Annotated in this window: 101 protein-coding genes, 1 tRNA gene and 1 riboswitch; of the genes, 46 read left to right on the top strand and 56 right to left on the bottom strand. The window is 65.6% G+C overall.

From position 1 onward, the window contains the following. Positions 1-15: 15 nt before the first annotated feature. Both EAH75_RS10360 and EAH75_RS10355 read right to left on the bottom strand, forming a co-directional pair. Positions 16-534, bottom strand: a complete 519-nt coding sequence (locus tag EAH75_RS10360; RefSeq protein WP_140648546.1) for an adenine phosphoribosyltransferase — start codon at positions 532-534, stop codon at positions 16-18. A gap of 49 nt (positions 535-583) precedes the next feature. Next, complete coding sequence (locus tag EAH75_RS10355; protein WP_140648545.1) at positions 584-859, bottom strand: DUF2007 domain-containing protein; 276 nt, start codon at positions 857-859, stop codon at positions 584-586. Positions 860-997: 138 nt separating this feature from the next. On the opposite strand from EAH75_RS10355, the gene EAH75_RS10350 reads away from it, so the two are divergent. From EAH75_RS10350 to EAH75_RS10335, 4 genes are all read left to right on the top strand, one after another. Continuing rightward, positions 998-2,776 carry a glutamine--tRNA ligase/YqeY domain fusion protein gene (locus tag EAH75_RS10350; protein ID WP_140648544.1) on the top strand — a complete coding sequence of 593 codons (1,779 nt, stop codon included), beginning with the start codon at positions 998-1,000 and terminating at the stop codon, positions 2,774-2,776. Positions 2,777-2,804: 28 nt separating this feature from the next. After that, a complete protein-coding gene (locus EAH75_RS10345; RefSeq protein WP_140648543.1) occupies positions 2,805-3,365 on the top strand; it encodes a nucleoside deaminase in 561 nt (186 codons plus the stop codon). After that, complete coding sequence (locus tag EAH75_RS10340; protein WP_140648542.1) at positions 3,362-4,078, top strand: TVP38/TMEM64 family protein; 717 nt, start codon at positions 3,362-3,364, stop codon at positions 4,076-4,078. Before EAH75_RS10345 ends, EAH75_RS10340 begins: the two co-directional genes overlap by 4 nt. A 156-nt stretch (positions 4,079-4,234) precedes the next feature. Continuing rightward, positions 4,235-6,139, top strand: coding sequence for an ATP-binding response regulator (locus tag EAH75_RS10335; RefSeq protein WP_140648541.1), 1,905 nt, complete (start codon positions 4,235-4,237; stop codon positions 6,137-6,139). 57 nt (positions 6,140-6,196) lie between these two features. Here EAH75_RS10335 and EAH75_RS10330 read toward each other — a convergent pair. The 19 genes from EAH75_RS10330 to EAH75_RS10240 form a co-directional block, all read right to left on the bottom strand. Beyond that, positions 6,197-6,272, bottom strand: a tRNA-Lys gene (locus EAH75_RS10330). A gap of 72 nt (positions 6,273-6,344) precedes the next feature. Continuing rightward, positions 6,345-7,031, bottom strand: a complete 687-nt coding sequence (gene queC, locus EAH75_RS10325) for a 7-cyano-7-deazaguanine synthase QueC (RefSeq protein WP_140648540.1) — start codon at positions 7,029-7,031, stop codon at positions 6,345-6,347. 96 nt (positions 7,032-7,127) lie between these two features. Further along, complete coding sequence (queE, locus tag EAH75_RS10320; protein ID WP_140648539.1) at positions 7,128-7,820, bottom strand: 7-carboxy-7-deazaguanine synthase QueE; 693 nt, start codon at positions 7,818-7,820, stop codon at positions 7,128-7,130. A gap of 10 nt (positions 7,821-7,830) precedes the next feature. Then, the gene (gene ybgF / locus EAH75_RS10315; protein WP_240046114.1) at positions 7,831-8,697 is read right to left on the bottom strand and encodes a tol-pal system protein YbgF; all 867 of its coding nucleotides are present in this window, start codon (positions 8,695-8,697) and stop codon (positions 7,831-7,833) included. After that, positions 8,697-9,203 carry a peptidoglycan-associated lipoprotein Pal gene (gene pal, locus EAH75_RS10310; RefSeq protein WP_140648538.1) on the bottom strand — a complete coding sequence of 169 codons (507 nt, stop codon included), beginning with the start codon at positions 9,201-9,203 and terminating at the stop codon, positions 8,697-8,699. Before pal ends, ybgF begins: the two co-directional genes overlap by 1 nt. Before the next feature lie 251 nt (positions 9,204-9,454). Next, complete coding sequence (tolB, locus tag EAH75_RS10305; protein WP_193557763.1) at positions 9,455-10,783, bottom strand: Tol-Pal system beta propeller repeat protein TolB; 1,329 nt, start codon at positions 10,781-10,783, stop codon at positions 9,455-9,457. Beyond that, positions 10,780-11,724, bottom strand: a complete 945-nt coding sequence (tolA, locus tag EAH75_RS10300) for a cell envelope integrity protein TolA (RefSeq protein WP_140648536.1) — start codon at positions 11,722-11,724, stop codon at positions 10,780-10,782. Before tolA ends, tolB begins: the two co-directional genes overlap by 4 nt. Beyond that, the gene (tolR, locus tag EAH75_RS10295; protein WP_113725969.1) at positions 11,711-12,163 is read right to left on the bottom strand and encodes a protein TolR; all 453 of its coding nucleotides are present in this window, start codon (positions 12,161-12,163) and stop codon (positions 11,711-11,713) included. Before tolR ends, tolA begins: the two co-directional genes overlap by 14 nt. A 14-nt stretch (positions 12,164-12,177) precedes the next feature. Then, positions 12,178-12,864 (bottom strand): protein TolQ, encoded by a 687-nt coding sequence (tolQ, locus tag EAH75_RS10290; RefSeq protein WP_140648534.1) that lies wholly within the window; start codon positions 12,862-12,864, stop codon positions 12,178-12,180. A gap of 35 nt (positions 12,865-12,899) precedes the next feature. After that, positions 12,900-13,307: a tol-pal system-associated acyl-CoA thioesterase gene (gene ybgC / locus EAH75_RS10285; protein WP_140648533.1), complete on the bottom strand. Its 408-nt coding sequence runs from the start codon at positions 13,305-13,307 to the stop codon at positions 12,900-12,902. Then, positions 13,300-14,349: a Holliday junction branch migration DNA helicase RuvB gene (gene ruvB, locus EAH75_RS10280; RefSeq protein WP_140648532.1), complete on the bottom strand. Its 1,050-nt coding sequence runs from the start codon at positions 14,347-14,349 to the stop codon at positions 13,300-13,302. Before ruvB ends, ybgC begins: the two co-directional genes overlap by 8 nt. Before the next feature lie 120 nt (positions 14,350-14,469). Then, positions 14,470-16,356: a potassium transporter Kup gene (locus EAH75_RS10275; RefSeq protein WP_193557780.1), complete on the bottom strand. Its 1,887-nt coding sequence runs from the start codon at positions 16,354-16,356 to the stop codon at positions 14,470-14,472. A 17-nt stretch (positions 16,357-16,373) separates the two neighbouring features. Further along, the gene (gene ruvA, locus EAH75_RS10270; RefSeq protein WP_140648530.1) at positions 16,374-16,970 is read right to left on the bottom strand and encodes a Holliday junction branch migration protein RuvA; all 597 of its coding nucleotides are present in this window, start codon (positions 16,968-16,970) and stop codon (positions 16,374-16,376) included. 37 nt (positions 16,971-17,007) lie between these two features. Further along, on the bottom strand, positions 17,008-17,529 hold the full coding sequence (gene ruvC, locus EAH75_RS10265) for a crossover junction endodeoxyribonuclease RuvC (RefSeq protein WP_140648529.1): 522 nt from the start codon (positions 17,527-17,529) through the stop codon (positions 17,008-17,010). Between the two features lie 35 nt (positions 17,530-17,564). Beyond that, positions 17,565-18,299 (bottom strand): YebC/PmpR family DNA-binding transcriptional regulator, encoded by a 735-nt coding sequence (locus EAH75_RS10260; protein WP_140648528.1) that lies wholly within the window; start codon positions 18,297-18,299, stop codon positions 17,565-17,567. Positions 18,300-18,404: 105 nt separating this feature from the next. Next, positions 18,405-19,034, bottom strand: coding sequence for an alpha/beta fold hydrolase (locus EAH75_RS10255; RefSeq protein ID WP_140648527.1), 630 nt, complete (start codon positions 19,032-19,034; stop codon positions 18,405-18,407). Positions 19,035-19,074: 40 nt separating this feature from the next. Further along, the gene (gene aspS / locus EAH75_RS10250) at positions 19,075-20,847 is read right to left on the bottom strand and encodes an aspartate--tRNA ligase (protein ID WP_140648526.1); all 1,773 of its coding nucleotides are present in this window, start codon (positions 20,845-20,847) and stop codon (positions 19,075-19,077) included. 141 nt (positions 20,848-20,988) lie between these two features. Beyond that, positions 20,989-21,600, bottom strand: a complete 612-nt coding sequence (locus tag EAH75_RS10245; RefSeq protein WP_140648525.1) for a DUF3011 domain-containing protein — start codon at positions 21,598-21,600, stop codon at positions 20,989-20,991. A 102-nt stretch (positions 21,601-21,702) separates the two neighbouring features. Next, the gene (locus EAH75_RS10240) at positions 21,703-22,023 is read right to left on the bottom strand and encodes an FmdB family zinc ribbon protein (protein ID WP_140648524.1); all 321 of its coding nucleotides are present in this window, start codon (positions 22,021-22,023) and stop codon (positions 21,703-21,705) included. A gap of 269 nt (positions 22,024-22,292) precedes the next feature. Between EAH75_RS10240 and EAH75_RS10235 the strand changes: the two genes are divergently transcribed. Both EAH75_RS10235 and EAH75_RS10230 read left to right on the top strand, forming a co-directional pair. After that, a complete protein-coding gene (locus EAH75_RS10235) occupies positions 22,293-24,770 on the top strand; it encodes a TonB-dependent receptor plug domain-containing protein (protein ID WP_140805357.1) in 2,478 nt (825 codons plus the stop codon). Between the two features lie 429 nt (positions 24,771-25,199). After that, positions 25,200-25,937 carry a CsgG/HfaB family protein gene (locus EAH75_RS10230; protein ID WP_140648522.1) on the top strand — a complete coding sequence of 246 codons (738 nt, stop codon included), beginning with the start codon at positions 25,200-25,202 and terminating at the stop codon, positions 25,935-25,937. Positions 25,938-26,097: 160 nt separating this feature from the next. On the opposite strand, the gene clpB is transcribed toward EAH75_RS10230, so the two are convergent. The 3 genes from clpB to rluD form a co-directional block, all read right to left on the bottom strand. Continuing rightward, positions 26,098-28,695: an ATP-dependent chaperone ClpB gene (gene clpB, locus EAH75_RS10225; protein WP_140648521.1), complete on the bottom strand. Its 2,598-nt coding sequence runs from the start codon at positions 28,693-28,695 to the stop codon at positions 26,098-26,100. Positions 28,696-28,868: 173 nt separating this feature from the next. After that, positions 28,869-29,612 (bottom strand): peptidoglycan editing factor PgeF, encoded by a 744-nt coding sequence (gene pgeF, locus EAH75_RS10220; protein ID WP_140648520.1) that lies wholly within the window; start codon positions 29,610-29,612, stop codon positions 28,869-28,871. Positions 29,613-29,688: 76 nt separating this feature from the next. Then, the gene (gene rluD, locus EAH75_RS10215) at positions 29,689-30,663 is read right to left on the bottom strand and encodes a 23S rRNA pseudouridine(1911/1915/1917) synthase RluD (RefSeq protein WP_140648519.1); all 975 of its coding nucleotides are present in this window, start codon (positions 30,661-30,663) and stop codon (positions 29,689-29,691) included. Between the two features lie 103 nt (positions 30,664-30,766). Here rluD and EAH75_RS10210 point away from each other — a divergent pair, with 103 nt between their 5' ends. Next, positions 30,767-31,600: an outer membrane protein assembly factor BamD gene (locus EAH75_RS10210; RefSeq protein WP_240046113.1), complete on the top strand. Its 834-nt coding sequence runs from the start codon at positions 30,767-30,769 to the stop codon at positions 31,598-31,600. Positions 31,601-31,811: 211 nt separating this feature from the next. Here EAH75_RS10210 and EAH75_RS10205 read toward each other — a convergent pair whose 3' ends face one another. The 3 genes from EAH75_RS10205 to sucC form a co-directional block, all read right to left on the bottom strand. After that, positions 31,812-33,443, bottom strand: coding sequence for an NAD+ synthase (locus tag EAH75_RS10205; protein WP_140648517.1), 1,632 nt, complete (start codon positions 33,441-33,443; stop codon positions 31,812-31,814). Between the two features lie 73 nt (positions 33,444-33,516). Next, complete coding sequence (sucD, locus tag EAH75_RS10200; protein ID WP_140648516.1) at positions 33,517-34,392, bottom strand: succinate--CoA ligase subunit alpha; 876 nt, start codon at positions 34,390-34,392, stop codon at positions 33,517-33,519. Between the two features lie 11 nt (positions 34,393-34,403). Then, entirely contained in the window at positions 34,404-35,615 is a 1,212-nt protein-coding gene (gene sucC / locus EAH75_RS10195; protein ID WP_140805355.1) for an ADP-forming succinate--CoA ligase subunit beta, read from the bottom strand. Positions 35,616-35,856: 241 nt separating this feature from the next. Here sucC and EAH75_RS10190 point away from each other — a divergent pair, with 241 nt between their 5' ends. Beyond that, positions 35,857-37,506, top strand: coding sequence for a sensor histidine kinase (locus tag EAH75_RS10190; protein WP_140805353.1), 1,650 nt, complete (start codon positions 35,857-35,859; stop codon positions 37,504-37,506). A 13-nt stretch (positions 37,507-37,519) separates the two neighbouring features. On the opposite strand, the gene EAH75_RS10185 is transcribed toward EAH75_RS10190, so the two are convergent. Further along, on the bottom strand, positions 37,520-38,524 hold the full coding sequence (locus EAH75_RS10185; RefSeq protein ID WP_140648513.1) for a LacI family DNA-binding transcriptional regulator: 1,005 nt from the start codon (positions 38,522-38,524) through the stop codon (positions 37,520-37,522). Positions 38,525-38,844: 320 nt separating this feature from the next. Here EAH75_RS10185 and pgmB point away from each other — a divergent pair, with 320 nt between their 5' ends. From pgmB to EAH75_RS10145, 8 genes are all read left to right on the top strand, one after another. Then, positions 38,845-41,889 carry a beta-phosphoglucomutase gene (gene pgmB / locus EAH75_RS10180; RefSeq protein WP_241668930.1) on the top strand — a complete coding sequence of 1,015 codons (3,045 nt, stop codon included), beginning with the start codon at positions 38,845-38,847 and terminating at the stop codon, positions 41,887-41,889. Between the two features lie 113 nt (positions 41,890-42,002). Continuing rightward, positions 42,003-44,498, top strand: coding sequence for a TonB-dependent receptor (locus tag EAH75_RS10175; RefSeq protein ID WP_240046110.1), 2,496 nt, complete (start codon positions 42,003-42,005; stop codon positions 44,496-44,498). Positions 44,499-44,609: 111 nt separating this feature from the next. Then, positions 44,610-45,854, top strand: a complete 1,245-nt coding sequence (locus EAH75_RS10170; protein WP_140649589.1) for an MFS transporter — start codon at positions 44,610-44,612, stop codon at positions 45,852-45,854. A gap of 42 nt (positions 45,855-45,896) precedes the next feature. After that, on the top strand, positions 45,897-48,143 hold the full coding sequence (locus tag EAH75_RS10165) for a glycosyl hydrolase family 95 catalytic domain-containing protein (protein ID WP_140805348.1): 2,247 nt from the start codon (positions 45,897-45,899) through the stop codon (positions 48,141-48,143). An 18-nt stretch (positions 48,144-48,161) separates the two neighbouring features. Next, the gene (locus tag EAH75_RS10160) at positions 48,162-50,441 is read left to right on the top strand and encodes a glycosyl hydrolase family 65 protein (protein WP_140648509.1); all 2,280 of its coding nucleotides are present in this window, start codon (positions 48,162-48,164) and stop codon (positions 50,439-50,441) included. Between the two features lie 133 nt (positions 50,442-50,574). Continuing rightward, positions 50,575-52,185 (top strand): alpha,alpha-trehalase, encoded by a 1,611-nt coding sequence (locus EAH75_RS10155; RefSeq protein ID WP_241668929.1) that lies wholly within the window; start codon positions 50,575-50,577, stop codon positions 52,183-52,185. A gap of 76 nt (positions 52,186-52,261) precedes the next feature. Then, complete coding sequence (locus EAH75_RS10150; RefSeq protein WP_241668928.1) at positions 52,262-53,368, top strand: alpha/beta hydrolase; 1,107 nt, start codon at positions 52,262-52,264, stop codon at positions 53,366-53,368. Between the two features lie 74 nt (positions 53,369-53,442). Next, positions 53,443-54,837, top strand: coding sequence for a sigma-54-dependent transcriptional regulator (locus EAH75_RS10145; protein WP_140648508.1), 1,395 nt, complete (start codon positions 53,443-53,445; stop codon positions 54,835-54,837). A 21-nt stretch (positions 54,838-54,858) separates the two neighbouring features. Here EAH75_RS10145 and EAH75_RS10140 read toward each other — a convergent pair whose 3' ends face one another. The 6 genes from EAH75_RS10140 to EAH75_RS10115 all read right to left on the bottom strand — a co-directional run bounded on the left by EAH75_RS10140 (position 54,859) and on the right by EAH75_RS10115 (position 63,851). Continuing rightward, positions 54,859-56,121 (bottom strand): ABC transporter permease, encoded by a 1,263-nt coding sequence (locus EAH75_RS10140; protein WP_140805346.1) that lies wholly within the window; start codon positions 56,119-56,121, stop codon positions 54,859-54,861. Between the two features lie 8 nt (positions 56,122-56,129). Next, on the bottom strand, positions 56,130-57,455 hold the full coding sequence (locus EAH75_RS10135; RefSeq protein WP_140648506.1) for an ABC transporter permease: 1,326 nt from the start codon (positions 57,453-57,455) through the stop codon (positions 56,130-56,132). 47 nt (positions 57,456-57,502) lie between these two features. Then, positions 57,503-59,062 carry a response regulator gene (locus tag EAH75_RS10130; RefSeq protein WP_193557761.1) on the bottom strand — a complete coding sequence of 520 codons (1,560 nt, stop codon included), beginning with the start codon at positions 59,060-59,062 and terminating at the stop codon, positions 57,503-57,505. A 108-nt stretch (positions 59,063-59,170) separates the two neighbouring features. Beyond that, positions 59,171-59,617 (bottom strand): response regulator, encoded by a 447-nt coding sequence (locus EAH75_RS10125; protein WP_140648505.1) that lies wholly within the window; start codon positions 59,615-59,617, stop codon positions 59,171-59,173. A gap of 9 nt (positions 59,618-59,626) precedes the next feature. Beyond that, a complete protein-coding gene (locus EAH75_RS10120) occupies positions 59,627-61,408 on the bottom strand; it encodes a sensor histidine kinase (RefSeq protein ID WP_140648504.1) in 1,782 nt (593 codons plus the stop codon). Positions 61,409-61,499: 91 nt separating this feature from the next. Continuing rightward, complete coding sequence (locus EAH75_RS10115; RefSeq protein ID WP_170212208.1) at positions 61,500-63,851, bottom strand: GH92 family glycosyl hydrolase; 2,352 nt, start codon at positions 63,849-63,851, stop codon at positions 61,500-61,502. Positions 63,852-63,981: 130 nt separating this feature from the next. On the opposite strand from EAH75_RS10115, the gene EAH75_RS10110 reads away from it, so the two are divergent. From EAH75_RS10110 to EAH75_RS10090, 5 genes are read left to right on the top strand one after another with little or no spacing between them, the layout of a single operon-like run. Beyond that, the gene (locus tag EAH75_RS10110) at positions 63,982-65,034 is read left to right on the top strand and encodes a LacI family DNA-binding transcriptional regulator (protein ID WP_140648502.1); all 1,053 of its coding nucleotides are present in this window, start codon (positions 63,982-63,984) and stop codon (positions 65,032-65,034) included. A 19-nt stretch (positions 65,035-65,053) separates the two neighbouring features. Then, positions 65,054-66,391, top strand: a complete 1,338-nt coding sequence (fucP, locus tag EAH75_RS10105) for an L-fucose:H+ symporter permease (protein ID WP_140648501.1) — start codon at positions 65,054-65,056, stop codon at positions 66,389-66,391. Further along, positions 66,387-67,373 carry a carbohydrate kinase family protein gene (locus EAH75_RS10100; RefSeq protein ID WP_193557778.1) on the top strand — a complete coding sequence of 329 codons (987 nt, stop codon included), beginning with the start codon at positions 66,387-66,389 and terminating at the stop codon, positions 67,371-67,373. Before fucP ends, EAH75_RS10100 begins: the two co-directional genes overlap by 5 nt. Next, positions 67,370-68,581, top strand: coding sequence for an AGE family epimerase/isomerase (locus EAH75_RS10095; protein ID WP_140648499.1), 1,212 nt, complete (start codon positions 67,370-67,372; stop codon positions 68,579-68,581). The genes EAH75_RS10100 and EAH75_RS10095 overlap by 4 nt, the downstream gene beginning before the upstream one ends. Before the next feature lie 43 nt (positions 68,582-68,624). Then, positions 68,625-70,592 (top strand): M1 family metallopeptidase, encoded by a 1,968-nt coding sequence (locus tag EAH75_RS10090; RefSeq protein ID WP_140648498.1) that lies wholly within the window; start codon positions 68,625-68,627, stop codon positions 70,590-70,592. 19 nt (positions 70,593-70,611) lie between these two features. Here EAH75_RS10090 and EAH75_RS10085 read toward each other — a convergent pair whose 3' ends face one another. Genes EAH75_RS10085 through bufA2 form a run of 4 tightly spaced genes read right to left on the bottom strand, consistent with a single transcriptional unit; the run spans position 70,612 to position 73,560 of the window. Then, positions 70,612-71,532, bottom strand: coding sequence for an AraC family transcriptional regulator (locus EAH75_RS10085; protein WP_161596179.1), 921 nt, complete (start codon positions 71,530-71,532; stop codon positions 70,612-70,614). A gap of 57 nt (positions 71,533-71,589) precedes the next feature. Next, positions 71,590-72,381, bottom strand: a complete 792-nt coding sequence (locus tag EAH75_RS10080; RefSeq protein WP_140805344.1) for a DNA-binding domain-containing protein — start codon at positions 72,379-72,381, stop codon at positions 71,590-71,592. Continuing rightward, on the bottom strand, positions 72,378-73,229 hold the full coding sequence (bufB, locus tag EAH75_RS10075; protein WP_140805342.1) for an MNIO family bufferin maturase: 852 nt from the start codon (positions 73,227-73,229) through the stop codon (positions 72,378-72,380). The genes EAH75_RS10080 and bufB overlap by 4 nt, the downstream gene beginning before the upstream one ends. 52 nt (positions 73,230-73,281) lie before the next feature. After that, positions 73,282-73,560, bottom strand: coding sequence for a BufA2 family periplasmic bufferin-type metallophore (gene bufA2 / locus EAH75_RS10070; protein ID WP_140648494.1), 279 nt, complete (start codon positions 73,558-73,560; stop codon positions 73,282-73,284). Positions 73,561-73,838: 278 nt separating this feature from the next. Here bufA2 and EAH75_RS10065 point away from each other — a divergent pair, with 278 nt between their 5' ends. From EAH75_RS10065 to EAH75_RS10055, 3 genes are all read left to right on the top strand, one after another. After that, entirely contained in the window at positions 73,839-74,300 is a 462-nt protein-coding gene (locus EAH75_RS10065) for a DoxX family protein (protein ID WP_140648493.1), read from the top strand. Positions 74,301-74,372: 72 nt separating this feature from the next. After that, positions 74,373-74,756, top strand: coding sequence for a thioredoxin family protein (locus tag EAH75_RS10060; RefSeq protein ID WP_140648492.1), 384 nt, complete (start codon positions 74,373-74,375; stop codon positions 74,754-74,756). Continuing rightward, on the top strand, positions 74,756-75,484 hold the full coding sequence (locus tag EAH75_RS10055) for a cytochrome c biogenesis CcdA family protein (protein WP_140648491.1): 729 nt from the start codon (positions 74,756-74,758) through the stop codon (positions 75,482-75,484). The genes EAH75_RS10060 and EAH75_RS10055 overlap by 1 nt, the downstream gene beginning before the upstream one ends. Positions 75,485-75,568: 84 nt before the next feature. Here EAH75_RS10055 and ssb read toward each other — a convergent pair whose 3' ends face one another. Next, positions 75,569-76,075, bottom strand: a complete 507-nt coding sequence (gene ssb / locus EAH75_RS10050; protein WP_140648490.1) for a single-stranded DNA-binding protein — start codon at positions 76,073-76,075, stop codon at positions 75,569-75,571. A 279-nt stretch (positions 76,076-76,354) separates the two neighbouring features. Continuing rightward, positions 76,355-77,617 (bottom strand): MFS transporter, encoded by a 1,263-nt coding sequence (locus tag EAH75_RS10045; protein WP_140648489.1) that lies wholly within the window; start codon positions 77,615-77,617, stop codon positions 76,355-76,357. 120 nt (positions 77,618-77,737) lie between these two features. Between EAH75_RS10045 and EAH75_RS10040 the strand changes: the two genes are divergently transcribed. Beyond that, positions 77,738-78,661 (top strand): LysR family transcriptional regulator, encoded by a 924-nt coding sequence (locus EAH75_RS10040; RefSeq protein WP_140648488.1) that lies wholly within the window; start codon positions 77,738-77,740, stop codon positions 78,659-78,661. 61 nt (positions 78,662-78,722) lie between these two features. Here the strand turns inward: EAH75_RS10040 and EAH75_RS10035 are convergent, their stop codons facing one another. The 9 genes from EAH75_RS10035 to EAH75_RS09995 form a co-directional block, all read right to left on the bottom strand. Next, entirely contained in the window at positions 78,723-79,418 is a 696-nt protein-coding gene (locus tag EAH75_RS10035; RefSeq protein WP_140648487.1) for a response regulator, read from the bottom strand. Next, positions 79,415-82,108 carry a sensor histidine kinase gene (locus EAH75_RS10030; protein WP_140648486.1) on the bottom strand — a complete coding sequence of 898 codons (2,694 nt, stop codon included), beginning with the start codon at positions 82,106-82,108 and terminating at the stop codon, positions 79,415-79,417. The genes EAH75_RS10035 and EAH75_RS10030 overlap by 4 nt, the downstream gene beginning before the upstream one ends. Positions 82,109-82,147: 39 nt before the next feature. After that, complete coding sequence (kdpC, locus tag EAH75_RS10025; RefSeq protein ID WP_140648485.1) at positions 82,148-82,732, bottom strand: potassium-transporting ATPase subunit KdpC; 585 nt, start codon at positions 82,730-82,732, stop codon at positions 82,148-82,150. Between the two features lie 76 nt (positions 82,733-82,808). After that, positions 82,809-83,621 carry a TorF family putative porin gene (locus EAH75_RS10020; protein ID WP_140805339.1) on the bottom strand — a complete coding sequence of 271 codons (813 nt, stop codon included), beginning with the start codon at positions 83,619-83,621 and terminating at the stop codon, positions 82,809-82,811. Positions 83,622-83,684: 63 nt separating this feature from the next. Next, a complete protein-coding gene (locus EAH75_RS10015; protein ID WP_140648483.1) occupies positions 83,685-83,897 on the bottom strand; it encodes a hypothetical protein in 213 nt (70 codons plus the stop codon). Positions 83,898-83,958: 61 nt separating this feature from the next. Further along, complete coding sequence (gene kdpB / locus EAH75_RS10010) at positions 83,959-86,031, bottom strand: potassium-transporting ATPase subunit KdpB (RefSeq protein WP_140805336.1); 2,073 nt, start codon at positions 86,029-86,031, stop codon at positions 83,959-83,961. 3 nt (positions 86,032-86,034) lie between these two features. Beyond that, a complete protein-coding gene (gene kdpA / locus EAH75_RS10005; RefSeq protein WP_140805334.1) occupies positions 86,035-87,819 on the bottom strand; it encodes a potassium-transporting ATPase subunit KdpA in 1,785 nt (594 codons plus the stop codon). Further along, positions 87,816-87,908 carry a K(+)-transporting ATPase subunit F gene (gene kdpF / locus EAH75_RS10000; RefSeq protein WP_140648480.1) on the bottom strand — a complete coding sequence of 31 codons (93 nt, stop codon included), beginning with the start codon at positions 87,906-87,908 and terminating at the stop codon, positions 87,816-87,818. Before kdpF ends, kdpA begins: the two co-directional genes overlap by 4 nt. Before the next feature lie 250 nt (positions 87,909-88,158). Next, positions 88,159-89,142 (bottom strand): VTT domain-containing protein, encoded by a 984-nt coding sequence (locus tag EAH75_RS09995; RefSeq protein ID WP_140648479.1) that lies wholly within the window; start codon positions 89,140-89,142, stop codon positions 88,159-88,161. Positions 89,143-89,374: 232 nt separating this feature from the next. Here EAH75_RS09995 and EAH75_RS09990 point away from each other — a divergent pair, with 232 nt between their 5' ends. From EAH75_RS09990 to EAH75_RS09970, 5 genes are all read left to right on the top strand, one after another. Next, complete coding sequence (locus EAH75_RS09990) at positions 89,375-90,376, top strand: polyprenyl synthetase family protein (RefSeq protein WP_140648478.1); 1,002 nt, start codon at positions 89,375-89,377, stop codon at positions 90,374-90,376. 127 nt (positions 90,377-90,503) lie between these two features. After that, entirely contained in the window at positions 90,504-91,124 is a 621-nt protein-coding gene (locus tag EAH75_RS09985; RefSeq protein ID WP_140648477.1) for a YceI family protein, read from the top strand. Continuing rightward, positions 91,121-91,702, top strand: a complete 582-nt coding sequence (locus EAH75_RS09980) for a cytochrome b (RefSeq protein WP_140648476.1) — start codon at positions 91,121-91,123, stop codon at positions 91,700-91,702. Before EAH75_RS09985 ends, EAH75_RS09980 begins: the two co-directional genes overlap by 4 nt. Next, complete coding sequence (locus tag EAH75_RS09975) at positions 91,699-92,250, top strand: YceI family protein (RefSeq protein WP_140648475.1); 552 nt, start codon at positions 91,699-91,701, stop codon at positions 92,248-92,250. The genes EAH75_RS09980 and EAH75_RS09975 overlap by 4 nt, the downstream gene beginning before the upstream one ends. 12 nt (positions 92,251-92,262) lie before the next feature. Then, on the top strand, positions 92,263-93,627 hold the full coding sequence (locus tag EAH75_RS09970; protein ID WP_140805331.1) for a GTP-binding protein: 1,365 nt from the start codon (positions 92,263-92,265) through the stop codon (positions 93,625-93,627). On the opposite strand, the gene EAH75_RS09965 is transcribed toward EAH75_RS09970, so the two are convergent. Continuing rightward, positions 93,599-93,847: a glutaredoxin family protein gene (locus EAH75_RS09965; protein WP_140648473.1), complete on the bottom strand. Its 249-nt coding sequence runs from the start codon at positions 93,845-93,847 to the stop codon at positions 93,599-93,601. The genes EAH75_RS09970 and EAH75_RS09965 overlap by 29 nt on opposite strands. Positions 93,848-93,925: 78 nt before the next feature. Between EAH75_RS09965 and EAH75_RS09960 the strand changes: the two genes are divergently transcribed. Then, a complete protein-coding gene (locus EAH75_RS09960; RefSeq protein WP_140648472.1) occupies positions 93,926-95,308 on the top strand; it encodes an L-serine ammonia-lyase in 1,383 nt (460 codons plus the stop codon). A gap of 35 nt (positions 95,309-95,343) precedes the next feature. On the opposite strand, the gene EAH75_RS09955 is transcribed toward EAH75_RS09960, so the two are convergent. The 3 genes from EAH75_RS09955 to EAH75_RS09945 all read right to left on the bottom strand — a co-directional run bounded on the left by EAH75_RS09955 (position 95,344) and on the right by EAH75_RS09945 (position 97,421). Continuing rightward, on the bottom strand, positions 95,344-96,270 hold the full coding sequence (locus EAH75_RS09955) for an RNA polymerase sigma-70 factor (protein WP_140805329.1): 927 nt from the start codon (positions 96,268-96,270) through the stop codon (positions 95,344-95,346). 162 nt (positions 96,271-96,432) lie between these two features. Further along, positions 96,433-96,858 (bottom strand): cupin domain-containing protein, encoded by a 426-nt coding sequence (locus tag EAH75_RS09950; protein WP_140805327.1) that lies wholly within the window; start codon positions 96,856-96,858, stop codon positions 96,433-96,435. An 83-nt stretch (positions 96,859-96,941) separates the two neighbouring features. Further along, positions 96,942-97,421 (bottom strand): carboxymuconolactone decarboxylase family protein, encoded by a 480-nt coding sequence (locus tag EAH75_RS09945; protein ID WP_140805325.1) that lies wholly within the window; start codon positions 97,419-97,421, stop codon positions 96,942-96,944. A 269-nt stretch (positions 97,422-97,690) separates the two neighbouring features. Here EAH75_RS09945 and EAH75_RS09940 point away from each other — a divergent pair, with 269 nt between their 5' ends. The 13 genes from EAH75_RS09940 to EAH75_RS09875 all read left to right on the top strand — a co-directional run bounded on the left by EAH75_RS09940 (position 97,691) and on the right by EAH75_RS09875 (position 109,204). Continuing rightward, positions 97,691-98,731: a LysR family transcriptional regulator gene (locus tag EAH75_RS09940; protein WP_140805323.1), complete on the top strand. Its 1,041-nt coding sequence runs from the start codon at positions 97,691-97,693 to the stop codon at positions 98,729-98,731. 144 nt (positions 98,732-98,875) lie between these two features. Beyond that, positions 98,876-99,652, top strand: coding sequence for an SDR family oxidoreductase (locus tag EAH75_RS09935; RefSeq protein WP_140648467.1), 777 nt, complete (start codon positions 98,876-98,878; stop codon positions 99,650-99,652). After that, positions 99,649-100,266, top strand: coding sequence for a glutathione S-transferase family protein (locus EAH75_RS09930; RefSeq protein ID WP_140648466.1), 618 nt, complete (start codon positions 99,649-99,651; stop codon positions 100,264-100,266). The genes EAH75_RS09935 and EAH75_RS09930 overlap by 4 nt, the downstream gene beginning before the upstream one ends. 44 nt (positions 100,267-100,310) lie before the next feature. Continuing rightward, positions 100,311-100,805 carry an Ohr family peroxiredoxin gene (locus EAH75_RS09925; protein WP_140805321.1) on the top strand — a complete coding sequence of 165 codons (495 nt, stop codon included), beginning with the start codon at positions 100,311-100,313 and terminating at the stop codon, positions 100,803-100,805. A gap of 315 nt (positions 100,806-101,120) precedes the next feature. Further along, a complete protein-coding gene (locus EAH75_RS19940; RefSeq protein ID WP_161596178.1) occupies positions 101,121-102,005 on the top strand; it encodes a metalloregulator ArsR/SmtB family transcription factor in 885 nt (294 codons plus the stop codon). 29 nt (positions 102,006-102,034) lie between these two features. Further along, on the top strand, positions 102,035-102,562 hold the full coding sequence (locus EAH75_RS09910) for a molybdate ABC transporter substrate-binding protein (protein ID WP_240046108.1): 528 nt from the start codon (positions 102,035-102,037) through the stop codon (positions 102,560-102,562). 65 nt (positions 102,563-102,627) lie between these two features. Further along, positions 102,628-103,479: a TlpA disulfide reductase family protein gene (locus tag EAH75_RS09905; RefSeq protein WP_240046107.1), complete on the top strand. Its 852-nt coding sequence runs from the start codon at positions 102,628-102,630 to the stop codon at positions 103,477-103,479. Then, on the top strand, positions 103,476-104,234 hold the full coding sequence (gene dsbG / locus EAH75_RS09900; RefSeq protein ID WP_140805319.1) for a thiol:disulfide interchange protein DsbG: 759 nt from the start codon (positions 103,476-103,478) through the stop codon (positions 104,232-104,234). The genes EAH75_RS09905 and dsbG overlap by 4 nt, the downstream gene beginning before the upstream one ends. Positions 104,235-104,410: 176 nt before the next feature. Then, positions 104,411-104,839, top strand: coding sequence for a TIGR01244 family sulfur transferase (locus EAH75_RS09895; protein WP_140648462.1), 429 nt, complete (start codon positions 104,411-104,413; stop codon positions 104,837-104,839). 130 nt (positions 104,840-104,969) lie between these two features. Beyond that, complete coding sequence (locus EAH75_RS09890; protein ID WP_140648461.1) at positions 104,970-105,749, top strand: sulfite exporter TauE/SafE family protein; 780 nt, start codon at positions 104,970-104,972, stop codon at positions 105,747-105,749. Positions 105,750-106,213: 464 nt separating this feature from the next. Next, the gene (locus EAH75_RS09885; RefSeq protein ID WP_140648460.1) at positions 106,214-107,878 is read left to right on the top strand and encodes an APC family permease; all 1,665 of its coding nucleotides are present in this window, start codon (positions 106,214-106,216) and stop codon (positions 107,876-107,878) included. 159 nt (positions 107,879-108,037) lie between these two features. Then, positions 108,038-108,577 (top strand): YybH family protein, encoded by a 540-nt coding sequence (locus EAH75_RS09880; protein ID WP_140648459.1) that lies wholly within the window; start codon positions 108,038-108,040, stop codon positions 108,575-108,577. Between the two features lie 30 nt (positions 108,578-108,607). After that, positions 108,608-109,204, top strand: a complete 597-nt coding sequence (locus tag EAH75_RS09875) for a YceI family protein (RefSeq protein WP_140648458.1) — start codon at positions 108,608-108,610, stop codon at positions 109,202-109,204. Positions 109,205-109,258: 54 nt separating this feature from the next. Here EAH75_RS09875 and EAH75_RS09870 read toward each other — a convergent pair whose 3' ends face one another. From EAH75_RS09870 to metX, 3 genes are read right to left on the bottom strand one after another with little or no spacing between them, the layout of a single operon-like run. Beyond that, complete coding sequence (locus tag EAH75_RS09870; RefSeq protein WP_140648457.1) at positions 109,259-110,398, bottom strand: homoserine dehydrogenase; 1,140 nt, start codon at positions 110,396-110,398, stop codon at positions 109,259-109,261. Beyond that, positions 110,395-111,582, bottom strand: coding sequence for a cystathionine gamma-synthase (gene metB, locus EAH75_RS09865; RefSeq protein ID WP_140648456.1), 1,188 nt, complete (start codon positions 111,580-111,582; stop codon positions 110,395-110,397). The genes EAH75_RS09870 and metB overlap by 4 nt, the downstream gene beginning before the upstream one ends. A 42-nt stretch (positions 111,583-111,624) precedes the next feature. Then, positions 111,625-112,653: a homoserine O-succinyltransferase MetX gene (gene metX / locus EAH75_RS09860; protein ID WP_241668927.1), complete on the bottom strand. Its 1,029-nt coding sequence runs from the start codon at positions 112,651-112,653 to the stop codon at positions 111,625-111,627. 81 nt (positions 112,654-112,734) lie between these two features. After that, positions 112,735-112,851: riboswitch (SAM riboswitch) on the bottom strand. Positions 112,852-113,162: 311 nt separating this feature from the next. Between metX and EAH75_RS09855 the strand changes: the two genes are divergently transcribed. Continuing rightward, positions 113,163-113,888, top strand: coding sequence for a 2OG-Fe dioxygenase family protein (locus EAH75_RS09855; protein ID WP_140805317.1), 726 nt, complete (start codon positions 113,163-113,165; stop codon positions 113,886-113,888). A gap of 146 nt (positions 113,889-114,034) precedes the next feature. Continuing rightward, entirely contained in the window at positions 114,035-115,216 is a 1,182-nt protein-coding gene (locus tag EAH75_RS09850) for a fatty acid desaturase family protein (RefSeq protein ID WP_240046105.1), read from the top strand. Positions 115,217-115,343 lie beyond the last annotated feature (127 nt).

Genomic DNA, 115,343 nt, shown 5'->3' with positions numbered 1-115,343 from the left:
AGCGATCGGTGCGGGTCAATAACGCAACAGGCTATGCAACGGTTTGTCGCCTCGCCAGCGGTCCCGCCCTTGCAGTCCGGGCAGCTCGATGACCACGCTGGCGCCAACCAATTCGGCGCCCAGCTGTTCGACCAGCAACCGTGCCGCCGCCAAGGTTCCGCCGGTGGCCAGCACGTCGTCGACCAGCAACACCCGCTCGCCGGGCTTCAGCGCATCGCGCTGTGCCTGCAGTCGGTCGCTGCCGTATTCGAGCTGATAATCCACCGACACCACCGGCGGCGGCAGCTTGCCGGGTTTGCGCAACGGCACGAACCCGGCGTGCAGTTTCTGCGCCAGCGCCGCGCCGAAAATGAAGCCGCGCGCCTCGATACCGCCTACCGCCTGCACGCCGCTGCCCTGCCACGGCTCCGCCAGTGCATCGATGCAACGGGCGAAGGCGCCGGCATCGGCGAGCAACGGGGTGACATCACGGAACATCACGCCGGGGCTGGGGAAATCCGGCACGGCGCGGATCAGTGCGGCGAAATCTTGCATGAGGTTCCTCGTAGGTGTCGCAAGCGGGGTATCGGCGTGGCCGCAGCGATCAGCAAGGTGCGGTCAGCGGATCGGCGGAGAGGTCGTCGTCCTGGATCGCCAACCGCGCCTCGCTGAGCCGGGCTTCGACTTCGCCCACGATGCCCTGGGCCACGGCGAGGCTCGATTCGGGCACCATCACCGCGATGTAGTCCATCGCGGGCAGCTGGCCCACCGCACCGGTGAGGTATTCGCCGGCAATGAACGCCGGAATGTCCACCGCCTCCAGCGCATCCTTGACCAGATGGGCATCGAACAGATTTTCGGCTCGATAGACGATATGCATGAGCTGCACGCTAACCCGCGCACCGGCACGGAGCAAGCGATGGCCCGGGGCCGCCATGGCGGATCAGCGCCGCGCTGCGCCCGATGACAGCGACGAGGTAAACTGGTCGTTTCCGCCACCGCCTGCGAGCTTTACCCGATGTCGACCGACAATCCCGCCGTTGCACCCGCTACTCAGGCAGCGACCGCCGTGCATCAGGCTGCTCCACATCAGGATTTCATCCGGCAGATCGTGCGCGACGACCTGGCTGCAGGCAAGCACCATGCGGTTCACACGCGCTTCCCGCCGGAACCGAATGGCTATCTGCATATCGGCCACGCCAAGGCGATCTGCCTGAGCTTCGGCATTGCGGGTGAATTCAACGGCTGGTGCAACCTGCGCCTGGACGACACCAATCCGGGCAAGGAAGATCCGGAGTTCGTCGAGGGCATCAAGGACGACGTGCACTGGCTCGGTTTCGAATGGCATGAGTTGCGCCATGCGTCGGATTATTTCGAGGTGTTCTACCGCTCGGCGATCAAGCTGATCGAGGATGGCGTCGCCTACGTCGATGACCTCAACGCCGAGGAGATGCGCGAGTATCGCGGCACGCTGACTGCTGGCGGACGACACTCGCCGTACCGCGAGCGCAGCGTGGCGGAGAATCTCGACCTGTTTCGCCGCATGCGCGCGGGCGAATTCGCCGACGGTGCGAAGACACTGCGCGCGAAGATCGACATGAGCGCCGGCAACATAAACATGCGCGACCCGGCGATCTACCGCATCCGCAAGATCGCCCACCAGAACACCGGCGACGCGTGGCCGATCTATCCGATGTACGACTACGCACACTGCCTGTCCGATGCGCTCGAAGGCATCACCCATTCTCTGTGTACGCTGGAGTTCGAGGATCACCGGCCGCTGTACGACTGGTTCGTCGACAAGGTCGACCTGCCGAACCACCCCGAACTGTGGCAGCCGCTGCTCGATGCCGGCCTGCCGACGGTGCCGGCCAAGCCGCGGCAAATCGAATTCTCGCGGCTCAACCTCAGCTATTGCATCACCAGCAAGCGCAAGCTGGCGCAGCTGGTGAACGAGAACTTCGTGGATGGCTGGGACGACCCGCGCATGAACACGCTGCGCGGCCTGCGTCGACGCGGCTTCACGCCGGCCGGGCTGCGCCTGCTGATCGAGCGCGTAGGCGTGAGCAAGCAGAACAGCATGATCGACTACGCGGTACTGGAAGGCTGCATCCGCGAGGACCTGGACACCACCGCGCCGCGCCGCATGGCGGTGCTCGATCCGCTGAAGCTGGTGTTGACCAACCTGTCGCAAGGCCATGAGGAAACGCTGACCTTCGCCAACCATCCGAAGGACGACAGTTTCGGCACGCGCGGAGTGCCGTTTGCGCGCGAGCTGTGGATCGAGCGCGAGGATTTTGCCGAGGTGCCGCCGAAGGGCTTCCACCGCCTGAAGCCGGATGGCGAAGTGCGCCTGCGCGGCGTCGGCATCATCAAGTGCGAACAAGTGATCAAGGACGCCGACGGCAACCTGACCGAGCTGCATTGCACGCTCGATCCGGAAACCCGCCACGGCATGCCCGGTGCCGACCGCAAGGTGAAGGGCACCATTCACTGGGTCAGCGCGAAGCATGCGGTCGCCACCGAGGTGCGCATCTACGATCGCCTGTTCAGCGTGGCCGCGCCGGACAGCGACGAAGAAGGCAAGAGCTGGCTCGACCACGTCAACCCGCAGGCCAAGCGCGTGGTACGGGCATGGCTGGAGCCGGCCGCCGCCAGCGTGGCGCCGGAGCAGCGCTTCCAGTTCGAGCGGTTGGGCTATTTCGTGGCCGACCGCATCGATCATCGCGCCGACGCCCCCGTGTTCAATCGCACCGTGACGCTGCGCGACGCATGGACCAAACAGGCTGGCCAGTAACGGCCCGCCCGACGAACGGAGCAAGCGTATGCTGCCGCTGCAAATCCATCTGACCCTGCCACCGTGGATCGGCGATGTTGCCGACAGCAACCGGCGTTACCAGACCGACGAGGAACGGGTCGGGCTGGCGATCGAGCTATCACGGCAAAATGTCGAGCGCAGCGGCGGTGGCCCGTTCGGCGCCGCCGTATTCAACAGCCACAGCGGCCGGCTGGTCGCCGTTGGCGTGAACCGCGTGGTGCCGCAAAGCTGCTCGGTCGCGCACGCCGAAATGATGGTGATCATGATCGCGCAGGCGCGGCTGAGCCGGCATCGGCTGAACGAAGACGGCGGTCATTACGTGCTGGCAACCAGTTCGCAACCCTGCTGTCAGTGCTATGGCGCCAGCGTGTGGGCAGGTATCGACGAATTGCTGATCGGCGCCCGTGCCGAGGACGTCGAGGAACTCACCGAATTCGACGAAGGCCCGTTGCCAGCCGACTGGATCGGCGAACTGGAACGCCGCCACATCGTCGTGCGCCGCGACATCCTGCGCGATCAGGCACGCGGCGTGCTCGCCAGTTACGGCGCCAGTGGTCCAACGTATTGAGCCGCTGGCGCGCCGCGCTGCCGTTGGTCCTGCTGATACTGGCAGGCATCGTGTTGTTTGCCTCCGGCTCGCTCGATCAGTTGACCCCGCGGCAGCTGGTGGTGCATCAGGTCGAATTGCACGCGCAGATCGCCGCGCACCCTTGGCTGAGCCGACTGGCCTATGTCGGCCTGCTGACCCTGACTGTATCCACCGGCATTCCCGGCACCATCGTGGTGATTCTCGCTGGCGGTTTCGCGTTCGGGGCCGTCGATGCCACCGTCTCTTCGTCGGTGGGGCTAACGCTGGGTTCGCTGATCCTGTATCTAGCCAGCCGCTACGCGTTTGGCGCCGGCAGCCGGCAGCCGCCGGCGATCGTGGCACGGCTGCGGCTGGGTTTTGAGCGACATCCGGTGAGCTACACCCTGTTTCTGCGCTTTGTCCCGGTAGTGCCATTCGGTGCCGTCACAGTCGCACTGGCCTGGCTGCGCTGTCCGTTGTGGCTATTTCTGGGTGCCAGCTGGCTCGGCGGCACCATCACGCTGATCTTCGAGACGTCGATCGGCGCCGGGCTGGGCGATGCGATGAGCCAGAGCGACAGCTTCGGCGTCGCCTTGTTCATGCACCGCAGCGTATTGCTGCCGCTGGGCGCGATCGCACTGCTGGCACTGCTGCCGCTGCTGATCGGGCGCCTCACCCGCCGTTACCGGCAAACCGGCAGGCACATCGACTGATCCCGCGTCACACGGTTGCCGGCAGCTGTCAATTCGTCCGTTTCGCGCTAGTGTTGTGCGGCATCCATGACAGCGGCGCACGGCGTGGATGGACGAAACTGGACTGACTCCGGCGCGTCGGCGCAAGGGGTGATGCTGGGGGGAGATACCGGGCGAATGGACAAGGCGACCAACTCCTGGCCCACGCGGTTATGGCAGCGTACATCGCTGATGCAGCGTCTTGCCTTCGTCGCGATGGTGCCCACGCTGATCACGGCGGCCCTGCTGGTGACCTTGCTGACCCAGCGCCAGCTGGACAACCTGCGCCAGATGGCGCAAAGCAATGCAGACGCCATTGCGACACAAGCCGCCTCGGTCTGCGTGCAGCCATTGCGCAACATGCAACTGCGTGAGTTGCTGCGCATCGCCGATTCGATCGGTGACCTGCCGCATGTGACGCGCGTGCAGATCCGCACGACCGCCGGCGAGATCCTCGCCGACCATCGTGAATCCGGCGACAGCAACAGTCAGCACGACATCCTTACCGTGGTGCGCGATGTCGTCGACAGCGATCAGCCCGACCATGCCCTGCTTGGCTCGGTGCTGGTGGATGTGAGCCTGCACGATGCGATCGCCGCACAGCATGCGAGCCAGCGCCACGCACTGCTCGCGTTGCTGCTGAGTCTGCTCATTGCAGGCGTGATCGGCTGGCAGGCAGCACGCTGGATCAGCGCACCCCTGGTTCACCTGGCCGGCGCCGTGCGCCAGCTCGGCCGAGGCGATCGCCAGGTTGCCGTGACAGTCACCGACCGCACCGAGATCGGCGACCTGCAGCAAGGTTTCAACCATGCGGCAGCAGCGTTGTTCGATGTGCAGCGCGGGATGGAGCGACAGATCGAACAGGCCACGCTGGAACTGGCCGGAAAGAATGCCGCGCTCGAAGCGGCCAGCGTGGCCCGATCGCGCTTCCTGGCAGCCGCTTCGCACGATCTGCGCCAGCCGCTTTATGCGCTGACCCTGTTCTCCTCCGCACTGGCAGTGGACGAACACGATCCGCAGCGACTGGACCGGATCGCCCATATCCAGGAATGTGTGCAATCGCTCGATCACCTGTTCAGCGAGCTTCTCGATCTCTCGCGGCTGGAAACCGGCGCGGTCCAAGTCGAGATCAGCGAGTTCCCGCTCGACGAGGTCTTCGCCGAGGTCAACCGCAATTTCGGCATGGTGGCCGAGCAGCGCAACTTGCGACTGAACGCACACCCGACCAGCCGGTGGGTACGCAGCGACCGCATCATGCTGACCCGGATACTCAACAACCTGGTCAGCAATGCCTTGCGCTTCACCCACCATGGTGGCGCGGTGGTCGGCGCGCGGCGTGGCGGTGACGGTCGCGTGCGCATCGAAGTGTGGGACACCGGCAGTGGCATTGCGCCGGAGCATCTGTCGAGCGTGTTCGACGAGTTTTACCGCATCGACGACCATCTCGACGCCGGGCTCAGCGACGGCTCGCATTCCGGCCTGGGGCTGGGGCTGGCCACCGTGCAACGCCTGGCGGAACTGCTCGATACCCGGGTGCTGGTGAAATCCAGGCTGGGCCGGGGCAGCGTATTCCATTTCCAGTTACCGCTGACCGACGCGCAGTCGAAGCTGGCCCCCCTTGACGACGACCTGCCCACGAACCTGGTCGGCAGGCGCGTGCTGGTACTGGACGATGATCCTGCGATTCTTTCCGGCATCCGCTTCCTGCTGCGCAGCTGGGGCTGCGACGTGGCAGTGGCCGAGGATCGGCTACAGGCGCTGGAGGCCATCGAGCAGTGGCCAGGCCCCGCCGACATCGTAATTTCCGACCTGAGCCTGCGTGACGGTGAACGCGGGCTCGATGTGTTTGCCGCACTCGATCACTACTACCAGCGCGACGGCGAAAAACCATTCGCCCGGCTGCTGATCACCGGCGAAACCCGCATCGATCGTCTGCGCGAAATCATCGCGGCAAAAATTCCCCTGCTGTACAAACCGGTCTCGCCGCAGCAATTGCGCACTACCTTGATCTCGGTCTGGACCGCCGCCAGCAGCGACCGCTGAGCCGGATGCCTGCCCACGGCAGGCAAAAAAAGAGCGCCCGACGGGCGCTCTGAAAACTGGTGGGTCGTCCGGGATTCGAACCCGGGACCAATAGATTAAAAGTCTACTGCTCTACCAACTGAGCTAACGACCCATCATTGCAAAACTCAAGCGGACAATTTTACGGGCTGGGCGACAGCGGCACAAGCAACAACGTCCCGCAATCTCAGGCATACCGCGTGGGATCGGCCAGGCCGGCTTCGCGAAAGCCCTGCGCGCGCAATCGACAGGCATCGCAATGACCGCACGCCTGACCATCACCGTCGGCCTGGTAGCAACTGACCGTGGCTGAAAAATCCACGCCGAGGCGCTGGCCTTCGCGGGCGATGTCGGCCTTGCTCATGCGCATCAATGGCGCGTGGATGCGAATGCCCGCACCCTCGACGCCTGCCTTGGTGGCGACATTCGCCAAGGTCTCGAACGTCTCGATGAAGGCTGGACGGCAATCCGGGTAGCCGGAGTAGTCGACCGCGTTGACTCCGCACCAGATGTCGCTGGAACCAAGCACCTCGGCCCAGCCCAACGCGATCGACAGCATGATCGTGTTACGCGCCGGCACATACGTCACGGGAATGTCGCCGCTGTCGAGGGTGTCGAGCGGAACATCGATATCGGCCGTCAGTGCCGAACCGCCGATGCTGCGCAGGTCGATGCCGACGGTCTTGTGTTCCACTGCGCCGAGCATGCGCGACACCCGGTCGGAAGCTGCCAGCTCCGAGTTGTGCCGTTGACCATAGGCCACGCTCAATGCATGCACCTGATAGCCCTGCTCGCGTGCCAGTGCGATGGTGACAGCCGAATCCATGCCACCGGAAACCAATACGACAGCCTTGCGCAACGTGCTTTGAGACATGATGTATTCCACACAAAAGTGACCGGTCACCGGCCGCAAACGCCACCGGCAACACAGGCCGGCGCGCAATCAAACGTGGCTTGCTGTAACGGCCGCTCAGTGCCCGGCAGCGTCGTTCCAAAGCAGCTTGTGCAGCTGCATCTGAAACCGTACCGGCAAGCGGTCAGCAATGATCCACTCTGCCAGCTCGCGCGGCTGCACTGCGCCATGTACCGGCGAGAACAACACCATGCAGCGATCCGCCAACGCGTGTTCGGCCAACATGCTACACGCCCACTCATAGTCGCCGCGGCTGGCGATCACGATCTTGATCTGGTCGTGCGGGAGCAGGCAATCGAGGTTCGACCACAGGTTGCGCCTGCTCTCGCCCGAATCCGGTGCCTTCAGATCCATCACCTTGTGCACGCGCGGATCGACCGCGGAAACGTCCAGTGCGCCGGAGGTTTCCAGGGATACCTCGTAACCGGCGTCGCACAATTTCTGCAGCAGGATCAGGCACCGTTTCTGCGCCAGCGGCTCGCCGCCGGTTACGCAGACGTGGCCTGCGCCGTGTGATGCAACTTCGGCGAGGATGTCCTCGATCGCGTGCCAGTCACCACCGTAAAACGAATACTCGGTGTCGCACCAGACGCAGCGCAAGGGGCAGCCGGTGAGGCGGACGAACACGGTACGCCAGCCGATCGCATCGGCCTCACCCTGGATCGAGTGGAATATCTCGGTGATGCGCAAACGCTCCGCAACAACCGCTGCAGGCGTGGTGGACGCCACGCGTGCGTCATCGCCGCTCATCGTTACGCGCTCAGTTGCCCGACTGCTGCAGGCGTTGCAGGCGTTCCTGGGCCAGGCTGGCTGCCTTGGAACCCGGGTACTGGGTGGTGACCTTCGTCAGCGTCGCCTTGGCCGCACCGTTCTGCTTGAGCTCGAGCTGGCTGTAACCGACCTTGAGCAGCGCATCGGGTGCCTTGTCACTTTGTGGAAACTGGCTCAGCAGCCGCTGAAACGACTCCAGCGCCACCGGATAATTGGTCGTGGCGTAGTAAGACTCACCCAACCAGTACCAGGCGTTGGGCGCAAGCGGGTGATTCGGGTACTGCTGGATGAAGCTGCGGAAATTGCGTGATGCCTCCACGTAATTGCCCGCGCGGATAGCCTTGAACGCCACGTCATAGGCAGCCTGAGCCGCGGCTGGATCGGCAGCACCGGCTACGGCTGGCTGGGCTGCGGCCGGCTGAGCCGCTGCGCTGTTTTTCGCCGTGGGTGTCGCGGCGCTGCTTGCCGGAGTGGTCGGTTGGCCTGGCTGGGCCTGCGCACCACTGACAGCCGCGGCGCCTGTGCCCGCATTGCCGCCCTCAAGACGTCCCAAGCGGGAGTCGAGGTCGCCGTACTGGGCTTTGTTCTTGTCCTCGAGAGTCTGCATCTGATGCTGCATCTCCTCGAGCTGACCCTGCAGTTGCTGCACTTGAGCCTGCAGCTGCTGCATCTGATTGACCATGCCGATACCGGACTGGTCCTTGTTCTGTGCCTGCTGCTCCAGCCGCGTGACACGGTCGGCGAGACTCAGCCGCGAGTCCTGCGCGAATGCCGGAAACGCGAACAGCATGGCGGACGCGATCGCGCCCGCCATGCTGATCCTGGCTGCAAAGCTGTTAGCCAGTCGCTTCATCATTACTGCGCCGTGTAGACGATCTCGACGCGACGGTTCTTGCCCCAGCAATCCTCGTTGTGCTCACGGCACACCGGCTTCTCTTTGCCGTAGCTGATCGTCTCGAGCTGGCTGGCCGAACCACCGGCTGCCTGCAGCGCGCTGGAAACGGCATTGCCACGACGCTCGCCGAGACCCAAGTTGTACTCACGCGTGCCGCGCTCGTCGGTGTTACCTTCGAGACGGATGTGCGAGGTCGGGCGATCCTGCAGGTACTTGGCGTGGCACGCCATGATCTGCTGGAATTCCGGCTTGATTTCGGTCTTGTCGAAATCGAAGTACACGACGCGCTGACGCAGGCAGGCATCGGTATCGAGATCGGCGGGGGTGTACTTGCCATCCGACGCCTGAGTCTGGGTCTGGGTGGTCTGATCCATGGCAGGCTGCGGTTTGACTTCCTGCTTCTTGGAGCAAGCGGCCGCGCCTACGCAGAGCAGGGCAACCAGGGCGACGCGAACGGTCTTATTCATGGTGACGTTCCTTAACGAGTTGAGTTCCGACAAACGATGACGATTGGGATTACGGGACAGCTGACGCCGGTTAACCGGCTGTTATTTTGACACTTGAAAGACCGGCCGTGCATACCGCTGCGCGACCGTTCTGACTGGCGATGGCGCAGCAATGCGTCACCGCCGGAAACCGAAACGCGCCGACAGGCGCTGTTCGGGCCCAATCCCTGGGCATCACGCTGCCGCACTTGCGCGCAGCAGCATGAAAAAAATCAACGTTGCCGGTACGGACCCCAAGCCGGTTCGCGCACATCGCCATCGGAAAGTACAAGGCGCTGGCGGACCAGACCATCGGCTGACACGGCATACAGCACGCCGCGACGTCCTTCGGTAGCGGCGTACAGCAGCATGCTGGCATTTGGTGCAAAACTCGGGGATTCGTCGATCGGACCCGGCGAGAGGGGTCGCACCTGGTCACCCAGGCTGCGATCCATGACAACTATACGATACACGTTCCCGTTGCCCTGCACCATCGCGATCTGCTTGCCGTCGTAGCTGACCGAAGCCTCGGCGTTGTTCTGGCCCTGGAAACTCACCCGTTGGGCGGAGCCACCGCTGGCTGCGACCTGGTAGATCTGTGGTCGGCCGGAACGGTCGGAGGTGAAGTAGATGCTCTGGCCGTCCGGCGCCCAGACCGGCTCGGTGTCGATCGACAGGCTGTTGGTCAGCCGGGTTTCCTGGTGGCTGGCCAGATCGAGCACGAACAGTTCGAGATTGCCGACGTAGGACAGCGCCACGGCCAGCTTGCTGCCGTCGGGCGACCACGCCGGTGCGCCGTTGATGCCCTTGCGATGCGACTCCACCAGCTGGCGCGAACCGGTGGTGATGTCCTGCACATAGATGTTCGAGTTACCGCTCTCGAACGACACGTAGGCGATCTTCCTGCCATCCGGCGACCACGACGGCGACAGCAGCGACTCCTTCGAACGGGCAACCACCTGCGGGTTGTAGCCATCCGAATCGGCCACCAGCAGCGAATAGGTCGTGTTGTTGCCCAGCCCGACGGCGGTGATGTAGGCAATCCGGGTCCAGAACGCGCCTCGTACGCCAGTGATCTTTTCATAAATCTGATCGGCGATCTGGTGCGCCACGCCACGCAGATCGCCGGCCGGCACAGTGAACGCCTGCGCCAGCAGACTCTGCTGCTTGTTGACGTCCCACAGCTCGTATTCGATCCGCAACATGCCACCACCGGCGTCGCTGATGCGACCGACAGTGATGTAGTCCTGCTTGAGCAGGCGCCAGGTGGCGAACTTGATGTCCGCACCCCTGGCCGGGAATTCCACGATGTCGCTCTTGGCCAGCGAACGGAACTTGCCGGAACGATTGAAATCGTTGCGGATCACATCGGCGACGTCGGTGGACAGCGGTGCGCCACCGGCCTGGGCGAATGGCACTACCACGATCGGGGTGGCGGTCTTTACGCCACCGACGATGTCGACATTCAAGGATTGGGCAGCTGCAGGGCCGGCGAGCAATGCCGCGACGGCCAGCAGAATGACGGCGAAGCTTGAGCTGAGTTTGCGCATGGGCTTGATCATTGCGGCCTGAAGGTGAAGGTAAGGTTGCGCTGGAACACGCTTTCAAAACCCTTGTACGGCAGGGTCTTGGTTCGCAGCACCGCATTTTCGACCGAACGCCGGCCGGCATCGTCATAGGGGCAGCTGGAATCCACGGTGGCACTCATCACATCACCGCCGGGTGATTGCACGATGTGAACCTGGCAGGCAACAGCGGGTATGTTATCCGGCCGCAGCCAGTTCGGCGTGACCGCATTCTGAATGGCCGCGGCGTATTCGTCGGCCAGATTGCTGTTCTGGCTGTTGTTGCCGGTCTGGCGCTGCGCAGCGGCAGGCAAGTCGGGCTGACCGTCGTCCTGCGCATTCTTGAGGTCTTCCATCTGCTGCTTGGCCTGCTTGGCCTTGTTGTCGAGCTGCTTGGTCTGGGCCGAGGCGGCGTCCATCTTGGCAAACAGCGCGTCGATCTTTTTCTTCTCTTCCTCTTTCTTCTTGGCTGCCTGCGCGTCCAGCTCGGACTGGCGCTGAAGCTCCTTTTCTTCCTGCAGTTTCTTGGCGTTCTCCGCCTTCAGCGCGGCATCCTCGACCACGCGCTCCTGCTCCACCACGTCGACTTGCTTGGGCGGAGGCGGCAGCGCCTTGACCACAGGGGTGTCGGGCTGCGGCGGCGTGGGCGGCGGCACGGTCGGCGGTGGCGGCACGGTATCGGGGATCGGCTTGGCCTTCACGGCTTTCGGCGGCGGGCTGCCGGTAGGACCAATCAGGGTCGCCTCGATGATCTGGCCCTGCAGCTCCAGCGGCTTCGAGCAGGTGATCGGATTCATCCACGCCGGCAGATGCAGCGCTTCGAAGGCGCTTTCGTAGCTCGAACACGGCAGGATCGCGAGGAACAGAAACCCCACGATGCCGATGTGCAGGATGGCGGAAAGTACGACCGCCTTCGGCGTCGCCTTACTTTCGTCCATTGGACGTGCTCTTGCCTTGCTCGGGCTGGCCCATCAAACCCACCTTGGCGACGCCGGCCTGCTGCAGATCGGCCAGCACCTTGAACACGCCGCCGTAGGCGCCGCGTTCGTCGCCACCGACCAGCACGCTGACTTCGGGGTTCTCGCGCACGAACGCGCCGACCTTGAGCTTGAGCGTGTCCTCGTCGACCAATTCCTTCTTGGCGCCACTCAGAGTCAGGTACAGCTGGCCATCCTGCAGCACCGAGACCAGCACCGGATCCTTCTTCTGCTGCAGCGACTTGGCATTCGCCTGCGGCAGCTGCACGTCGACGCTGGAATTCATCATTGGCGTGGTGACCATGAAGATGATCAGCAGCACCAGCATCACGTCGATGTACGGCACGACGTTGATCTCGGATTTGAGCTTGTAGCGCCGCTGGCGCCCGGAGGTTCGCATGGCTGCTACTCCGCTCAGGCTACGTCGTCGGTCTGGATCTGCCGCTGCAGCACGGAGGAGAACTCCTCCTGGAACACGTCATAACGCGAGGCGATCCGCTCGACCTTGGTGGCGTAGCGGTTATACGCCCACTGCGCCGGAATCGCCGCGAACAGGCCCATCGCGGTGGCGATCAACGCCTCGGAGATGTGCGGCGCAACCACCGCAATGGTCACGTCCTTCATCTCGCCCAGACCCTGGAACGCGCCCATGATGCCCCACACGGTGCCGAACAGACCCACGTACGGACTGATCGAACCGACGTTGGCGAGAAACTCCAGGTTGCGCTCAAGCGCACCGATCTCGCGCGTGCCGGCGACCTGCATGGCGCGCTCGGAACCCTCGATCACGCTGCGCGTGTCGTTCGTCTTGCGCTGCCGTTGACGGGCAAATTCGCGGAAGCCCGACTCGAAGATGTTCTCGATGCCGCCGTTGCTGCCGCCGCGATTACTGACCTCGCGGAACAGCTGGGCCAGGTCGCCGCCGGACCAGAAGCGTTCTTCGAACGCCTCGGCATCCTCCATTGCCGCCTTGGTCTGCGTGTATTTGCGGATGATGATCACCCATGACAGGAACGAGAACACCAGCAGCACCAGCAGCACCAGCTGTACCGGCACGCTCGAATCCGCGATCAGCGAAAAAATGTTCAGTCCACCGTTCATTGCTTGAAGGTTCTCCGCCAGTTGGCTTGCGTTGTCTAGAGTGCAGGTTCGGGAATCAGGTCGGCAGGAATCGGTGCCGGGCGCATGCGCTGAAGATCCACACAGGCCACCCGCACTTGCGCGCGAATCAGGCAGCTGCCGTCGGTCTTCGTGATCGTCTGGGTGAACAGGATACTGGCTGCGCGCCGTTCTTTGACTTCAACCGTTACCGACAGTTCATCATCCAGCAGGGCTGGCTTGAGGAAATCGATGTGCATGTCGCGCACCATGAAGGCCAGTCCGGTAGATTGCTTGAACGCCATCTGGTCGACACCGAGCGAGCGCATCCACTCGCTGCGAGCACGCTCCATGAAACGCAGGTAGCCGGCGTGATAGACCACACCGCCGGCATCGGTGTCTTCCCAGTACACCCGCACCGGCCAGCTGAAGAGCGACTCAGACATCGTCGGGCTCGGCATTGAACAGGTCAGCCGGCTGCAACTGTCGGGGCGGCGGCGTCAACCCGAGGTGACGCCAACCCTTGGCGCTGATCATGCGTCCACGAGCGGTACGGACCAGGTAACCCTGCTGGATCAGGTACGGCTCGACCACGTCCTCCAGGGTGCCGCGATCCTCGCTCAGCGCGGCGGCCAGCGATTCCACGCCGACCGGGCCACCGTCGAAGTTCTCGACGATCAAGCTGAGCAGGCGTCGATCCAGCTCGTCGAAACCTTCCGGATCGATCTTCAGCATGTCCAGCGCGGCCTGCGCCACCGCCAGCGTGATCTCGCCACCGGCACGCACCTCGGCGTAATCGCGCACCCGACGCAACAGGCGATTGGCGATGCGCGGCGTGCCGCGCGAACGGCGGGCGATCTCCTGCGCCCCTTCCGGCGCGCAGACGATGCCGAGGATGCGCGCCGCGCGCCGCACGATCGCGGCAAGCTCGTCGGCGGTGTAGAACTCCAGTCGCTGCACGATGCCGAAGCGGTCACGCAACGGCGCGGTGAGCATGCCGGCGCGGGTGGTCGCGCCGATCAGGGTGAACGGTGGCAGGTCCAGCTTGATCGAACGGGCGGCCGGGCCTTCGCCGATCATGATGTCGATCTGGAAATCCTCCATCGCCGGGTACAGCACTTCCTCGACCACCGGCGACAGCCGATGGATCTCGTCGACGAACAGCACATCGTTCGCCTCGAGATTGGTCAGCAGCGCCGCGAGATCGCCTGCGCGCTCCAGCACCGGGCCGGAAGTGGAACGCAGGTTGACCCCAAGCTCGTTGGCGATGACGTGACTGAGCGTGGTTTTGCCCAGGCCGGGCGGCCCGAAGATCAGTACGTGATCCAGCGCTCCGCCGCGCTTCCTGGCCGCCTCGATATAAATCGACAGCTGCTCGCGCACCGCCTGCTGACCCAGATATTCGGCCAGCCGCTTCGGCCGGATGGTGGCCTCCAGCGCGTCGTCGTCGAGCTGGGCGGCAGCGGTGATGATGCGGTGGTCAGTCATGTCGGCATTATGGCAGGCCCGCCATGCACATGCAGGAGCCCGCTTGCGCGGTGATGCTCTCTTCAGCCGCGGCGAAGAACTCTCAAGCATCGCCCGCAAGCGGGCTCCTGCAAAACCGAATCAGATCTCGACCTGCGCACCTAGCTCGATCAGCCGGTTACCGGGAATCTGGAAAAATGCCGTGGCGGGCATCGCATTGCGCGACAGGAACGCGAACAGCTTGTCGCGCCACAGCGCCATGCCGGGACGGCGGGCATCGGCCACGATGTTCTCGCGCGACAGGAAGAACGTGGTGTCCATCATGTCGAAGCCGAGCCCTTCGCGCGCGCACATCGACAGCGCCTGTGGGATGTTGGGATCCTCGGCAAAACCGAAACGCAGTTCCAGCCCGAAGAAGTTGCCTTCCAGCGCCGTGATCTCGATACGCTCCTCGGCCTCGGCCACCGGCGTTTCCAGCATCTCCACCGTCAGCAGCACGTTGCGCTCATGCAGCACCTTGTTGTGCTTGAGGTTGTGCAGCAGCGCGTGCGGCACCGCGTGCTGGTTGGCGGTGAGGAACACCGCCGTACCCGGCACACGCAGTGGCGGGTGCTCGGCGATGTTCTCGATGAACGGCTGCAGTGCCAGCCCGGACTGCTTGATCTCGCGAACTACCAGTTCACGGCCGCGACGCCAGGTCGTCATCACGGTGAAGATCACCACGCCAAGCACCAGCGGGAACCAGCCGCCGCGAGCGATCTTCAGCAGGTTCGCGCCGAAGAACGCCAGGTCGATGATCAGGAATAGTACGCCGACCAGGATCACTGCCGGCAAGCTCCAGTTCCAGCGCTTGCGCGCCACCACCAGTGCCAGCAGCGTGGTCATCGTCATCGTGCCGGTCACCGCGATGCCATAGGCGGCGCCAAGGTTGTCGGAGCTGCGGAAGCCGAGCACCGCCAGGATCACCAGCACCATCAGCAGCCGGTTCACCCACGGCACGAAGATCTGCCCGGACATCTCGCGCGAGGTATGCACCACCGCCATGCGCGGCGAGTAGCCCAGCGACATCGCCTCGCGAGTCATCGAGAACGCGCCGGAAATCACCGCCTGCGAGGCGATCACCGCCGCGCAGGCGGACAACGCGATCATCGGGTACAGCAGCGACTCGGGCACCATCAGGTAGAACGGGCTCTCGATAGCACGTGGATTGCTCAGCAGCAGCGCGCCCTGGCCGAAGTAATTCAGCAGCAGCGACGGCAGCACGAAACCGAACCAGGCCAGCCGGATCGGCTTCTTGCCGAAGTGGCCCATGTCCGCGTAGAGCGCCTCGGCGCCGGTCAGCGCCAGCACCACGCCGCCCAGCGCGATGAACGAGGTATCGCCATGACTGATGAAGAAGCGCACGGCGTGCCACGGATTGATCGCGTACAGCACCTGCGGGTTGGCGATGATCTGGCGCGCACCCAGCACGGCGAGCACCACGAACCATAGCGTCATCACCGGCGCAAACGCCTTGCCGACCTTGTGCGTGCCATGCCGCTGCACCGCGAACATGCCCAGCAGAATCGCCAGCGCGATCCACACCACGTACTTGCCCAGTCCGGGTGCGGCGACTTCGAGGCCCTCCACCGCACCGAGCACCGAAATGGCCGGTGTGATCACACCGTCGCCATAGAACAGTGCCGCGCCGAAAATGCCGAACGCTGCCAGCACCCAACGCGCCCGCGCCGAACCACTCACCGACCGCTGCGCCAGCGCCATCAGCGCCATGATGCCGCCTTCGCCCTTGTTATCCGCGCGCATGACGAAGGTGACGTATTTCAACGACACCACTATGATCAGCGACCAGAACACCAGCGACAGCACGCCCAGCACCGCCGATGGCGTCGGGGTCATGCCATGCGTGCCCAGCGTTTCCTTCATGGTGTACAGCGGGCTGGTGCCGATATCGCCGAACACCACGCCGATCGCGCCCAGCGCCAGCGCCGTCAGTCGACGACGGGCCTCTGCCGACGGTTCGCCGCGCATGTCTTCCTGATTCACGATCAACCCCCGAGCGCCGCGCGCAGCGCCTTGCGGATGATGGCCTCGGCGGTGTCGCCCTCGGCGGCAACCTTCTGCACCAGCCGGGTGACTTCAACCGGCTTGTAACCCAGTTGCTGCAGCGCCACGGTGGCTTCACCGGCCGCATCCAGCGGCGCACCCGCCGCATGCATCGAGGCACCCGGAAGGCCGGACAGGCCGTCGAGGCGGTCGCGCAGTTCCACCACGATGCGTTCGGCGGTCTTCTTGCCGATGCCGGGGATCTTGGTCAGCGCCACCACATCGCCCGCATGCACCAGTCGCGCAAAGTGATCGGTCGACACACCGGACAGCACCGCCAGCGCGATTTTTGCGCCGATGCCGCTGACCTTGAGCAGGTTGCGGAACAGCGCACGCTCACTCTCGTGCAGGAAACCGTACAGCGTCACGCTGTCTTCCTTCACTGCATGATGGGTGAGCAGGATCACTTCCTTGCCGATACCCGGCAAGTCATAGATCGTCGACATCGGGGCCTCGACTTCGTAACCGATGCCACCGACTTCGACCAGCAGCGACGGCGGCTGCTTGGAGATCAGGATGCCGCGCAGACGCCCGATCATCGGCGGCGTCTCTCTGTGTTGTTTGTCGACAACGCATTCATCGGCGCCGTCTCCAGGCCGCGCGCGGGATGCCGACACGGGCCAGGCTGGCGCGGGTATGCGCATGCGTCACCGCGATCGCCAACGCGTCGGCGGCATCGGCCTGCAGCGGCCCCTTGAGGCCGAGCAGTACCCCGATCATGTGCTGCACCTGGGTCTTGTCGCTGCGGCCGCTGCCGACCACGGACTGCTTCACTTCGGTTGCTGCGTATTCGTGCACCACGATCCCCCGACTGACCACCGCACAAATCGCGGCGCCACGCGCCTGCCCCAGCTTCAGCGCCGAATCGGGATTGCGCGCCATGAACACGCGCTCGATCCCGCACTCGGCCGGCTGATGCGCGGCGATGATGTCACACAGTTCGTCAAAGATGCGTTTGAGGCGCAACGGGAACGTGGCCTCGCCGGCCACTACCAATGCACCGTGAAAGACATGCGTGAGCTTGCCCGCATCATCCACGTCGATGATGCCCACGCCGGTGCGCTGACTGCCCGGGTCGATGCCTAGAATTCGGGTCATCTGGGATGCGATGCGAAAGGCATTGGCCTTCCGACTTATTCGGCAGCCTCGAGCGGCAGCACGGCGTTGTGATAGATCTCATGCACGTCGTCGAGCTCTTCCAGCCAGTCGATCAGATCGAGCAGGGTTTCCTGTGCCTCGGCAGGAATCGTCACGCGATTGGCCGGCCGCATCACCACGTCGGCACGCGACGGATGGAGGCCAGCGGCAACCAGCGCCCGCTGCACCGCCTCGAAACTTTCCGGCGTGCACAGCACGCTGCTCTCGCCCGCTTCATTCACCACGTCGTCCGCACCAGCCTCCAGTGCAGCCTCGAGGATCTTCTCTTCCAGCGCCGCGTCGCCCGCCGTGGCGAACACCAGCTCGCCGCAACGGCTGAACTGGAACGCCACCGAGCCGCTGGTGCCGAGGTTGCCACCGTGCTTGGTCAGCCCGTGGCGCACGTCGGCGACCGTGCGCACCGGATTGTCGGTGACGCAGTCGATGATCAACGCGATGCCGGCCGGGCCATAGCCCTCGTAGCGCAGCTCATGCATGTCGGCGCCGCCCTCGGCACCGGAGCCGCGCTTGATCGCGCGATCGATGGTGTCGCGGGTCATGTTCGCCGACAGCGCCTTGTCCACCGCCGAACGCAACCGCGGATTGCCCGCCGGATCGGCGACACCGGCACGTGTGGCGACGGTGATTTCGCGGATCAGCTTGGTGAATACCTTGGCGCGCTTGGCGTCCTCGGCATTCTTGCGACCTTCGATGGACGGGCCTCTACCCATGACAGTGCCTGCACTCGGATCAGATGAACGAACCGGGAATTTTACCTGATTTCGGATCGCGTGCCGGAATCCCGACATGAGGCGGAAGAGCGCAGGTCGTGCCGCTCAATTGGCCTCGAAACGGCCCTGACGCAGGAAACGGGCGACAAGCTGGGCGACTTCGGCGGAAAACAGCAGCCCGGTGTGGTTCGCTTCGACCACACAATGGGCGGTCAGACCGGGCAGTCGGGTTTCCTCGACCGCCACGGTGCCGTCGTGCTCACCGGCAAAACGGCCCAGCATGGCGCCGAGACCGAGCGGCATGCGGCCGGCGATCATGCCGACTTCGCGCGGCCCGTCCCAGCGCTCGAAACCCTGCTCCAGCAATTCACGGTTGTGCCCCAGCAGCACTTCGCCACCGCGGCCCCAGGCGGCGAAGCCACGGGCGGCAGCACTGCCCTTCAATGGCGAACCCAGACAGACGATTCGGCCGGGCGGCAGCTTGGCATCGAGGCAGGCACGCAAGGCCAGCAGGCCGCCGAGGCTGTGGCCGACCAGATGCACCGCATCGGCCTCCGTCGCCAACGCGGTCATGCGCGCCTGCAGTCGATCGAGGATGCGTTGCTGGGTGGCCGCCACGCTGAGGTAATCGAAGCGGTGCACGCGAAAGCCCGCCTCGATCAGCCGACGGTGCAGCATGGACAGCGCGAAGCCGCGCATCCATAGGCCGTGCAGCAGGATCACGTGCTCGCTCATGGCGCGTTGCCGGAAGGTCGCACGGGGAACTGTCGGCGGATCAGCCGACAGTCTCCTTGCCAGCCGCCACGCGCACATGCAGCTCCTTCAGCTGCGCGTCGCTCACCATGGACGGTGCGTCGGTCATCAGATCCTGCGCACTGGTGGTCTTGGGGAACGCGATCACGTCGCGGATCGACTCAGTGCCGGCCATCAGCGCCGCGATGCGGTCGATGCCGAACGCGAGGCCGCCATGCGGTGGCGCGCCGAATTTGAGAGCTTTCAGTAAAAACCCGAACTTCATCTCGGCCTCCTCGGCACCGATGCCGAGCAGGTCGAACACCGTGCTCTGCATTTCCGGCCGGTGGATACGGATCGAGCCGCCGCCGATCTCGTTGCCGTTCAACACCATGTCGTAGCCGCGGCTCACCGCATTGTGCGGATCGGCGCGCAGCTGCGCGGCGTCATCCACCTTCGGCGCGGTGAACGGATGATGCAGGGCGACAAAGCGCTGCGCCTCGTCGTCGTATTCGAACATCGGGAAGTCGGTGACCCACAGCGGTTTCCAGCTGTCCTCGACCAGGCCGCGATCCTTGCCGACCTTCAGTCGCAACGCGCCCATGAAGTCGGTGACGACCTTCCAGCTGCCGGCGCCGAAGAACACGATGTCGCCGGTCTGTGCGCCGCTGGCCTTGAGCACGCCAGCCAGCGCCACGTCGTCGAGGAACTTCGCCACCGGCGAGTTGACCCCGTCGCGGCCCTTGGCCAAGTCCTCGACTTTCAGCCAGGCCAGGCCTTTCGCACCATAACGCGAGGCATATTCGGTCAGGCCGTCGATGTCCTTGCGTGACAGCGTGCTGCCGCCCGGCACGCGCAGCGCTGCAACGCGGCCGTCTGCCGCGTTGGCCGGTTCGGCAAACACCTTGAATTCGACGTGCTTTACCGCGTCGGCGATGTCGACCAGCTCCAGCGCGATGCGCAGGTCGGGCTTGTCCGAACCGAAGCGACGCATCGCCTCGGCCCAGGTCATGCGCGGGAACGCGGCATCGAGTTCGACGCCCTGCACTTCACGGAATACGTGGCGGATGAGCTCTTCCACGAAATCCTGCACGTCTTTCTCTTCGACGAAGGCGAACTCCAGGTCGAGCTGGGTGAATTCCGGCTGGCGATCGGCGCGCAGGTCCTCGTCGCGGAAGCAGCGCGCGATCTGGTAGTAGCGATCGAAGCCGGCCACCATCAGAATCTGCTTGAACAGCTGCGGCGACTGCGGCAACGCGTAGAACTGACCCGGATGCACCCGGCTCGGCACCAGGTAATCGCGCGCGCCTTCCGGCGTGGCCTTGGTCAGGATCGGCGTCTCGACGTCCTGGAAGCCGCGCTCGTCGAGGTAGCGGCGCAAGGTCTGCACCAGCCGGATGCGCTTGCGCATCATCGCCTGCATCTCGGGACGGCGCAGGTCGAGGTAGCGGTAGGTCATCCGCATGTCCTCGTTCGGGTTCTCGTGCAGCGCGAACGGCAGATCCTTCGCCACGTTGAGGATCTCCACCTTCTCCGCCAGCAGCTCGACCGTGCCGGTTTTCAACTTGTCGTTGGCCGACACCCGGTGGCGAATTGTGCCGCTGACACGCAGGCAGTATTCGTTGCCGATGTCGCCGGCGGCCGCGAACGCCGCCTCGTTGTCGCGCTCGATCACTACCTGGGCCAGGCCTTCGTGGTCGCGCAGATCGACGAAGGCGACGTGGGCCTGCAACCGGATCTTGTTGACCCAGCCGCACAAGGTGACGGTCTGGTCGATCAGCGACTCATCGATGAGGCCGCAGTAATGCGTGCGCATGCGCTTGAAACTCCGGGCGAGCCGCGGGGCGGCTGAAACAGATGGAAAAGACCCGGAATGTTACCACCGCGGTACCGCCAGGCGGGCTTCCGGCCGGCAGTGCGGGGCTGCACGCCCCACCAGCTGCCGGCCGGCAATCGGTCACCAGCGACGATCGATCAGGAACTGGGCGCGGCAGCCGTGGTTCACCCACACTCCGGCGCGATTCCAGCCCCAGCTATAGCCTTCGGTGCAACGTGTGTCGGACATCTGATGCACCAGTTGCACACGCCCCCGCCTGCCGACATCGACCTGACACATCTGATAGCGCTTCTTGTTGCTGTCGCATTGCAGGCGAATCTGGCGGTCCCAGCCGGGGCCGGGGCGCCAGCCACCCTGGCCGCCATCCTGATAACCGCCCTGCTGTCCACCCCGAGAGTCGCCTCCCTGATAACCGCGGTCGTCGTGACGATCATCCCAGCCGGGGCGTCCGCCACGACGAGCCTCGACAAACTGCCCGCGACAGCCGCGATCCACCCACAGTCCCTGCCGGTCAACGCCCCAGCTCTGATCACGGATGCAGGCGCCTTTCGATTCCTGTCGGGTCAGTTCGGCATCGTTCCACGGCACGGCGCACCGGTTGAACCGACCGTCGACGCTCTCGCAGCGGATCGCCGGCCCCGATTGCGCCTGCGCGGGCGACGTCAACGTCATCGAAAGGGTACCCAGCAGGCTCGCCACCGTACCCAGCAGGATCTTGTGAGACAAATGCATGCGCCTATCCCCGAGTTGATGCCACGCGATGGCGAGGCAGTCAAACCGTACTTGAATATCGCTTGCCGTGGCCATCGCCTCGCGCGCCCGGCCAGCCGCCATTCAGTCGCTGCTGGCGGTCTTGCCGGCCGCCGGCGCCGGCGCCGGTGCTGCGACGGGCGGCGCCGTCGATGGGCTTGCGCTGGCCGCCGGCTTGGCCTCGACACTGCCGCCTTCGGCCAGATTGCGCTTCTTGTCGCCGTCCTTCTTGAAATCGGTTTCGTACCAGCCGCTGCCGGCCAGCCGGAACGTCGGCGCGCTGACCATGCGCCGCAGATGCGGCGCATCGCACGCCGGACAGATCGACGGGTCGGTGTCGGACAATTTCTGCAGGCGGTCGAAACGATGACCGCAGCTGCTGCATTCGAATTCGTAGATGGGCATGAAAACTCCGGACAGTCCAGCCAACGAGGGGCTGGCAGCTGGCCATTATCGGCGCGTTAGCGCGAATTTCAATGTCCCACATGGCGCGTGGCGGCGAACGTACCGCGCGAGTAGCCTTCGATCAGGAGAGCGTCCGGGCTATTCCGTCGATCGCGGTTTCGGTTTGGCGAATTGGACATATAGACGTATAGACGTCTATTGACGAAGTAACGGTACGGCACTAATCTGCAATTGCTGCGACGCAGCAACCCATGAAATGGAGAGTCCCCATGAGCAAACGTTCCAACCCGATCGTTCTGGCGTGGCTGCCTGCCGCCGTGCTGCTGGCACTGGCCAGCAATGCCGCTGCGCAGGACACCAGCGCGCCGCCGGCAACCAGGGCCAAGGATCTGAGTGCCGTGATCGTCACCGGCACCCGCTCCGACAGTCGCACCGAAAGCAGTTCGCTGACGCCGATCGACGTGGTCTCGGCCAAGGTGCTGCAGCAGACCGGCACCAACGACCTTCCCACCGCGCTTGCCCGGATCATCCCGTCGCTGACCTTTCCGCGCCCGTCGGCCGCCGACACTGCCGACACGCAGCGTCCCGCTCAGCTGCGCGGACTGTCGCCCGACCAGGTTCTCGTACTGGTGAACGGCAAGCGCTGGCATCCCGGCGCGCTCCTGCTGACCAACGGTGTGCTGGGCCGCGGCGCGCAGGCGGTGGATCTCAACACGATTCCGGTCTCCGCGATCGATCACATCGAAGTGCTGCGTGACGGTGCTTCGGCCCAGTACGGTTCCGATGCCATCGCCGGTGTCATCAACATCATCCTGAAGAAGGGCGCGAAGGGTGGCGACGTGGAAATCACCGGCGGCCAGTATTCGGCGGGCGACGGCCGGCAGTGGCAAGGCTCGGCCAACTTCGGCATACCACTGGGCAATGACAAGGGCTGGCTCCGTATCGCGGCGCAGAGCGGTCACGAGGACTACACCAATCGCGCCGGCCCCGACCGGAGGCCCGGCTTTCCCCAACTCGGCGTGAACTACCGCGAAGGTGATCCGGCGGTAAGGGACCAGAATCTGCTGCTCAATACGCAGTACGACATCACCCCGGATGTGCAGTTCTACGCATTCGGACACTTCGGGCATCGCGACGGTACATCGCCGGCGTTCTTCCGCTACGGCCGCAACAGCCCATCGCCCAGTAGCCCGCTGATTGCGAACATCTACCCGAACGGTTATTTGCCGCTGGAAAATTCCAACTCGACCGACCGCTCCCTGGTGGCGGGCTTGCGCGGGACGGTGAATGGCTGGCGCTGGGACGTCAGCGGCAACTACGGCGGCAACCGGGTTTCCTATACCACCTTCAACAGTATCAACCTTGCCTACCTGAATGATTTCGGCAGCAGCCCGACCTCGTTCCATGACGGCATCCTCAAGGCAGCGCAGCAATCGTTCGATATCGACCTCGTCAAGGATGTGTCGGTCGGCTGGCTACCCAATCCGGTGACCGTGGCCTTCGGCGCGGAATACCTGCGCCAGAGCTATGCGATCGATGCCGGCGACCTGACGTCCTACTACACCTCCAGCGGCAATCCGATTCCTGACACCACCACCATTCCAGCGGGTGGCGCCCAAGGGTTTGCCGGCTGGCAGCCGGCGAATTCGGGTTCGCTGGCAAGGCACGATGTCGCCGAGTATCTGAATCTGGAAACCAATCTCACCGACAAGCTCGGCGTGTCCGCTGCGGTAAGGCATGAGAATTACTCGGACTTCGGCGGCACCACGTCCGGCTCGCTGGCCGGTCGCTTCGATTTCACCGACACGTTCGCTCTTCGTGCCAGTGCGTCGACCGGCTTCCGTGCACCGTCGCTGGCCCAGCAGTTCTACTCCTCCACCTCGTCGCTGTTCTTCGGACCGGGCAACTCGCTCGGGTTACCGGCCGGCATCTATAACTCCGGACTGGTTCCGGTGAACAGCCAGGTCGCCCGCTTGCTCGGCAGCGAGCCGCTGAAGCCGGAGAAATCACGTAACTACACGATCGGCGCGGTGTGGAACCCGACCGACGCCCTCAGCCTGAGCATCGATGCCTACCAGATCGCCATCAGCGACCGCATCGTGCTGTCGAGCAGCATCGCCACCACGGGCCCGGCGGTGCAGGCCTATCTGGCGGCCAACGGCGTGGCCAACCTCAATTACAGTGGCGTCTCCTACTTCACCAACGCCGCCGATACGCGCACCCGCGGCATCGACTTTGTGGCCAGTTACCGCAGCGATTTCGGCAATGCCGGCACGCTGCAGACGACGATCAGCACCAACTACAACAAGAACGAGGTCACCAAGGTCCGCCCGAACCCCGCGGTGCTGGATGCACTGGGTGCCACCTTCCATCGCCTGGATCGGCGCGACATCAGGGGCCTGCTGGCCGACACCACGCCGCGCAGCAAACTGATCCTGAGCGAGCAGTACAACGTGGGCAACTGGGGCGTGACCGGGAGCGTGACCCGCTATGGCCGCTACACCGCTTACAACGCGACGAACTCCCTGCTCGACCAGACGTTCACACCCAAGTGGATTTTCGACCTGGCGGTGAACTACAGCCTGCAGCAATGGACGTTCACCGTGGGTGCGGATGACGCGCTCGATGTGTACCCGGACCGAGTGATTCCCGGCAGCAACAACAACGGCACGCTGCCCTATTCCGTGTACGCACCGTTCGGCTACAACGGCGCCTACGTCTACGGCAAGGTGGCGTACCGCTGGTAAATCCGGTCGCCAGCGGATCAGCTCACACCCGCTCCGCTGGCGGTGGCAACCAACTCCACGGCTAGCTGTTCCGGTCACCGGTTTCGACAATCGCCCTTGCTCGCCTATCGTCGCCGCCATCCACTGACGGATTTCGCTGACAACTTGTGTCGCCCGCGCCTACAGCCGCAAGCGCGTCGTGCTGCGGATAATGCGCGCCATCCACCGTCATAGAACGATGCCCGGCGGTTCGTCACTTGACAATGCCGATCCGGCACGACCAGCATCCGCAAGTGCTTGCGCGGCATCATTTTGCCACTCGCGCGACACCCGCCATCCGGCATCAGGGGATCATGGACACGGGTTATCACGGCAGCACTTGCGCCAGCGTCCAGCGCTGAATGGAACTGATTGGGGACAGTGTCACAACCATCAACCGGAGGGGATTTCATGAAACCTGTGAATCGTGCAACCGCGATCAGCGCGGCACTGGCCTTGGCATTGACTATGGCGGGTGCCGCGATGGCCCGCGAAGCGCCCACCATGACCGTCGCCGTGATCGACTTCACCAACCAGACCAGCTCCGCCAACTGGTGGAACGGGGACGTGGGCAACCAGCTCGCCGACGTGCTCAGCAACGAACTGAGTGCGACCGGCGACTTCAAGGTGATCGAGCGACAGAAAATCGGTGCCGTGCTGGCCGAGCAGGACCTTGCCAGTTCCTACCGCATGCGCCCGGGCAGCAGCCCGCATACCGGCAACGTCACCGGCGCGCAGTACCTGATCACCGGCAGCGTCAGCGCGTATACCGAGGACACCTCCAATACCGGCGGCGGCCTCAATATCGCCGGCTTCCGCGTGGGTGGTGGCAAGTCGGAGGCGTATATCGCCATCGACCTGCGGGTGATCGACGCGGAAACCTCCGAAGTGGTCTATTCGCGCACCGTCGAGGGACGCAGCTCGGGCGGCGGCGTCAATCTCAGCGGATACGTGGGAGGTGGCGTCGGCGGCGACTTCGCACATTCGAAGAAAACCCCGGCCAGCAAGGCCGTACGAGCAGCTTTGATCGAGGCCACCGATTACCTCGACTGCGCGATGGTCAAGCGCGATGGTTGCGAGGTTCGCTATCAGCAGAAGGAACAGCGCCGCCGCGACGGCGACAAGAAGGTGCTCGACCTCGACGGCTGAGTCTTGCGTCGACGCAACCGACAGATCGAAAGCGGCTGATTCAGTGCACCTGGCGACGTCCATCGCCACCAGGTCGCTCGCCTTTTAGTCGGCCGCGGCATCCGTTACCGCGACCGACAGGGTCAGCCCATGGGCAGGCGACCGCCCCGCGCGAAGCGCCTCAGTTTTTCCGGAAAACCAGGTGCCCGCCCTCGGCCGCGACGCTGACCGTATCGCCTGACTGGAACTGTCCTTCAAGGAGCTGCCGGGCCAGCGGATTCTCCAGCTGTTGCTGGATCGCACGCTTCAACGGCCGCGCGCCGTAGACCGGATCGAAACCGACATCGCCGAGCAAGGCCAGCGCATCGTCGCTGACATCCAGCTTCAACTGACGCTCGGCCAGCCGCTTCTCCAGGTAGCTCAGCTGAATCCTGGCGATGGCACGGATCTGCGTCTTGTCCAGTGCGCGGAACACCACCAGCTCGTCGAGCCGGTTGATGAACTCGGGCCGGAAATGCGCCTGCACCACGCCCATCACCGACGCTTTCATCTGGGTGTACTGCTCTTCCTCGTCGCCACCGGCGCTGCTCTCTGACGCGTCCTGGATCATCTGCGAGCCGAGGTTCGAGGTCATCACGATCACGGTGTTGCGGAAATCCACGGTGCGGCCCTGGCCGTCCGTAAGACGGCCATCGTCAAGCACCTGCAGCAGGATGTTGAATACGTCCGGGTGCGCCTTCTCGACTTCGTCGAGCAAGATCACGCTGTACGGCCGGCGACGCACCGCCTCGGTGAGATAGCCGCCCTCTTCGTAGCCGACATAACCCGGCGGCGCGCCGACCAGCCGGCTCACCGAGTGCTTCTCCATGAACTCGCTCATGTCGATGCGCACCATCGCGTCGGTCGTGTCGAACATGAATTCGGCCAGTGCCTTGCACAACTCGGTCTTGCCCACACCGGTGGGGCCGAGGAACAGGAACGAGCCGTTCGGCCGATTCGGATCGGACAACCCTGCGCGGGAACGCCGAATCGCATCGGATACGGCCTTCACCGCCTCGTCCTGGCCCACCACGCGCTGGTGCAGCTGGTCTTCCATGTGCAGCAGCTTGTCGCGCTCACCCTCGAGCATCTTGTTGACCGGAATACCGGTCCAGCGGCTCACCACCTCGGCGATTTCTTCGGCAGTGACGCGGGTCTGCACCAGCTTGAAATCCTGCGTCTCGGCAGCCTGCGCTACGGCAAGCTGCTTCTCCAGCGCGGGCAGCTTGCCGTACTGGATCTCGCTCATCCTGGCGTAATCCTGCTGGCGCTGGGCGGCGTCGAGCTCCTGATGCGCCTGTTCGATCTGCTCCTTGATCTTGGTGGTGCCCTGCAAGGCGGCCTTCTCGGATTTCCATATCTCGTTGAGGTCGGAGAACTCGCGCTCCAGTTTCTCGATGTCGGTTTCCAGGTCGGCAAGGCGCTGTTTCGATTCGCTGTCCTTCTCCTTCTTCAGCATCTCGCGCTGGATCTTCAGCTGGATCAGCCGACGCTCCAGCCGGTCGAGTTCCTCCGGCTTGGAATCGATCTCCATGCGGATGCGCGAAGCGGCCTCGTCCATCAGGTCGATCGCCTTGTCCGGCAGCTGGCGATCGGGGATGTAGCGATGCGACAGCGTGGCTGCCGCGACGATCGCCGGATCGGTGATCTCGACGCCGTGATGCACCGCGTAGCGCTCCTTCAGCCCGCGCAGGATCGCGATGGTGTCCTCGACCGATGGCTCACCCACGAAGATTTTCTGGAAGCGACGTTCCAGCGCGGCGTCCTTCTCGATGTACTTGCGGTATTCATCCAGCGTGGTGGCACCGATGCAATGCAGCTCGCCGCGCGCCAACGCCGGCTTGAGCATGTTGCCGGCATCCATCGCGCCCTCGCCCTTGCCCGCGCCGACCATGGTGTGCAGCTCGTCGATGAACAGGATCACCCGGCCTTCCTGCTTGGACAGGTCGCTCAGCACCGCCTTCAACCGCTCCTCGAATTCGCCGCGGAATTTGGCGCCGGCGATCAGGGCGCCCATGTCCAGCGCCAGCACCCGCCGATCACGCAGGCCCTCGGGCACCTCGCCCTTGATGATGCGTTGCGCCAGCCCCTCGACGATCGCGGTCTTGCCCACGCCAGGCTCGCCGATCAGCACCGGATTGTTCTTGGTGCGCCGCTGCAGCACCTGGATCGTGCGGCGGATTTCCTCGTCGCGACCGATCACCGGGTCGAGCTTGCCCGACTCGGCGCGCTCGGTGAGATCAATGCAGTATTTCTCCAGCGCCTGACGCGATTCTTCGGCGTTTTCACTTTGCACTTTTTCACCGCCGCGCAGCTTTTCGATCGCTGCCTCAAGATTCGGCTTGATCGCGCCGGCCGCTTTCAGCGCCGCGCCCAGCTCGCCCTTGTCGTCCAGCGCCGCCAGCACGAACAGCTCGCTGGCAATGAACTGGTCGCCACGTTGCTGCGCCAGCTTGTCGGTCAGGTTGAGCAATCGCGTCAGATCGTTGCCGACGTTGATGTTGCCTTCCTGTCCGCTGACCTTGGGCAGGCGTTCGAGCACGCCATTGACGCGCTGCTGCAGTGCCGGCACGTTGACCTGCGCCTGGGTCAGCATCGGTGCGGTCGAGCCGCCCTGCTGGTTGAGCAGCGCCGCCATCACATGCACCGGCTCGAGCATGTTGTGGTCACGGCCCACGGCCAGTGACTGGGCGTCGGCCAGCGCCTGCTGGAAACGCGAAGTGAGTTTGTCCATCCGCATATCGATATCCCCGAAAATCAGTCTGGCGGGTGCGTCCGCCACTGCCTGCGAGATGCGGACGACATGCAGGGATTCAAGATCAGCTCGCCTTCCGTCGTCGGTGGCCGCCCTTCACAGTCGGGTTGTCAGCGTGAGGCTGATGTCGACGGAGCGCGGGTCGGCCCGGCGCATGACTATTCGAGCCAGATCAAGCTGGCGAAGCGGCCACTGCGCGCACCGTCGCGGCGGTACGAATAGAAGCGTGAATCGGCCAGCGTATCGAAGCCGCCGCCATGGATCTGCGTGAGCCCCGCAGACGCCAGCCGTTGCCGCGCCAGCCCGACCAGATCGCACCGCCAGTGGCCCGGTCGGGTCGACACGAAACAGGTGGACGCCTTCGCATGACAGTCGACGAAGGCAGCACGCACTTCCTCCCCGACTTCATACGAGGCAGCACCGATGCATGGCCCCAACCAGGCCAGCACCCGCGCAGGTGAAGTCTCCAGCTGGGTCAGCGTTGCCTCCAGCACACCACCAGCCAGCCCGCGCCAGCCAGCGTGCGCCGCGGCAATCTCGCGGCCATCGTCGGCGCAGAACAGTACCGGCAGGCAGTCGGCGGTGAGGATCGAAAGCACGGTGCCCGTGATGCGGGATACCGCAGCATCCGCCTGCGGTTCGTCCGCACTGGGCAGCGGCCCCAGCTCGGCCACGTTGATGCCATGAACCTGGCGCAGCCAGCGCGGCGACGCCGGCAGCGCCAGCGCCTGCTGCAGCGCGCTGCGATTGGCGCCGACCGCATCGGCCGAATCGCCGCTGCGCAGGCCGAGATTGAAGCGTTCGAACGGCGCCGCCGACAGGCCTGGCCCCAGACGGGTGGAAACGGCTGCATGCACCCGCGGCGGAGCCGGCCAGTCGGGAAAGATCCAGGTATCGGTCATGAGTCGCGGGGAATCGTGGAACGGGAGTAGCGCAGCTTAAACGAAGCCCGTCGCACAGCGGCACTGCCCGTCCGACTCAGTAATGCTCCGAACCGTGTTCGAGCAGATCCGCACGCAACGCTTCGATCAGGGCCAACTGGTCGCTTGGCCGTTCGGCGCTGAACGACAACGCTTCGCCGCTGACCGGGTGGATGAACGACAGCTTCTCGGCATGCAGCGCCTGCCGGCGAAAGCCGCGCAGCATGGTGATCAGTTCCGCACTGGCGCCCTTGGGCAGCTTCAGGCCGCCGCCGTACAACGGGTCACCAATCAGCGGATGGCCGATGTGCGCCAAATGCACGCGGATCTGATGCGTGCGGCCGGTCTCCAGCTGGCACTGCAGCAAGCTGTGCGCGCGGAAGCGCTCGCGCAGCCGGTAATGGGTCACCGCGCGCTTGCCGTCCTCTTCATCGCGCACCGCCTGACGCAGGCGATCGCCCATGCTGCGGCCGATCGGCTCGTCCACCGTGCCACCGGCGACCATCGTGCCCAGCACCACAGCCTCGTACTGGCGCTCCACCTCGTGGCGCGACAACAGATCGACCAGCGCGGTGTACGCCGGCAGTGTCTTCGCCACCACCATCAGGCCGGAGGTGTCCTTGTCGAGCCGGTGCACGATGCCCGCGCGCGGCAGTTCGGCAAGCTTCGGATCGTGGTGCAGCAAGGCGTTGAGCAGGGTGCCGGCCGGGTTGCCGGCGCCGGGATGGACCACCAGCCCGGACGACTTGTTCAGCACCAGCAGGTGTTCATCCTCATGCACGATGTCCAGCGCGATGTCCTCGGGCGCACTGGTCACCTCGGTTTCCAGCTCGACCTGCAGCCGCACCTGCTCGCCACCGCGCAGCAGCTGCCGCGGCGGCGCCTGTGCGCCATCCAGGGTCACCGCACCGGATTTGATCCAGCCGCTGAGCCGCGAACGCGAATAGTCGGGGAACATCTCGGCCAAAGCCTGGTCGAACCTGCGTCCTGCGGCGGCCAGCGGCACCTCGGCCTCGCGCCGGATCGTGGTCATGCCACGCTCCGCGGGCCGCGGCCGGTTTCGGCTATCATGCCTTTTCGTTCAAACATCTGAATTCATTCCTATGCGCCTATCAATGGGCTTGTCCAAGCTGCCGATGTCCAAATTGCCTGCCCTCAAGGTGCTCGCCATGCTCGCGCTCGCGGTGTCGGTGAGTGCATGTTCGATGTTCAGGTCGAAGCACGACACCATCGACAACATGCCGGTGGACGCGCTGTACGACAATGCACATGCCTCGATGGTGAATGCCGACTACGCTGCCGCCAGCAAGGCCTACCAGCGCCTGATCGCGCGCTTCCCGTCGGGTGAGTACAACGAACAGGCCCAACTCGATCTGGCCTACTCGCAGTACAAGGACAACCAGCCGGATGATGCCTTGTCGACCGTGAACCGCTTCATCAAGACGTATCCGACCAACAAACATGTCGATTATGCCTACTACCTGCGCGGTCTGATCAATTTCGATCGCACCAGCGGCGTGATCGAGCGCTACATCGGTCGGGGAGGCTCGGAAGCGCGGCGAGACCAGGGCTACAACCTGCAGGCGTTCGACGACTTCTCCGAACTGTCGCGGCGCTTCCCCGACAGCGCGTACACCGCCGATGCACGCCAGCGCATGATCTACCTGCGCAACGTGCTGGCCCAGTTCGAAATCAACGTGGCCGAGTTCTACCTGCGCAACAAGGCCTACATCGCCGCGGCTGATCGCTCGCAGTATGTGATCGAGCACTACCAGCAGGCGCCGCAGGCCGGCGATGCGCTGGCGATTCTCTCCCGCAGTTATCTGGCGCTCGATCAGAAAGCCCTGGCCGACCAGTCGCGTCAGGTGCTGGCACTGAACTATCCGAACCATCCGTACCTGACCGACGCCAAGTGGCCGCACGCACCGTCCACCCTGCGCAAGCTGGTGCCGTTCTCGGGTCATCATTGATCGGTCATCGATCCGTCTGAAACTGGAGAGCCGGCGTAATTGCCGGCTTTTTGTGGGGATTCCGCAAGTCCTGCCCCACACCCTCCCACAGCGATTTCCTTCGGTCACAACCCTCTCACCCGCAAGAGGACTCGCGGTGGGTCGCCAGAGGGCCAGGGCGCGAACGTGCCATGCTCCGGCAGGCGCCAGGGTGATCATCTGCCCAGAAGGGTCAACGCCATCCGGAAGTGATTGGATAGCGCCGTTCGCGCCCGAACGCGCGGGTGGTCACACGCGGCCCGGGAGCGGATTGGCGGCGCTTGAATTCGTTCAGCAGCACCAGCCGCACCACCCGGCGCACCGTATCGGCGTGAAAGCCCTGTATCACGATATCCGCCTGTGACTGCTCGCGCTCGATGAAGCGCTCGAGGATGGCATCCAGTTCATCGTACGGCGGCAGCGAATCCTGGTCGGTCTGGTTGTCGCGCAGTTCCGCCGACGGTGGCCGCTCGATCACCGCGGCCGGAATCCTGTCGCCTTCGCCGGCCATTGCCGCCTGCGCATTGCGCCAGCGCGACAGCTTGTACACCACAGTCTTGTAGACGTCCTTCAGCGGCGCGTAGGCGCCGCACATGTCGCCATACAGCGTGGCGTAGCCCACCGCCATCTCGCTCTTGTTGCCGGTCGCCAGCAGCAGCCGGCCATGCTTGTTGGACAGCGCCATCAGCATCACGCCGCGGGTGCGCGACTGCAGGTTCTCTTCCGTCGTATCCGCGCCCTTGCCGCCGAACGCCGGGGTCAGCGCGGTAACGAACGACTCATAAGTCTGTTCGATCGAGATCACGTGATAGTCCACACCAAGTTTTTTCGCCTGGGCGCGCGCACCGTCCAGCGACAGCTGCGAGGTGTAACGGGTGGGCATCATCACCGCGGTGACCCGGTCGGCGCCCAGCGCATCGACTGCCAGCGCCAGCGTCAGCGCCGAATCGATGCCGCCGGACAGCCCCAGCAACACACCACCGAACCCGTTCTTGTCGATGTAATCACGGGTGCCACGCACCAGGGCGGCATACAGCGTCGCCTCGATCGAGTCATCGCCGGCAACCGGCCAGTTCTCCGCCGACAATGTGCGCGCGGCCGGATCGAACTCGGCCCAAAGCAGCGCATCGACAAACGCCGGTGCCCGTGCCGCGATCGAGCCGTCGCCGTTCACCAGCAGCGAGGCGCCGTCATAGACCACCTCGTCCTGGCCGCCGACCAGGTTGAGATAGGCGATTGCGCAACCGGTTTCGCGGGCACGGGCGATCAGCACCGCTTCGCGTTCGACCCGCTTGGCGTTATCCCACGGCGAGGCGTTGACCACCACCAGCAGCTCCGCGCCGGCTGCCGCGGCTTGCGCGGCTGGTTCCGGTTGCCAGATATCCTCGCAGATCAACAGGCCCACACGCACGCCATCGATCATCACGGTAACCGTCTCGTGACCGGGGCGAAAATAGCGCTTGTCGTCGAACACGCCGTAATTGGGCAATGCCTGCTTGTGCGCGGTCACTTCGATACGCCCTTCGCGCAGCAGGCTTGCCGCGTTGAACACCTCGCCTTCGCTGTGCGGATGGCCGACCAGCGCGGCGATACCATGGGTCGCGGCAGTCAGTGCGTTGAGTTCGCTATCGCAGGCGGCGAGGAAGCTCGGCCGCAACAACAGATCTTCCGGCGGATAACCGCTCAGAGTCAGCTCCGGAAACGCCACCAGTCCGGCACCGCCGCTGCGCGCCTGGGCAATCAGATCGCCCACTTTGGCGGCATTCGCGGCCACCGCACCCACCGCAAAATCGAACTGTGCCAGCGCCAGACGCAGCCTTGCCATATGTACATGCTCCAGAAATAGCGAAGGCCGCGACATGTCGCGGCCTTCGCATTTTAGTCCACTCGGTGCTGACTTACTTTTTCATCAGCCCTGCGAGCGTCTTGCCGAGGTCGGCCGGCGACTTCACCGTAGTGACGCCGGCCTTCTCCAGCGCGGCGAACTTCGCGGCGGCGGTGCCTTTGCCGCCGGAGATGATCGCGCCGGCATGGCCCATGCGCTTGCCGGCCGGGGCCGAGGCGCCGGCGATGAACGACACCACCGGCTTGGTCACGTACTCGCCGATGAACTCGGCAGCGTCTTCCTCGGCGCTGCCGCCGATCTCGCCGACCATGATGATGCCTTCGGTCTGCGGGTCGTCCTGGAACAGCTTCAGGCAGTCGATGAAGCTCAGGCCGTTGATCGGGTCGCCGCCGATGCCGATCACCGTGCTCTGGCCGAGGCCTTCGTTGGTGGTCTGGAACACGGCTTCGTAGGTGAGCGTGCCGGAACGCGAGACCACGCCGACCTTGCCCTTCTGGTGGATGTGACCGGGCATGATGCCGATCTTGCATTCACCCGGGGTGATGATGCCCGGGCAGTTCGGCCCGATCAGCACGATCTCCGGGTGCTGCTGCAGCACGTTCTTGACGCGCAGCATGTCGAGCACCGGGATGCCTTCGGTGATCGCCACGATGACCTTGATGCCGGCGTCGATCGCTTCCAGGATCGAGTCGGCCGCGAACGGTGGCGGCACGAAGATCACCGACGCGTCGGCGCCGGTCTGGTTGACGGCTTCATCGACCGAATTGAAGACCGGCAGCCCGATGTGCTCGGAGCCGCCCTTGCCCGGGGTCACGCCGCCGACCACTTTGGTGCCGTAGTCGAGGCACTGCTGTGCATGGAAGGTGCCCTGCTGGCCGGTGAAGCCCTGCACGATCACCTTGGTGTTCTTGTTGACCAAAACGCTCATTCGATTACTCCTCAGGCCTTCGCGGCAGCCACGGCTTTCTGGGCCGCGTCGTTGAGATCATCCGCCGGCGTGATCGCCAGGCCGGAGTTGGCCAGCAGTTCGCGGCCCTGATCGACATTGGTGCCTTGCAGGCGCACCACCACCGGAATCTTCAGGCCCACTTCCTTGACCGCAGCGATGATGCCCTCGGCGATCAGGTCGCAGCGCACGATGCCGCCGAAGATGTTGACCAGGATGCAGCGCACCTTGTCCGAGGACAGGATCAGCTTGAACGCCTCGGTCACGCGCTCCTTGGTGGCGCCGCCGCCAACGTCCAGGAAGTTGGCCGGCTCGCCGCCGGCCAGCTTGATCACGTCCATGGTGGCCATCGCCAGGCCGGCGCCGTTGACCATGCAGCCGATCGAGCCGTCCATCGTCACGTAGTTGAGGTTGTACTGCACCGCGGCCGCTTCGGCAGCGTCTTCCTGGCTCAGGTCGCGCATCGCGGCCAGGTTCGGATGACGGTATTCGGCGTTGTCGTCGGAGTTGACCTTGCCGTCGAGCGCGGCGAGGTTGCCGTCTTCCAGCACCGCGAGCGGGTTCAGCTCGACCAGGGCCAGATCCTGCTCATTGAACAGCTTATACAGGCCCAGCATGACCTTGGTCAGCTGGTTGACCTGCTTGCCATTGAGGTCCATCGCGAAACCGAGCTGGCGGCACTGGTACGGCTGCAGCCCTTCGACGAAATCGATCACGATGGTGTGGATGTCTTCGGGTGTTTCCTTGGCGACCTGCTCGATGTCCACACCACCGTGCTTGGAGGCGATGAACGAGATGGCCTTGCTGTCGCGGTCGACCAGGATCGACAGGTACAGCTCGCGGGCGATGTCGGTGGCGTCGGTCACCAGCACCAGGTTGACCGGCAGCGCGCGGCCGGCGGACTGGTAAGTTTCCATGTGCGTGCCGAGCATGCCCTTGGCGGCAGCACGCACGTCATCGAAGCTGCGGCAGAACTTGACGCCGCCGGACTTGCCGCGGCCGCCGGCATGGATCTGCGCCTTGACCATCCATTGCGTGCCACCGAGCGCCTTGGCGGCGTCGACGGCAGCGTCGGGGGAGTTGGCGATCTTGCCCGGCGGCACGGCGATGCCGTACTGCGCGAACAGTTCTTTGGCCTGGTATTCGTGGAAATTCATTCGATACCTCGAGCGAACGGAAAAACGATGGCGGCCGCACGCTGGCATATCGGCGTGGGTCAGGAAGGTCGGACGGCGGATTGACGCGCTGCCGGCGTGCAGTGCGCCTGCCCTGCGAGCTGGCAGAAACCGCGCAATACGGCCGCCCATTTTCGCGGAAGCGGGCGGCAATGGAAAGGGCGGCCTGTTTTGGCGCCCACGCAGCGCGGTTTCATGCGCTTTGGCGCACCGGCACAGCTCCGATCCGCCCATCTATACTCGCTCTGAACTGCCAGGAGTGCCCAGCCACGTGTCCAGCGCGCCATCTTTCACTGCCTCGTCCGCAGGCCCGGCAACGATTCGTCACGAGCTGTCGTTCCTCAACGTGTTCCGGCTGGTGCAGGCCTTGGTGTATGCCGGGTTGGCGTTCAGTCCGGCCGGCATGGGCTGGCCACAACTGGCGACACCCGGCTTTGCCCGCACCGTCACCACGCTGTATCTGATCTTCGCGCTGGTCGCGCTGCTGCTGAACCGGCGCAGCATGCCGTACGCCCGGGCGACGGTGGCGACAACCCTGGTGGTGGACATTGTCGCTGCCGTGCTGGCGATCGCCGCAATGCATGACGCGCGCATCGGCATCGCGATGATGCTGGCGGTGAACCTCAGCGCCGGTGCGCTGATCCTGCCGCTGCGGCTGTCCAGCTTCTTCGCCGCGCTGGCCACGCTGGGCATGCTCGGGCATACCTTTTTCGGATCGTCGACAAGCAGTACCGGCGGCGACCTGCTGGAGGCGGCGCTGTTCGGCCTGGCCTATTTCGCCAGCACCACGCTGTGCCACGTGCTGGGCCGGCAACTGCGCGCCACCGAAGCGCTGGCCGAACAGCGCAGCACCGACCTGGCCAACCTGTCGCAGATCAACGAGCTGATCATCCGCCGCATGAAGACCGGCGTGCTGCTGGTCGACGACGCCAACCGCATCCACCAGATCAACGAGTCGGCGTGGATGCTGATGGGCAATCCGGGCGCCGACCAGCGCGACCTCGGCCAGCTGGCGCCGGAGCTGTCGCGCCGGCTTTACCATTGGATGACTTCCGGAAAGTTGGACGAAACCGCCACCCAGCTCGCCGATGGCGTGCCCGAGGTGGTGCCGCGCTTCACCCGCCTTGCGCCGAACGACGATTCGCACGTGCTGATCTTTCTCGACGACACCTCGCTGCTGTCGCGCCGCGCCGAGGAGCTCACGCTCACTTCGCTGGGCCGGCTGTCCGCCTCGATCGCGCACGAGATCCGCAACCCGCTGGCCGCCATACGCTACTCGGCGCAATTGCTGGCCGAGTCCAAAAGCATGGATGCCACCGACCAGCGCATGGTCGAGATCATCAACAACCACTGCATCCGGCTCAACGAGATCATCGAGAACATCCTGCAGCTGTCGCGGCGTGAACGCTCGCGGCCGGAAACGCTGGATCTCGGCCACTGGGCGCAGGGTTTCGTCGAGGAATACAGTCAGGGCAACGACCTCGGCGCCGATTCGCTGCGCGTGATCGCCAGCAGCGGCACGCCGGTGGCGGCGGTGGCCGATCCGCAGCAACTGCAGCAGGTGGTATGGAACCTGGTGCAGAACGCGCTGCGCTACGGTCGCCTGCCCGGCGAGCCGGCACGGGTGATGGTGGTGACCCGGCAGGGCGAGCACGGCGTGCCGATCCTCGAAGTAATCGACCGTGGCCCCGGCATCGCGCCGAAGGTGGCCGCGCAAATTTTTGAACCGTTCTACACCACCCACGAATACGGCACCGGCCTGGGCCTGTACCTGGCCCGGCAAATGAGTGACGCCAATCAGGCGTCGCTGGAATACGTGCGCGTGGCCGGCGGCGGCAGCTGTTTCCGGCTGGTGCTGACACCACCGGCGCGCAGTCCCGCCGACGCCGCAGAAACCGCCCAGACTGCCGCCACGCGCTGAGCGCGACAGGCGGTCAGGTCGAACGCACGATCAGGCTGACCGGCAGGCATTCCGAGCTGGCCGGCTCGCCCTCGATCAGCGCCAGCACCTTGCGTGCCAGCAGCATGCCGCCCTCCTGCCAGTCCTGTCGCACCGAACTCAACGGCGGCAGGAAGCTGGCGCCAAGTGGCATGTCGTCATAGCCAACGATCGAGACATCGGCCGGCACCGAGCGCCCCAGATCCAGCGTGGCGCGGATCGCGCCCATCGCCAGCAGGTCGTTGCAGGCGAAGATCGCATCGAAGCCGACTTTGCGGGCATGCAGCGAGCGCACCGCGTCCATCCCCGAATCCAGGGTGAACTCGTCGCGCCGCATCAACAGCGGCTTGATTCCGTGCACCGCCAACGCGTCGACAAAGCCATTCAGGCGCTCGAAGATCTCCGGGTGACTGGGGTTGCCGATGAACACCGGACGGCGCCGACCCAGCGCGATGAAATGCCGGGCCACCACGGCGCCACCGAGCCGGTTGTCGCTGCCCACCACCACGTGCGCATCACTGCCCGATTGCGCGCCCCACACCACCATCGGCAGGCGCAACTTGTCGAACCGGCGCACCGCGTCCTGGTGTACGCCCTGGCCCAGCAGGATCAGGCCGTCGGCAGCCTGCACCGCCGCCGCGGTGGCACCTTGGCGGGTGGTCAGCAGCACGCTGTAGCCTGCCGCCGTCAGTTCCTGCGAAATGCCGCCCAGCAACACCAGCGGATACGGATCGAACATGGTGCGATCTGTGGAAGGCTTCATTTCCACGATCACGGCCACGGTATGGCTGCGGCGCAGGCGCAGGTTGCGCGCGCTGATGTTGAGCTTGTAGCCATGCTCGCGCGCCAGCGCCTGGATCCGCTCGCGGGTTTCCGGGTTGACCAGTGGGCTGTCGCCCAGCGCCCGCGAGACCGTGATCTTGGATACCCCGGCCAGTTGCGCCAGATCGGCCATGGTCAGGCCGCCTGACGCGTTCTTGCGCGCGCCTTTCTTGCTCAACTATCTGACCCCTGTTGGCGTGGCCGATCCGGTGTCGCGACGCTGCCGGACTGCAGCGATGACCCGGACCGACGCTTGCAGTGTGTCGATATTCGCCCTGCCGATGCAACCTCGCCATGCGCCGCCGGATACCGCGCTGACGCGCCAGGCAGATAGGGATTCATGCCCTTCCCTCCGACCCTGACCAAACAGGGAAAACAGCGATCGATCAAATGATATCGGTATCTTGATACCGATATCATTTAATGCCAAGCTGCGCGCCAAACGCGACTTCGCGGCATGACCTGGCCAACACCGAGCGGGGAGACGGGGGATTTATCGTGGATCACGAAACAACGGCAGCGGTGAATCCCGACGCAACGGAATCCAGCGGGCGGGTGGTCATCGATCCCTGGCTGCTGGTCCGCCACGGCACCGACCCGGCCGGCTTCGCGCAGGACGAAAGCCTGTTCGCACTCGCCAATGGCACGCTCGGCGTGCGCGGCAACCTGGAGGAAGCCGACAGCGCCAGCCAGGCGACCTTGCTGTCCGGGGTGTGGGAACGCACCCCGATCGAGTACCACGAGCGCTTCCCCGGGTTCGCCAGCCATACCGACACACGCATCCCGGTCGCCGATGCCACGCACATCCGGCTGCGCCTCGGCGATGCGCCGGCACAGCTCGAACAGGGTGAATGGCTGCAGTTCGAGCGCTCGCTCGACCTGCGCCGTGGCTGTTACCGCCGCCGGTTGCGCTGGCGCTCGCCGCAAGGTGCCACGCTGGAGATCGAGGCCGAGCGCATCGTCAGCTTCAAGGATGCCGGGCTGCTGGCAATCCATTACCGCGTGCGTTCGCTCGACTACAGCGGCCCGATCACGCTGGAATCGTCGATCAGCACCGCACGCGAGGCCGCCGCGCAGGGCTTCGACCCGCGCATCGGCAGCCGCGTCGAAGGCGGCCTGAACACCTTCGACGCCCACGCAGGGGAAGCGCTGGCCTGGGTCGGCCAGCGGACCACCCACAGCGGCATCCGGCTAGTCTGCGCACAGCGTCACCAGCACGCCGGCGAACTGACCCTCAGCGATGCCGGCCATACGCCGCATGGCGTGATGCAGGCTTACACCGGCACGCTCGCACCGGGCCAGATGGTCACGCTGGACAAATATGTCGCCTATGCCTTTACCGCACCGCTTGCCGCCGATTCTGCCGAGGCCTTGCTGGCGCGGGCCGAGGCCTCGCTGACTTCGGCGATCACGCTCGGCTATCCGACGCTGCTCGAACAACAGGCGCAGGTGCTGTCCGGATTCTGGGCGCAAGCCGATCTGGCCATCGTGGGCTCCCCGGCGACCGAACAGGCGCTACGCCTCAACCTGTTCCATGTGTTCCAGTCGAGCGGTCGCGACGGCCACAGCACCATCGCCGCCAAAGGCCTTACCGGCGAGGGCTACGAAGGCCACTACTTCTGGGACGCCGAAGTATTCATGCTGCCAGTGCTCGCCACGCTGGCGCCGGCCCTGGCGCGCGCCATGCTGACGTATCGCCACCGCACGCTGGACAACGCGCGCCGGCACGCGCGCGAACTCGATCACACGCGCGGCGCCCTGTACGCGTGGCGCACGATCAGCGGCGACGAATGTTCCGCCTACTTCCCCAGCGGCTCGGCGCAGTACCACATCAATGCCGCCGTGGCATGGGCGGTGCGCCTCTACGTCGATGCCAGCGGCGATGACGCGTTCCTGCTCGAGTGCGGCGCCGAGATGATCATCGAGACTGCGCGCATCTGGCTCGAGATCGGCTGCTTCAACCCGCGCCGAGGCGGTGCGTTCTGCATCCACGAGGTCACCGGCCCGGACGAATACTCCGCCCTGGTCGACAATAACCACTACACCAACCGGATGGCGCAACGGCACCTGCGCGATGCAGCCGCCGTCGCCGAATGGATGGCGATGACGCATCCGGCCGGGTACGCTGCCCTGGCCGCGCGCATCGACCTGCAGGCAGACGAGCCGGCGCGATGGCTGACTGCGGCCCAGGCGATGCACCTGCCGGTCGATGCCGCACTCGGCATTTTTCCGCAGGACGACGGCTTCCTCGACAAACCACGGCTGCCGCCCGAACTCGCCACCACGCCGGGCAAACGGCCGCTGCTGTTGCGCATGCACCCGCTGAGCATCTACCGCCACCAGGTATGCAAACAGGCCGATACGTTGCTTGCCCTGATGCTGGCGGGCGAGCAGGTCGAGGTCGCCGCCAAGCGCCGCAACCTCGATTACTACGAGGGCGTCACCGTCCACGACTCCACCCTGTCGGCATCCACCTTCGCGGTGATCGCCGCCGAAGTGGGCCATGCCGACAAGGCCCATCGCTATTTCCTCGACACCTTGCGCGTCGACCTGGACGACCTGCACGGCAACGCGGCGCACGGTCTGCACATGGCGGCGATGGCCGGCAGCTGGCTTGCCCTGACCTGGGGCTACGGCAGCCTGCGCGTGCACGACGGCATGCCGTCGCTGGCGCCAAAGTTGCCGGCGGCATGGCAAAGCTACCGCTTCGGCATGCGCTGGCGCGATGCGCACCTGCGCATTGAAGTCGATGGTGACGGCGTGCTGTACACACTGACCGACGGCAACGCCCTCACCTTCCTGCACGACGGCCTGCCGCAACGTCTGCATGCCGGTCAGCCATTGCGCTTGCCGTGCGTAGGCTTTGTCGATCCCCTGCCGCCGTTGAAGGCGGTGATCTTCGACCTGGACGGCGTGATCGCCGACACCGCCGTGGTGCATCACGCGGCCTGGAAAAAACTGGCCGACGACATCGACGTGCCGTTCGACGACGCCACCGGTGAGCGCATGAAGGGCGTCGACCGGCGCGGCTCGCTGGAGATCCTGCTGCAGGCCGCGCCGCGCTCTTATACGGAAGTAGAGAAGCAGGAGCTGGCCGCGCGCAAGAACGATTACTACCGCGAACAGATCGAGCATTTCGGGCCGCAGGATCTGCTGCCCGGTGCGCGCGAGGCGATCGAATCGGTGCGGCGGGCCGGGCTCAAGGTCGCGCTGGCCTCGGCCAGCCGCAACGCCGGCTTGCTGCTGCAGCGACTGGGCATCGCCGACCTGTTCGACGTCGTCGTCGACGCCAACCGGATCAGCCGCTCCAAACCCGACCCGGAAATCTTCCTCGCCGCGGCAAGCGCCCTTGGCGTGGCGCCGGACGAGTGTATTGGCGTCGAAGACGCCGCGGCTGGCATCGCCAGCATTCGCGCCGCGGGGATGGCGGCGGTGGGAATCGGTCAGGCACGAGCATTGGCCGAGGCAGACCTGGTGTTACCAAGCATTGCAGCATTCGACATTGGCACTCTTACAACAATCCGAACGACGAACTGGCGCTGACATATCGATTGAGATGCCGCGACCAAAACTGAAACTGATGGGGAGGACGTGAAATGGGCAACAACAAGCAAATGACCCGATTGATGCTGTCGGCGGCCATAACGGGCATTCTCATGTCCGCGACGGCCATGGCGCAGGACAGCACGCAAGCGCAAGACACCTCGACGACAACCGCGCCGACGGGCGCCCGCAAAACTCCGCAGCAAAAAGCGGCCGAGGCCAAGACCACCACGACCCTGCAGCAGGTGGTGGTGACCGGTTCGGCCACCGGCGTGAAAAAGATCGACGCCAGCTACACGCTCACTACGGCGACGGCCGAACAGATCAAGATGGCCAATCCGAAAAGTACCGCCGACCTGCTGAAGATCGCCCCCGGCCTGTGGCCCGAATCGACCGGCGGCCAGACCGGCGCCAACATCGAGATCGCCGGCTTCCCGGGCGGCGGTGACGCGCCATTCAACACCGTGCAGATGATGGGCTCGCCGCTATACGGCATGCCGACATTGTCGTTCTTCGAGCAGACCTCGATCTTCCGCATCGATGACACGGTCGACCGCGTCGAGATCATCCAGGGCGGCCCGTCGGTGGTGTTCGCCGACGGCCAGATCGGCGCCAGCGAGAACTTCATCCTCAAGCAGGGCACCGAGGTTCCCTCGGGCAGCATCGGTGTCACCTACGGCTCGGAAAACCTGAAGCGCGTCGACGGCTTCTACGGCTTTCCGATCGCCGCGAACTGGTACGGCAGCGTGGGCGGCTTCTATCGCGATTCGGACGGCGTGCGCGACCCGCAGTTCGCGGCCGACAAGGGTGGCCAGTTCACCGCCACGCTGACCCATGATTCGGATCGCGGCACCATGATGTTCTACGCCCGCGCACTCAACGACAAGAACCAGTTCATCACGCCGATCCCGCTGATCCAGAACGGCACCGATCAATTCAGCGCGTACCCGGGTTTCGACCCGCTCACGGACACCTACAACAGCAAGTACATCCAGCACGTCCATCTCGCCGGCTATCCGGGCGGCGGCACCAACGCCGACCTCGCCAACGGCCGCGGCGCGAAGATGAACTTCTTTGGCGGCAACTTCGATTACGACCTCGGCAGCGGCTGGACGATCAGCGACAAGTTCCTCATCGATGCCGGCGATGTCGACACCAACGCGCTGTTCTCCGGCTCGAATCCGGCAACCTTGAACGACGAGCTGTACAACACCCCGACCAGCCAGGGTGGTTTCGGGCTACCGGCCGGTTCGGCGACGGCAACTTACGCCGGCCCGGGTGGCGGCGGCGCGGTCGACCCGAACCAGAGCGTGATCCATCAGGGCTGGTGGTACATCCACAAACACCTGAAGAACATCAACAACGACTTCCGCCTCAGCAAGGAGATCTTCGAGGGCAACACGCTGACGGCGGGCGTGTACCTGGCGCACTACACGATGGACGACAAGTGGGCGCTCGGCAACCAGATGCTGATGACGAATACGCCCAACGCGCGTCCCATCATGGTGAGTTACAACGACGCCGGCACCATCAAGCAGCTGACCGACAACCAGGGCTTCCTCGACAACGGCGGCTTCAACATCGCCCAGCACGGCAAGGCCACCAACAAGGCGTTCTATCTGTCCGATTCGTGGCGCGTAGGCCCCTGGTTGTTCGATGCCTCGGCGCGTCTCGAGAACCAGGACGCGACCAACAACGTGTGCAATCTCACCAACGTCGATCTGGACGGTGATCCGAACACGCTCTACAACAACTCGGTACCGGTGTGTAACGGCACTTTCGCCAACACCAACTACAACAAGACCCACACCTCGTGGACCATCGGCGCCAACTACGAGCTGGCCGACAACATGAGCGTGTACGTGCGTGCCAACAAGGGCGTGCATTTCGCCGACTTCGACAACGGCATCCGCGGCGCCACCACCGGCAACACCGCGCCGGTGCAGAAGATCCAGAACATCGAGGGCGGCTTCAAATACCAGTCGGATCTGATCTACGCCGACATCAGCATCTACCACAAGCAGTTCAACGGACTGTCTTTCCAACCCACGGACGGGGCCGGCACGCCGGTGGGAGCTCCGGCGCTGTACGGCTCCGATTCCAAGGGCATCAACCTGGCCGGTGCGATCACCCCGATCGAGAACCTGAAGCTGATGCTGGTGGCCAATTATCTCGATGGCCATTACTCGCACAACAACTCCTGCTTCAAGTTCACCAACGTGGTGACCGGCGTCAGCGGCTGCCAGTTCATCAATGGCGTGCAGTTGCAGCGCCAGCCAAAGGTCCATTACGCATTCACGCCGAGCTACAGGATTCCCTTTTCGTGGGGTGATGTAACCGCGTTCGTGACCTATACGCATGTCGGGCCGCATACGCAGGATCAGTCGGGCCTGCAGCAGCTTGGCACTTACAAGACATGGGACTTCGGCGTGATCGCCAACGTCGAAAAGAACTGGCAGCTGCGCCTGCAAGGCACCAACATCACCAACGAGCTGGGCCTGACCGAGAGCAATTCACGCATCTTCGGCACGGCCGCTGCCGGCGGCGTGATCCTCGCCCGGCCACTGGAAGGCCGTGAGGTCAACTTCGAGGTGAAATACCTGTTCTGAGTCGGAAGTTGTTGAAGCGCGCGTGGTCCGGATCGAACCCTCATGACGATCCGGACCACGCTATTTTCGAAACACCGTGACTTCGTCGAGGTGGCCGTGAACCGAATCCGCATGATCGTCGCGCTGGCGCTGATCTACATGATCTTCGCGATCCTGCTCAACAGCGTCGGCACGGTGATCCTGCAGTCGATCGCTACCTTCGGCATCGACAAACCCGAGGCCAGTGCGCTGGAGCGCTACAAGGATCTCACCATCGCGTTCACCTCGTTCCTGGTCGCCTCGTTCCTGCCGCTTTTCGGCTACCGGCGCTCGATGATGCTGGCGCTGGCCATCGTTGGCGGAGCCTGCGTGCTGATGCCGCTCTACCCCACCTTCCTGACCACGCGGCTGCTGTTTGCCTGCGTGGGCTTCTCGTTCGCGCTGGCCAAGGTCGGCGTGTATTCCTCGATCGGCCTGCTCACCGCCGACAAGACCGCGCACTCGCGGCTGACCAACACCATCGAAGGCCTGTTCATGGTCGGCGTGCTCGCCGGCAACTGGGTCTTCAGCGCGTACGTCGACCCGGCGAACCCGGGCAACCCGGTATGGTTCAACGTGTACTGGCTGCTCGCCGGCGCCTGTGCGCTGGTGATCGTGCTGCTGGCCAGCAGCCGGCTGGACGAGAGCGCCGCGCATGCGCAGGGACACAACAATTCATTCGCCGCCGCGATCATGGAGATGCTGCGCCTGTTCGTGCGCCCGCTGGTCTACGTGTTCCTCGCCTCGGCGTTCCTGTACGTGCTGATCGAGCAGAGTTTCGGCACCTGGCTACCCACCTTCAACAACGAAATCCTGAAGCTGCCGAACGCGATGAGCATTCAGTTCGCCAGCATCCTCGCCGGGATGACCGCGCTGGGCCGCATCGGCGCCGGCTTCGTGCTCAAGCGGGTGCGTTGGCATGTGTTGCTCAACGTGTGTGTGCTCGGCATGGGCGTGCTGGTACTTGTGGTGCTGCCGCTGGCGCGCGGCGTGGTGGCGCGGCCCGACGTTGGCTGGTTCAACGCACCGGTCGCCGCCTACCTGATCCCGCTGCTCGGCCTGCTGATGGCACCGATCTACCCGGTAATCAACTCGGTGGCGCTCAGCTCGCTGCCCAAGCCGATGCATGCGGCGATGACCGGACTGATCGTGGTGTTCTCCGCGCTCGGCGGCACGCTGGGTTCGTACATCACGGCCAGGGTATTCGCCAGCTTCGACGGCATACACGCGTTCTATTTCTCGCTGGTGCCGATGACGCTGATCCTGGTCACGCTGTTCCTGTTCAAGCGCGAAACCGATCGCGCAGCCTCGACGGCTACCTGGCTTGCTGCGAAATAGCCCGCTGGCCATGGCTCGAAGCACGTCTCATCTGGAGCAACCATGAAATTTTGCAGCCCCCGCCTCGCCGCCCTGTTCCTGGTCGCCACCACGCTCGTCCTGCCGGCGCACGCCGCCACCGAGGCGAGCTTCCTGCTCACCGGCTCGGCGGAAAATTTCGGCACGTATTTCCCCAGCTACCTGGCCAACGGCTATTTCTCCACGATGACCTCGGTGCGCGGCACCGAGGGCAACCGTGCGTACATGGTCGCGTTCATGGATTACAAGCCCGGCGACATCGCGCGGCCTGCCGCGATCCCCGGCTGGAGCGAGATCGACTACAACCCCGGCGGCGGCTGGCTCAATTCGACCCGCATCGACAAGAAGATCTTCGCCGACTACGCGCAGATACTGGACATGCACGACGGCACGCTCAGCACCAGCTACCGCTTCGATTACGCCAACAAGTCGACCGACGTGAAAGTCACGACGTTTGTGAGCCAGGCATCGACTCATCTGGCGGCGACGCAGCTTTCCATCACGCCGCAATTCGATGGCAGCGTGCAGCTGACCTTTCCGATCCGGCTGTGGTCGGAGCATGAGCCACGTTTTCCGATCGCTACGATGACCGGCGACGAGATGATCGCCGCGGTGATCGCCAGCGGCCAGACGCTGGACAACAAGCCTGTACCGACGCCCGACCGCGCCGCCGTGTGGTACCCCGGTTACACCCGCGTACTCGCCAGCGACGGCGACACCAAGGAACTGACGCTGTGGCTGGACGGCCGCGCCGAACACGGCCTTGCGATGGCCGAGGCTGCGGCGATCGGGCTGCCGCCGGGCCTCGCGATCGAAAGCGCGAAGTTGGAAAAAGGCCCGCACAAGCTGTCGCTGAACCTCACGGTCAAGGTGCAGAAAGGCAAGACGTATACCTTCACCAAGTACCTCGCCGCGTCCCGGCAAAACTGGGGCGGCGATGCCCGCCAAGACGTGGCGCTGGCCGACGCCGCGCGCAACAAGGGCTTCGCCGCGTTGCTCGCCGAACACCAGGCCGCCTGGCACGAGCTGTGGAAGTCCGACATCGTGGTCGACGGCGATGCGGACGTGCAGCGCGCCGTGCATTCGGACCTGTACTACCTGCTGTCCAACTCCACCGTGGGCACGGCGTGGCCGATGGGCGCCTGCGCGCTGACTCCGGGCTACGCCGGCCACGCGTTCTGGGACAGCGATTCATGGGTGTTCCCCGCCCTGCTCCTGCTGCACCCGGAACGCGCCAAACCGATCGTGATGTTCCGCGCCCGCACCATGCAGCCGGCGCGCGATCGTGCGCAGCAGTACGGCGTGAAAGGCACGATGTACCCGTGGGAAGCCGATCCGGAAACCGGCGTCGACTTCACGCCGCACTTCGCCTATGGCGTGTTCCGCGAGATCCACGTCAACGCCGACATCGCGATCGCGCAATGGCAGTACTACCTGGCCAGCGGCGACGACACCTGGCTGAAGCAGCATGGCTGGCCGGTGATCCGCGAGATCGCGCAGTTCTGGGTCAGCCGGATCACCTACAACAAGACGCAGGACCGCTACGAGATCGAGCACGTCACCTCGCCCGACGAGGCCTATGACGATGTACCGAACGACTCGTTCACCAATGCCGCCGCGCGCAAGTCGCTGCAGATCGCGATCAAGGCGGCGAAGCTCGTCGGCGCCACGCCCGATCCGCAATGGGCCACGATCGCCGCGAAGATGTACATCCCGTTCGACGGGAAGAACCAGCGCCATCTCGACTTCGACGCCTCGGTGCCGCACGACAAGATCACCTGGATGGGCTCGTCGCTGGCGTGGCTGATGTACCCGAACCTCGACCTGCCGATGTCGCCGCAGGTGCGCCACAACGACTTCGCGTTCCAGCTGCACGAACTGAAAGTGCATGGCGACGATCCCAACGAAATGATGATGGTGATGCTAGCCGTCGGCGCGGCCGAGCTGGGCGACAGCAAGGCTGCGGGCGAGTGGATCCAGCGCAACCTGGTCGGCTTCCTGAAACCGCCGTTCAACGTGCGCACGGAAACCGTCGCCAACAACGCGGGCTACCTCCTCGCGACTTCGGCCGGCTTCGTGCAGAGCTTCGTCTACGGCCTCAGCGGCCTGCGCATCGAGGACGACGGCCTGGCCGAAGCGTATGCGCCGGTGCTGCCGCCGGGATGGAAATCGCTGACGCTCAAGCGCATCACGTTCCGCGGCAAGCGCTACGACATCCGCATCGATCGCGATGCCGGCGGCAAGGCAAGGCTGACCCGAACGGCGCTGTAACAGCGGAGACATCGCACCATGAAGCGGCGACACCAGACCTTCTGCCGGCTCATCGCACTGGGCGCCTGTGGCGTCGCTGCGATCGCGCGCGGGCAGACCGATCAGGGTTTTCTGCTGACCGCCACCGCGAAGGACTTCACCAGTTATTTCCCGGGCCAGCTCGCCAACGGCTATCTCTCGACCCTGACCGCGCCGCGCGGCACCGAAGGCAACCTCGCCTACCTGGTCGCTTTCATGGATTACGCGAAGGACGACATCGCGCGACCCGCGGCCATCCCCGGCTGGACCGAGATCGACTACAGCACCGGCCAGTCCGCCGCCGGCCATTTCTGGATGAACCAGGTCGATCTCTCGCCGGCGGTATTCCAGGATTACCGGCAGACGCTGAATCTCCACGACGCCACCCTGACCACGCGCTATCGCTACCTCGATCACGGCAAGACCACGGCGGTCGAAGTGACGACCTTCGTCAGCCAGGCCTCGCCGCACCTGGCCGCGACGCGACTCTCGATCACGCCGGATTTCGACGGTGAGGTCGAGCTTTCGTTCGCACTCAATACCTGGGCGCCGCATCAGCCGCGCTTTGCGCTGGGCAAGCTGAGTGGCGAGCAGATGCAGGAGCAGGTCGCCTCGCGCAACCTGAAACTGCAGGCGATTCCGCCTGCCACGCCGGACCGCGCGCCGCTGTGGTATCACGGTGACACCCACGTGCTCGACAGCGACGGCGATGCGCACGACCTCACGCTCCAGCTGGACGGCCGCGCCGAGCAAGGCCTGACGATGGCCGAGGCCGCCGCGATCCAGTTGCCGGACGGGGTGAAGCCGCGCGAATCGCGGTTCTACCGCAGCGACTACCGTCTCGCCCTGAACCTGCGCGTGCCGGTGCGCAAGGGCGTCACCTACGCCTTCACCAAGTACGTCGCCGCGTCGCGCGAGGGCTGGGGCGGCGATGCTGCGGCCGATCTCGCGCTGGCGAAGGCGGCGCGAGGCGAAGGCTTCGCCACGCTGCTGGCGGCGCACCAGGCGGCATGGCACGAGCTGTGGCAGACCGACATCCGCATCGACGGCGATCCGCAGGCGCAACGGATCGTGCACTCCGACCTGTACTACCTGCTGTCCAACTCGACCCGCGACACGGCGTGGCCGATCGGCGCCTGCGGCATGACCACCGGCTATGCCGGGCACGCATTCTGGGACAGCGATTCGTGGGTGTTCCCGGCGCTGTTGCTGCTGCATCCGCAACGCGCGAAGTCGCTGGTGATGTTTCGTAGCCGCACCCTGCCGGCCGCCGAACAACGCGCGCGCGAACGCGGCCTGCGCGGCGCGATGTATCCGTGGGAGGCCGACCCGCAGAACGGCAGCGAACAGACCCCGCACTTCGCCTACGTGCTTGGCGAGCGCGAGATCCACGTCAATGCCGACATCGCGATCGCGCAATGGCAGTACTACCTGGCCAGCGGCGACAGGGCGTGGCTGGAGCAGCATGGTTGGCCGGTGATTCGTGCCGTCGCGCAATTCTGGGCCAGCCGGGTGACGTACAACGCGCCGCAACAACGCTATGAAATCCTGCACGTCACCTCGGTCGACGAGGATTACAACGATGTGCCGAACGACACCTTCACCAACGTCTCCGCCGCCAAGGCGCTGCGCATCGCCAGCGCCGCCGCGAAGATCGTGGGTGCCACGCCCGATCCGCGCTGGGCGGACATCGCTGCGCGCATGTATGTACCGTTCTCCGAGAAGGACGGCCATCACCTGGACTTCGACCCCAGCGTGCCGCACGACATCGATTCCTGGGGCGGCAGCGCGCTGCCGATGCTGGCGTATCCCTCGCTCGACCTGCCGATGGACGCGACGCTGCGCCGGCGCGACTTCGACTATGCGCTGGCGCCGATCACGCAGTCGCATCGCGACCCCAACAGCATGGGACTGGCGCCGACCTCGATCGCCGCCGCCACACTGGGCGACGGCGCCGGAGCCAGCGCGTGGTTCCAGCGCAACATCACCGCGAACGTGCTGAAGCCGCCGTTCAACGTGCGCACCGAGACCGCGGGCAACAACACCGGCTACTTCCTCACCGCCGCCGGCGGGCTGTTGCAGAACATCGTCTACGGATTCTCCGGACTGCGCATTGAACAGGACGGACTGGTCGAGGCGTACGCACCGATGCTGCCGCCGCAGTGGAAATCGCTGACGCTCAGGCGCATCGCCTTTCGCGGCAAGCTCTACGACATCGCGATCACCCGCGATGCCAACGGCAAGGTCAGGTTGAACCGCACCTTGCGCGCGACCCCATGACCGGGAGAGACCAGACATGACCGACACACCCAGTCCCGCTTGCGGAAAAGCCCCCGGTGCCGCCCTCCGACATCCTCGCTTGATGAAGACGCTGGCCACGCTGCTGTTGTTTTCCGCATCCGCAGCATCGGCTATGCCGGCCCCGCCGAATCCCGCGAAGACGCGGGCCTATATCGACAAGGCGTGGACCACCCTGACGCGCTCGATGGACGACTGCGCCTCACTGACCGACACCAAGATAGCCAGCCATCCGGTGCTCTATCTGCCGGCGAAGCTGCCCATGCCGGCGCGGCTGGCCGGCGTCGGCAAACGCTGCGGCGTCGACGTGCACACATTGCCGCGCGCCATCGACCGGCTTGGCGACATCGATGCCACGAAGCTGCCCGCGCAGGGCCTGCTCTATCTACCGCACCCCTACGTCGTGCCGGGCGGTTTCTTCAACGAGATGTACGGCTGGGACAGCTACTTCATCGTGATCGGCCTGGCTGCCGACCAGCGCACCGCGCTGGCGAAGGACATGGTCGACAACGCGCTGTTCGAGGTAGCGCAGTACGGTGGCGTGCTCAACGCCAACCGCACCTACTATCTCAGCCGCTCGCAGCCTCCGTTTCTCAGCGCGATGATGGTCGCCGTGCTCGACAATCCGGCGAGCTTCCCCAACGCCGACGCCAGACGCGCCTGGCTGGCCCGCGCATATCCGCTGGCCGTGCGCAACCACGACATCTGGACGCGGCCCGAACACCGCGCCGGCGACACCGGACTCGCGCGCTATTACGACCTGGGCAGCGGCCCCGTGCTGGAGGCGCGCGACAGCGAGTACTACCGCGGCGTCATCAAGTGGTTGCGCGCGCATCCCGCCGACAATCCCGGCTATCTCATCAAGGCAGCGGAACACCCGGACGATGCCGAAGCCGCACGCCTCAAGCCGGCGAGCTGCGACGTGCGCGCCTCGAAGGTCTGCGATGGCGCCTGGCTCGACGGCTACCGCCTCACCGCCGACTACTACCACGGCGACCGCGCCATGCGTGAGTCGGGCTTCGACACCAATGCGCATTTCGGACCCTTCGGCGGCTCGACCCATCACTACGCCGACGTGAGCTTGAACAGCCTGCTCTACCGCTACGAACGCGACCTGCGCGACTTCGCCCTGCAATTGGGCAAGGCGGGCGAAGGCGAACGCTGGGCCAAAGCAGCCGACGCCCGCAAGGCAGCAATGGACAAATACCTGTGGCGTCCGGAGTCCGGCATGTACCGCGACTATGACTTTGTGGCCGGCAAGCCCTCGCCCTATCCCTACCTCACTACCTTTTATCCGTTGTGGGCCGGCGCGGCCTCCGCGCAGCAGGCCGCCGCGGTGCGCGGCAAGCTGGCCATCTTCGAACGCAAGGGTGGCCTGAGCATGGACAACCGCCCCGCCGGCGTGCAGTGGGGTGATCCGTTCGGCTGGGCGCCGACCAACTGGCTTGCCGTGGCCGGCCTGGATGCTTACGGCTTCCATGACGATGCGCGACGCATCGCCGCCAAGTTCACCGCCACGGTGGATCGCAGCTTCGCCACGGACGGCACCATCCGCGAGAAATACAACATGGCGCAAGGCAATGCAGATGTGCGCGTCAGCGCCGGCTATGCCGAGAACGTGATCGGCTTCGGCTGGACCAATGGCGTGTACCTGAAGATGCAGAAAATCCTGCACGGCCCCGATGCCAACGCCTCGCCCGCCGCCACGGACGGCAACGCGAAATGACATCGCCACACCCAAGTCTGGCGACGACCCGCCGCCGTCGCTCCTGATCGAGCCGCTCTCAACCGGGAAGAAAGCCATGCACGCAGCACGTCACCCACAGCCTGCGAGAAATCTCCGGTTTCGCGCCGCGCTGCTCGGCATGGCATTGCTTTGCACGACCGCGTTTGCGCAGCACGCGCCATCGCTTGTGAAGGTCGCCGGCGTGCAGGCCGACGGCAGCGTGACCACGTCCGTGGCGACCATCCCGTACTCGGCGTATGCCTCGCCGCAAGCACGCGCCTTCTTCCCGCAGATGATCGCCGCGGGGAGCAAGGCACCGCCGCTGAGCGCGCCGATCGCGCAAAACCGCGGCTTCTACGACCGCCTCAACAGCGATCGCGCGAAGCGCATGGGGAAACTCTATCCGGTGACCACCCATCGCGAAACGATTGCCGGCGTGGGCACCGACGTGGTGTTGCCCGCGCAGGGCATCGCCGCGAAAAACCGCCGTCGCGTGCTGATCAACCTGCACGGCGGCGCCTTCCTCTGGGGTGCGCACAGCGGCGCCCTGGTCGAATCGATCCCGATCGCCAGCCTCGGCCGCATCAAGGTCGTCAGCGTCGACTACCGGCAGGGACCGGAACATGTGTTTCCGGCGGCCAGCGAGGACGTCGAGGCGGTCTACCGCGCCCTGCTCAAGCGATATCCGGCGAAGAACATCGGTATCTACGGCTGCTCGGCCGGCGGCGTGCTCACCGGCGAGGCGGTGGCATGGATCATCTCGAAAAAGCTGCCGGTGCCGGGCGCGATCGGAACGTTCTGCGGTTCGATCAGCGAGCTCGCCGGCGACTCCACCTACCTTGCGCCCGTACTCAACGGCGACCCGTCACCCGCCGGTCCGCACAAGCTGGTCGACCTGCCGTACTTCAAGGGCGCCAGCGCCAGCGATCCGCTGGTGTTCCCGGCCAATTCGCCCGCGCTGCTGGAGAAATTCCCGCCGACTCTGCTGATCACCGGCACGCGCGACTTCACCATGAGCTCGGTCCTGCATAGCCAGGCACTGCTGACCGCGGCCGGGGCGGACGCCGAGCTGCATGTCTGGGACGGCATGTGGCATTCGTTCTTCTCCGACCCGGAAATGCCCGAATCCCGCGAGGCGTATGCGGTGATGGTGAGCTTCTTCGACCGCAAGCTGGGACGTTAGCAGGCGCCGACAGTCTTTGCCCCGCGGCGCGGGGCCGGGTATTCTCTGTCGTATCGATAGCCACGCGCCGTGCCATGAACCCACAGACCGTCCTGGTCATTGACGACGAACGCGACATCCGCGAACTGCTGACCATCACCCTGGGGCGGATGGACCTGCAAGTCGACGCCGTCGGCACCGTGGGAGAAGCGCGCCGGGCACTGGGCGAACGCAGTTACGACCTGTGCTTCACCGACATGCGCCTGCCGGATGGCAACGGCCAGGAGGTGATCGAACTGATCGCCGCGAATCACCCGGACATGCCGGTGGCGATGATCACCGCTTACGGCAATGTCGACGCCGCGGTGAACGCGCTGAAGGCGGGCGCGTTCGATTTCGTCTCCAAGCCGGTCGACATCCAGATGCTGCGCGGCCTGGTCCGCACCGCCCTGCGACTGGTCGAGGAAAAACGCAATGGCGGCGGCGCGGCGAAAACCAACGACTCCAGCGATCGCCTGATCGGCGACTCCGCAGCGATGCAGCAGGTGCGCGCCACCATCGGCAAGCTGGCACGCAACCAGGCGCCGGTCTACATCGCCGGCGAATCGGGCGTAGGCAAGGAACTGGTGGCGCGGCTGATCCACGAGCAGGGCCCTCGCGCGAGCGGCCCGTTCGTGCCGGTCAACTGTGGCGCGATCCCGTCCGAGCTGATGGAAAGCGAGTTCTTCGGCCACCGCAAGGGCAGCTTCACTGGCGCCAGCGTGGACAAGGAAGGCCTGTTCCAGGCCGCCCAGGGCGGCACGCTGTTTCTCGATGAAGTGGCCGAACTGCCGCTGCACATGCAGGTGAAGCTGCTGCGCGCGATCCAGGAAAAGGCAGTGCGCCCGATCGGCGGCCGCGACGAGATCCCGGTCGACGTGCGCATCCTCTCGGCCACCCACAAGAACCTCGGCCAGCTGGTGGAACAGGGCCAGTTTCGCCAGGATCTGTTCTATCGCATCAACGTGATCGAGCTGCGCGTGCCGCCACTGCGCGAACGTCGCGGCGACGTGCCATTGCTGTCCGCGTTCATCCTCAAGGCGCTGGCCGGCAAGAGCGGCGATGGCGTCGGCCAGCTGTCGCCGGCTGCACGCGACGCGCTGGATGCCTACGATTTTCCCGGCAACGTGCGCGAACTGGAAAACATCCTCGAACGTGCGATGGCGATGTGCGACGGCGCCATCATCGACGCCTCCGACCTGATGCTGCCGCAGCGGGGCGTGCGCGCCGACGCCGTGACGCCAGCCAGGCATGAGGACGCAGCAGCGGGCACGGCACCGGCATCGGCCAGCGCCAACGGCGGCCTCGACGACTACATCAGCAATCTCGAGCGCACCGCCATCGTCAAGGCGCTGGAAGAATCGCGCTACAACAAGACCGCCGCCGCCCGCAAACTCGGCATAACGTTCCGCGCGCTGCGCTACAAGCTGAAGAAGCTCGGCATCGACTGAAGCGGGACAGCCGACGCGCCCTCACACCGAACGCGTCGCCTCCACCGGCGGCACCGCAGCGGCTCGCCGCGCCGGACCGAACACGGCCAGCTGGCCGAGCAGCCACAGCAACAGCGCACCGACGCCAAGCACCCACAGCGGCATCCGCGGCAATTCGTAGTGCGTCATCAGCGACAGGTTCGCGGCGATACCCAGCATCGCGCCCAGCACCACGCCGATGCCCACGATCAGGGCGTTCTCGGTCTGGAAATAGCGCAGGATGTCGCCACGCGTCGCGCCCAGCGCTCGGCGCACGCCAATCGAGCGGCGCCGCTGGCCGACCCAGAAACTGCTCAGGCCGACGATGCCGCCGGCCGTCGCCAGCAGCAGCAACACGCACACCGCGCCCATCATGATCGCCACACCGCGATCGGTGGCGTAAGCCTTTGTGCGCGCCTGGGCCAGCGTGATCACGCCATTCTCCGCGCTGATCAGGCGCATGCGGTTTTGCGCGAGCAGTGCGGCCGGCGCCGAGCGCAGTACCGCCGCGAGCTGGCCCGGTTGCGTGCGCACCAGATAGATCGTGCCGCCGGCATAGGCCGCCCCGTCATCGGAACTGGCGTAACGCGCCGGCACCAGAACGGTGTCCTCATCGATCGAACGCGTGCTGCTGCCCGCGTAGCCACCTTGAAGTCGATCGACCAGGCCGATGATGGTGCTCGGGCCGTCGTCGCTGAGATAGACGCGCTGACCCACCGCCGCCGCGCCGTCCGGGAAAAGCTTGTGGGCCAGGTCGCGCGTGATGATGATCACCGCCGGCCGCGATTTGTCGTAGGCGCCGAGACTGGCAATTTCGTCGGCGCGAAAATTGCGGCCGGCCACCAGCGGGATGCCGAACGTGTCGAGCGCGTGCTCGTCGGCGAAGTAGGAAAGCGCCAGCTGCGCCTTCGTCGTCTGCTCGACCCGATGCTTGATGCGCACCAGCCCGCCCCCGCCTTCTTCCATCGGATAGGCTTCGCTGGAAAACGCGTTCCGCACGCCAGGCAGGCCGCGCAAGGTCGTCAGGTCGCTGCGCATCTGCGCGTCGATGTGTGGCGCATCGGGGCGACCGATCCACTCGTTCTTGATGACGAACAGATGCGCCTCGTCGGTGCCGGTCGCGCGCGACAGATGCACCACCCGCGTCTTGACGATGAACAGCGCATTGCTGACCACGGCCAGGGTCAGCGCGATCTGCAACACGTTCAGTAGCGTTGCCATCTTGTGCCGGCGCAACGCGGCGAGGATCGGGCGTATCGGGGTCATCGTGTTTTTCACCCGTTCGACTTCAGCTGCCACGCCGGTTGCACCTGGGCGGCGCGCCAGGTGGGATAGAGCGCGGCGATCAAGGTGGTGAGTACCGCGGCCAGCACGGTCAGCAGCAACAGCGACGCATCCAGCCGCGCCATCCCGGCAACCTCCGGCTCGAATACGTGACCGACGCCGGCCATGCCCAGCGCCGTCAGCAGCAGGCCGAGCACGCCGCCAGCCAGCCCGATCGCCGCAGCCTCAGTCAGGAACTGACGATAGATCGCCCCGCGCGACGCACCCAGCGCGCGGCGCACGCCGATCTCCGGGGCGCGGCGCATGAAGCGGGCCAGCATCAGGCCGACCACGTTGACGAGACAGATCAATAAAAAACTCACCGAGACGATCAGTGACAGCTCCGAGGCCTTCGGCACCACTTTCATCACGTGCAGCCACTGCCCGACATCGGACAGGCGCACGTTGGGCGGCCAGGCAAAGCGACCGACATGCTGCTGTTCGGCCGCGTAGTTGTGCAGCCAGTCGCGATAGCGCTCCACGTCCGCGCGCGTGGGCAACTCCACCCACGCGGCGATCCACGCGCATTCGCTGTGCAGCACGCTGTCCCAGTTCGGCAGGTCGGGATCGACGGTATTCGTGCTGCAATAGAAATTGCCGCTGGCGGCTTTCTGCAGATCGATGGCTCGGCTGAACGGCAGATACAGCTGTCGCGGATGACTGAAGGGATAGTACGAACTGACCACATCGAAGTAGCGCGGGCTGGGATTCCAGTCGTCCAGCACACCCACGATGCGATAGTTGTGCGTGTCCAGGTTGATCTCGCGGCCCACGCTGTCGACGCCGCCGAACAGCTTCTGGTTGAGCGCGCCGCTGATCACCACCACGGCCGCGCGTTGATCGTCGTCGCTGACCGACCAGCCACCGCCGTAGCGGAACGGCGCGTCGAACATCGCGAAGAAGTCATGGCTGACCGCGTCGCCCTCCTGCGAGGACGGCAGGTGTTGCGCGTCACCCGGCAACACCGTCCACTTGCTACCGTAGATCAGCACCTGCCGCCGCGCTTGCCGCGCGTGGAGCAACGCCACGGCGTCGGTATAGCTGAGCAGCTGCGGCGGCTCGCCTTTCCAGTTGTGCGCCGGGCCGAAGCTGTCGATCTGCGGCACGAACAGCTGGTTCGATTTCCACGGGATCGGGTCGGCCGCGGTGGCGCGGAACACCGCGTAAGTGATCATGCAGGTCGCTACGCCCACGCTCATCAGCACGACCACCAGTGCAGTCAGCGCCTTGCTTCGCCGGCAATGGCGCAGAGCCATGTCGAGGTAATACGCCAGCATGTCTTTCCCCTGGATTGCTGTCCTTGCGTGATCGCACCGCGACCGAATTATCCGCCGACGCCAGCGCCCCCGAGCGCCTTGCGCAGCGTGCGCAGAAGCACCTGGGTGGTGAACGGTTTGTCGACCACGTAGAGGTGCTCCAGCGGCGGCAACTCGTGCAGGTCCGGCGAGGCTCCAGGACGGGCCAGCAGAACCACGCCGCCCAGATAGCCCTGCTCGATCAGCGCGGCCAGCGTGCGCACACCGGTGAACAGGTTCATGTCGGCGTCCAGCACCACCAGGTCGGGCAGGCCGCCAGCCTCGATCCACTGCAACGCAGCGGTACCACTCTGGCTGGCATGCGCCTGATAGCCGTAGGCATCCAGCGTATCGGTCAGCAAGGACAGCTGACCGGCCTCCTCCACCACCACCAGCACGCGCTCGGCGGAGCCTTCCAGGTTGTCCAGCATCTCCATCTGCTCGTCGCTGACCTGCCCCTCCAGCGGGAAATACAGGTCAAAGCGGGTGCCGCGCCCAGGCACGCTGTCCACCCGCATCACGCCGCCGTGGCTGCCGACGATACGCTTGCATGAAAGCAGGCCGAGCCCGGTGCCGGCTTCCTTGGTGGTGAAGAAGGGCTCGAACAGGTGCTCCAGCACTTTCTCATCCATACCTAGGCCGCTGTCGACCACGCTGATGCGCAGATAACGGCCCAGCCGCGACTGTTCTTCGTCCAGGAAGAAATTCTCGGGCAGGTCCATCTGCGATGTCTCGATGCGCAGGTGGCCGCCATCGGGCATCGCCTGGATCGCATTCAGGCATAGATTGAGCAGGCACTGCTGCAGCTCGGTATGGTTGCCCTCGAACGACAGTTCCGGGTCATCGATGGCCAGTTCCATCGTCACCGTGCGCGGGATGCTGCCCTGCATCAGCAAGCCGAACGCGCTGAACAACGCACCCAGCCGCACCTGCTCCGCGCGTCGCGCGCCGCGCGCAAACGACAGCATCGAATGCACCATGTCCAGGCCGCGCTTGCCGCAGTCGCGCACCAGTTTGCCCAGCCGCGCCAGGCGCGGATCGTCCTGGTAATCCTGCAGGCTGTCACCGGCCAGCAGCAGCGGCTGCAACAGGTTGCGCAGGTCGTGGCTGAGGCCGCCGGCAAGCATCGCCAGGCTCTCGAAGCGCTGCGCGCGAACCAGTTCCACCTCGGCCCGGCGACTGGCACGGCGCGAATCCGCCTCGCTCAACGCGCGGCGCACCGCACTGGCCAGCCGGGCCGGATTCTGCTTGAGGATGTAGTCGGTCGCGCCATTGCGCAGCGCCTCGATCGCGGCGTCCTCGCCCAGCGTGGCGGAGACGAAGATGAACGGCAGATCCTCGTCGCGTTTGCGCAGCAGGTCGAGTGCATGCTGGCCGGAAAAGCCGGGCATGCTGAGATCGGACAGCACGATGTGCGGCTTGAACTCGTCCAGCGCGGCAACGAAGCGTGCCTCGTCGTCGACCAGGCACACCTCATAGGTGATGCCATCGCTGTCGAGCTCGGCCAGCACCAGCTCGGCATCGAGCTCGCTGTCCTCCACCTGCAGCACGCGAATGGTCGGCAAGGTTCGAAGTTGCGAGTTTGACATGTTGATTCTCACCACGGTGCTTGCCCGCCTGGCCACCCTCGCACTCGCCGCGAGCCGTGACCGCGTGCTCGCGTTTCCTGCAACCTGCTGAACCTGTCGATAGGCGAATCAATCCTGCTCGGGTGCCTGGTTCAATACCGCCCAGAACTGCCCCAGTGTGCGCACGGCCTCGAAAAACTGATCCACGTCGACCGGTTTGATCACATAGGCATTGGCACCAAGATCCCAGCTGCGCGCCAGATCGCTTTCCTCGCGCGAGGAGGACAGGATCACCACCGGAATCCGTCGCATCCGCTCGTCGGCGCGCATCGCAGTCAGCACGTCCAGCCCGTTCATGCGCGGCATCTTGATGTCCAGCAGCACCACGGCCGGATCGCCCGGCTCACGCGACGCCCACACACCCCGCGCGTACAGATAGTCCAGACATTCCACACCGTCTTCCACATGCACCACCGGGTTGGCCAGGTGTGCTTCGCCCAACGCGTCCATGGCCATTTCGGCATCGGCCATGCTGTCTTCAACCAGCAGGATCGTGCGCAGGTCTTTCTTGTTCATGCATGAATCTCAGGTGTGTGCCCCGGCCATGTCGGTGGCCGGCAGCGAAAAATGAAAACGGGCGCCCTGGCCCGGTTCGGCGTCGGCCCAGACGCGGCCGCCGTGGCGCGCCACGATCCGACGCACGTTGGCCAACCCGATGCCGTTGCCCGGAAACTCGGAAGCGCGATGCAGGCGCTGGAACACGCCAAACAGCTTGTCCGCATACTGCATGTCGAAACCGGCGCCATTGTCGGCCACGGTGAATTCGTAATCGCCCTTGCGATCCTGCTGCATGCTCACCTCGATGCGCGCCACCTCGCACTGGCCGGTGTACTTGACCGCGTTGCCGAGCAGGTTCTGCCATACCGTGCGCAGCATGTTCTCATCACCGATCACCATCGGCAATGACGCGATTTTCCACACGATACGCCGATCCTGCACGCCCGATTCGGCCAGCGCGCAAGCCTCTTCCACCAGCGATTGCATGTCCACCGCCTGCAGCCGCAGCGCGCCGCGGCCGAGGCGCGAAAACACCAGCAGGTCATCGATCAGCAAGGCCATGCGCTGGGCCGAACCGGCAATCACCTCGATGTAGTGACTGACCTTGTCGTCGACGCGATCGCCAAGATGCAGTTCCAGCTTGCGTGCGAACCCGGAAATATGACGCAACGGCGCGCGCAGATCGTGCGATACCGAATAACTGAACGCCTCCAGCTCGCGGTTGACGTCGGAGATCTGGGTCACCTTGCCCTCGAGCTGACGATTGAGCTCGCTCACCTTCTGCTCGGCCAGTGCGCGCGTGGTGACATCGCTCACCGTCAGCAGCAGCGCCGGTGCATCGGTATCCTGCTGCTGCAGGCGACGTGCATTGATCACCACATGGCGATCGACTCCGTCGACGGTGCGCTGGATCACGTCGTGATCCCATAATTCGCGGTCGCGCAGCAGCACGTCGTTCAGCCGTTGCAGCAGGACACTGTCGTTCCATGCGCCTTCGCCAATCCCCGCCAGCGGCTGCGCATTCCGGTTCGGGTCCATACCGTACAGTTCACGGAAGGCGTTGTTCACCAGCAGGCTGTTCAGATCCTTGTCGAACAGCGCGATCGGCTCGCGCACGGCCTGGAAAATCAGCTGCGAACGCAGCACCGCACGGCCCTCGCGTGTCTCGGCCAGCTGACGCTGGCCAATCTGCTGCTCGGACATGATCACGATGATTGTCAGCAGCAGCAGCTGCGCCAGCGCGGTGACGCCGAGCACCACGCGGCCGTCGAAGGCCTGTCGTCGGGCATCCTCCTGACGCTTCTCCAGCAGGCTGTCCTCGGTGTGCACGATGTCGGTAATTTTGTCATTGATCACGAACAGATCGCCGGCATCGCGCAGCGATTGCCGGGCGCCCGCCGTATCGCCCTGCTGCAGACGCGACTGCGCCTGATCCAGCAACGCAATGCGACCGTTGAGGCGGCTTTCCAGTGCACCGATCTGGAGCTGCTGGTCCGGATTGTCGCGGGTCATCTCGCGCAATTGCCGCACCAGTGCAGGCACCTGCTCGCGGGCCAACAGAGCCCGCTTTTGCGTCAACTCATTGCTGTCGCCTGCCAGCAGCCGGTACATGGCCCTTTCGCTGTCACGAGCCAGATAGGCAACCTGATAGGTCACCGCCTTCACCGCATTGGAGTGGGTCACCCGCGCTGCCGCCCGCTGCGCACCACGCGAACTGGAGGACGTGACCACATAGGGTAGCGCCACGATGACCAGCATCGCCAGCAACAGGCCGGCGGTACGCCAGCGCACGACCCCCCGCACTTTCATGTGACTTGCAGCATCGGTCAACCCGACGTGGAAAAGACTGCAGGCATTCTGGCATGTTTCCGCGAACCGTCCGTGAAGCGGCCGGCGTCGCTCACTGGCCGTATCGGCTCATCGCCGCGGGCCGCGTCACATCGCTCTTGCCCCAATCCCGATTCGGCTCAGCCTGCATGCTGAAATGCAGTTCACCGCCGGCCAGGATTTCCGTGTGATGCAGATACGTGCGCTCCAGCGGCTTGCCGTTGAGCGTCACCGCGCCGACATACGGATGCGCGTCATCCAGTGGCGACGCGCTGACCGTGAAGGTGCGAGCGTTGCCGAGATGGATCGCCGCCTTTGCCACGAACGGCCGGCCGATCGCGTACTCGTCGCTGGCCGGCGTCACCGGGTAGAAACCGAGTGCGCTGAATACGTACCAGGCCGACATCTGGCCCAGATCATCATTGCCGGCCATGCCATCCGGACGGGCGGCGTACTGGGTGTCCATGATCTGCTTCAGCCGTTCCTGCGTCTTCCATGGCGCACCGGCGTAGTCATACAGATAGGCGATGTGGTGGCTCGGCTCGTTGCCGTGCGCGTACCAGCCGATCAGGCCGGTGATGTCCTCCACGTTCTTGAAGTGCGAGGCATCGACCTTCGCGTCGAACAAGGCATCGAGCTTGGCGATGAATTTTGCATCGCCGCCCATCGCACGGATCAGTCCGGCCACGTCCTGCGGCACGTACCACGAGTACTGCCACGCATTGCCTTCGGTGTAGTCGCTGCCGTAGCCGGCGGCTTCCGGATTGAACGGCTCGCGAAACTTGCCGTCGCTCAGGCGCGCGCGCATGAAGCCGGTTTGGGGATCCCATGCGTTGCGCCAGTTCGTCGCGCGTTTGACGAAGGTGGCGGCGACATCGTGCTTGCCCATCGCCTTGGCCATCTGTGCCAGCGACCAGTCGTCATAGGCGTATTCCAGCGTCTTGGACGCACCTTCCGGTTCCTTGTCGATCGGCACGTAGCCGAGCTTCATGTAATCGGCGAGGTCGCCATACGGCGCGTAGGTGGCGCTGGCCACCATCGCGCGCATCGCCGCGTCCGCATCGAAACCGCGCACGCCCTTGATGTACGCGTCGGCGATCACCGGCACCGCGTGATAGCCGATCATGCACCACGTCTCCAACCCCTGGTACGCCCACACCGGCAGGATGCCGAACGGACTGGCCTGCTGCGCGGCGATCAGCGAACGGATGAAATCGGTGCTGCGTCCGGGATTCAGCAGCACCATCAGCGGCTGCTGCGCGCGGTACACGTCCCACAGCGACCAGGTCGAATAAAACTCGAAGTCCTTCGCCCGGTGCACCGCATGATCCGGGCCGCGGTAGTCGCCGTTGACGTCCATGCTCAAGGTGGGCGACAGCATCGCGTGGTACAGCGCGGTATAGAACAGCGTGCGGGTGGTCGTCGGCGCGTCGATGTCGATCACCGCCAGCGCCCTGTCCCAGGCGGCTTTCGCCTCGGCGCGACGGGCGTCGAAATCCCAGCCCGATCCATCCTGGTCGAGATTGGCGATCGCGTTCGCCTCGTTCACCGGCGAAATCGCCACCTTCACTTCCAGCGGACGCTTCAGCTTGCCGAAGTCGAACACGCCGACCAGCGCGCGACCGTTCTGCGCGTCGCTGTCCTCGGCCTGATTGCCCGGTCCCTTGAAGCCCTTGTAGGCAATGTCGGCCTCCCGGTTGAGCAACTCGCGCGAGGTCATCGATTGCGAGAAACGCATCGCGAAGCACAGCTCGCGCCCCGGCGCCCAGCCGCGCGTGGTGCGGCAGCCGGTGACGGTGCCGTCCTCATGCACACGCAGGCTGGCCCACGCCACCTTGCCGGCGTAGTCGTAAATGCTCGGACGCAGGTCCAGCAGCACATGCGCCGGTTTGCCGGCCGGGAACGTATAGCGATGCCAGCCGATCCGCCGCCCCGCCGTGAGTTCGGCGCGCACGCCGTAGTCGCTCAGGGTCACCGCATAGTAACCGGCCTGCACCACTTCGCTGTCGTGCGAGAAACGCGAGCGGTAACCGCTACCCGGTTTGCCCGGATCGCCGGGCTCCAGCTTCACGTCGCCGGCAATCGGCATCACCAGCACGTCACCGAGATCGGAGTGACCGGAGCCGGAAAAGTGCGTGTGCGAGAAGCCCATGATGCTGGTGTCGGCGTATTGATAGCCGGCGGCCCACTTATAGGCGTGCTTGACGTCCGGCATCGCGGTGTCCGGCGACAACTGGATCATGCCGAACGGCACCGTGGCGCCGGGAAACGTATGTCCGTCCCCGCCGCTGCCGATGCGCGGATCGACGGAAGCCGCATGACCCGCGGGAATATTCGCCGTCCGGGCACCGGCCGGCACGGCGACCGTGATGCCGACCAGGGCACCGAGCAGGCAGGGAAGCAAACCACGCATTTGAAAACTCATTGTCTTCTCACCTTTGAAACGATCCAGACCGGCACGCTAACATCCGTCGACCGCCAAGGCATGCTGCGCCGCGACGTGCCAAACTACGCCAATAAACTACCTTTGGATCGTTCCAATCCGGCAAACGTGCATGTCTAGCCATATTCCCATCGGGCGCAAGGTAACCCTGAACGACATCGCCGCCGGCTGCGGCGTGTCGCGCGCCACCGTGTCGCTGGTGCTGCGCGGAAGCCCGCTGGTGAACAAGCTCACCCGCGCCCGGGTCGAGGATGAACTGCGCCGGCAGGGCTACGTTTACAACCGCGCGGCGGCCAACCTGCGCCGCAGCACGTCATCCAGCATCGCGCTGGTATTGAACGACCTGGCCAATCCGTTCTTCGCCGAATTTGCCGAAGGCGTGGACGAGGCGCTGGGCGCCGCCGGCTTCGTCACCCTGCTCGGCTGCACCGGCGAATCGGCCGCGCGAGAACAGGCGGTGCTTGGCTCGTTGCTGGAGCACGGCCCGGCCGGCATCATCCTGTCCCCTGCCGAGCACAGCGAGGCGCATCAGGTGCTGGCCGTGGTCGGCCGGCGCGTGCCGCTGCTGCTGTTCAACCGTGAACTGGACGGCACCCTGCCCGAGTTCGCGCACTGGGATCAGCTGATGCTGGACAACCAGCATGGCGCCCGCCTGGCGACCGAACATCTGATCGCCCGCGGTCATCAGCGCATTGCGTTTTTCGGCGGCCATCACGATTCCAGCTCATGCCGGCAGCGTCTTGCCGGCTATCTGGAGGCGATGCGCACCGCCGGACTGCGCACCGAGCCACACTGGCAAGTGGAATGTGCACCGACCCGACTCGACGCGGCCCACCGCACCAGTGCACTGTTCGACACCATGAACGTGCCGACCGCAGCGGTCTGCTACAACGACGCCGTCGCGCTCGGCCTGATGCTCGGCCTCAATCAGCGCGGCCTGCGCCCGGGCCAGGATTTCGCGCTGACCGGCTTCGATGACATCGCCGAGGCAGCGCTGGGCATGCCTCCGCTGACCACCTTGTCGACTGCACCGCAGGAGCGCGGCCGACAGGCGGCGCAACTGGTCATGCAACGATTGCAGCAACCACTGGCCGCCAGCCAGCAGACCATCGCACCGGTGCAATTGGTGGTACGCGAAAGCAGCTGCCCACCACCCGCCAACTGACTCACTCTGGGGAATCCGCATGGCCTTCGCCACTCAATCGTCACCGACCTCCGGCAACAAGGGCACGCCTGCACGTGGTGAGCGCTACACCGATTACCCGATGGCGCTGGGCGTGCTCACCACCATCTTCTTCATGTGGGGCTTCCTCACCTGCCTCAACGACATCCTGATCCCGCACCTGAAGTCGGTCTTCCAGCTGAGCTACGCGCAGGTGATGCTGGTGCAGTTCACCTTCTTCGGCGCGTACTTCCTGATGGCGTTGCCGGCCGGTCGGCTGGTTGCTGCACTGGGCTACAAGAAAGGCATCGTCGCCGGCCTGGGCATCGCCGGACTCGGCGCGCTGGGCTTCTGGCCGGCTGCCGGGCTGCAGTTGTATCCGGCCTTTCTCGGCGCGCTGTTCGTGCTGGCCACCGGCATCACCGTGCTGCAGGTGGCGGCCAATCCCTACGTGGCCCTGCTCGGCCCGGAGCGCACCAGCTCCAGCCGGCTGACCCTGGCACAGGCGCTGAATTCGTTCGGCACCTTTCTGGCGCCTTGGTTCGGCGGCCTGCTGATCCTGTCCAACGTGGTGAAAACCCCGACTGAGCTGGCAACGCTGGCGCCCGCCGAACAACTGGTCTATCAGACCCAGCAGGCGCAGGCGGTACAGGGACCCTACATCGGGCTGGCGGTGGTGTTGTTCCTGCTCGCGATCTTCGTGTGGCTGTTCCGGCTGCCGGCATTGACCGAAGCCACCGACAAGGACGACCACGCACGGCACGGCTTCGCCGAGGTGCTGCGCCATCCGCACGTGTTGTTCGGCGTGCTCGGCATCTTCTTCTACGTGGGCGCGGAGGTGTCGATCGGCAGCTTCATGGTCAACTACCTGTCGATGCCCGAGATCGGCCACATGAGCGAGCAGCAGGCCGCGAAGTATGTGTCCTGGTATTGGGGCGGCGCGATGGTCGGTCGCTTCATCGGCTCGGCACTGATGGCGAAGTTTTCGCCGCGCCGGCTGCTGGCGCTGTTCGCCGCGATCAACGCACTGCTGGTGCTGACCACCATGCTGAGCAGCGGCAGCATGGCGATGTACAGCATCATCGCGATCGGCCTGTTCAACTCGATCATGTTCCCGACCATCTTCGCGCTCGGCATCGAGCGGCTGGGCCCGATGACCAGCAAGGCGTCCAGCCTGCTGATCATGGCCATCGTGGGCGGTGCGATCATCCCGCCGCTGCAGGGCCTGTTCGCCGACCACATCGGCCTGCAGCATGCGTTCTTCCTGCCGCTGCTGTGCTACCTGTACATCGTGTTCTACGGCCTCAGCGGCTCGAAGATCCGCAACGTCCCGGCAACGGATGCCAGCGGGAGCCATTGAGATGACGAAACGTCCCATCCTGTGTTTCGGTGAAGCGCTGATCGACCTGCACGCCAACCGCAACGACGAGCGCGGCTTTGCCGCCAGCTTCGTGCCGTTCGCCGGCGGCGCGCCGGCCAACGTGGCGGTCGCCGCGGCGCGACTCGGCGGTCACGCCCGCTTCGCCGGCATGCTCTCGCGCGACCGTTTCGGCGATTTCCTGCTCGACAGCCTGCAGCACGCCGGCGTCGGCACCGCCGACGTCGTGCGCACCGATGCGGCGAACAGCGCGCTGGCCTTCGTCACGCTGGATACGCATGGCGAACGCAGTTTCAGCTTCTATCGCAACCACTCGGCCGACCTGCTGTTCCGCCCGGCGGACTTTCGCGCGGACACGTTCCGCGATGTTGCCGTGTTCCACGTCTGCTCGAACAGCATGACCGACCCGGCGCTGGCCGACACCACCCGCGAAGGCATGCAGCGCGCGCGCGGCGTGGGCGCGCTGGTCAGCTTCGACGTCAACCTGCGCCCGGCGCTGTGGCCGGCCGATACCGACCCGCGTCCGCTGTTGTGGCCGGCGCTGCATCTGGCCGACGTAGTGAAAATGTCGGCCGAGGAATTCGCGTGGCTGGCAATGGACGGCGAGCAGGCCGCGCTGGATCGGCTGTGGCGGGGCCGCGCCCGGCTGGTGGTGGTGACCGATGGCGACAAGCCGATGCGCTGGTTCCACCCCGATGCCGAGGGCGAGCTGCCGTGCTATCCCGTCGCAGCGGTCGACACCACCGCCGCCGGCGACGCCTTCGTCGGCGGGCTGCTGTGCTGCATGGCCGAGCTGGAGGCCAGCGCCGAGCGGATCGATCGACTGGTCACCGAACTGCCGCGGCTGCACGCGATGCTGCGCTTCGCCGCGGCCTGCGGCGCACTGACCGTGACCCGCCAGGGCTCGTTCGCCGCGATGCCCCACGGAGACGAAGTGCTGGCCTTCATGGAACAACAGGCATGAGCATGGCGCCCGACTTCCGCTCCGCCAGCTTCCTGCGCGAGCACATCGCACAGACGATGGCGTTCTACCACCCGCAGGCGATCGATCCGGCCGGCGGTTTCTTCCACTACTTCAAGGACGATGGCACGATCTACGACCGCCACCACCGGCACCTGGTCAGCAGCACCCGCTTCGTTTTCAACTACGCGATGGCGGCGATCGAGTTCGGCAACCAGGAGTACCTGGAAGCCGCTCGCCACGGCCTGCGCTACCTGCGCGAAGTACACCGCGATCCGTACAGCGGCGGCTACGCCTGGACGATCCGCGACGGCCAGCCGGAAGACCGCACCAACCACGCCTACGGCGTCGCCTTCGTGCTGCTCGCCTACGCCACTGCGCGCAAGGCCGGCATCGGCGAAGCCGCCGCATGGATGGACGAAACCTGGAACCTGCTGGAACAGCATTTCTGGGACGCCGGCGCCGGGCTGTACCGCGACGAGGCGGATGCCGACTGGCACTTCAGCGACTACCGCGGCCAGAACGCGAACATGCACATGTGCGAAGCGATGCTGGCGGCGTACCAGGCCAGCGACGATCCGCGCTACCTGGAACGCGCGTACACCCTCGCCGACCACATGACCCGACGCCAGGCTGCGCAGGCCGGCGGGCTGGTGTGGGAACACTACGACCGCCACTGGAACATCGACTGGGACTACCATCGCGACGACCCGAAACACCTGTTCCGGCCGTGGGGCTTCCAGCCCGGCCACCAGACCGAATGGGCCAAGCTGCTGTTGATCATGGAGCCGCTGCTGCTGGAACGCGGCCGCGAGGAAAACTGGCTGGCACCGACGGCGAAGCACCTGTTCGATACCGCACTGGCGCGTGCCTGGGACGATGACCACGGCGGCATCTGCTACGGCTTCGCGCCGGACGGCAGCGTGTGCGACGACGACAAATATTTCTGGGTGCAGGCCGAGTCGCTGGCCGCCGCCGCACTGCTGCACGCGCGCACCGGTCTGGCCACGTATGACGATTGGTACGGGAAACTGTGGACGTATGCGTGGCAGCATTTCGTCGATCATCGGTACGGCGCGTGGTACCGCATCCTCACCCGCGACAACCGCAAAATCGGCGACGAGAAAAGCCCGGCCGGCAAGACCGACTACCACACCATGGGTGCCTGTTACGAAGTACTGGCGCTGCTGCGCGCCGGCGGCCGCCCGTGATTTCCTACCTTCTCCCAGGTTGTCCATGAAGAATCCGCCATCCATGAAAAATCTGATGCTTCCCCTCGCCGCCGCGGCTGCCGTGCTGCTGGTCATGCCCGCGTTTGCCGCCGACACCGCGACGGCGCGCTTCGATCCGCTGCAGACCTTCGCGCCCTACAGCTATCCGCAACCGGCCACGGCGTATCGCTCGGCCAGCGGCAAGCCCGGCCCGCTGTTCTGGCAGAACCGGGCCGATTACCAGATCAAGGCCATGCTGGATCCGGCAACCCGCCTGCTCAGTGGCAGCGAGGTGATCAGCTACACCAACCACAGCCCCGACGCGCTGGACGTGCTGTGGCTGCAGCTGGACCAGAACCGCTATCGCAAGGACGCGCGCGGCGCGTTCACCGGCAAGTTTCCCACCGAGTTCACCGACGGCTATCGCATCGACTCGGTCGAGGTCGACGACGGCAGCGGTCATCTGCAGAAGGCCACGTGGACCGTGTCGGATACGCGCATGCAAGTGCAATTGCCGAACGCGCTGAAGGCAAAGGACGGCCAGCTGAAGCTGCACGTCCGCTGGAGCTTCACCGTGCCCGGCGAGTTCGGCGGGCGCATGGACGTCAACCCCAGCAAGAACGGCGAGATCTTCGAGATCGCGCAGTGGTACCCGCGCATGGCCGTGTACGACGACCTGCGCGGGTGGGACACCGCGCCCTACCTCAACAGCGAGTTCTATCTGGAATACGGCGATTTCGACTACGCGGTCACCGTGCCGTGGGACATGATCGTGGCCGGCTCCGGTGAACTGGTGAACCCGGAAGACGTGCTGACGAAGACCGAGCAGCAGCGGCTGGAACAGGCACGGCACAGCGACAAGACCGTGATGATCCGCAGCGCCGAGGAAGTCGCCCAGCCGTCCAGCCGTCCAAAACAGAGCGGCACGCTGACCTGGCACTTCCGCATGCAGAACACCCGCGACGTCGCGTTCGGCGCCTCGAAGGCGTTCGTGTGGGATGCCGCACGCATGAACCTGCCCGGCGGCAAGACCGCGCTGGCGATGTCGGTGTACCCGGCCGAAAGCGGCGGTGATGCGGCGTGGGGCCGCGCCACCGAGTACCTCAAGGCATCGACCGAGTACTTCTCGAAGCAGTGGTATCCGTACCCGTGGCCGGTGGCGATCAACGAGGCCGGCACCGCCGGCGGCATGGAATACCCGGGCATCACCTTCGACCACAAGCTGGCCAAGGGCAAGAGCCTGCACATGGTGATCGCGCACGAGATCGGCCATATCTGGTTCCCGATGATCGTAGGCAGCAACGAGCGGCGGGCCGCGTGGATGGACGAAGGCTTCAACACTTTCATCGACGTCTACGAAGATGACGCTTTCAATCACGGCGAGTACGCGCCCAAGCGTGACAGCGAGTACGCTCCCGGCGGCGGCAACCCCGCCGACGAGATCGCCGCCGTACTGAGCGATCCGCAGGCGCCGGCGCTGCTCAATGGCGCCGACATGACGCCGGAGAAATATCGTCACCCGATCAGCTACTTCAAGGGCGCGTTCGGGCTGGTGCTGCTGCGCGAGCAGATCATCGGGCCGGAGCGGTTCGATCCGGCATTTCGCCGCTACATCGCCACCTGGGCGTACAAGCATCCCAGCCCGTCGGATTTCTTCCGCTTCATGGAAAGCGAAACCGGTGAGGACCTGGGCTGGTTCTGGCGCGGCTGGTTCGAGCACAACTGGCAGCTCGACCTGGCCGTGCAGAAGGTCGCGCCGATTGACGGTCACTGGAGCCATGGCGCCGAAATCACCGTCGCCAACCTCGACCAGATGGTGCTGCCGGCGACGCTGGAAGTGACCTACGCCGACGGCAGCAAGCAGCAGGTTCGCGTGCCGGTGGAAACCTGGCAGCAGCACCGCAGCTACATCGTGCGCGTGGCCGGCAGCCAGCCGGTGAAGTCGGCCACGATCGACCCGGCCCACGCCTTGCCCGATTCGAATCGCGCCAACAACACCGCCACGCCGTAGTCAGCGCCGACCTGCCCGCTCAGTTGAGGGTCGGGCAGGTCCCTTCCACGCGCAGGCGGCCGGGGCTCACGCCGCTCACGCGCTTGAACAGACGCCGGAATGCCGCCTCGCTGCTGTAGCCCAGCTGCTGGGCGATGTCGGCCACCGACTGGCGGCGATCGCGCAGCATCTGCTCGGCCACCGTCACCCGCCACTGGGTGACGTACTGCATCGGCGGCATCTTCATCAGGTGGGTGAAGCGTTCGGCGAACGCCGAGCGCGACATGCACGCCAGGCAGGCCAGCGACTGCATGGTCCAACACTGCCCGGGCGTTTCGTGCACCGCATGCAGCACCCGGGAAATGCGCGGATCGCCGAGCGCCGCAAACAATCCGCGGTGCTCGCCCGCACGACTGGCGTAATCGCAGATCGCCAGCGTGAACAGGGCATCGGCCAGCTTGTTCAGCAGCACCTGGCGTCCCACCACGCCGGCATCGACCAGGGCCACCATCATCGAGGACAGCTGGCGGAACGTGGCACCGGCATCCCTGGCTCGAGTCACGAAACACGCCGGCAAGGCGTGACTGAGCGGGTGATGGGCGTTGCCCGGAAACTTCAGTTCGCCGCAGATGAAGCTGGTGCGGTCCGGATGCTCCGGGTGTCCGGGCACGTCCACGCTGAGGCGATGCGCATCGCCCTGCGGAAGCACCACCAGGTCGCCCGCCTCCAGTTGCACCGGCTCGCCCAGCGTGGGGCATTCGAACGTGCAGCGACCGGCGCCCACCAGGTGGAACAGGCCGGACCGGTAACGCGGCTGGCTCAGGAACCACGAGCCGCAACGGTGCAGCTCGGCCACCACTTCGACCTGCAGCATCGACTGGTTGAGCAACGATTCCAGCGCCGGCTCGATGAGCCGGGGCGGCGGCCCGTCGGGCCGGTCAGGATGCGGTTCGATATGCACGGGCGATCCCTCCATCGCGGGTTCTGTGCCAGCCTTTCGCCGTGGCCATGGCCAGGGTTACATCGAGTCCTGCTGCAGCCTCCAGCCGGCCAGCACACCATCGTCCAGCCAGCCACGCAGGATGCCGGCCATGCGCGGCATGGCGGCGGACGGGTCATGATGCTCCGCCAGCCGGTCGCACAACAGTGCAAATGATTCGTCGCGCATCGCGGCGGCCAGCACCATCCGCTCGTCGTCCTCGATCAGCCGATAGCGCACGGCCAGCGCCTGGCGCCACACCAGCAGGTGGCGCGAATGCCGGTATCGCCGCAGCCGCGGGCGCGCGACCTCCCGATCGGCGGCGCGGCGGAACGCCTCGACGTTGCAGACGCCGCTGAGGATCTGCAGGTGCGCCTGCGGGCGCAGGTGCAGATCGGCCCAGGCTTCGGCGGGCACGCTGGACAGCTGCACGGGATCCACCGCCACCTCGTCCACCGCGTCGAACGCGGTGGAGATGGCCCAGTCCAGTCGTGCCATCTCGGCCAGCGCGGGGCGTTCGCGCCAGGGCAGTCCGTACTCGAGAAACGCAGGCAGGCCGGCGCCGTGCCAGCGGATGTTGTAGTGGCCGGAGGGATGCGCGGCAACGTAGCTTTTCAGCAGCCGCTCGAAATCCCGTCCGGCGAGCAGGCGCAGGCCGGGAAACTCCTGCGCCAGCGCGTCGCGCAGCCGTATCCTGTAGCCCTGACGATAGACGTCCATACGGCTGGATGCATCGGCACGCTCGTCGCCGCGGAGCCCGCGCAGGCGCGGCGCCTTGTCGGCCAGCACGGCTTGCAGCATGCGCTGCTGCAGCGCCTGCAGACCGCTCATGCCGCGTCCTGCAGCAGCGGCAGCGCCAGCTGGCGCGCGTAGTCCAGCTCGGCCATGAGCTCGGCCAGAGGCGGGACATGGTCGTCGCGTTCGATCATCGTGGAGACCCGCCCGAAGCGCCGCACCGCCTGCCGGTAGAGCTGCCACACGTCATCGACGATGGGCGCGTCGTGCGTGTCGATCAGCAACGGCCCGCCCTGCTCGTGGCCGGCCAAGTGAAACTGCTGCACCCGCGCGGCGGGGATGCCGTCGAGGTAGGCCAGCGGCGAAAACCCATGGTTGTGCGCGCTGACGTGGATGTTGTTGATGTCCAGCAGGATCAGGCAATCCGCCCGCTCGGCCACCGCGGCCAGAAACTGCCACTCGGTCAGCTGCGCATCGGCAAAGCTGATGTAGCTGGAGACGTTTTCCAGCAGGATGCGCCGCCCCAGCACGTCCTGCACACGGCTGACGCGCTCCACCACATGGGCCAGCGCCTCCTCGGTATACGGCAGCGGCATCAGGTCATGCAGGTTCACGCCCTGCACGCCGGTCCAGCACAGGTGGTCGGAAATCCACGCCGGCTCGACCCGATGCGCCAGTGCCGACAGCCGCGCCAGGTAACCGTCATCCAGCGGATCGGTGCTGCCGATCGACAGCGACACGCCGTGCATCACCAGCGGAAAGCGCTGGCGAAACCGCTCCAGCCATGCCAGCGGCCGGCCGCCGGGCACCATGTAGTTTTCGGAAACGATTTCCAGCCACTCGACATTGCCCGGTTGCTCGAGCAAGTCCTCGTAGTGGTCCACGCGCAGGCCCAGCCCGTAGCCCAGGTACGGCAGCGGGTGATCGGAAGTGCAGGCATTCATGGCAGGTCCGGGCAATGGCGGACTTGCAGCGCGCTGCAAGCCCGCCTGGCGATCAGGGTGCCGACTTCGCCGCAGCCTGGGCGGCGCTGCAGTCCTGCTGGCTCTTCTGCATGGTGAAGCCCTGGCCCTTGCACGAGTTCTGGCCCTTGCACGAATTGCTGGCCTGCTTGCACGCGCCGTGTCCCTTGCAGGACGAGGAATGCATGCACTTGACGGCGGCGGTGTCGCCGGTGGCGGTCTTGTCGGCGGCGACCGCGGACATCGACGTGGCGGCGAACAGGCCGGCAACCAGGATAGCCATCGCACCGCTGTTGAACGTGTTGGTCTTCATGAAGGAACTCCTCGGAAAGTGGGCGCCGCGATCTTGCGGCAAAGGTGGAAGGGTCGGCGGTTGCCACACGCTGTGGCGGTGTTCCGACGGAACGCATTCTCGACATCGCCAGTGGCGCTGGCTGTCCCCGTGCATCCCGTTTTTGTGCCCGATCGTCCGGCATCGCACCGGCGCCGGCAGGACCGGACGCACGGCAAGAAAGCATGGACGCACGACCATGGCGCAGGCAGTGGCGCAGTCCGCATCATGCTGCCCACTCATTCCACCGGATTCCCGCCATGCGCTCTTTCCTCGCTGCCCGCGCTTCGCGCCTGCTCGACCTGCTCCACTCCGTGCGCTGGCTTGGCCCGCTCGTGCTGCGCCTGGTATTCGGCTACTTCTGGCTGGAAACAGGCATTGCCAAGGTGCACAACCTGGACGGCTTCACCCAGCGCTTCGTCGGCTGGGGCATTCCGTTTCCCGAGTTCAGCGCGGCACTGTCGGCGTGGACCGAACTGCTTGGCGGACTGCTGATCCTGCTCGGCCTGTTCACCCGCCTGGTCTGCATCCCGATGATCATCAACATGATCGTTGCGGTGACCCTGGTGGTGTCGAGCAACCTGATGGGCCTGGACGACTACGTCGAAGCGGACGAGGTCGTCTACAGCCTGATCTTCTTCTGGCTGCTGATCGCCGGCCCGGGCAAGGCCAGTCTGGACACGCTGCTGGCGCGCTGGCTGGGCATCCGCGCGGCGGCATGACCGGCGCCACCGATACGCACCGCGCCACTCCGGGCGCGGCATGCCACAACAAACCCCGCAACAGGTGGCTTCATGAAAGCATTTCCAGGCATGTTTCTGTGCGGCGCACTGCTGCTGGCGAGCGCCACGGCAAGGGCCGACGAAGTGCCATTCAACCAGGTGCAGTTCGCCCAGGCCAACGCCGCCGGCAAACCGATAGCCGTCTATTTCCACGCCGACTGGTGCCCCACCTGCCGGGTGCAGCAGCCGATCATCGACCGGCTCAGCGCCGAACCGCCGCTGCGGGGGGTGACGATCTTCGTGGCTGACTACGACACCGAAACCGCGCTGGAAAAAGCCCTGAAGGTGACGCAGCAATCGACCCTGGTGATCTTCCGGATGGGGCATGAGGTGGGACGCTCCACCGGCCAGACCCGGGAGTCGGCGATCCGCGCGACGCTGCAACAGGCGCTGTGATGGATTTCGGCATCGGCACCTATGCGGTGGGTTTTCTCGCCGGTGCCGCCTCCATCCTGTCGCCCTGCGTGCTGCCGATCCTGCCGATCCTGCTTGCCTCGGCGCTGTCCGCACATCGGTTTGGCACGGCGGCACTCGCGCTGGGGCTGGCCTTGTCGTTCGCGCTGGTCGGCACGTTCATCGCGACACTGGGCGCTTCCGTCGGCGTGAACACGCAAACGTTGCGGCAGGTGGCGGCCGCGCTGATGCTGGTGTTCGGCGCGGTGATGCTGCTGCCATCGCTACAGACCGTGTTCGCGCGCTTCAGCGCGCGCCTAGGCAATACCGGCCAATACGCACTGGGCGCGATTCGCGGCGAAGGCCCGACGAGCCAGTTCCTGATCGGCCTGCTGCTGGGCGTAGCCTGGAGCCCGTGCGTCGGCCCAACGCTGGGCGCCGCCACCACGCTCGCGGCGCAGGGCCGGGACCTGCCCCATATCGCCATGCTGATGCTGCTTTTCGGGCTGGGCGCGGGGCTGCCGCTGCTGATCCTGGGGGGCGCGTCGCACGCAACCATGCTGCGCATGCGCGGCTCGCTGAACCGGCTCGGCCGCGCCGCGAAGTCCGCGATGGGCGGCCTGTTCGCGCTGCTCGGGCTGCTGATCCTCAGTGGCATGGACCACCGACTCGAAGCGATGCTGCTGTCGATCAGCCCGGACTGGCTGACCCGGCTGACCACCGCGCTGTGATGGCGCCGCCAACCTTCCGCCGGACATGAAAGAACCCGCTCGAAAGCGGGCTCCAGTGTGCCGCGACAGGCGGGAGCGCGTTCGCTAGAACGGAATCTCGTCGTCAGCGAAACCGCTGTCGGCCGGTGCCGGCGCCTGGCGTGACGGGCTGCTGCCGTAGTCGTCGCCGCCGCGGGGTTGACCGCCGCCCTGACGCTGGCCGCCGCTGGACTGGCTGCGTTCGCGTGGAGCGCCGCCACCGCCACCGCCGCCCTCATTGCCGCCGAGCATCTGCATCTCGCTGGCGATGATGTCGGTGCTGTAGCGCTCGACGCCGGCCTTGTCGGTGTACTTGTCGGTGCGCAGCGAGCCTTCGATGTAGACCTGACGGCCCTTCTTCAGGTAATCGCCGGCGATCTCGGCCAGCCTGCCGAACAGCTTCACGCGGTGCCACTCGGTGCGCTCCTGCTTCTCGCCCGACTGCTTGTCGGTCCACGATTCGGAGGTGGCCAGGTTGATCGTGGTGACGGCGGTGCCGCCGCCGGTGTGGCGCATTTCCGGATCTGCGCCAAGGTTGCCGACCAGGATGACTTTGTTGATGCCGCGTGCCATGGGATGCCCTCGTTGGGTCGGCCGTACGTCAGGAGTAGTTACGGCCGATGTGGTGAATCTCGCTGGCTATCATAACCTTGCCGGCCACCGAATCCACCTGCCGAAACCCCGTTCCCGCGTGGTCCGACTCCGCTGCGGGTCGTCTGTGGCGGAAGACGGGCGCCGCAAGGGTTCTGGCCGTCGTCAGCGCCGAGCGCGGGTTGCACGACTCGGTCCCCGGTGGCAGCTCGTCGCATGAAAAACCGGCTTTCAAAAGGCATCCAGGACCAGCTGCCTGGCTCAGTCCGCGTCGAGCCGGTAGCGCCTGGCCAGCATGTCACCGACGAATGCCAGCGCGCTGAAGGCCAGGCAAAGCGTGCAGATGCCAGCCCATCCCGCAATCGCCCACATCACGCCGGCGCTCGCGGCACCGATGCTGCCTCCGATGAAGAACACACCTACGAAGAGGCCGTTCAATCGGCTGCGCGCGCCCGGGTCAAGCATGTTGACTGCCCGGCGGCCGAGGGTCTGGTCACCGATGGCACCTGCATCGACGATGATGGCGGCGGCGACGAGCAAGGCCAGCGCAAGGGCCGGATGTGCCGCGATGTCCAGGCCGAACCAGCCCGTACCGGCGATGCCGGCCAGCACGCTTCCGGCAAGCAGGCAGGCGTGTGCGATGGGCATGCCCACGGCGCTGTACCCACGGTCGCCGGCGTTGCCGGCCAGCGGCGCAATGACGATGCCGGCCACGCCGGCGAACGCGAACATGGCCAGGCCGTTACTGCCGAGCGAGAAAGGTGCCTGTACCAGGCGCAGGCCTATGCCGGTCCAGAAAGCACCGAACGCGGCCATCACGATGGCGGCGGAATACGCATAACGACGCAGTACCGCTTCGCGCCTCCACAGGGTCCACAGCGATGCGACCAGCGCCGGATACGACTGGGCGCTTGCCGGCTGGCGCAACGGCAGCCAGCGCCACAGCGCGACGGCAAGCAGTGCATCGAGTCCCGCGAGAATGCCGTAGAAGGCACGCCAGCCCAGCGTGCCGGCCACGACGCTGGCCAGCGGGCGTGAGAACAGGATGCCCAGCATGACGCCGCTCATTACATTGCCCACGGCGCTGCCGCGACGGTCCGGGTGCGCCATCGCCGCCGCCAACGGCACCAGGATCTGGATCGCACACGATGTCGTTCCGGCGAAGCAGATGGCGAAGAAAAACAGCGATGCCGTCGGCGCCACCGCCGCCAGTGCCAGCATCAGCGCGCAGGAAAGCAGGGTCACGACGGTGAGCCGGCGGTTTTCCAGCAAGTCCGCGAGTGGCACGACGAAGAGCATGCCCACCGCATAACCGAGCTGCGGAAGCATCGCAACCAGCCCCACGAGTGACGCAGGCAGATGCAATGCGCGGGCGACGGGACCCGTCAATGGCTGCGCCGCCGTGAGGTTGATGATGATGACGCTCACCGCAAACGCGAACAGCGCGGTCAGCGGACCGGTCAAGGGAGGTGTCGGTGCACGCGCCTCTCCCATGGCGAGCTGGTGCGGGGAATCGAAGCGCATCGCGGAGACCCTTTTCAAACAAGAGGCCAGCGATGTTAAATACATGCATATCATGCTTCAATTGAATAATACTCATAGTAACTATGTGAATTAGACAATATTCCCGGACGGGCCCACTCCATGAACACCCGTGACATAAGCGCGTTCATCGCGGTCGTCGAGACTGGCTCGATCGTGCAAGCGGCCGCAGCCATGCATCTCACGCAGCCGGCCGTAACACGCCGCATGCAGAGCCTGGAAATGCTGCTCGGCGTCGAATTGCTGGACCGGCAATCCAAACCACTGCGTCCAACCGCCGCGGGGCGCGAGGTTTACGAAAAGGGACGCCAGCTGCTGCACGCCGAGGCGGACCTGATGGCGCTTGTCCGCGAAGATGTCGAGCCGACCGGTGAATTGCGGCTGGGCATGCCGCCCTATCTCGCCGACTTGACCCTGGCCGCACCGGTGGATGGCCTGCGCGAACGTTTCCCCCGACTCACGCTGCGCATCCAGACCAGCTGGTCGCAAAGCCTGGTCGAGCACGTCGAGCAGGGCATGCTCGATGCCGCCGTCATCGGGTTCGCGGAAGACACGGCGCCGCCCGCCGGCCTGACAGCCCACGCGTTCAGCCGGCAACCGATCAGGATCGTCGCGTCACCTGCCCTGAACCTGCGTACACGGGTCAGCTTGAAGGATCTTTCCGCCTTTCCCTGGGTTCTCAGCCAGAACGGCTGCGGCATGCGATCCGCGCTCCGCCGCTCGATGGAAGCACAAGGGCTGCCGTTCGACGTCGCGGTCGAAGCCATCGGCGCCGACCTGCAACTGTCGCTGGTCTCGCGCGGCGCGGGGGTCGGCATGATCACCGCCGACCTGCTCGCATCGAGCGCGTACCGGGAAACACTGAAGGTGCTCAGCGTGAGCGACTTCAAGTCCGATATCGTTGCATGGCTCGTCCACCGCCCGTTGCCGCCACGGCTGAAGGCACCCGTAGCGTTGCTGCTGCAGGAACTGGAGAAACTCGCGAGCAGGCAGCCTGGAGCACCGCGTGCGAGAAAGCGGGCTTGAAACAGACTCCCCTGCGCCACGCCAGGAACCGTTCCGGGCCGTCGGCCATCAGGGAGCGACTTCAGCTGCCGCCGAGAAACCGATAACCCACTCCCGGCTCGGTCTTCAGCCAGCGCGGCGAGACGGGATCGTCGCCCAGCTTCTGGCGCAACTTGCCCAGCACGATGCGCAGGTAGTGGGTGTCCTGCACATGGGTGGGGCCCCACACCTCGCGCAGCACCTGCTGCTGGGTCACCACGCGGCCGCTGTGGTGCAGCAGCAAAGCCAGCACGGCAAATTCCTTGCGGGTGAGCGACAGCAATGCGCCATCCAGGCGAACCTCGCGGCGCGCCATGTCGACCGCGAGGTGGCCGTCGTCGTAGCGCGGCGGCAGCTCCGGCTCGCCGGGGCGGTTGCGCAGCAGCGCGCGCAGGCGCGCCATCAGCTCCTGGATGCCGAACGGCTTGGTCACGTAGTCGTTGGCGCCATGGTCGAGCGCGCGCACCTTCTCGCTCTCCGCATCGCGCACGGACAGCATCAGCACGGGTACCTGGCTCCACTGGCGCAGTTCGGCCAGCACGTCGTGGCCTTCGCGATCGGGCAGGCCGATGTCGAGGATCACCAGATCGGGCGACTGCGTGGCCGCCAGCGCCAGTCCATCCGCCGCATTGGCGGCGAGCAGCACCTCGTAGCCTTCGGCGCGCAGGCCGATGTCGAGGAAGCGGCGAATCTGCGCCTCGTCGTCGATCACCAGGATGCGCGGTGCTGCTGAGGTCATGGGTTTGTGTCGGGCGGCGCCGGCAACGGCAGGCTGATACGGATGGTGGTGCCGATGCCGTCGCCCGGCAAGGCCTCCACACTGCCGCCATGCGCGCCGATCATGCCGCGGCAGATCGCCAGGCCCAGCCCGGTGCCTGGCCCGGTACCTTGGGGCGCACGGTCGCCGCGCGATACCGAATAGAACATGTCGAAGATGCGCGAGCGCTCGTCCTCCGGAATGCCCGGACCGCGGTCGCCGACATCGATCTGCAGGCAGTCGTCGATGCTGCGCGCGGTCACACGCACAGCCTCACCCGGTGGCGAGAAACGCGCGGCATTTTCCAGGATGTTGAACAGCGCCTGCTCGATCAGCGCCGGATGCACGTACAGCAGCACCGGCTCGGCCGGTGCCAGCGTCTCCACCCGCAGGTCGGGAAACAGCTTGCGCAGCCGGCCCACCGCCGCGGCCACGATCTCCGCGCTGTCGGTCCAGTCGCGGTTGAGCTTCAGCGTGCCGTGGCCGAGCCGGGTCATGTCGAGCAGGTTCTGGATGTAGCGGTCGAGCCGCTGGCCCTCTCCGAGGATCGCCTCCAGCAGTTCGCGCCGCTCGTCCGGCGGCAGCTTGTCCTCGTAGCTGACCAGGGTGCCGGCGGCGCCGATCATCGAGGCCAGTGGTGAGCGCAGGTCATGCGACACCGACGACAGCAGCGCGTTGCGCAGGCGTTCGGTCTCGCCCTGCACGCGTGCGCCTTCGAGCTCATCCGACAACCGCGCACGTTCCAGCGCCTGGCCGATGTCCTGGGTCATCGCCAGCGCGAGGCTGCGCTGGTCGGGGTCGGGCTCACCCAACGCGGGATCGAAACGCAGCGCCACCGCGCCCAGCGGACGGGTTTCGCTGCCCAGCGGCAGTACCCAGCATGGCGCGCCGTTCAAGGTGTCGGTGTAGCGACCGGCCTGTTCGCCGTGCCGGTCGCTCCAATCGGCGGCAGCCAGATCCTGGGCAGACAGCGCGCGTCCGGGCGGCACGCTCGACACCGCGCGCAGCACCTGCTCCGCGTCGCGGGCGAGGATCGCCGCGTCGCAGCGCAGCGCATGCGCCAGCGCCCGGCTGCCGGCGTCGCGGATGCCGCCGGCGTCGGTGCTGGTGGTCAGTTGCTGGCCCAGCGTCAGCAGCGCACGTGCCTGCACGTGGGCGCCGCGCAATGACTCCACCTGGCTGGCCAGCCGCGTGGCGAGTCGGCTACACACCAGCGCGGCCACCAGGAACAGAACCACGGCCAGCACGTCGTCGACGTTGGCGATCATCAGCGTGTAGCGCGGTGGCGCAAAGAAGAAGTTGTAGCCGATAAAACACAGGATGGCCGTATAGACGGCCACCGCCATGCGTGTGCGCACCGCCACCACCAGCACCGCGGTGAGGAAGATCAGCGACAGGTTGGCCACCGACAGGTAGCGATCGGCCACGAACGCCAGGCCGAACGCGACCAGCGTGGCGAGCGTGGCATACAGGTATTCACCGCGCGAACCGCGCTCGCGCGGCAGCCGCAACCGCCGACGCGCCTTCGCCCGCTCGACCGGCGTGGCGATGATGGTCAGCTCCATGTGGGCACCGCGGCGCAGCAGCAGCTGGGTCAGCGAACGGCCCAGCATGCGCGCCACCAACCGTTCACGCGTACGCCCGAGGATGATCTGGCCGACGCCCTCGCGATCGGCATGCGCCAGCAGTTCGTCGGCAATCGCGTGGCCGCGCAGGATGATCGCCTCGCCGCCGAGCCGGCGCGTCAGCCGCATCGCCGCATCCAGCTGTTCGCGTCGCGCCGGGTCCAGCCGGCTGCCGGTATCGACAAAGGCCACGCTCCACGGTGCACCGCGACGCTCGGCGATGCGCCGCGCCACGCGCACCAGGTATTCGCTCTGTGCATGCCCGTCGATCGCCGCCATCACGCGGCGGCGCACGGGCATCGCGCCGCCGCGCGCCAGCATGTGTTCGCGCAGGTCGCTGTCCACATGGCCGGCGATGGTGTCCACCGCCAGTTCGCGCAGCGCCGCCAGGTTGGTCGGCGAGAAGAACGCGTCCAGCGCGGCGGCCGCGGTCTCCGGAACGTAGACCTTGCCCTGCTTCAGTCGGCCGATCAGTTCGCGCGGCGGCAGGTCGACCAGTACGATGTCGCGCGCACGGTCGAGGAACGCATCGGGCACCGTCTCGCGCACGGTGATGCCGGTGATGCGGCGCACCTGGTCATTGAGGCTTTCCAGATGCTGCACGTTGAGCGCGCTGTAGACCTCGATGCCGGCGTCGAGCAGCTCGGCGATGTCCTGCCAGCGCCGCTCATGCCGGCCACCCGGCAGATTGCGGTGCGCCAGCTCGTCGACCAGCAGCACCGCCGGCTTGCGCGCCAGCGCGGCATCCAGATCGAACTCCGTGAAGTCGCGCTCGCTGCCGTCGGACGACTTGTAACGCACCTGGCGGCGCGGCAACACCTCCATGCCTTCCAGCAAGGCCGCGGTTTCGGCGCGGCCGTGCGTCTCCACCAGGCCGACCACCACGTCGATGCCCTGCCGCTTCAGCTCGCGCGCGGCCGACAGCATCGCGTAGGTCTTGCCGACGCCGGGAGCGGCGCCGAGAAAGATCTTCAGTCGGTGGGTGCTCTCGTCGTGCCCGGTGTTGAGCAACGCATCGGCACGCGCTTCGCGGGAAGGCTCACTCATTCGCTGGTCAGTCCGGTGAATGACGCTACGTTAGCGCGATCAGCTGCCATGCGCCCGCGGTGTATCCAGCGCGAGATTGAGCTGAAGCACGTTGACCCGCGGTTCGCCCAGCATGCCGAGCTGGCGCCCGCTGGTGTATTCGTTCACCAGCGCCTGCACCTGCGACGTACTAAGCCCGCGTGCCCTGGCCACCCGTGCCACCTGGTACTGCGCCGCGGCCGGGCTGATCTCCGGGTCGAGGCCGCTGCCCGAAGCGGTGACCAGATCCACCGGCACCGGCGCAGTATTGCCCGGATCGGCCGCCCGCAGCGCAGCGATGCGCTGCTTCACCGCGTCGGTCAGCGCCGGGTTGGTCGGTCCCTGGTTGGAACCGGACGAAGCGCTGGCGTTGTACGCATTCGGCGAGGTCGCCGACGGACGACCCCAGAAGTACTTCGGATCGGTGAACGACTGGCCGATCAGCGCCGAGCCGACTGGCTTGCCGTCCTTCACGATCAGGCTGCCGTTGGCTTGCCGCGGAAAGATCAGCTGGGTCAGCCCGGTAGCGGCCAGTGGATAGAGCACGCCGGTGATCACGGTCATCAGCAACAGCAGGACAAAGGATTGGCGCAATAGTTTGCTCATGGGTAGTCACCGTTCTTTTTGAAAGTGCGGCCATGGATGGCCGCTTGTTGCATTTCGCGATCATGGATCGATCGCACTAGAAAGTTCCTTGCAGCATCACGAAACCGCGTGAACCACCGACATTGCGCGTGTCACTGGCATCGAGGAAGCTGGAAGTGCGGCGGTAGAAATCCGCGTTGGTGGCGTAGGTGAGGCCTGCACTCAGCGACCAGTGCGTGGCGACCTGATACTTCAGCGTGGCGCCGAAATCGCTGTAGCCGGGGTCGCGCGCGCCGTTGGCCAGAGGCGTGACCAGCGTGGTGGTGTAGTGGGTGTGGCCGGCGTGCAGCGCCAGACTCCATGCGTCGCTTAACGGGAACATGGCGTCCAGCTGCAGGTAGCCCGTGCCCTTCGAATCGCCGCGATAGCCTTGCTCGGTATCCACGCCGAAATAATCGGTGAGCGAATGGTTGTACTTCAGCGTGAACTGCTTCCAGGTCAACGCGGCATTGGCCTCGACGGTGTTGAGCGAGCGCGATGGCAGCCCGGCCTGGTCGAGGTTGGCGCCGGGATAGACATAGCCATAGATGCCGGCGCGCCACGACCAGTCGCTGCTGATCGCCTGACCGTAGCTGGCATACAGATCCAGCTCCATCGCGCCGCCGGGATAGCTGCGCTCGCTGATGCTCGAACCCCAGAAGCCGGCCGCGAAGCCATTCGGATCGGCGTAGTCGGCGCCGCCCTGGATCGCCGGACGACCCCAGGTCTGGGTGAGGCCACGGAACATATAGTCGGAGGTCACCGCGACATTGCCGGTGACCGGGCTGGCCGGTGCGTCGTCGGCATGAACGACGGCAACGCAACCGATGGAGAGGAAAGCTGCCGCAGCAGCGAGGGAACGCAATTTCATGGGAGAACTCCGCCATCGCGCCTGTCGCGGGCGATGCGCATCGAATGGATCGGGACAACGGCTTCAGATGCCGGCGTAACCGCCGAGCACGTAATCGTCATGGGCACGGCTCGCCGCATCGCTGGAATCGGCTTCGGCGACGGCCACCGGCCCGCTGCGCGGGCGCCGCGGCAGCGCAATCACCACGTCACAGTCCGAGTCGTTGGCGGACAGGTGCAGCTCGATGTCCGGATGCGTTTCGTCGGGAAGGGATACGGATACTTTCAGGGTCTGCATTGCAAAACTCCACGGAGGGGATTCGTCATCCCGGCGAAGGCCGGCATGACAGGGAAGGTGGTCAAGCCAGTCCGCACAGGACCAGCAACATGTCGATGAGCTTGATGCCGATGAACGGCACCACGATGCCGCCGAGTCCGTAGACCAGCAGGTTGCGGCGCAGCAGCGCACCGGCGCCGAGCGCGCGGTACTTCACGCCCTTCAGTGCCAGCGGAATCAGGAAGATGATGATCAGCGCATTGAAGATCACCGCCGACAGGATCGCGCTCTGCGGTGTCGCCAGATGCATCACGTTGAGCGCGTTGAGCGCCGGATAGGTGGTCGCGAACGCCGCCGGAATGATCGCGAAGTACTTGGCGATGTCGTTGGAAATCGAGAACGTGGTCAGCGCGCCGCGGGTGATCAGCATCTGTTTGCCGATTTCCACCACCTCGATCAGCTTGGTCGGGTTGGAATCGAGGTCGACCATGTTGCCGGCCTCTTTCGCCGCCTGCGTGCCGGTGTTCATCGCCACCGCCACATCGGCCTGGGCCAGCGCCGGCGCATCGTTGGTGCCGTCGCCGCACATCGCCACCAGCCGGTTTTCAGCCTGGATGTCGCGGATCAGCTTCAGCTTGGCTTCGGGCGTGGCCTCGGCCAGAAAATCGTCGACGCCAGCCTCGGCAGCAATCGCCGCGGCGGTGAGCGGGTTGTCGCCGGTGATCATGATGGTCTTGATGCCCATCTTGCGCATCTCGGCGAAGCGCTCCTTGATGCCGCCCTTGACGATGTCCTTCAGCTCGATCACGCCCAGCGCACGGGCGCCCTCGGTGACGATCAGCGGGGTGGCGCCGCGACGCGCGATGTCCTCGGCCATGCGCTTGACCAGCGGCGGCAGGTGGCTGTTCTGCGCCTCCAGATGTTTCTCCACGGCATCCAGTGCGCCCTTGCGGATCTGCCGCGTGCCGAAATCGACGCCGCTCATGCGGGTCTGCGCGGTGAACGGGACGAACTGCGCGTGCATCGCCTCGAGCTGCTGCTCGCGCAAGCCGAAGTTATCCTTGGCCAGCACCACGATGCTGCGGCCTTCCGGTGTTTCGTCGGCCAGCGAGGCAAGCTGCGCGGCCTCGGCCATGATCTTTTCGTCGATGCCCGGTGCCGGATAAAACGCCACCGCCTGGCGATTGCCCAGCGTGATGGTGCCGGTCTTGTCCAGCAGCAGCACGTCGACGTCGCCGGCCGCTTCGACGGCACGGCCGGAGGTGGCGATCACGTTGGCGCGGATCATCCGGTCCATGCCTGCGATACCGATCGCCGACAGCAGCGCACCGATGGTGGTGGGAATCAGGCACACCAGCAGCGCGATCAGCACGGTGAGCGTGATCGGGTTGCCGGCACCGGTCGCCTGCACGCTGTAGATCGAATACGGCAGCAGCGTGGCGCAGGCGAGCAGGAAGATCAGCGTGAACTTGGCCAGCAGGATGGTCAGTGCGATCTCGTTCGGCGTCTTGCGCCGCTTGGAGCCTTCCACCATCGCGATCATGCGATCGAGGAAGCTCTCGCCCGGATTGCTGGTAATGCGCACCACCAGCCAGTCCGACAGCACGAGGGTGCCACCGGTGACCGCGCTTCGGTCGCCGCCGGATTCGCGGATCACCGGCGCGGATTCGCCGGTGATCGCGCTCTCGTCCACGCTGGCCGCGCCGACCACCACTTCACCGTCGCCGGGAACCTGCTCGCCCGCCTCGACCAGCACGTGATGGCCGGTGCGCAGATCGCTGGAAGGCACGAAGGTGATTGCGGCATCGCGCTCAGGCGACGCCAGCTTCTTGGCGATCACGTCCTTGCGCGAACTGCGCAGCGCATCGGCCTGCGCCTTGCCGCGGCCTTCCGCCAGCGCCTCGGCGAAGTTCGCGAACAGCAGGGTGAACCACAGCCACAGGCTGACCCAGAAGATGAAACCGGTCGGTGCCTCGCCATGACCGGCGAGCGCCTGCACCCACAGCAGCGAGGTCAGCACGCTGCATACGAACACCACGAACATCACCGGGTTGCGGAATTGCAGCCGCGGCGACAGCTTGCGGAACGAATCGGCCATCGCCGTAAATATCAGCTCACGGTTGAAACCACTAACTGCTTGGGTTTGCGAAGTCATTGATCAGTGCCCCATGGCGGACATGAGTTGCTCGGCGATCGGCCCCAGGGCCAGCGCCGGAAGGAAGGTCAGCGCGCCGACCACGATCACCACGCAGGCCAGCAGCGTGACGAACAGCGGCGTATGCGTGGGCAAGGTGCCAGCAGATTCGGGCACATGGCGCTTGGCGGCGAGCGAGCCGGCCATCGCCAGCATCGCGATGGCGAGCGGGAAACGGGCAAGGAACATGCAGATGCCGAGCAGCACGTTCCAGAACGGCGTGTTCGCCGAGAGTCCGCCGAACGCACTGCCGTTGTTGTTCGACGCCGAGCTGACCGCGTAGAGGATCTCACTGAAACCATGCGCGCCGGGATTGGCCATGCCTGCCACACCGGCCGGCGTCATCACCGCGATGGCCGTACCGATCACCACCAGCGCGCACGGCAGCAGCACCGCGAGGCTGGCCATCTTCATTTCATAGGCCTCGATCTTCTTGCCGAGGTATTCGGGCGTGCGGCCCACCATCAGACCGGCGATGAACACCGCCACCACCGCGAACGCGAGCATGCCGTACAGGCCCGAGCCGACGCCGCCGAAGATCACCTCGCCCAGCTGCATCAGCCACATCGGCACCAGGCCGCCGAGCGGGGTCAGCGAATCGTGCATCGCATTCACCGCGCCGCACGAGGCGGCCGTGGTGATCGCCGCGAACAGGCCGGACGAGACGATGCCGAAGCGCGTCTCCTTGCCTTCCATGTTGCCGCCCGCCTGCAGCGCCGAGGCATGCGCATCCACCGCCAGCCCGTGCAGTGCCGGGTTGCCGGCCTGCTCCGCCGCAACCAGGCCTATCGCGAGCGGGATGAAAATCAGCAGCATCGTGGCGAGGATGGCCCAGCCCTGCCGCCGATCGCCGACCATGCGACCGAACATCACGCACAGCCCGCCGGGGATCAGGAAGATCGCCAGCATCTCGATGAAGTTGGAGAACGGCGTGGGGTTCTCGTACGGATGCGCGGAGTTCGCGTTGAAGAAGCCGCCACCGTTGGTGCCGAGCATCTTGATCGCGATCTGCGAGGCAGCCGGCCCCATCGGCAGGGTCTGCGTGGTAACCGCCGTTTGCGTGGTCACGTCGTGGCCGGCAGCGTCCTTCGCGGTCGTCGCGTAACTGCTCGTCTGCAGCACCGGCACGTCGACATACGGCTTGAAGTTCTGCACCACGCCCTGCGACACCAGCAACAAAGTCATCAGCAGCGACAGCGGCACCAACACATACAGCGTGCTGCGCGTGAGATCGACCCAGAAGTTGCCGAGGCTTGCCGAACTGCGCCGGCTGAAGCCGCGCACCACCGCCACCAGCACCGCGATCCCGGTCGCCGCGGAGAGGAAGTTCTGCACTGCCAGCCCCAGCATCTGGGTCAGGTAGCTCATCGTCGACTCGCCGCCGTAACCCTGCCAGTTGGTGTTGGTGGCAAAGCTGATTGCGGTATTCATTGCCGAGTCGGACGACACCGCGGCGAAGTGCTGCGGATTCAGCGGCAGCCACTGCTGCACGCGCTGCAGTACGAACACTGCCAGCACGCCCAGCACGTTGAACAGCAGCATGGCCAGCGCGTAGCGCTTCCAGCTCATCTCCTCGGTGCTGCTGATTCCGCACAGGCGATAGATGCCGCGTTCCATGCGGCCGCCGAAGCGGGTGATGCGGTTGGGTGCATCGGCGAAGACCAGCGCCATATAGCTGCCGACCGGTTTCACCAGCAGCAGCAACACCGCCAGGAACAGGCCGATCTGGAGAAAATCATTGGTGGTCATTCGAACCACTCCGGCTTGAGCAGGGCCACGCACAGGTAGCCGGCCAGCGCCACCGCGATGAGCGCGGCGAGGACGTAGAGAACATTCATGGTTGGGAACTCATGCTGATGAGGAAGGCGGACGCGGAAACCGGTTTACTTGCGCGGACTCAGCCGATCGCAGATCAGCACAAAGCCCAGCGTCGCCGCGCACAGCACGAGCAGGAACAACAGGTAGACGAAATCCATCGGCGTCGACTCAAGGAAAGGACGACGCGCACTGTAGGAAGTGCCGTATAAGAACGGGGTAGCGATTTGGCCGCTTCGCGTATAGAACGCGTAAAGTTTTCCGCGGCGCGGATCAGGCCGTCATGTGCAGCGGGTCGGCAGCGCTGCCAGCGGCGTCCGGCGGCAGCCGGTCGATCGTGTAGCCCGCCGCATCCCATGCATCGAGGCCGCCAAGCAACGGGCGTACGCGACGGTAGCCGATCGCCATCAGCAGCTTGGCCGCCTTGGCGGCAGACACTTCGTTCGGGCAGCTGCAGTAGATCACCAACTCGCGATCCGGCGGAATGCCGAGCAACGCCTGATCGACGCCGTCGAGGTCGGCCAGCAAGGCGCCGGGGATGATCCGCGTATCGAGCAGACGCGCGGCCTGCGAGCGCACGTCGACCACCACCGGCGATTGTCCGTCGGCGATGGACTGGTTCAATTCGTCCACCGTGATGCGCGCCATGCGCAAGGCCACCAGCAGACGCCGGCGCTGCCACCATTTGGCGGCGATATAGAGCGCGAGCAGAACCAGCAGCAATTCGAAGGCCAGCGTGCCGGCACTGGCCAGCGCCGCCAGCACCACATCGATCTGCGCGGCAAAGGCGTAACCCACCCCGACCGCAAGACCCCCCCACAGCAGCGAGCCGAGCCCGTCGAGCAGCACGAACGTCGGCATGCGCAGACCCATCGCGCCCATCAGCGGCGGCGCCACCGTCGACAGCCCCGGCACGAACTTGGCGATCAGCAGTACCCGTCCGCGCCAACGCTGGAAGCGCAACTCGGACTGCTTCACGCAGGAATCGGGCGACAGCGATATGCGGCAGATCGTGCGCATCACGCCGGCACCGAAACGCCGACCCGCCCAGTACCACGCCAGATCACTGAGCAGGCAGGCCAGCACCGCCGCCAGCACCACGCCAGCCACCGGCAACCTGTCGTTCGCTGCCAGTGCACCGGCCACGATCATGGTGGGCACCGCGGGCACCGGTACGCCGGCCTGCTCCACCAGCACGTTGAAGAACACCAGCAGCAAGCCGTATTGCGCGATCAGCGCGATGATTTCATGGGCCATCGGATCGGTACTCGATGCACGTGCGCGTAACTGCAGGCACTCATGATTGGGCCAGCCACTGGCTATTGCAAACCCTGGCGGGGATCGCCGGCGCCACTGCGCATGCTCGGCGGGTAGCGTGCATGGTTTTTTGGCCAGCTGATCGCCGAATGGCGCGGTTTGCCACGGGATGTCACGGCGCAATCCGCGGCACGGCCCTATAATCACGCCGATACGCCGCCTTGAAGCCTTCATGACCCCGATGCCAGCCGACGCCAGCCGCCCCGCCGACTTCGCCCATGTGCGTGACCTTGCCGCTGCCGACATGCAGCGGGTCGACGCACTGATCCGCCAGCGGCTGTCGTCCGACGTGGTGCTGATCAACCAGATCGCCGACCACATCATCGCCAGCGGCGGCAAGCGGCTGCGCCCGATGCTGCACGTACTGGCCGCCGGTGCCGCCGGCTACCAGGGTGAGCACCACACCAAGCTGGCGGCGATCATCGAGTTCATTCACACCTCCACCCTGCTGCACGACGACGTGGTCGACGAGTCCGACCTGCGCCGCGGCCGCAAGACCGCCAACGCGCTGTGGGGCAACGCCGCCAGCGTGCTGGTCGGCGATTTCCTCTATTCGCGCTCGTTCCAGCTGATGGTGGAACTGGACGACATGCGCATCATGCGCATCCTGGCCGACACCACCAACACCATCGCCGAGGGCGAGGTGCTGCAACTGCTCAACATCGGCAACGCCGACGTCAGCGAAGCGGCGTACCTGGCCGTGATCGAACGCAAGACCGCCGTGCTGTTCGCCGCCGCCACCGAGCTGGGCGGCCTCCTCGGTGGCCTGCCGGACGATCAGGTCGCCGCGCTGCGCCGCTATGGCATGGAGCTGGGCTACGCGTTCCAGATCGCCGACGACCTGCTCGATTACGTTTCCGATGCCGACACGCTGGGCAAGAACATCGGCGACGACCTGGCCGAAGGCAAGCCGACCCTGCCGCTGATCTACGCGCTGGAAAAGGCCAGCCCGGACCAGGCGCTGTCACTGCGTCACGCGATCGAACACGGCGGCCTCGACTCGCTCGATCGCATCATCGCCTCGATCCGTGATTCCGGAGCACTGGAGCGCACCCGCGAGCGAGCGCTTATCCATGCGCAAGCCGCGCGCGATGCGCTGGTCATGCTGCCCGCCTCCCACTACCGCGATGCGCTGGTCACGCTGGCCGACTATTCGGTGCAGCGCACGTTCTGACGGCACGCGCCGGCTCCTGCGGCGGCGACAGGCAACAGCGCTCCGAGGCCGATGGGCCCGAACGGGAAACCTATTGTTCAGCCACGGGTGCTGGCAGCATCGCTGCCGATCGGCCAGACTTCGTTCCATGCTCCGTTTCCGCCCCGTCGTCTGGCTACTCTGGCTCGCAGCGATGCTGCTGCCGCTGGCACCGGCATATGCCGCCAGCGCGAGTTACCGCTACGACACAGTGCACAGCCAGATCGTTTTCAGCATCAGCCACGATGGCTATTCGCGTCCGTTCGGTCGGCTGCACATCGCCAAGGGCTGGCTGCGTTTCGATCCGGATGACTGGAGCACGGCCGCCACCGAACTGGATATCGATCTGGCCAGCGTGGACATGGGCGACGCGGACTGGGACAAGGCTGTATGCAAGCCGGCCCTGCTCGATTGCGCGCACCGCCGCTATGCGCACTTCGTCAGCAGCAGCGTCGAGCGCAAGGACGATCATCACGGCGTACTGCATGGCCAGCTGACCCTGCACGGGATCAGTCAGCCGCTGAGCGTTCCGTTCACATTCAACCGCGTCGCCAATACCATCTACGGGCTGCATACCATCGCCGGCTTCTCGGCCACCGCCATGCTGGATCGCGAGGCCTTCGGCATCACCGCCAACGCCGGCTCGATCGGTCAGCAGGTCAGCGTCTGGCTGGAGCTGGAGGCGATCCGCGACGAGCACGCCATTCCCACATCGAAGGAACAACCATGAGTCTGCGCAGCAGTGATCGCCAATGGGGATCGGTCGCCAAGTTGTTCCACTGGATCATTGCGCTGGCCATCCTGGGCAACGGCACCTTCGGCCTGCTGATGGACCTGGCGCATTCGCCGATGCAGAAGATCAACTGGCTTGCGCTGCACAAGTCGATCGGACTGACCGTGCTGGCGCTGGTGCTGTTGCGCGTGCTGTGGCGCTGGGGTGATGGTCACCCACGCGAGGAGCCGGCGCCGCGCTGGCAGCAGTGGGCTGCGCGGGCCGTCCATGGTGTGCTGTATGTGTTGATCGTGGCGCTGCCGCTCAGCGGCTGGTGGTTCAATTCAGTCACCGGCAAGCCGTTGCAGTGGTTCAAGCTGTTCAACCTGCCGTCGCTGGTGGCGAAGAACGACGAGCTGCGCGGTTTAGCGCACGGTGTGCACGAATATCTGTTCTGGTTTCTGCTGCTGGTACTGGTGGCGCATGTCGGTGCGGCACTGAAGCATCATTTGTCGGACAATGACAACGTGCTGCGCCGGATGCTGCCGTTCGCGCGCTTGCGCAACGGTTCGACTTCCGAAGGAGAACGACCATGAAACGCCCTGCCATCCTGCTGCTCGCCCTCGCGCTGCCATGTGCCGCCACGGCCACCGACTACTCCGTACGTCCTGCACTGAGCCATCTGAGCTTCCAGGGCACCTACCAGGGCGCCGAGTTCTCTGGCGACTTCAAGGACTGGACGGCAGCCATAAGCTATGACCCCGCCGACCTGGCCCACGCGAAGTTCGACGTGGTCGTGACCCTGGCCAGTGCCAAGACCGGCGACGCCGATCAGGAGAGCGCCCTGCCCGGCGAGAGCTTCTTCAACGTGGCGAAGTTCCCCACCGCGCATTTCGTCACCACCGGTTTCCACCAGGACGGCAACACGGTGATCGCGGACGGCCAGCTCACCCTGCGCGGCGTGACCAGGCCGGTGAGCCTGGGCGTGGTGTTCCGCACGCAGAGCCCAGGCAGTTCCACCCTGGACGTGGCAGGACACGTGCAGCGGCTCGACTTTGGCGTGGGCAGCGGTGACTACGCCGACACCTCGGTGATCGGCGCCACCGTGAAGATCACTGCGCACCTGCAGCTCGAGCCGAAATAATCATCCGCCGCAATGCCGACTGACAACCTGTGGCAGCGCCTGCGCGGCTGGGTCAAACCTGCCGCCGGCACGCCCTTGACGCCCGCATCACGCCCTGCCGTCGCCGGCTCATCCCGCGTCGCCGACAGCCTGCGCAACCTGCTCGACGACCCGACCATCCCGGCCACGGTGCGCAACGAACTGGCCGCCGATTTCGGCCGCATCGAAAACATGCTGGCCAAGCTTGAACGCGGCGAGCTGCACGTCGCCGTATTCGGCCGGGTGTCCACCGGCAAGTCGGCGCTGGGCAATGCGCTGCTCGGCCGCAAGGCATTTACTGTTGGCGTATTGCACGGCACCACCACCGACGCCGAACACGCGGTGCTGGACGAGGCGCAACACGATGGCCTGGTATTGATCGACACGCCCGGCATCAACGAGCTGGACGGCGAGGCGCGCGAGCAGCTGGCATTCGAAGTCGCCGAGGTCAGCGACCTGGTGATCTTCGTCGGCGACGGCGATCTCACCCGCGAAGAGCTCGACGCGCTGAAGACGCTCGCCGCCACCCAGCGCCCTTTGCTGCTGGCGTTGAACAAGGCCGACCGCTATGGCGCCGACGAACTCGCGGATCTGCTGGCGCATCTGCGCCTGCGCATGGCCGGGCTGGTACGCGCCGAGGATGTGATCGCGGTGGCTGCGCGGCCAGCCGCACAGCGCGTGGTCGAAGTCGACGGGCGCGGGCACGAACAATCACATGAGCAGTCGCGCCCACCCGACGTCGCCGCGTTGCGCGAACGGTTGCTGGCGATCGCGGCGCGCGAGGGCAAGACGCTGTCGGCGATCAACGCCGGACTGTATGCCGGCCGGCTCACCGATCAGGTCAGCGCGCGCATCGCCGAGACGCGCCGGGCGGTCGCGGCAAAGCTGATCCACAACTACTGCATTGCCAAGGGCGTGGCGGTCGCGCTGAACCCGATCCCCGTCGCCGACCTGCTCGCCGCCGCCGGACTGGATGCGGCGATGGTGGTGCAGTTGTCGCGTGTCTACGGCCTGCCGCTGACCCGCGCCGAATCCGGCCGGCTGGTGGCGGTGATCTCGGTGCAACTCGCTGCGCTGATGGGCGCGATCTGGGGCATGCAGCTGGTCGCCTCGGCATTGAAAGGCATGAGCGCCGGGCTGTCGGTGGTGGTCACCGCCGCCGCGCAGGGCGCGCTCGGCTGGTACGCCACGGTGCTGATCGGCCGCGCCGCCGAACGTTACCTGGTCGCCGGCAAATCGTGGGGCGAAGCCGGCGCCAAGCGCGCCGTCGCCGATATCGTCGCCAGCCTCGATCGCGACTCGATCCTGCGCGAGGCGCGCGAGGAAATCCTCAAGCGTTTGAAGCTGCACCACCGCTGAGGAAACGGCCCACCGCCGCGGCGTCGAACGGCCAGTCCAGCTCGCGGTCGCCGCGCGCATCGCGCAGCACCGGCACACGGGTGCCGTAACGCTGCTCCAGCTCGTCGGAATCATCCACCCACACGCTGTCGAAATCCGGCGCACGCGCCTCGGCCAGCACGGCCAGCGCCAGGTCGCACAGGTGACAGTAATCGCGCTGGTACAGGATCAGGTCGGACATGCGCTTGCGAATGGACTGCCAAAGGCGGGGACGCCGCGTAGAATAACCGGTTCACTCCCTTCCCCCAGCAGCGCAGCCATGGCCGTCAGCGTATTCGACCTGTTCAAGATCGGCATCGGGCCGTCCTCCTCGCATACGGTCGGACCGATGCGCGCGGCCGCGCGTTTCGCCGAACGCTGGCTGGAAGAGAAAGGCGTGCTTGCGCGGGTGACCCGCGTGCGCGCCGAGCTGTACGGCTCACTGGCGATGACCGGCCGCGGCCACGGTACCGACAAGGCGGTGCTGCTCGGCTTCGAAGGCCAGCATCCGGACACCGTCGATCCGGACCAGATCCCCGCCACGCTCGAACGCATTCGCAAGACACAGCGTCTGCGCGTACTCGGCAAGCACGAGATCGAGTTCGAGGAGAAGCGCGACCTCGTTTTCAACAAACGCCAGAAGCTGCCATTCCACACCAACGGCATGCGTTTCAGTGCGTATGACGCCGACGGCAACGAACTGGCCACGCGCGATTACTACTCGGTCGGCGGCGGCTTCGTGGTGAACACCGACGAGGCGGCGGAAGACCGCATCGTCGCCGACACCACGGCCCAGCCGTATCCGTTCAGCAGCGGCGACGAGATGCTCGCATTGTGCAAGCAGCACGACATGACGATCGCGCAACTGATGATGGCGAACGAAACGGTGTGGCGCAGCGAGGAAGAAACCCGCGCCGGCCTGCTGACGATCTGGAAGGCGATGCAGGACTGCGTCAACCGCGGCCTGCGCTCGCCCGGCGTGTTGCCCGGCGGCCTGAAAGTCACCCGCCGCGCACCGGCTATGCTGGAGGAACTGCGCAACCAGCCGGAAGCCGCGCTGAAGGATCCGCTGACCATCCTCGACTGGGTCAACCTCTATGCACTTGCGGTGAACGAGGAGAACGCCGCCGGCGGCCGCGTGGTCACCGCACCCACCAACGGTGCGGCCGGCATCGTGCCCGCGGTCGGCCACTACTATCTGCGCTTCTGCCCGAAGGCGAACGACGACGGCATTATCGAATACCTGCTTACGGCCGCCGCGATCGGCATCCTGTACAAGGAAAACGCCTCGATCTCCGGCGCCGAAGTCGGCTGCCAGGGCGAAGTGGGCGTAGCCTGCTCGATGGCCGCCGGCGGCCTCACCGCCGCACTCGGCGGCAACGTGATGCAGGTCGAGAACGCCGCCGAGATCGGCATGGAACACAACCTCGGCCTCACCTGCGACCCGATCGGCGGGCTGGTGCAGATCCCCTGCATCGAACGCAACGCGATGGGCTCGGTCAAGGCGATCAACGCCAGCCGCATGGCGCTGAAGAGCGACGGCAAGCACCGCGTCTCGCTCGACAAGGTGATCAAGACCATGCGCGACACCGGTCGTGACATGAAGGACAAGTACAAGGAAACATCGCGGGGCGGATTGGCGGTCAACGTCATCGAGTGCTGACAGGAATCACGCCGCTCCTCCTTCGCTGATCCCGGTCACAGGCTTTCGTGCGGCGCCGATGCCTCAAGCTGCCGGCGGATGGGCCGTTGTGTGAGCGCGGCCACCAGTCGGGCCAGTTTTTCGGGATTGCGCTGCACATGGACGCGGGTGATGCGTTCGCCGTCGCTTTCGTAAGACTGGGCGGACTCCAGCTCGTCGCCGATGTAGCGCAGCACGGCGTATTGGCCGTTGATCATCGCCAGTTCGATGCGCAACGCATCCTTGTAGCGCAGGGTGGCGGCAAACAGGAGCTGGGCGATGCGCGGCCCGCCGACCATCGGCCTGGGGAAGCTGGTGACATAGCCGCCACCGTCGCCCATCAGCACCGCGGTGTCGGCCAGCATCGACTTCATGCCGGCGAAGTCGCCTTGCGCCAGGACATCGGCGAAGCGTCGCACCAGCTTCTGGTGAACCTCGCTGGGCACCGCGCGCTGCGGCCGCTCCTGGCGCAGCTGCGCCTTGGCCCGGTGCACGATCTGGCGACAGGCGGCCTCGCTCTTGCCAAGCACCTCGGCCACCTCGCCGTAATCCACGTCGAACACTTCGCGCAGCAGAAAGGCGGCGCGGGCCTCGGGAGTCAGGCGCTCGAGCACGGTAAGGAGGGCGACGGAGACCTCGTTGGAGAGCTCCTCGATGTCCTCGGGCGTGGCGGGCCATTCGGTGAGCACCGGCTCTGGCAGCCAGATGCCGACGTACTGCTCCCGCCGTGCCTTGGCCGAGCGCAGGCGGTCGATCGAGATCCGGGTGGTGGTCGCCACCAGCCACGCTTCGGCGTTGTTGACGCTGTCCTTGTCCACGGCGTGCCAGCGCAGCCAGACGTCCTGCACGATGTCTTCGGACTCCGATATGGAGCCAAGCATGCGGTAGGCGATGCCCTGCAGCCTCGGGCGCAGATCGTGGAAAGTGGCGGTGGCTGCGTCCATGGGGGAAGACGTCTGTGCCGGTGCGGTCGTGACAGCCTACGCCGATCGGCGCCGAATGGTGGCATTCGGCCCTGGCTGGCGCAGGTGCTTCCGGCCCGCCACCTCGACGAACAGGCGTCCTCCATGGGCATGGCGGCAGGCCGAAGCGATCCAGCGAAAAGCTCAGTGCTCCGGGATCAGTACCGGCTTGTTTTGGTCCTTCAGCAGCAGCACCAGGAATTTGGCCGGCTTGGTCTTGCTGGCGTTGCGGCCGACCGTGTGCATGTCGTCCGGCCCTTCGTAGAAGGTCTGCCCCGGTCCCAGCGTCACCGGCTTGTCGCCATTCAGGCCCATCACGATCGAGCCTTCGAGCACATAGACGAAGGCATGCGCGTGGTGGCGATGGACCGGATCGACCGAGCCGGGCGGGTAGGTGACCAGGATCATCTTGCCTTCCTTGCCGGGATAGTCCTTGAGGGCCTTGGTCATCAGGTCCGAGACCTTGGCCATCGGTGCTGTCGATGTGGGGGAGGCCTGCTCCGCCGGCTGGGCCGCGGCCATGCCGGAAACGAGCAGGAGCAGCAGCCCGAAGGTCTTGAATGTGTGCATGGATGTCTCCTCATGAATGGCCTGCGCCCACAGGCCGGGGTGTTGAAGATGCGCCAGCGCGGCGTCGCCGAACCGGTCGGGATTCAGGCCAGGCCGGCCTTGTCGAGCCCGTACGCTTTGTCGGCGCTGCCGGGGACGCTTGTGAAGGCGACGTTGATGCGGTTCCAGGCGTTGATCGCCATCACCGCGTAGGTGAGATCGGTGAGATCCTTCTCGGAGAACTGCTCGCGGACGAGCGCGTAGATGTCGTCCGGCACGCCGTGCGGCGGCAGCTGGGTCAGCACCTCGGTCCAGGCCAGCGCCGCACGCTCGCGCTCGGAGAACAGCGGGGACTCGCGCCAGACCGTCAGGTGATGGATGCGCAGCGGACGCTCGCCGTGAATCATTGCCTGCTTGACATGCATGTCCACGCAGAAGGCGCAGCCGTTGATCTGCGAGGCACGGATCTCGACGAGGTGGCCGATGGTCGCCTCGACGCCGCCCTGCGCTGCCTGCATGCTGATGGCGACGAGCTTCTTGAAGAGCTCGGGGGCTTGCTGTTGATAGTCGATGCGCTGGGTCATGGGGATCCTCGCTGGGCATGTGGCCATTCCTCAGATCGGCTGAGGTATCCGCTCGCGCTCGATACGCGACGGTGCCCAGCCTAGGTTCCGGACGATGCGTGCGGTAGGCACGTCGGCGGGCTCGCGGTGTTGCCCATCAGGAACCAATCCTTCGACGGTGTCACAGGCGCCACCGCCGAAACGTCTGTCAGGTATGAGCCGGCCGATGCCGGTGTTGGATGCGCTTCGCAGTAACCGGCGCGAAGCCCTGAGCCTGCCGGACCCGAACGATGACCTTTGATTCGCAAGATCACCCCCACTGCACGAACAGCGACGCCCTCGCGTCGAGCTTCTCGGCAAGTTACGCCGGCGTGCTCGCATTTATCGCCGTGGCGACCGAAGGCAATTTCGCCCGCGCGGGCGACCGCCTAGGCATCGGCCGCTCGGCGGTCAGCCGCAGCGTGCAGAAGCTCGAGGCCCAGTTGGGCACGCGGCTGTTCCTGCGCACCACCCGGCTCACCACGCTGACCCGCGAGGGCGAATTGTTCTACCGCAACTGCCACCCGGGCGTGGAGCGGATCGTGCAGGCACTGGAAGACATGCGCGATCTGCGCGAAGGGCCGCCACGCGGGCAGCTGCGGATCAGCGCCACGACGGGGTTCGGGCGCCGCATCGTGGCGCCGCTGCTCAACGGCTTTCGCGCCCGCTATCCGGAGATCGCCGTCGACCTGCTGCTCGACGACCGCACCACGGACTTCACTGCGGATCGGATCGACGTGGCCTTTCGCGACGGGCGCCTGGACGACAGTCAGGTGATTGCCAAGCAGCTGATTCCGATGCCGATGCTGGTCTGCGCGTCGCCCGCCTACCGGCGCAACCATGGGCTGCCGCGACAGGTGGAAGAGCTGGCCGGGCACAGCTGCATCAATTTCCGCATGGCGTCAGGCAGGATCTTCGAGTGGGAGTTCAAGGTCGGTGGCCGGATCCAGAAATTCCTGCCCTCGTCCAGCTGCACGTTCAACGACGACGAACTGGTGCTGCAGGCCGCGCTCGACGGCCAGGGCATTGCACAGATGGCGGGCTACCAGGTCAGCGAGCACCTGCGTGCCGGCCGGCTGGTGGCGTGCCTGGCGCAATACGCGCCCGATGATCGCGGGCACTACCTCTGTTATCCGAGCCGGCAGCAACTGCCGGGGCGGATCCGGGTGTTCATCGACTACATGACCATCGCCGTGCGCGCCCTGAACCTCGAGTGCTCGATCGGGTTGAGCCCGATGCCGTCGGCCGTCCCGAGCGAGGCGCGGGAAGCATTTGCGACGCGTACTGCTTGATCCGGCCGCTTCGCCCGCGGCGCGACGATTGGTGTGCCGCAGGCAACACCGCGAGTCCGCCGGCGGTCCTACCGGCTGCCGTTGACCACGCCTAGCATGGCCCCACTACGCGCCCCAGGCGCCAACGCAACGCGGAGGTTTCCCATGAAAATTCTCGTGATCGGTGGTACCGGACTCATCGGCAGCAAAGTCGTCGAGCGCCTGCGCAAGCGCGGCCACGAAGCGATTCCCGCCGCACCATCGTCTGGCGTCAACGCCCTCACCGGCGAAGGCCTGGACGCGGCCATGACGGGGACCGACGTGGTGGTGGACCTGGCCAACTCCCCTTCGTTCGAGGACAAGGCCGTAATGGACTTCTTCCAGACGTCGGGACGCAACCTCGCCGCCGCGGAGAAGAAAGCCGGCGTGAAGCATCATGTGGCGCTGTCGGTGGTGGGCACCGGTCGTCCTGCGTTTGCGACCAGCGGGTACATCCGCGCCAAGATGGCCCAGGAAGACCTGATCCGCGCCGCCGGCATCCCGTACACCATCGTCCATTCCACCCAGTTCTTCGAGTTCCTCAACGGCATTGCCGGTGACGGCTCCAAGGGGCAGGAGATCCATCTTTCGAGCGGGCTGATGCAGCCGATCGCCTCGGACGACGTCGCCGATGCGGTCACCGACTACGCACTCGGCGCCGCGGTCAACGGCATGGTGGAAATCGGTGGCCCCGAAAAGGCGCCGTTGGCCGCATGGGTGCAGCGCTTCCTCGCCGCCATCGGGGATTCGCGCAAGGTCGTCGCGGATCCGAAGGCGCCCTACTTCGGCGCCGTGCTGGAGCCGGACACGCTGCTGCCGGGCGACGGTGCGCGGCTGGGCGCACAGGACTTCCAGACATGGTTCGCCCGCTCGATGTTCGCCAGCCGCGGAACGGCAGCGTGAAGCTCTACTACCTGCCCGGCGCCTGTCCACTCGCCGGGCACATCGTGCTCGAATGGATCGGTGCGCCGTACGAAACGGTGAGGATGAGTCACGACAGCGTCCACTCACCGGAGTATCGAGCCCGCAGTGCCGGGGGCACCGTGCCACTGCTGGAACACGGTGACTTCACGCTTACCGAGAACGTCGCGATTCTCGGCTACCTTGCCGATCTCCATCCCGAAGCGGGGCTGCTCGGCGACGGCAAACCGCGCGGCCGCGCCGAAGTGATGCGCTGGCTGGGGTTTCTCAACTCCGACGTGCACAAGGCGTTCCTGCCGATCTTCAAGGCATCGCTTTTTCTTCAAGAAGAAGCCCTGGCCGGCGAGTTGACCCGCAACGCCAGTTTGCACATACGCACGCTGCTTGAACGGCTCGACGCGCAGCTTGCCGGTCGCGACTGGCTGACCGGGACGCGCTCGATCGCCGACCCTTATCTACTGGTGATCCTGCGTTGGACCGTCAGCCAGGACATCGGCCTGCACGGCCTGAGTCACCTAATGCGCTTCGCCCGCCGCATGGAGACCGATCCCGGCGTGCAGGCGGCCATCCTTGCCGAAGAGGGCGTCCTCGCCTGATAGGCCAGCCGGTCATCCACGATCGAAGCACGCCGAACCCGACCATGACCGAACTGAAGCCGCCGCCCGTCTCCCTGCTCGACAAGCATCTTGGGGCGGATTTCCTCCCGCTCTACACGGCGACCGTGCGCGTCAGCGGCGGTGAATCCCGACACGGCCGCGCCTCCGGCGTGGCCCGTTCCGACGATGGAATCCTCGACTTGCAGCTGCGGATGCCCGAGCAACTGGGCGGTCCGGGCGGCGGCACCAATCCGGAGCAGCTGTTCGCCGCCGGCTATGCCGCCTGCTTCCACGGCGCATTGAGTTTGCTCGCGGCGCGCGCGAACGTGACGATCCCGGATGCCGAGGTCGTCGCCTCAGTTACCTTCGGCCGCGACCCGGTCGATGGCCTGTTCACGCTTGCCGCGGATATCCGCATCGGCCTGCCCGGTGTCGACCGCGCGATCGCCGAGGAACTGGTGCGCAATACCGAGCGCATCTGTCCCTACGCGAAGATGGCCAGGACAGGGATCGAGTGCGTGGTTTCGCTCGCCCGGTGATCGTGCGGCGGTCGAAAGGGCCACTGGCGCCCGTGCCCCATCCGCCACCACTGCCCAAAGCCGGGGGGCTCGGATCGGGGAACGTCGCCGAGACCGGCATGGAACACCAACCGGCCACACCTGCGACTCGATTGGCATCCTCACGCTGATCCGCTGCATCGAACGCAACACGAAGGGGATCAGCCACCCCCGGATCTTCCCTGGTGCTGCGCGCTCCTGGACTGCGGTCGACCCCGCTCTATGCGCAACAGCCATGTGGACAAACCAAACTCACGCGTTTAGAGTGAAATTCATATTTCACTAAAATGTAAATTCGTGAAGCGCACAAGCGATCCACTGCATCAACGGGCGGCCGAGACAGCCAAGTTGCTTCGCGCATTGGGAAATGCCTCCCGGCTGCTCATCCTGTGCCGGCTGTTCCGGGGGGGCGAAGCATCGGCAGGCAATCTCGCCAAGGAACTGGCGCTGGGGCCGTCGGCTCTGTCCCAGCATCTTTCGCGCATGCGCGAAGAAGGACTGGTCAGCCAGCGGCGGGAGGCTCGTCAGTTGTTTTATCGCCTTGGCGAGACGGCCTCCACACAGCTGCCGGCTGTGTTGTCCGGAATATGCGGCGAGAGCGCTGCAGCAACGAACGAAGGAGAAGACACCATGGTCCATCCCGCTTCCACCCTTGGCGTAGTGCTTGGCCTCGCTTTCGCGAGCACCGGCGCGATCGCAGGCGACGGCCTCTGGCAAAATCCGGCCATCCACACGGCCGGGCGCATGCGTGAACTGCCGCAGGCCGCCTACCAGCCCGATGCCAAGGCCTCGTACAAGGTGGTTTTCGGCCTCACCGTGGCACCGGCCAAGCCGGACAAGATCAATCCAGGCCTCGAACGCGTCGCGCGCACCGTCAACCTGTACGCAAACGCCGGCGTGCCCCTGAAGCACCTGCATTTCGTGGCGATCGCCTCCGGAGCGGCCACCGCGATCGCTTTGGATGACGCGAACTATCGCAAGCAGTTCGGCACGGCCAATCCCAACCTGCCGGTGATCGCGGAGTTGCGCAAGGCCGGCGTGGATGTGGCGGTGTGCGGCCAAGCCGTGGCCGAACATGGCTATTCGTACGAGGCAATCGATCCGCGCGTAACGATCGCGCTGGCGGCACTGACCACCATCACCGAGCTGCAGCAGAAGGGCTATGCCCTGGTGCCGCTCTGACCGGATGCGCCGCCCCGAGGAATCCCGCCATGCGCCACCTTCGCCGCCACGCCTTCGCGCTGACAACCCTGATGGCCGTCGCCATTGCCAACGCGGCTGAAAACCCGGACTACCTGCCGCCGTGGAATCCGCCACCGGCCGGCGGCGTGCAGTTCAGCGCAGCACCGGTCGATGCGATCGCCGACCTGCACGGCGACATCGTCGATCCCCAGCTGACGGTATTCTTCGCTGGCAACCAGTTCATGGTGGTACATGACCTGATGGCCCCGTTCCGCACCGCCCATCCGCAGTATCAGCGCATCTTCGTCGAGACGTTGCCGCCGGGCATCCTCGCCAAACAGATCGAGAGCGGCCCGCTGGTGATGGGCAATCTGCGCATTGCCCTGCATCCGGACGTCTATACGGCCGGAAAGAATTCGATCGCCGAGCACCAGCACAAGCACAGCTGGTTTGCCGAAACCTACGACTACGCGCGCAATCCGCTGGCGATCCTGGTGGCCAAGGGCAATCCCAGGCATATCCGCGGCCTGGCCGACCTCGGCCGGCCGTACGCGTGAACTCACCGCATCCAACGAAGTAGGCGTATGGGCTCAGATTGCCTACTGACCGCGGGGACCCGCTGATGCAGGTCATTCCCGTGGGACCCCTCGCGCTGCCGATGGCCGGACTGCTCGTGCTGGCCGGCCTGGGCACGGCCATGGCGATCGATGGCTGGCTGCATCGTCGCGGCCGGCCGTCCACGGAAGCGGTGCTGTGGCTGTTGCTGTTGGTGGGCGTGGTGCTCGCCCGGTTGGCCTTCGTGTTGCGCTGGTGGCCCGAGTACGCGAACCATCCGTTAGCCGTGCTCGACCTTCGCGATGGCGGGCTTTCGCCGTGGGCCGGCGTGGCTGGCGTGCTGCTGGGGGCGCTGTGGATCTTCTGGCGGCGCTGGCCGCTGTGTGAACCCCTCGCCTGGGCGGTACTGGGCGGCGTGCTGGTCTGGAGCTTCGGCGGCTTGGTGGCGTCGCGGCTGGACTCGGCCTTGCACACACCGCTTCCCGCACTGGTATTGCTCGATCTCGATGGGCAACCCAGGCCGCTGCAGCTGCTGCGTGGCAAGCCGCTAGTCGTCAACTTGTGGGCCAGCTGGTGCGGCCCGTGCCGCCGGGAAATGCCGGTGCTGGCGCAGGCCCAGCGGGTGCGCACGCAGGTGCGCTTCGTGTTTGCCGACCAGGGCGAGTCGCCAGCGGAGATCCGCGCCTTCCTGGTCGAGAATCGTTTGAGCCTGGACGGCATCCTGATCGATCCGTCATCCCGGCTGTCGCAACATTTCGGCGTACGGGGGTACCCCACCACGCTGTTTTTCGACGCGCAAGGCACGTTGCGCAGCATACATACCGGCGAGTTGTCCCCGGCCACGCTCGCCGCGCAATTGCGACACATCATCCCCGACACCGCCACGACGGCGTCCCATCTACCCGGAGTCTCCCGATGAAATACTGGTTTACATTTTTGTTCGCACTGGGCCTGAGCGCCTGCGCCCAAGCGCAGGACACGGCCCACTATCCGGCACCTATCCAGGCGCTGGTCGGCCAGGGCTTGGTGATCAAGGGCCCGTTGCCGGCACCGGCGGGCTACACCGGCTATCTGGGCGACTACGGTGGTCACGCCGTGCCGGTGTATCTGCTGCCGGATCGCAAGCACGTCATGGTCGGCACGCTGTTCGATGCCTCCGGCAAGGACCTCACCCAGGGACCGCTGGAGTCCGCCAGCACGCCAGCGCTGGATGAGGCGACCTGGACGCGGCTGGGCAAGGCTAGCTGGATCGCCGAAGGCGCCACCCACCCCAAGCGCATCGTCTATGTGTTCACCGACACCGAATGCCCCTACTGCCACAAGCTGTGGCAGGCGACCCAGCCGTTGCTGGTAGGTGGTGACGTGCAGGTACGCCACATCATGGTGGCAGTGATCGCGCCACAGAGCGCTGCTCGCGCCGCGGCGGTGCTGGATGCGCCCGACCCCAAGGCGGCCATGCACGAGCATGAAAGCGCCTTCGGCCACAGCCCGATCGCCCCGTTGAAGGACCTGCCGGCAGCCACCGGCAAGCGTATCGAGGACAACAATGCGCTGATGGACAGCCTTGGCATCAGTGGCACGCCAGCAACTGTCTACAAGGATGCGCACGGCAAGATCCGGATGGCGGTCGGCATGTTGCCGCCCGACCAGATCAACGCGATTTTCGGCAAATGAGGACATGCAGCCTCGGTTCATGAGGCGCCGCCGGCGTCGCTGCTGCCCGTGGCCCGCATGACGGCGGGCTGGTGGTTGGCTGCGCGCCTTTCGGTGGCCCACGTCGGCGTCATCTGGCACCAGGCAAACTGGCGGGCATCCGTCGACAGCTATTTCATCTTGATGGGGAGCACGTCATGCAAGGCACGCCACTCACCGCGAATTTCCGGGCCGCGCCGCAGATCGGCGAGGCGGATATCCCGGCGCTGGTCGCCGCAGGTGTTCGCGGCCTCATCAACAATCGCCCCGACGGCGAAGCCGCCGGCCAGCCGACGAGCGCCTCGCTGGCGGCTGCTGCTGCGCGCGCTGGCCTTGCCTACCGGCACCTGCCGGTCGTCGCGGGAGCGATCGACGAGGGTCAGGTGGTTGCCTTTGCCCAGGCACTGGCAGACATACCCGGCCCGCTGTTGGCTTTCTGTCGGACCGGCAACCGCTCGGCCACCCTGTGGGCACTGGCCGCAGCGCGCGACGGGCGACCGGTCGAGGAGATCCTTGCCTGCACCGCCCGGGCGGGCTATGACCTGGGAGCACTGCGCCCACGCCTGCGCGATGCATCGTCCCGATGAGTACCGCGGGCCATGCGCTCGCGCGCCCAGCTGCATGCGGTCGATCAACGACCAGCTCGCCCGTACGATGATGGCCGCCCGACCTGGAATTTTTCGCGTGCGGCAGGAATGACCGCACCTTGGAGCGTCCATGGCATCCGTCCTTCTGACCCAAGCCTTGCTGGCCATCCTGTGCGGCTCGCTGGTTGGCTTCTCGCTGGCGCTGATCGGCGGTGGTGGCTCGATCCTGGCTACGCCCCTGGTGCTGTACGTGGTCGGCGTGCACGACCCGCACGTGGCGATCGGCACCAGCGCCTTGGCGGTGGCGGTCAATGCGTTTGCCAACTTGGTGCCGCACGCGCGCGCCGGGCACGTGCGCTGGAAGGTCGCGTTTGTGTTCGCGGCGACCGGCATCATAGGCGCCTACGTGGGATCGACTCTGGGCAAGGCGGTCAACGGGCAACATCTGCTGGTGCTGTTCGCGCTGCTGATGCTGGTTGTCGCCGGCCTGATGCTGCGCGGGCGGCGCGGTGGCAGCGCGAATCGCTACCCGCTGCCGCATATGAATTCCCGGCTTGGCGCCGTGGGGCTGGGCGCGGGCGGCCTGTCCGGGTTCTTCGGCATTGGCGGCGGTTTCCTGATCGTGCCGGGGCTGATGTTCGCCAGCGGCATGGAGATCATCAATGCCATCGGCACATCGCTTTTCTCGGTAGGCGCATTCGGGCTAACCACCACCATCAACTACGCCGTCTCGGGCCTGATCGACTGGCGCGTCGCGGTCGAATTCATCGGGGGCGGTATCGTAGGCGGCTGGCTTGGCACCCTGGGTGCCAAGCGGCTGGCAAGGACGCGCGGCGCGCTCAATCTGATCTTTGCCGTGGTCATCATCGTGGTCGCGATTTTCATGCTCTACAAGTCACTTCGTATCTGAGCGCGAGGAGCCTCTCATGCGGCTACTTGCTGCACGCCTCGCCAGATGGGTTCGCTGCCTTCCACTGAGTTAGTCGCTCGTCCCTGCCACGGGGACCAACACGAACGATGCAACGCACGGCTGTCTTCGAGCACGAGCGGGTCGCCTGCGACCAGTGCGCTTCGGACAGCGCGCGGTAGCCACGAAGTCAGGGGCTCTTTACCACGCAACCGAAAAAAGTGACTCGGGCGCCGACGGTGTCGCGAAACCTCCTGCCATGAGCTTCACTGCAGTATCCAGGGGCGCAGTTGCCGACGACCAGCTTCGCTGTTGTGTGGCCCTCCTTGCATTCGCCGGACGGCAACTCATTCGTGGCGCCTGATAGCGACCGGGCCAAATGGCCCCCCGTGGGTGACATCCCACGCCCAACTCTGCAACCATCACCCACTTTGGGGCGCATCGCGCGCCCGTGCAGAGGAGTCTCCATGTCCCAGGAACGCGCGATTCACCGCGATGTCGGCCCGATGGCCCTCATGTACACCGGCCTCGGCTCGATCATTGGTTCCGGCTGGCTGTTCGGCGCATGGAACGCCGCCAAGCTGGCCGGCCCCGGTGCAGTCTGGGCGTGGGTGCTGGGCGCGGCGATCATCATGACGATCGCGCTGACCTACGCCGAGCTGGGCGCAATGTTTCCCGAATCCGGCGGCATGGTGCGCTACGGTCACTACTCGCACGGGTCGCTGGTCGGTTTCATCGCCGGCTGGGCCAACTGGATCGCGATCGTCTCGGTGATTCCGATCGAGGCCGAGGCTTCGGTGCAGTACATGTCCGGCTGGCAGTGGCAGTGGGCACAGGACCTTTACCACAAGGCGCCCGGCCAGCACGGTGAGCTGAGCCACCTGGGGCTCGGCTTCGCGGCGGTGCTGGTGGTGGTCTATTTCCTGCTCAACTTCTGGAGCGTGAAGCTGTTCGCCCGCTCCAACAGCGTGATCACCATCATCAAGATGGTGATTCCGGCAGCGACCGGCGTGGCGTTGATCGCCAGCGGCTTCCACTCCGAGAATTTCTCGGTCGGCGCCAATGGCGGCCACCACGCGAACGATTTCGCGGCGATCCTCACGGCCGTGGCCACCGCCGGCATCGTATTCAGCTTCAACGGCTTCCAGAGCCCGGTGAACCTGGCCGGCGAAGCGCGCAATCCCGGTCGCAGCATTCCATTCGCGATCATCGGCGCGATCGTGATCGCCACGGTGATCTACGTGCTGCTGCAGATCGCCTTCCTCGGCGCGGTGCCGCCGGACATGCTGACCAAGGCCGGCTGGCATGGCATCGACTTCAGCTCGCCGTTCGCCGAGCTGGCGATCATCGTCAACCTCAACTGGCTGGCGATCCTGCTGTACGCCGATGCGTTCGTCAGCCCCAGCGGTACCGGCATGACCTACACCGCCTCCACCGCCCGCATGATCTACGGCATGGAGCGCAACGGCACGCTGCCGAAGATCTTCGGCATGGTGCATCCGAAGTGGGGCGTGCCGCGCCCGGCGATGTGGCTGAACCTGGTGGTGTCGTTCCTGTTCCTGTTCTTTTTCCGCGGCTGGGATTCGCTGGCCGCGGTGATCTCGGTGGCCACGATCATCTCCTACCTCACCGGCCCGGTCAGCGTGATGACGCTGCGCCGCACCGCGCCGGAACTGCATCGCCCATTTCGCCTGGTCGGCCTGCCCATCATCGCCGGCATCGCCTTCATCATGTCCGCCGAACTGCTGTACTGGGCCAAGTGGCCGCTGACCGGTGAGATCATCCTGCTGATGGTGGTGGCGCTGCCGGTGTACCTGTACTACCAGTACAAGAGCGGCTGGCATGAGTTCGGCAAGCAGATGAAGGGCGCCTGGTGGCTGGTGTTCTACCTGATCACGCTGGCGGTCGTCTCGCGCGTGGGCAGCACCAAGTTCGGCGGCCTCGGCTACCTGCCCTACGGCTGGGATCTGGCCGTGGTCGCAGTGATCGGCCTGGTGTTCTACGTGTGGGGCGTGAAGTCCGGCTGGCGCACGCCGTCGGTGGAGGCCGCGCAGATGGAGGCGCGCATCGATCCGGACGCGCCGCTGGTGCCGCCGGACGAGGAAAGCGCCGAGCGCGTCACCGGGCACTGAGTCGCGGCTCATCGTGTGGTGACGAAAAACGCGTGGCGCCGAGCCGCGCGTTTTTTTGTTTCGGGATATGCCGGCCGGCATGTCGAAAGTCCGCCACGCCGTTCGTCATTGCTGCAAGAGCCCACTTTGGCGGGCTGACCATTGCAAAGGAGAACGGGGATGCCTGCACTGACCATCGCACAGCGGGACACCGAGTGCATCGCGAGCAGCCTGCCGGATGACCGCGAAGGCATTGCGGATCGTGCGGGCGAAAGCACGCATCGGCGTCCGTCCGGTGCAGACGACGCCGGGCGCGCAGTTCGCCACGTCATTCATGCCCAGGCCGATGCCATCCGCCGGAAGGACGCCGACGCGGTGATGGCGTGCAACGTACCCGACATACGCGCGTTCGGCATCGTCGCGCCGTTGCGCCGGCCCGATGCGGCCGCGATCAGGGAACAGCTGGAGTACTGGTTCGCGGCGTTCGCCGGTCCGCTCGACTGCGAGGTGCACGAGCCCGACATATCGACCATCGGCGACACTGCGTGCGCCCGCTACCTGCAGCGCTTCAGTGGCATCAACATGCGTGGCATGGCGGTCGAGCTGTGGGTGCGCGTGACGATGGGGCTGCATCGGATCGACGGTCGCTGGCTGGTCGCGCATGAACATCTTTCCGATCCCCTCGGCCACGACGCTGCGCCAGCGCAGTCGAAGCTCTGAACCCCACCTACCAACAACCACGGAGAAACCATGCCCGCCACGACTCTTTCCCTGTTCCGCAGCCTCGGGCTGATCGCGCTGCTATCGCTCGCCGGCGCCGCGTCGGCCACCACGGTGACCTACAACATCGACCCCGACCACACCTATCCCAGCTTCGAGGCAGATCATATGGGCGGCTTGTCGGTATGGCGCGGCAAGTTCAACCACAGTACCGGCACGATCACCCTGGACAAGGCCGCCGGCGCCGGCACGGTCGACGTCACCGTGGACATGCACAGCGCTGACTTCGGCCAGGATGCACTGAACGAGGGCGCCCAGGGCAAGGAGCTGTTCGAGTCGGACAAGTATCCGGCCGCGCGCTACACCGGCAAGCTCGCCGGTTTCGTCCATGGCGCACCGACCCAGGTCGTGGGCAAGCTGACCCTGCACGGCGTCACCCGCCCGCTGGATCTGAAGATCAAGGGCTTCAAGTGCATGCCGCATCCGATGCTCAAACGCGAGGTCTGCGGCGCCGACGCACTGGCCACGTTCAAGCGCGACGACTACGGCATGGCAGCCGGCAAGGACTACGGGTTCAAGATGGACGTGACGCTGCGCATCCAGGTCGAGGCGATCGCGGCAAAATGAGCGTGCCGGCAACGGCCGGACAAACGGCCGCGCCAAGTCCCTGCAGCGACATCCTCAAACCAGCGCCAGCACATCCCCAAGCAGTGCCTGCGCCGTCACTTCCGGTCCCGCACCCGGCCCCTGGATCACCAGGGGCTGGGTGTTGTAGCGAGTGGTGGTGAGCGCGAACTGGTTGTCGGTGCCGTACAGGCGTGCGGCCGGATGGGTCAGTGGCACCTCGACCAGGCCGACGCGGGCGCGGCCGCGCTGGTTGAGCCGGGCGAGGAAGCGCAGCACGCAGCCGCGCGACTTCGCGTCGGCATGCAACTTCGCCAGCGGCTCATCCAGTTCCTCCAGTCGCGCGAGGAAAGACTCCGTATCCAGCGCGCGCAGCGCCTCGGGTACCAGACCCTGCACGTCTACCTCGTCGGTGCCGAGCGAGAAGCCGGCGCTGCGGGCGATGATCAGCAGCTTGCGGGCGACATCCTCACCGGAAAGGTCCGAGCGCGGATCCGGCTCGGTGTAACCCAGCTGACGCGCCTCGCGCAGCAGTGCGGAGAACGGTCGGCTGCCGTCGTATTGATTGAACAGCCACGACAGCGAGCCGGAGAACACGCCTTCCAGGGTGAGCAGGCTGTCGCCGCAGCTGCGCAGGCGACGCAATGTGGACAACACCGGCAGGCCGGCACCGACCGTGGCCGCATCGCCATAGCAGCCACCGTGCGCCAGCGCCGCCTGCAGCGCGCGCCAGCCGGTCAGTTCGCCACCGGCCAGTGCCTTGTTCGCGGTGACCACGTGATAACCGCGCGCCAGCCATTCGGCGTGGCGCGACGCCAGCGGCGCGCTGGCGGTGGCATCGACGATCACCCGGACTGCCGCGCCGCCGGCATCGAGTGCGGCGAGCAGGCCGGCGTTGTCGCGTGCATCACCCTGGTGGTTCAGCTGCTCGCGCAGGCTGCGACTGGCCAGACTGACGGGATCGGTCTGCTGCCGGCGCGAATTGGCGGCGCCGACCAGGCGCAACGATGCCGCAGCCGGCGTGTTGAGCAGTTTCAGCAATGCGCCGCCGACCACGCCGGTACCGAGCAGCACCACCGCGATGGTGGGAGCACCCGACGCTTTTGCGGGAGCGACTTCAGTCGCGATCACAGCTCGCGGAACAGTCGCGACTGAAGTCGCTCCCACAGTGGCCTCGACATCCAGTACCGCACTCATGCAATCACCCGACGTTTGGATTTTTCCACGGTGATCGCACGCAGCAGCGCCGCATCGAGATCGCGCAGCAGGTCGTCGCCGTCCTCGATGCCCACCGACAGGCGCAGCAGGCTGTCGGCGATGCCGGCGGTGCGGCGCGCTTCCGGCGCCATCGATGCATGCGTCATCGAGGCCGGATGCGCGATCAGGCTCTCCACGCCACCCAGCGACTCGGCCAGCGAGAAATACTGCAGGCCATCGACGAAGGCCTCGATCTGGGTCACATCGCCTTCCAGCTCAAAGCTGAGCATGGCGCCGAAACCCTGCTGCTGGCGCGCGGCCAGCGCGTGGCCGGCGTGACTGGCCAGGCCGGGGTAGTAAACCTTGCGCACGGCCGCATGGGCGTCCAGTTGCTCGGCGATGCGCGTCGCGTTTTCCTGGTGCTGACGCAGCCGGACCGACAGGGTGCGCAGGCCACGCAAGGTCAGATAGCTGTCGAACGGCGCGCCGGTGAGGCCGTTGCAATTGGCCCACCATTTCAGCTGCTCGAATACCGCCACGTCGCGCGCTACCACGGCGCCGCCGACCACATCGCTGTGACCGTTGATGTACTTGGTGGTGGAATGCACCACCACGTCCGCGCCGAGCAGCAGCGGCTGCTGCAATGCCGGCGACAGGAAGGTGTTGTCGACCACCAGCAGCGCGCCGACCGCATGCGCAGCCTGCGCCACGTGGCGGATGTCGGTGATCCGCAGCAACGGATTCGATGGCGTCTCCACCCACACCAGCGCGGGCTTCTGCGCCAGGCCGGCGGCCAGCGCCACGCTGTCGGTGAGGTCGGCGAACGTTACGCTGAAGCGACGCTTCTTCGCCCACGCATCCAGCAGCCGCCAGGTGCCGCCGTAGCAATCGTGTGCGGCCAGCACCGTGGCCCCGGCCGGCACCAGTTCCAGCGCCACCGCCACCGCCGACATGCCGCTCGACGTCACCACCGCGCCGGCGCCCTGCTCCAGTTCCGCCAGCGCATTGCCGAGCAGGTCGCGGGTGGGATTGCCGCTGCGCGAGTAGTCATACGGGCGCTTGCCGCCGAGTCCCTCGAACGCGTAGTTGGTCGACAGGTGCAGCGGCGGCACCACCGCGCCGTGCTGGGTGTCCGATTCGATGCCGGCGCGCACGGCGCGGGTACAGGGGGCGGACTCGCTCATGGGATGGATCTCCGGTTCTCGTTGTGTTCTGGGGACGGGGAATCAGGCCAGTGCTTCGCGCAACAGCGGCGCGAGCTGCTCGGGTTCTTTCAGGAAGGCGTCATGGCCGTACGGCGACTCGATCACCTCGAGCGTGGCCGGGCCATGCAGACGACGTTGCAACTCGCACAGGTCGGCCAGCGGCACCAGCCGGTCGGACGGAAAGCCGATCAGCGTGGCCGGCGTGGGGATCTGTTCCGGCTTGACGTCGTGCAGGTCGATCGACTCGGACAGCGCGAGGAAACGGTCGGCGTCGAAGCGCTCGACGAAGCGGCGGCCCTGATGCTCGAGGTAATCCTCGACCGGAAAATGGAAGCGCTCGTCGCGCCACTCGGGGCCGCCGGCAAAACGCCGGCCGAACTCGCCGCTGCCGCGGTAGGTGGTGATCGCCAGCTGGCGCGCCAACGCCAGCGCCTCGTCGGCCTGACCGCTGGCCTGGCCCAGCCGCACGATGCCGCGCTGCACGCTGCGCTGCGCCGTGCTGAGTGGATGCGGGCGATGCGCGCCGGCCAGCAGTACCAGCCGATCCACGCAGCGCGGATGCCGCGCCGCGAATGCCAGCGCCACCATCGCGCCATACGACGAACCGATGAAGGCATGCGCCTGCGGGATGCCCAGCGCCCGCAGCAACGCGGCCAGTGCATCGGCCTGATCCTCGCTGGAGACCGAGCCGGCGCCCAGTTCGTCTGCGGTCAGCCAGTCGATCGCCAGCACGCGCCAGCGCTGCAGATCGATCGCCGCACCGCTGCCGACCAGCGCCTGCCACCAGCCCGGTGCGGCATGACCATCCAGCGCGGTGACGTCGCGGTCGGCCGAGATGCCGCCCTGCACGATCAGCGTGGGGGCATCCGGCGCGCCGCACCACAGATAGCGCACCTCGACCTCGCGCGGGCCGCTGCCGTACTTGGGGCTGATGACCAGTCGCCGCGTGCTGCGTTGGGCGGTCAGGTCCTCGCGGCGCAATTCCGCATGGAAACGTGCCGGCGAATGGCTGGCATCGGGATCGGCGAGTGGCAGCGGCTGAAAGGTCATGCGGTTCTCCGGTCGCATCGCCTGCGGGTTGCCGGAGCCGGGTGTCATGCATGCACAGCAACGAAACTGCGGCAGGAATGACTCCCATCTCTCGGTGGCGCCACGGCGCCTCCGCAGGATTTGGCACCGTGACGGGAACGCTTCCCGCTGGTTGCCCCGGCATCAAAGGGCCTATCCCTCCGCCGGTCTCGATGAGTGAAGCGGATATTGAAGGCTATCCTTATGCAATGTCAATAGACGTCTAAACATCTAAACGTATATGCGTTTATGTAATAACGCATGTGACATGACGCGAACATGTAAGCTGCATTGCAGCATCACCCGGAAACCCCCGTGAACCTGCGGCTGGGTGCGCAACCCCGGCACGTACCATCGGACCGGGCTGTTCAAGCCGGCGCTACAGCGCGACAAGGGCCTCCTGTTACCGGATTGGCTGGTGCAGGCATCCGGGTTGAGATCAACACGCACCAGCCATCGCCGCTTCATGCGTCGCCTGTTAACGTATTCGCATGACTCCCCACCCCGACTCGAGCGCGTTGCAAATCCGCCTGCAGCGGGACGGCTTTGCCTTTGTCACCGCCGACATCATGCGCAGCCTGTTGCAGGCACCGATGCTGACCGACTGGCCCGCGTTTGCTGCCAGCTGGAGTGATCTGGCGCCCGACAGCTATCTCGCCGCCAGCGGCCGTCACCGGCGCCGGCGGCATGCCACGTTCGCCGCCGACGCGGACGGCGAGGTGCAGCGCCAGCCGCATCAGCCGCATTACCAGAGCCTGCAATACAACCACCTGCAGGGCGACATCCAGCGCTGGTTCGAGCCGGTGCTGCCGGTGATTGCCGAGGGCGCCAGCCTGCGCCGTATCCTCGACTTCTGCCGTGACTGTTTCGGTGCGCTGGCGCCCGCCACCCGCCACTGGCATGTCGAGGTGCATCAGTTCCGCATCGAGGCACGTGCCGACGAGGCCGGCGAGCCGACGCCCGAAGGTGTGCATCGCGACGGTGTGGACTACGTGCTGGTACTGCTGATCGACCGCGAGAACATCGAAAGCGGCACCACCACCATCCATGCCCACGACGGCAGCCTGCTGGGCAGTTTCACGCTCACCCATGCGCTGGATGCCGCGCTGGTCGACGATGCCCGCGTATTCCATGGCGTGACGTCGGTGAAGCCGCTGGATCCCGCACGGCCCGCCCATCGCGACGTGCTGGTGGTGACCTTCAAGGCGGCGCCCTGACCAATTCGGGGACTGCGACCTTGCTGGCCCGGCACGGTTATCCGGGCCGAAGGTGAGCTGCCAGCGCCAGAGCGTGTGACGCGGAGAACACCCGTGTCACGTCCGCTCGCGTAAGATGCATGATTAATTCTTCGTCAGGCCATGCCATGTCTCCCGATTCATCACATCATGGGGACACCGTTGCCGCCGCCTCGCGCGACGCCCTCGACGAGCGGCTGAAGTTCAACGGCGACAATTCGTTTCATCGCGAGTTGCGGCGCCGGGTCGAGGCGGAGTTCAAGCGCAGCGGCACCCGTCAGCGCGACAGCGCGCAGATGTATCTGAAGACGGCGATCATCCTGGTCACGTTCGCGCTGACCTACGCGGCGCTGGTGTTCTTCGCCGTCACGTGGTGGCAGAGCCTGCCGCTGGCGATCGTGCTGGGCATGGCAACCGCGGCGATCGGCTTCAACATCATGCACGACGGTGGCCATCAGGCGTATTCGGAGCATCGCGGGATCAACCGGCTGATGGCGCTGGCGCTGGACATGGTCGGCGGCAGCTCGTACATCTGGCAGTGGAAGCACGCGCGCTTCCATCACACCTGGGTCAATGTGGCCGGCCACGACAGCGACATCGATCTTGGCGTGCTGGGCCGCTTGTCGCCGTTGCAGCCGCGGCGGTCGTGGCATCGCTGGCAACACATCTACCTGTGGCCGCTGTATGGCGTCACCGCGATCCGCTGGCATCTGTACGGCGATTTCCGCGACATGATCACCGGCACGGTCGGCGAGCGCCCGTTTACCCGCCCCCGCGGCCGCGACCTGGCCGGTTTCGTGATCGGCAAGCTGGTGTTCTTCACCCTCGCATTCGGCCTGCCGCTGCTCTTCCATCCGATCGGCACCGTGCTGTTGTTCTACGCGGTGGTCTCGGCGGTCGCCGGCGTGCTGCTGGCGCTGGTATTCCAGATGGCGCATGTGGTGGAAGAGGCGGCGTTTCCTGTGCCCGACGAAACGGGCCGGCAGATGGCTACGCCGTGGGCGATCCATCAACTGGAGACCACGGTGAATTTCGCCCGCGGCAACCGCGTGCTGGGCTGGCTGATCGGCGGGCTGAATTTCCAGGTGGAACACCACCTGTTCCCGCGCATCTCGCACGTGCACTATCCGCTGGTCGCCCGCGTGGTGGAGGACACCTGCCGCGAGTTCGGCGTGACCTATCGCGAGCACCGCACGTTCGGTGCAGGCATCGCCTCGCACTACCGCCTGCTGCGGCGACTGGGCAGGCCGGTCGCTGCGATCAGCTCGGGATCCGCCGTACTGTTGCCCGAGCCGATGCTGCATAACTGACGGGTGACTGTCGCCCGGACGTGAACAGCGCACTGCCGCGGAATTCACGTGCAGCGAGCTTGCGCCTTGCGATGCTGTATCCGCAGTAGCCATGCCTTCGGTACGGTTTCACCTCCGGGCAATCGCG

Origin of the sequence: Rhodanobacter glycinis (assembly GCF_006438785.1) — a bacterium.
Taxonomy (GTDB): Bacteria; Pseudomonadota; Gammaproteobacteria; order Xanthomonadales; family Rhodanobacteraceae; genus Rhodanobacter; species Rhodanobacter glycinis_A.
This window is presented reverse-complemented; position numbering and strand designations above follow the sequence as displayed.

What these genes read in the sequence shown, in the direction of transcription:
- EAH75_RS10360 (WP_140648546.1), bottom strand. Translation starts at nt 534, where the DNA reads ATGCAAGATTTCGCCGCACTGATCCGCGCCGTGCCGGATTTCCCCAGC.
- EAH75_RS10355 (WP_140648545.1), bottom strand. Translation starts at nt 859, where the DNA reads ATGCATATCGTCTATCGAGCCGAAAATCTGTTCGATGCCCATCTGGTC.
- EAH75_RS10350 (WP_140648544.1), top strand. Translation starts at nt 998, where the DNA reads ATGTCGACCGACAATCCCGCCGTTGCACCCGCTACTCAGGCAGCGACC.
- EAH75_RS10345 (WP_140648543.1), top strand. Translation starts at nt 2,805, where the DNA reads ATGCTGCCGCTGCAAATCCATCTGACCCTGCCACCGTGGATCGGCGAT.
- EAH75_RS10335 (WP_140648541.1), top strand. Translation starts at nt 4,235, where the DNA reads ATGGACAAGGCGACCAACTCCTGGCCCACGCGGTTATGGCAGCGTACA.
- queC (WP_140648540.1), bottom strand. Translation starts at nt 7,031, where the DNA reads ATGTCTCAAAGCACGTTGCGCAAGGCTGTCGTATTGGTTTCCGGTGGC.
- queE (WP_140648539.1), bottom strand. Translation starts at nt 7,820, where the DNA reads ATGAGCGGCGATGACGCACGCGTGGCGTCCACCACGCCTGCAGCGGTT.
- ybgF (WP_240046114.1), bottom strand. Translation starts at nt 8,697, where the DNA reads ATGATGAAGCGACTGGCTAACAGCTTTGCAGCCAGGATCAGCATGGCG.
- pal (WP_140648538.1), bottom strand. Translation starts at nt 9,203, where the DNA reads ATGAATAAGACCGTTCGCGTCGCCCTGGTTGCCCTGCTCTGCGTAGGC.
- tolB (WP_193557763.1), bottom strand. Translation starts at nt 10,783, where the DNA reads ATGATCAAGCCCATGCGCAAACTCAGCTCAAGCTTCGCCGTCATTCTG.
- tolA (WP_140648536.1), bottom strand. Translation starts at nt 11,724, where the DNA reads ATGGACGAAAGTAAGGCGACGCCGAAGGCGGTCGTACTTTCCGCCATC.
- tolR (WP_113725969.1), bottom strand. Translation starts at nt 12,163, where the DNA reads ATGCGAACCTCCGGGCGCCAGCGGCGCTACAAGCTCAAATCCGAGATC.
- tolQ (WP_140648534.1), bottom strand. Translation starts at nt 12,864, where the DNA reads ATGAACGGTGGACTGAACATTTTTTCGCTGATCGCGGATTCGAGCGTG.
- ybgC (WP_140648533.1), bottom strand. Translation starts at nt 13,307, where the DNA reads ATGTCTGAGTCGCTCTTCAGCTGGCCGGTGCGGGTGTACTGGGAAGAC.
- ruvB (WP_140648532.1), bottom strand. Translation starts at nt 14,349, where the DNA reads ATGACTGACCACCGCATCATCACCGCTGCCGCCCAGCTCGACGACGAC.
- EAH75_RS10275 (WP_193557780.1), bottom strand. Translation starts at nt 16,356, where the DNA reads ATGCGCGGCGAACCGTCGGCAGAGGCCCGTCGTCGACTGACGGCGCTG.
- ruvA (WP_140648530.1), bottom strand. Translation starts at nt 16,970, where the DNA reads ATGATCGGGCGTCTGCGCGGCATCCTGATCTCCAAGCAGCCGCCGTCG.
- ruvC (WP_140648529.1), bottom strand. Translation starts at nt 17,529, where the DNA reads ATGACCCGAATTCTAGGCATCGACCCGGGCAGTCAGCGCACCGGCGTG.
- EAH75_RS10260 (WP_140648528.1), bottom strand. Translation starts at nt 18,299, where the DNA reads ATGGGTAGAGGCCCGTCCATCGAAGGTCGCAAGAATGCCGAGGACGCC.
- EAH75_RS10255 (WP_140648527.1), bottom strand. Translation starts at nt 19,034, where the DNA reads ATGAGCGAGCACGTGATCCTGCTGCACGGCCTATGGATGCGCGGCTTC.
- aspS (WP_140648526.1), bottom strand. Translation starts at nt 20,847, where the DNA reads ATGCGCACGCATTACTGCGGCCTCATCGATGAGTCGCTGATCGACCAG.
- EAH75_RS10245 (WP_140648525.1), bottom strand. Translation starts at nt 21,600, where the DNA reads ATGCATTTGTCTCACAAGATCCTGCTGGGTACGGTGGCGAGCCTGCTG.
- EAH75_RS10240 (WP_140648524.1), bottom strand. Translation starts at nt 22,023, where the DNA reads ATGCCCATCTACGAATTCGAATGCAGCAGCTGCGGTCATCGTTTCGAC.
- EAH75_RS10235 (WP_140805357.1), top strand. Translation starts at nt 22,293, where the DNA reads ATGAGCAAACGTTCCAACCCGATCGTTCTGGCGTGGCTGCCTGCCGCC.
- EAH75_RS10230 (WP_140648522.1), top strand. Translation starts at nt 25,200, where the DNA reads ATGAAACCTGTGAATCGTGCAACCGCGATCAGCGCGGCACTGGCCTTG.
- clpB (WP_140648521.1), bottom strand. Translation starts at nt 28,695, where the DNA reads ATGCGGATGGACAAACTCACTTCGCGTTTCCAGCAGGCGCTGGCCGAC.
- pgeF (WP_140648520.1), bottom strand. Translation starts at nt 29,612, where the DNA reads ATGACCGATACCTGGATCTTTCCCGACTGGCCGGCTCCGCCGCGGGTG.
- rluD (WP_140648519.1), bottom strand. Translation starts at nt 30,663, where the DNA reads ATGACCACGATCCGGCGCGAGGCCGAGGTGCCGCTGGCCGCCGCAGGA.
- EAH75_RS10210 (WP_240046113.1), top strand. Translation starts at nt 30,767, where the DNA reads ATGTCCAAATTGCCTGCCCTCAAGGTGCTCGCCATGCTCGCGCTCGCG.
- EAH75_RS10205 (WP_140648517.1), bottom strand. Translation starts at nt 33,443, where the DNA reads ATGGCAAGGCTGCGTCTGGCGCTGGCACAGTTCGATTTTGCGGTGGGT.
- sucD (WP_140648516.1), bottom strand. Translation starts at nt 34,392, where the DNA reads ATGAGCGTTTTGGTCAACAAGAACACCAAGGTGATCGTGCAGGGCTTC.
- sucC (WP_140805355.1), bottom strand. Translation starts at nt 35,615, where the DNA reads ATGCCAGCGTGCGGCCGCCATCGTTTTTCCGTTCGCTCGAGGTATCGA.
- EAH75_RS10175 (WP_240046110.1), top strand. Translation starts at nt 42,003, where the DNA reads ATGTCCGCGACGGCCATGGCGCAGGACAGCACGCAAGCGCAAGACACC.
- EAH75_RS10170 (WP_140649589.1), top strand. Translation starts at nt 44,610, where the DNA reads ATGATCGTCGCGCTGGCGCTGATCTACATGATCTTCGCGATCCTGCTC.
- EAH75_RS10165 (WP_140805348.1), top strand. Translation starts at nt 45,897, where the DNA reads ATGAAATTTTGCAGCCCCCGCCTCGCCGCCCTGTTCCTGGTCGCCACC.
- EAH75_RS10160 (WP_140648509.1), top strand. Translation starts at nt 48,162, where the DNA reads ATGAAGCGGCGACACCAGACCTTCTGCCGGCTCATCGCACTGGGCGCC.
- EAH75_RS10155 (WP_241668929.1), top strand. Translation starts at nt 50,575, where the DNA reads ATGCCGGCCCCGCCGAATCCCGCGAAGACGCGGGCCTATATCGACAAG.
- EAH75_RS10150 (WP_241668928.1), top strand. Translation starts at nt 52,262, where the DNA reads ATGCACGCAGCACGTCACCCACAGCCTGCGAGAAATCTCCGGTTTCGC.
- EAH75_RS10145 (WP_140648508.1), top strand. Translation starts at nt 53,443, where the DNA reads ATGAACCCACAGACCGTCCTGGTCATTGACGACGAACGCGACATCCGC.
- EAH75_RS10140 (WP_140805346.1), bottom strand. Translation starts at nt 56,121, where the DNA reads ATGACCCCGATACGCCCGATCCTCGCCGCGTTGCGCCGGCACAAGATG.
- EAH75_RS10135 (WP_140648506.1), bottom strand. Translation starts at nt 57,455, where the DNA reads ATGCTGGCGTATTACCTCGACATGGCTCTGCGCCATTGCCGGCGAAGC.
- EAH75_RS10130 (WP_193557761.1), bottom strand. Translation starts at nt 59,062, where the DNA reads ATGTCAAACTCGCAACTTCGAACCTTGCCGACCATTCGCGTGCTGCAG.
- EAH75_RS10125 (WP_140648505.1), bottom strand. Translation starts at nt 59,617, where the DNA reads ATGAACAAGAAAGACCTGCGCACGATCCTGCTGGTTGAAGACAGCATG.
- EAH75_RS10120 (WP_140648504.1), bottom strand. Translation starts at nt 61,408, where the DNA reads ATGAAAGTGCGGGGGGTCGTGCGCTGGCGTACCGCCGGCCTGTTGCTG.
- EAH75_RS10115 (WP_170212208.1), bottom strand. Translation starts at nt 63,851, where the DNA reads ATGAGTTTTCAAATGCGTGGTTTGCTTCCCTGCCTGCTCGGTGCCCTG.
- EAH75_RS10110 (WP_140648502.1), top strand. Translation starts at nt 63,982, where the DNA reads ATGTCTAGCCATATTCCCATCGGGCGCAAGGTAACCCTGAACGACATC.
- fucP (WP_140648501.1), top strand. Translation starts at nt 65,054, where the DNA reads ATGGCCTTCGCCACTCAATCGTCACCGACCTCCGGCAACAAGGGCACG.
- EAH75_RS10095 (WP_140648499.1), top strand. Translation starts at nt 67,370, where the DNA reads ATGAGCATGGCGCCCGACTTCCGCTCCGCCAGCTTCCTGCGCGAGCAC.
- EAH75_RS10090 (WP_140648498.1), top strand. Translation starts at nt 68,625, where the DNA reads ATGAAAAATCTGATGCTTCCCCTCGCCGCCGCGGCTGCCGTGCTGCTG.
- EAH75_RS10080 (WP_140805344.1), bottom strand. Translation starts at nt 72,381, where the DNA reads ATGAGCGGTCTGCAGGCGCTGCAGCAGCGCATGCTGCAAGCCGTGCTG.
- bufB (WP_140805342.1), bottom strand. Translation starts at nt 73,229, where the DNA reads ATGAATGCCTGCACTTCCGATCACCCGCTGCCGTACCTGGGCTACGGG.
- bufA2 (WP_140648494.1), bottom strand. Translation starts at nt 73,560, where the DNA reads ATGAAGACCAACACGTTCAACAGCGGTGCGATGGCTATCCTGGTTGCC.
- EAH75_RS10065 (WP_140648493.1), top strand. Translation starts at nt 73,839, where the DNA reads ATGCGCTCTTTCCTCGCTGCCCGCGCTTCGCGCCTGCTCGACCTGCTC.
- EAH75_RS10060 (WP_140648492.1), top strand. Translation starts at nt 74,373, where the DNA reads ATGAAAGCATTTCCAGGCATGTTTCTGTGCGGCGCACTGCTGCTGGCG.
- EAH75_RS10055 (WP_140648491.1), top strand. Translation starts at nt 74,756, where the DNA reads ATGGATTTCGGCATCGGCACCTATGCGGTGGGTTTTCTCGCCGGTGCC.
- ssb (WP_140648490.1), bottom strand. Translation starts at nt 76,075, where the DNA reads ATGGCACGCGGCATCAACAAAGTCATCCTGGTCGGCAACCTTGGCGCA.
- EAH75_RS10045 (WP_140648489.1), bottom strand. Translation starts at nt 77,617, where the DNA reads ATGCGCTTCGATTCCCCGCACCAGCTCGCCATGGGAGAGGCGCGTGCA.
- EAH75_RS10040 (WP_140648488.1), top strand. Translation starts at nt 77,738, where the DNA reads ATGAACACCCGTGACATAAGCGCGTTCATCGCGGTCGTCGAGACTGGC.
- EAH75_RS10035 (WP_140648487.1), bottom strand. Translation starts at nt 79,418, where the DNA reads ATGACCTCAGCAGCACCGCGCATCCTGGTGATCGACGACGAGGCGCAG.
- EAH75_RS10030 (WP_140648486.1), bottom strand. Translation starts at nt 82,108, where the DNA reads ATGAGTGAGCCTTCCCGCGAAGCGCGTGCCGATGCGTTGCTCAACACC.
- kdpC (WP_140648485.1), bottom strand. Translation starts at nt 82,732, where the DNA reads ATGAGCAAACTATTGCGCCAATCCTTTGTCCTGCTGTTGCTGATGACC.
- EAH75_RS10020 (WP_140805339.1), bottom strand. Translation starts at nt 83,621, where the DNA reads ATGAAATTGCGTTCCCTCGCTGCTGCGGCAGCTTTCCTCTCCATCGGT.
- EAH75_RS10015 (WP_140648483.1), bottom strand. Translation starts at nt 83,897, where the DNA reads ATGCAGACCCTGAAAGTATCCGTATCCCTTCCCGACGAAACGCATCCG.
- kdpB (WP_140805336.1), bottom strand. Translation starts at nt 86,031, where the DNA reads ATGACTTCGCAAACCCAAGCAGTTAGTGGTTTCAACCGTGAGCTGATA.
- kdpA (WP_140805334.1), bottom strand. Translation starts at nt 87,819, where the DNA reads ATGACCACCAATGATTTTCTCCAGATCGGCCTGTTCCTGGCGGTGTTG.
- kdpF (WP_140648480.1), bottom strand. Translation starts at nt 87,908, where the DNA reads ATGAATGTTCTCTACGTCCTCGCCGCGCTCATCGCGGTGGCGCTGGCC.
- EAH75_RS09995 (WP_140648479.1), bottom strand. Translation starts at nt 89,142, where the DNA reads ATGGCCCATGAAATCATCGCGCTGATCGCGCAATACGGCTTGCTGCTG.
- EAH75_RS09990 (WP_140648478.1), top strand. Translation starts at nt 89,375, where the DNA reads ATGACCCCGATGCCAGCCGACGCCAGCCGCCCCGCCGACTTCGCCCAT.
- EAH75_RS09985 (WP_140648477.1), top strand. Translation starts at nt 90,504, where the DNA reads ATGCTCCGTTTCCGCCCCGTCGTCTGGCTACTCTGGCTCGCAGCGATG.
- EAH75_RS09980 (WP_140648476.1), top strand. Translation starts at nt 91,121, where the DNA reads ATGAGTCTGCGCAGCAGTGATCGCCAATGGGGATCGGTCGCCAAGTTG.
- EAH75_RS09975 (WP_140648475.1), top strand. Translation starts at nt 91,699, where the DNA reads ATGAAACGCCCTGCCATCCTGCTGCTCGCCCTCGCGCTGCCATGTGCC.
- EAH75_RS09970 (WP_140805331.1), top strand. Translation starts at nt 92,263, where the DNA reads ATGCCGACTGACAACCTGTGGCAGCGCCTGCGCGGCTGGGTCAAACCT.
- EAH75_RS09965 (WP_140648473.1), bottom strand. Translation starts at nt 93,847, where the DNA reads ATGTCCGACCTGATCCTGTACCAGCGCGATTACTGTCACCTGTGCGAC.
- EAH75_RS09960 (WP_140648472.1), top strand. Translation starts at nt 93,926, where the DNA reads ATGGCCGTCAGCGTATTCGACCTGTTCAAGATCGGCATCGGGCCGTCC.
- EAH75_RS09955 (WP_140805329.1), bottom strand. Translation starts at nt 96,270, where the DNA reads ATGGACGCAGCCACCGCCACTTTCCACGATCTGCGCCCGAGGCTGCAG.
- EAH75_RS09950 (WP_140805327.1), bottom strand. Translation starts at nt 96,858, where the DNA reads ATGCACACATTCAAGACCTTCGGGCTGCTGCTCCTGCTCGTTTCCGGC.
- EAH75_RS09945 (WP_140805325.1), bottom strand. Translation starts at nt 97,421, where the DNA reads ATGACCCAGCGCATCGACTATCAACAGCAAGCCCCCGAGCTCTTCAAG.
- EAH75_RS09940 (WP_140805323.1), top strand. Translation starts at nt 97,691, where the DNA reads ATGACCTTTGATTCGCAAGATCACCCCCACTGCACGAACAGCGACGCC.
- EAH75_RS09935 (WP_140648467.1), top strand. Translation starts at nt 98,876, where the DNA reads ATGAAAATTCTCGTGATCGGTGGTACCGGACTCATCGGCAGCAAAGTC.
- EAH75_RS09925 (WP_140805321.1), top strand. Translation starts at nt 100,311, where the DNA reads ATGACCGAACTGAAGCCGCCGCCCGTCTCCCTGCTCGACAAGCATCTT.
- EAH75_RS09910 (WP_240046108.1), top strand. Translation starts at nt 102,035, where the DNA reads ATGCGCCACCTTCGCCGCCACGCCTTCGCGCTGACAACCCTGATGGCC.
- EAH75_RS09905 (WP_240046107.1), top strand. Translation starts at nt 102,628, where the DNA reads ATGCAGGTCATTCCCGTGGGACCCCTCGCGCTGCCGATGGCCGGACTG.
- dsbG (WP_140805319.1), top strand. Translation starts at nt 103,476, where the DNA reads ATGAAATACTGGTTTACATTTTTGTTCGCACTGGGCCTGAGCGCCTGC.
- EAH75_RS09895 (WP_140648462.1), top strand. Translation starts at nt 104,411, where the DNA reads ATGCAAGGCACGCCACTCACCGCGAATTTCCGGGCCGCGCCGCAGATC.
- EAH75_RS09890 (WP_140648461.1), top strand. Translation starts at nt 104,970, where the DNA reads ATGGCATCCGTCCTTCTGACCCAAGCCTTGCTGGCCATCCTGTGCGGC.
- EAH75_RS09885 (WP_140648460.1), top strand. Translation starts at nt 106,214, where the DNA reads ATGTCCCAGGAACGCGCGATTCACCGCGATGTCGGCCCGATGGCCCTC.
- EAH75_RS09880 (WP_140648459.1), top strand. Translation starts at nt 108,038, where the DNA reads ATGCCTGCACTGACCATCGCACAGCGGGACACCGAGTGCATCGCGAGC.
- EAH75_RS09875 (WP_140648458.1), top strand. Translation starts at nt 108,608, where the DNA reads ATGCCCGCCACGACTCTTTCCCTGTTCCGCAGCCTCGGGCTGATCGCG.
- EAH75_RS09870 (WP_140648457.1), bottom strand. Translation starts at nt 110,398, where the DNA reads ATGAGTGCGGTACTGGATGTCGAGGCCACTGTGGGAGCGACTTCAGTC.
- metB (WP_140648456.1), bottom strand. Translation starts at nt 111,582, where the DNA reads ATGAGCGAGTCCGCCCCCTGTACCCGCGCCGTGCGCGCCGGCATCGAA.
- metX (WP_241668927.1), bottom strand. Translation starts at nt 112,653, where the DNA reads ATGACCTTTCAGCCGCTGCCACTCGCCGATCCCGATGCCAGCCATTCG.
- EAH75_RS09855 (WP_140805317.1), top strand. Translation starts at nt 113,163, where the DNA reads ATGACTCCCCACCCCGACTCGAGCGCGTTGCAAATCCGCCTGCAGCGG.
- EAH75_RS09850 (WP_240046105.1), top strand. Translation starts at nt 114,035, where the DNA reads ATGTCTCCCGATTCATCACATCATGGGGACACCGTTGCCGCCGCCTCG.